This window comes from Ureibacillus yapensis, assembly GCF_003515775.1.
In the GTDB taxonomy this organism is placed as follows: Bacteria; Bacillota; Bacilli; order Bacillales_A; family Planococcaceae; genus Ureibacillus; species Ureibacillus yapensis.
This window is the reverse complement of the sequence record NZ_QWEI01000002.1, coordinates 230,686-346,028: the sequence shown is the minus strand read 5'-3', so window position 1 is coordinate 346,028 and position 115,343 is coordinate 230,686. Positions and strand designations below refer to the sequence as shown.

115 protein-coding genes, 1 pseudogene and 1 riboswitch (2 of these 117 only partly in view) are annotated in these 115,343 nt (G+C 40.0%); of the genes and pseudogenes, 98 read left to right on the top strand and 18 right to left on the bottom strand.

What is annotated here, in order from left to right; all coding sequences use genetic code 11:
• The 3 genes from D1B33_RS06400 to D1B33_RS06390 form a co-directional block, all read left to right on the top strand.
• Window positions 1–490 carry the 3' portion of a 5-formyltetrahydrofolate cyclo-ligase gene (locus tag D1B33_RS06400; RefSeq protein WP_118875539.1) on the top strand. Its footprint begins 101 nt before the window's first position, so the window shows 490 of its 591 coding nt (coding positions 102–591); its start codon lies beyond the left edge, outside the window; the stop codon is at window positions 488–490.
• Entirely contained in the window at window positions 487–693 is a 207-nt protein-coding gene (locus tag D1B33_RS06395; RefSeq protein WP_118875538.1) for a YqgQ family protein, read from the top strand. The genes D1B33_RS06400 and D1B33_RS06395 overlap by 4 nt, the downstream gene beginning before the upstream one ends.
• A gap of 437 nt (window positions 694–1,130) precedes the next feature.
• Window positions 1,131–3,041: an LTA synthase family protein gene (locus D1B33_RS06390; protein ID WP_118875537.1), complete on the top strand. Its 1,911-nt coding sequence runs from the start codon at window positions 1,131–1,133 to the stop codon at window positions 3,039–3,041.
• Window positions 3,042–3,135: 94 nt separating this feature from the next.
• On the opposite strand, the gene D1B33_RS06385 is transcribed toward D1B33_RS06390, so the two are convergent.
• Window positions 3,136–3,315 (bottom strand): DUF2759 domain-containing protein, encoded by a 180-nt coding sequence (locus tag D1B33_RS06385; protein WP_118875536.1) that lies wholly within the window; start codon window positions 3,313–3,315, stop codon window positions 3,136–3,138.
• A gap of 160 nt (window positions 3,316–3,475) precedes the next feature.
• Here D1B33_RS06385 and D1B33_RS06380 point away from each other — a divergent pair, with 160 nt between their 5' ends.
• On the top strand, window positions 3,476–4,120 hold the full coding sequence (locus tag D1B33_RS06380; protein WP_118875535.1) for an MBL fold metallo-hydrolase: 645 nt from the start codon (window positions 3,476–3,478) through the stop codon (window positions 4,118–4,120).
• Between the two features lie 179 nt (window positions 4,121–4,299).
• Here the strand turns inward: D1B33_RS06380 and D1B33_RS06375 are convergent, their stop codons facing one another.
• The gene (locus D1B33_RS06375) at window positions 4,300–4,542 is read right to left on the bottom strand and encodes a DUF2626 family protein (RefSeq protein WP_118875534.1); all 243 of its coding nucleotides are present in this window, start codon (window positions 4,540–4,542) and stop codon (window positions 4,300–4,302) included.
• Window positions 4,543–4,658: 116 nt separating this feature from the next.
• Window positions 4,659–5,363 (bottom strand): helix-turn-helix transcriptional regulator, encoded by a 705-nt coding sequence (locus tag D1B33_RS06370; RefSeq protein WP_118875533.1) that lies wholly within the window; start codon window positions 5,361–5,363, stop codon window positions 4,659–4,661.
• Window positions 5,364–5,653: 290 nt separating this feature from the next.
• Here D1B33_RS06370 and comGA point away from each other — a divergent pair, with 290 nt between their 5' ends.
• The 10 genes from comGA to gcvPB all read left to right on the top strand — a co-directional run bounded on the left by comGA (window position 5,654) and on the right by gcvPB (window position 14,478).
• Window positions 5,654–6,664 carry a competence type IV pilus ATPase ComGA gene (gene comGA / locus D1B33_RS06365; protein WP_118875532.1) on the top strand — a complete coding sequence of 337 codons (1,011 nt, stop codon included), beginning with the start codon at window positions 5,654–5,656 and terminating at the stop codon, window positions 6,662–6,664.
• Window positions 6,645–7,709: a competence type IV pilus assembly protein ComGB gene (gene comGB / locus D1B33_RS06360; RefSeq protein ID WP_118875531.1), complete on the top strand. Its 1,065-nt coding sequence runs from the start codon at window positions 6,645–6,647 to the stop codon at window positions 7,707–7,709. Before comGA ends, comGB begins: the two co-directional genes overlap by 20 nt.
• Window positions 7,710–7,730: 21 nt before the next feature.
• Window positions 7,731–8,054: a competence type IV pilus major pilin ComGC gene (comGC, locus tag D1B33_RS06355; protein WP_199677378.1), complete on the top strand. Its 324-nt coding sequence runs from the start codon at window positions 7,731–7,733 to the stop codon at window positions 8,052–8,054.
• A gap of 2 nt (window positions 8,055–8,056) precedes the next feature.
• Window positions 8,057–8,512 carry a competence type IV pilus minor pilin ComGD gene (gene comGD / locus D1B33_RS06350; RefSeq protein WP_118875530.1) on the top strand — a complete coding sequence of 152 codons (456 nt, stop codon included), beginning with the start codon at window positions 8,057–8,059 and terminating at the stop codon, window positions 8,510–8,512.
• A 16-nt stretch (window positions 8,513–8,528) separates the two neighbouring features.
• Window positions 8,529–8,819 carry a hypothetical protein gene (locus D1B33_RS06345; protein WP_118875529.1) on the top strand — a complete coding sequence of 97 codons (291 nt, stop codon included), beginning with the start codon at window positions 8,529–8,531 and terminating at the stop codon, window positions 8,817–8,819.
• Window positions 8,789–9,244, top strand: coding sequence for a competence type IV pilus minor pilin ComGF (gene comGF / locus D1B33_RS06340; protein WP_118875528.1), 456 nt, complete (start codon window positions 8,789–8,791; stop codon window positions 9,242–9,244). The genes D1B33_RS06345 and comGF overlap by 31 nt, the downstream gene beginning before the upstream one ends.
• 201 nt (window positions 9,245–9,445) lie before the next feature.
• Window positions 9,446–9,958, top strand: a complete 513-nt coding sequence (locus tag D1B33_RS06330; protein ID WP_118875526.1) for a shikimate kinase — start codon at window positions 9,446–9,448, stop codon at window positions 9,956–9,958.
• A 132-nt stretch (window positions 9,959–10,090) separates the two neighbouring features.
• Window positions 10,091–10,183: riboswitch (glycine riboswitch) on the top strand.
• 364 nt (window positions 10,184–10,547) lie between these two features.
• Window positions 10,548–11,651: a glycine cleavage system aminomethyltransferase GcvT gene (gcvT, locus tag D1B33_RS06325; protein ID WP_118875525.1), complete on the top strand. Its 1,104-nt coding sequence runs from the start codon at window positions 10,548–10,550 to the stop codon at window positions 11,649–11,651.
• 24 nt (window positions 11,652–11,675) lie between these two features.
• The gene (gene gcvPA / locus D1B33_RS06320) at window positions 11,676–13,022 is read left to right on the top strand and encodes an aminomethyl-transferring glycine dehydrogenase subunit GcvPA (RefSeq protein WP_118875524.1); all 1,347 of its coding nucleotides are present in this window, start codon (window positions 11,676–11,678) and stop codon (window positions 13,020–13,022) included.
• Window positions 13,015–14,478 (top strand): aminomethyl-transferring glycine dehydrogenase subunit GcvPB, encoded by a 1,464-nt coding sequence (gcvPB, locus tag D1B33_RS06315; RefSeq protein WP_118875523.1) that lies wholly within the window; start codon window positions 13,015–13,017, stop codon window positions 14,476–14,478. Before gcvPA ends, gcvPB begins: the two co-directional genes overlap by 8 nt.
• 92 nt (window positions 14,479–14,570) lie before the next feature.
• Here the strand turns inward: gcvPB and D1B33_RS06310 are convergent, their stop codons facing one another.
• Window positions 14,571–14,957, bottom strand: a complete 387-nt coding sequence (locus D1B33_RS06310) for a rhodanese-like domain-containing protein (RefSeq protein WP_118875522.1) — start codon at window positions 14,955–14,957, stop codon at window positions 14,571–14,573.
• A gap of 117 nt (window positions 14,958–15,074) precedes the next feature.
• On the opposite strand from D1B33_RS06310, the gene D1B33_RS06305 reads away from it, so the two are divergent.
• Entirely contained in the window at window positions 15,075–15,908 is an 834-nt protein-coding gene (locus tag D1B33_RS06305; RefSeq protein ID WP_118875521.1) for a lipoate--protein ligase family protein, read from the top strand.
• A gap of 236 nt (window positions 15,909–16,144) precedes the next feature.
• Window positions 16,145–18,718, top strand: coding sequence for a vitamin B12-dependent ribonucleotide reductase (locus D1B33_RS06300; protein WP_118875520.1), 2,574 nt, complete (start codon window positions 16,145–16,147; stop codon window positions 18,716–18,718).
• 42 nt (window positions 18,719–18,760) lie between these two features.
• Here the strand turns inward: D1B33_RS06300 and D1B33_RS06295 are convergent, their stop codons facing one another.
• Complete coding sequence (locus D1B33_RS06295) at window positions 18,761–19,525, bottom strand: TSUP family transporter (protein WP_118875519.1); 765 nt, start codon at window positions 19,523–19,525, stop codon at window positions 18,761–18,763.
• A 138-nt stretch (window positions 19,526–19,663) separates the two neighbouring features.
• Complete coding sequence (locus tag D1B33_RS06290) at window positions 19,664–20,599, bottom strand: DUF1385 domain-containing protein (RefSeq protein WP_118875518.1); 936 nt, start codon at window positions 20,597–20,599, stop codon at window positions 19,664–19,666.
• A gap of 131 nt (window positions 20,600–20,730) precedes the next feature.
• Here D1B33_RS06290 and D1B33_RS06285 point away from each other — a divergent pair, with 131 nt between their 5' ends.
• From D1B33_RS06285 to glpK, 15 genes are all read left to right on the top strand, one after another.
• Window positions 20,731–21,183: a hypothetical protein gene (locus D1B33_RS06285; RefSeq protein ID WP_407656707.1), complete on the top strand. Its 453-nt coding sequence runs from the start codon at window positions 20,731–20,733 to the stop codon at window positions 21,181–21,183.
• Window positions 21,184–21,217: 34 nt separating this feature from the next.
• Window positions 21,218–21,646, top strand: a complete 429-nt coding sequence (aroQ, locus tag D1B33_RS06280) for a type II 3-dehydroquinate dehydratase (RefSeq protein ID WP_118875516.1) — start codon at window positions 21,218–21,220, stop codon at window positions 21,644–21,646.
• Window positions 21,647–21,660: 14 nt separating this feature from the next.
• The gene (locus D1B33_RS06275; RefSeq protein WP_118875515.1) at window positions 21,661–22,722 is read left to right on the top strand and encodes a M24 family metallopeptidase; all 1,062 of its coding nucleotides are present in this window, start codon (window positions 21,661–21,663) and stop codon (window positions 22,720–22,722) included.
• 15 nt (window positions 22,723–22,737) lie between these two features.
• Window positions 22,738–23,295: an elongation factor P gene (gene efp, locus D1B33_RS06270; protein WP_118875514.1), complete on the top strand. Its 558-nt coding sequence runs from the start codon at window positions 22,738–22,740 to the stop codon at window positions 23,293–23,295.
• Window positions 23,296–23,499: 204 nt separating this feature from the next.
• Window positions 23,500–23,706, top strand: coding sequence for a stage III sporulation protein AC (locus D1B33_RS06265; RefSeq protein ID WP_118875513.1), 207 nt, complete (start codon window positions 23,500–23,502; stop codon window positions 23,704–23,706).
• Between the two features lie 8 nt (window positions 23,707–23,714).
• Window positions 23,715–24,092: a hypothetical protein gene (locus tag D1B33_RS06260; protein ID WP_118875512.1), complete on the top strand. Its 378-nt coding sequence runs from the start codon at window positions 23,715–23,717 to the stop codon at window positions 24,090–24,092.
• Window positions 24,093–24,106: 14 nt separating this feature from the next.
• Window positions 24,107–25,018 carry a stage III sporulation protein AE gene (locus D1B33_RS06255; protein ID WP_118875511.1) on the top strand — a complete coding sequence of 304 codons (912 nt, stop codon included), beginning with the start codon at window positions 24,107–24,109 and terminating at the stop codon, window positions 25,016–25,018.
• 311 nt (window positions 25,019–25,329) lie between these two features.
• Entirely contained in the window at window positions 25,330–25,740 is a 411-nt protein-coding gene (locus D1B33_RS06250) for a hypothetical protein (protein ID WP_118875510.1), read from the top strand.
• Window positions 25,737–26,276, top strand: a complete 540-nt coding sequence (locus D1B33_RS06245; protein ID WP_118875509.1) for a SpoIIIAH-like family protein — start codon at window positions 25,737–25,739, stop codon at window positions 26,274–26,276. The genes D1B33_RS06250 and D1B33_RS06245 overlap by 4 nt, the downstream gene beginning before the upstream one ends.
• A 176-nt stretch (window positions 26,277–26,452) precedes the next feature.
• Window positions 26,453–26,956 carry an acetyl-CoA carboxylase biotin carboxyl carrier protein gene (gene accB / locus D1B33_RS06240; protein WP_118875508.1) on the top strand — a complete coding sequence of 168 codons (504 nt, stop codon included), beginning with the start codon at window positions 26,453–26,455 and terminating at the stop codon, window positions 26,954–26,956.
• A gap of 14 nt (window positions 26,957–26,970) precedes the next feature.
• On the top strand, window positions 26,971–28,353 hold the full coding sequence (gene accC / locus D1B33_RS06235; protein WP_118875778.1) for an acetyl-CoA carboxylase biotin carboxylase subunit: 1,383 nt from the start codon (window positions 26,971–26,973) through the stop codon (window positions 28,351–28,353).
• 280 nt (window positions 28,354–28,633) lie between these two features.
• Window positions 28,634–29,614: an LLM class flavin-dependent oxidoreductase gene (locus D1B33_RS06230; RefSeq protein ID WP_233549402.1), complete on the top strand. Its 981-nt coding sequence runs from the start codon at window positions 28,634–28,636 to the stop codon at window positions 29,612–29,614.
• Between the two features lie 133 nt (window positions 29,615–29,747).
• Window positions 29,748–30,152, top strand: coding sequence for an Asp23/Gls24 family envelope stress response protein (locus tag D1B33_RS06225; RefSeq protein WP_118875506.1), 405 nt, complete (start codon window positions 29,748–29,750; stop codon window positions 30,150–30,152).
• 156 nt (window positions 30,153–30,308) lie between these two features.
• Window positions 30,309–30,536, top strand: a complete 228-nt coding sequence (tlp, locus tag D1B33_RS06220; protein ID WP_118875505.1) for a small acid-soluble spore protein Tlp — start codon at window positions 30,309–30,311, stop codon at window positions 30,534–30,536.
• Window positions 30,537–30,755: 219 nt separating this feature from the next.
• A complete protein-coding gene (gene glpK / locus D1B33_RS06215; protein WP_118875504.1) occupies window positions 30,756–32,246 on the top strand; it encodes a glycerol kinase GlpK in 1,491 nt (496 codons plus the stop codon).
• Between the two features lie 42 nt (window positions 32,247–32,288).
• On the opposite strand, the gene D1B33_RS06210 is transcribed toward glpK, so the two are convergent.
• Window positions 32,289–32,891, bottom strand: coding sequence for a hypothetical protein (locus D1B33_RS06210; RefSeq protein WP_118875503.1), 603 nt, complete (start codon window positions 32,889–32,891; stop codon window positions 32,289–32,291).
• 180 nt (window positions 32,892–33,071) lie between these two features.
• On the opposite strand from D1B33_RS06210, the gene nusB reads away from it, so the two are divergent.
• The 14 genes and pseudogenes from nusB to D1B33_RS18815 all read left to right on the top strand — a co-directional run.
• Complete coding sequence (gene nusB / locus D1B33_RS06205; RefSeq protein WP_118875502.1) at window positions 33,072–33,458, top strand: transcription antitermination factor NusB; 387 nt, start codon at window positions 33,072–33,074, stop codon at window positions 33,456–33,458.
• A gap of 24 nt (window positions 33,459–33,482) precedes the next feature.
• Window positions 33,483–34,358, top strand: a complete 876-nt coding sequence (folD, locus tag D1B33_RS06200) for a bifunctional methylenetetrahydrofolate dehydrogenase/methenyltetrahydrofolate cyclohydrolase FolD (RefSeq protein ID WP_118875501.1) — start codon at window positions 33,483–33,485, stop codon at window positions 34,356–34,358.
• A gap of 154 nt (window positions 34,359–34,512) precedes the next feature.
• The gene (xseA, locus tag D1B33_RS06195; RefSeq protein ID WP_118875500.1) at window positions 34,513–35,865 is read left to right on the top strand and encodes an exodeoxyribonuclease VII large subunit; all 1,353 of its coding nucleotides are present in this window, start codon (window positions 34,513–34,515) and stop codon (window positions 35,863–35,865) included.
• A gap of 3 nt (window positions 35,866–35,868) precedes the next feature.
• Window positions 35,869–36,099, top strand: a complete 231-nt coding sequence (gene xseB, locus D1B33_RS06190; protein ID WP_147370381.1) for an exodeoxyribonuclease VII small subunit — start codon at window positions 35,869–35,871, stop codon at window positions 36,097–36,099.
• A 2-nt stretch (window positions 36,100–36,101) separates the two neighbouring features.
• Complete coding sequence (locus D1B33_RS06185) at window positions 36,102–36,986, top strand: polyprenyl synthetase family protein (protein ID WP_118875499.1); 885 nt, start codon at window positions 36,102–36,104, stop codon at window positions 36,984–36,986.
• A gap of 167 nt (window positions 36,987–37,153) precedes the next feature.
• Complete coding sequence (dxs, locus tag D1B33_RS06180) at window positions 37,154–39,061, top strand: 1-deoxy-D-xylulose-5-phosphate synthase (RefSeq protein WP_118875498.1); 1,908 nt, start codon at window positions 37,154–37,156, stop codon at window positions 39,059–39,061.
• Window positions 39,058–39,879 carry a TlyA family RNA methyltransferase gene (locus D1B33_RS06175; protein WP_118875497.1) on the top strand — a complete coding sequence of 274 codons (822 nt, stop codon included), beginning with the start codon at window positions 39,058–39,060 and terminating at the stop codon, window positions 39,877–39,879. Before dxs ends, D1B33_RS06175 begins: the two co-directional genes overlap by 4 nt.
• Window positions 39,880–40,202: 323 nt before the next feature.
• Window positions 40,203–40,652 (top strand): transcriptional regulator AhrC/ArgR, encoded by a 450-nt coding sequence (gene ahrC, locus D1B33_RS06170; RefSeq protein ID WP_118875496.1) that lies wholly within the window; start codon window positions 40,203–40,205, stop codon window positions 40,650–40,652.
• A gap of 96 nt (window positions 40,653–40,748) precedes the next feature.
• Window positions 40,749–42,452 (top strand): DNA repair protein RecN, encoded by a 1,704-nt coding sequence (gene recN, locus D1B33_RS06165; protein ID WP_118875495.1) that lies wholly within the window; start codon window positions 40,749–40,751, stop codon window positions 42,450–42,452.
• A 144-nt stretch (window positions 42,453–42,596) separates the two neighbouring features.
• Entirely contained in the window at window positions 42,597–43,547 is a 951-nt protein-coding gene (locus D1B33_RS06160; protein WP_118875494.1) for a SpoIVB peptidase S55 domain-containing protein, read from the top strand.
• Window positions 43,548–43,847: 300 nt separating this feature from the next.
• On the top strand, window positions 43,848–44,639 hold the full coding sequence (gene spo0A / locus D1B33_RS06155) for a sporulation transcription factor Spo0A (protein ID WP_118875493.1): 792 nt from the start codon (window positions 43,848–43,850) through the stop codon (window positions 44,637–44,639).
• Window positions 44,640–45,521: 882 nt separating this feature from the next.
• Window positions 45,522–46,619: an L-dopachrome tautomerase-related protein gene (locus tag D1B33_RS06150; protein WP_118875492.1), complete on the top strand. Its 1,098-nt coding sequence runs from the start codon at window positions 45,522–45,524 to the stop codon at window positions 46,617–46,619.
• Window positions 46,620–47,071: 452 nt separating this feature from the next.
• Window positions 47,072–47,860, top strand: a complete 789-nt coding sequence (locus tag D1B33_RS06145; protein ID WP_118875776.1) for a lipid II flippase Amj family protein — start codon at window positions 47,072–47,074, stop codon at window positions 47,858–47,860.
• Window positions 47,861–48,117: 257 nt separating this feature from the next.
• Window positions 48,118–48,204: pseudogene (locus tag D1B33_RS18815) on the top strand (putative iron-sulfur cluster-binding metallochaperone); the annotation flags it as partial.
• Here D1B33_RS18815 and D1B33_RS06135 read toward each other — a convergent pair.
• Window positions 48,189–48,902 (bottom strand): MFS transporter, encoded by a 714-nt coding sequence (locus D1B33_RS06135; RefSeq protein WP_118875491.1) that lies wholly within the window; start codon window positions 48,900–48,902, stop codon window positions 48,189–48,191. The pseudogene D1B33_RS18815 and the gene D1B33_RS06135 sit on opposite strands and share 16 nt — an antisense overlap.
• Before the next feature lie 317 nt (window positions 48,903–49,219).
• Between D1B33_RS06135 and D1B33_RS06130 the strand changes: the two genes are divergently transcribed.
• The 3 genes from D1B33_RS06130 to D1B33_RS06120 all read left to right on the top strand — a co-directional run bounded on the left by D1B33_RS06130 (window position 49,220) and on the right by D1B33_RS06120 (window position 52,010).
• The gene (locus D1B33_RS06130; RefSeq protein ID WP_118875490.1) at window positions 49,220–50,200 is read left to right on the top strand and encodes a DUF4145 domain-containing protein; all 981 of its coding nucleotides are present in this window, start codon (window positions 49,220–49,222) and stop codon (window positions 50,198–50,200) included.
• Between the two features lie 675 nt (window positions 50,201–50,875).
• Complete coding sequence (locus D1B33_RS06125) at window positions 50,876–51,166, top strand: hypothetical protein (RefSeq protein ID WP_118875489.1); 291 nt, start codon at window positions 50,876–50,878, stop codon at window positions 51,164–51,166.
• A gap of 130 nt (window positions 51,167–51,296) precedes the next feature.
• A complete protein-coding gene (locus D1B33_RS06120) occupies window positions 51,297–52,010 on the top strand; it encodes a S1 family peptidase (RefSeq protein ID WP_118875488.1) in 714 nt (237 codons plus the stop codon).
• Window positions 52,011–52,095: 85 nt separating this feature from the next.
• On the opposite strand, the gene D1B33_RS06115 is transcribed toward D1B33_RS06120, so the two are convergent.
• Window positions 52,096–52,857: a CPBP family intramembrane glutamic endopeptidase gene (locus tag D1B33_RS06115; protein ID WP_118875487.1), complete on the bottom strand. Its 762-nt coding sequence runs from the start codon at window positions 52,855–52,857 to the stop codon at window positions 52,096–52,098.
• 147 nt (window positions 52,858–53,004) lie between these two features.
• Here D1B33_RS06115 and D1B33_RS06110 point away from each other — a divergent pair, with 147 nt between their 5' ends.
• A complete protein-coding gene (locus tag D1B33_RS06110) occupies window positions 53,005–53,421 on the top strand; it encodes a hypothetical protein (protein WP_118875486.1) in 417 nt (138 codons plus the stop codon).
• Between the two features lie 66 nt (window positions 53,422–53,487).
• Here D1B33_RS06110 and D1B33_RS06105 read toward each other — a convergent pair whose 3' ends face one another.
• Window positions 53,488–54,735: an erythromycin esterase family protein gene (locus D1B33_RS06105; protein ID WP_118875485.1), complete on the bottom strand. Its 1,248-nt coding sequence runs from the start codon at window positions 54,733–54,735 to the stop codon at window positions 53,488–53,490.
• Between the two features lie 222 nt (window positions 54,736–54,957).
• Between D1B33_RS06105 and D1B33_RS06100 the strand changes: the two genes are divergently transcribed.
• Window positions 54,958–56,169, top strand: coding sequence for a Bcr/CflA family efflux MFS transporter (locus tag D1B33_RS06100; RefSeq protein WP_199677365.1), 1,212 nt, complete (start codon window positions 54,958–54,960; stop codon window positions 56,167–56,169).
• A gap of 73 nt (window positions 56,170–56,242) precedes the next feature.
• Here the strand turns inward: D1B33_RS06100 and D1B33_RS06095 are convergent, their stop codons facing one another.
• On the bottom strand, window positions 56,243–57,997 hold the full coding sequence (locus D1B33_RS06095; RefSeq protein WP_118875484.1) for a helix-turn-helix domain-containing protein: 1,755 nt from the start codon (window positions 57,995–57,997) through the stop codon (window positions 56,243–56,245).
• 309 nt (window positions 57,998–58,306) lie between these two features.
• On the opposite strand from D1B33_RS06095, the gene D1B33_RS06090 reads away from it, so the two are divergent.
• From D1B33_RS06090 to D1B33_RS06030, 13 genes are all read left to right on the top strand, one after another.
• Window positions 58,307–59,272 (top strand): fumarylacetoacetate hydrolase family protein, encoded by a 966-nt coding sequence (locus D1B33_RS06090; RefSeq protein WP_118875483.1) that lies wholly within the window; start codon window positions 58,307–58,309, stop codon window positions 59,270–59,272.
• Between the two features lie 14 nt (window positions 59,273–59,286).
• Window positions 59,287–60,204 (top strand): VOC family protein, encoded by a 918-nt coding sequence (locus D1B33_RS06085; protein WP_118875482.1) that lies wholly within the window; start codon window positions 59,287–59,289, stop codon window positions 60,202–60,204.
• A gap of 13 nt (window positions 60,205–60,217) precedes the next feature.
• Entirely contained in the window at window positions 60,218–61,756 is a 1,539-nt protein-coding gene (gene mhpA, locus D1B33_RS06080; RefSeq protein ID WP_118875481.1) for a bifunctional 3-(3-hydroxy-phenyl)propionate/3-hydroxycinnamic acid hydroxylase MhpA, read from the top strand.
• A gap of 32 nt (window positions 61,757–61,788) precedes the next feature.
• Window positions 61,789–63,057, top strand: coding sequence for an MFS transporter (locus tag D1B33_RS06075; protein WP_118875480.1), 1,269 nt, complete (start codon window positions 61,789–61,791; stop codon window positions 63,055–63,057).
• A gap of 213 nt (window positions 63,058–63,270) precedes the next feature.
• Window positions 63,271–65,022 (top strand): PucR family transcriptional regulator, encoded by a 1,752-nt coding sequence (locus D1B33_RS06070; RefSeq protein WP_118875479.1) that lies wholly within the window; start codon window positions 63,271–63,273, stop codon window positions 65,020–65,022.
• A 198-nt stretch (window positions 65,023–65,220) separates the two neighbouring features.
• A complete protein-coding gene (locus D1B33_RS06065; RefSeq protein ID WP_118875478.1) occupies window positions 65,221–66,078 on the top strand; it encodes a 3-hydroxyacyl-CoA dehydrogenase family protein in 858 nt (285 codons plus the stop codon).
• A gap of 19 nt (window positions 66,079–66,097) precedes the next feature.
• Window positions 66,098–66,877 (top strand): enoyl-CoA hydratase-related protein, encoded by a 780-nt coding sequence (locus D1B33_RS06060; protein WP_118875774.1) that lies wholly within the window; start codon window positions 66,098–66,100, stop codon window positions 66,875–66,877.
• A 134-nt stretch (window positions 66,878–67,011) separates the two neighbouring features.
• Window positions 67,012–68,586, top strand: a complete 1,575-nt coding sequence (locus D1B33_RS06055; protein ID WP_118875477.1) for a class I adenylate-forming enzyme family protein — start codon at window positions 67,012–67,014, stop codon at window positions 68,584–68,586.
• A gap of 74 nt (window positions 68,587–68,660) precedes the next feature.
• Window positions 68,661–70,331, top strand: a complete 1,671-nt coding sequence (locus D1B33_RS06050) for an acyl-CoA dehydrogenase family protein (RefSeq protein ID WP_118875476.1) — start codon at window positions 68,661–68,663, stop codon at window positions 70,329–70,331.
• Between the two features lie 81 nt (window positions 70,332–70,412).
• Window positions 70,413–71,744: an MFS transporter gene (locus D1B33_RS06045; RefSeq protein WP_118875475.1), complete on the top strand. Its 1,332-nt coding sequence runs from the start codon at window positions 70,413–70,415 to the stop codon at window positions 71,742–71,744.
• 227 nt (window positions 71,745–71,971) lie between these two features.
• A complete protein-coding gene (locus tag D1B33_RS06040; protein ID WP_233549401.1) occupies window positions 71,972–72,262 on the top strand; it encodes a phage holin in 291 nt (96 codons plus the stop codon).
• A gap of 111 nt (window positions 72,263–72,373) precedes the next feature.
• Complete coding sequence (locus D1B33_RS06035; protein WP_118875473.1) at window positions 72,374–73,942, top strand: DUF342 domain-containing protein; 1,569 nt, start codon at window positions 72,374–72,376, stop codon at window positions 73,940–73,942.
• On the top strand, window positions 73,942–74,685 hold the full coding sequence (locus D1B33_RS06030; protein WP_118875472.1) for a glycerophosphodiester phosphodiesterase: 744 nt from the start codon (window positions 73,942–73,944) through the stop codon (window positions 74,683–74,685). Before D1B33_RS06035 ends, D1B33_RS06030 begins: the two co-directional genes overlap by 1 nt.
• An 88-nt stretch (window positions 74,686–74,773) precedes the next feature.
• Here the strand turns inward: D1B33_RS06030 and D1B33_RS06025 are convergent, their stop codons facing one another.
• A complete protein-coding gene (locus tag D1B33_RS06025; RefSeq protein ID WP_118875471.1) occupies window positions 74,774–75,025 on the bottom strand; it encodes a DUF2627 domain-containing protein in 252 nt (83 codons plus the stop codon).
• Between the two features lie 267 nt (window positions 75,026–75,292).
• On the opposite strand from D1B33_RS06025, the gene D1B33_RS06020 reads away from it, so the two are divergent.
• The 10 genes from D1B33_RS06020 to D1B33_RS05975 all read left to right on the top strand — a co-directional run bounded on the left by D1B33_RS06020 (window position 75,293) and on the right by D1B33_RS05975 (window position 88,347).
• Entirely contained in the window at window positions 75,293–76,387 is a 1,095-nt protein-coding gene (locus tag D1B33_RS06020; protein ID WP_118875470.1) for a Leu/Phe/Val dehydrogenase, read from the top strand.
• A gap of 71 nt (window positions 76,388–76,458) precedes the next feature.
• Window positions 76,459–77,877, top strand: a complete 1,419-nt coding sequence (gene lpdA / locus D1B33_RS06015) for a dihydrolipoyl dehydrogenase (protein ID WP_118875469.1) — start codon at window positions 76,459–76,461, stop codon at window positions 77,875–77,877.
• A 92-nt stretch (window positions 77,878–77,969) separates the two neighbouring features.
• On the top strand, window positions 77,970–78,980 hold the full coding sequence (locus tag D1B33_RS06010; protein WP_118875468.1) for a thiamine pyrophosphate-dependent dehydrogenase E1 component subunit alpha: 1,011 nt from the start codon (window positions 77,970–77,972) through the stop codon (window positions 78,978–78,980).
• A complete protein-coding gene (locus D1B33_RS06005; RefSeq protein WP_118875467.1) occupies window positions 78,980–79,963 on the top strand; it encodes an alpha-ketoacid dehydrogenase subunit beta in 984 nt (327 codons plus the stop codon). The genes D1B33_RS06010 and D1B33_RS06005 overlap by 1 nt, the downstream gene beginning before the upstream one ends.
• A 15-nt stretch (window positions 79,964–79,978) precedes the next feature.
• The gene (locus tag D1B33_RS06000) at window positions 79,979–81,268 is read left to right on the top strand and encodes a dihydrolipoamide acetyltransferase family protein (RefSeq protein ID WP_118875466.1); all 1,290 of its coding nucleotides are present in this window, start codon (window positions 79,979–79,981) and stop codon (window positions 81,266–81,268) included.
• Between the two features lie 521 nt (window positions 81,269–81,789).
• The gene (locus D1B33_RS05995) at window positions 81,790–83,484 is read left to right on the top strand and encodes a methylmalonyl-CoA mutase family protein (protein WP_118875465.1); all 1,695 of its coding nucleotides are present in this window, start codon (window positions 81,790–81,792) and stop codon (window positions 83,482–83,484) included.
• Entirely contained in the window at window positions 83,481–85,628 is a 2,148-nt protein-coding gene (gene scpA / locus D1B33_RS05990) for a methylmalonyl-CoA mutase (protein ID WP_118875464.1), read from the top strand. The genes D1B33_RS05995 and scpA overlap by 4 nt, the downstream gene beginning before the upstream one ends.
• Window positions 85,628–86,707, top strand: a complete 1,080-nt coding sequence (meaB, locus tag D1B33_RS05985) for a methylmalonyl Co-A mutase-associated GTPase MeaB (RefSeq protein WP_118875463.1) — start codon at window positions 85,628–85,630, stop codon at window positions 86,705–86,707. The genes scpA and meaB overlap by 1 nt, the downstream gene beginning before the upstream one ends.
• Before the next feature lie 66 nt (window positions 86,708–86,773).
• On the top strand, window positions 86,774–87,214 hold the full coding sequence (locus D1B33_RS05980; protein WP_118875462.1) for a BrxA/BrxB family bacilliredoxin: 441 nt from the start codon (window positions 86,774–86,776) through the stop codon (window positions 87,212–87,214).
• A 140-nt stretch (window positions 87,215–87,354) separates the two neighbouring features.
• Window positions 87,355–88,347, top strand: coding sequence for an aromatic acid exporter family protein (locus D1B33_RS05975; protein ID WP_118875461.1), 993 nt, complete (start codon window positions 87,355–87,357; stop codon window positions 88,345–88,347).
• A 16-nt stretch (window positions 88,348–88,363) separates the two neighbouring features.
• Here the strand turns inward: D1B33_RS05975 and prli42 are convergent, their stop codons facing one another.
• Window positions 88,364–88,456, bottom strand: a complete 93-nt coding sequence (gene prli42 / locus D1B33_RS18410) for a stressosome-associated protein Prli42 (RefSeq protein WP_156967325.1) — start codon at window positions 88,454–88,456, stop codon at window positions 88,364–88,366.
• 123 nt (window positions 88,457–88,579) lie between these two features.
• Between prli42 and mce the strand changes: the two genes are divergently transcribed.
• From mce to D1B33_RS05955, 4 genes are all read left to right on the top strand, one after another.
• Window positions 88,580–88,993, top strand: a complete 414-nt coding sequence (mce, locus tag D1B33_RS05970; protein ID WP_118875460.1) for a methylmalonyl-CoA epimerase — start codon at window positions 88,580–88,582, stop codon at window positions 88,991–88,993.
• A gap of 1 nt (window position 88,994) precedes the next feature.
• On the top strand, window positions 88,995–90,542 hold the full coding sequence (locus D1B33_RS05965) for an acyl-CoA carboxylase subunit beta (protein WP_118875459.1): 1,548 nt from the start codon (window positions 88,995–88,997) through the stop codon (window positions 90,540–90,542).
• Window positions 90,543–90,747: 205 nt separating this feature from the next.
• Window positions 90,748–91,860 carry a M20/M25/M40 family metallo-hydrolase gene (locus D1B33_RS05960; protein WP_118875458.1) on the top strand — a complete coding sequence of 371 codons (1,113 nt, stop codon included), beginning with the start codon at window positions 90,748–90,750 and terminating at the stop codon, window positions 91,858–91,860.
• 19 nt (window positions 91,861–91,879) lie between these two features.
• Window positions 91,880–92,368 (top strand): chemotaxis protein CheW, encoded by a 489-nt coding sequence (locus D1B33_RS05955; protein WP_118875457.1) that lies wholly within the window; start codon window positions 91,880–91,882, stop codon window positions 92,366–92,368.
• Window positions 92,369–92,407: 39 nt separating this feature from the next.
• On the opposite strand, the gene D1B33_RS05950 is transcribed toward D1B33_RS05955, so the two are convergent.
• A complete protein-coding gene (locus tag D1B33_RS05950) occupies window positions 92,408–93,076 on the bottom strand; it encodes a VTT domain-containing protein (RefSeq protein ID WP_118875456.1) in 669 nt (222 codons plus the stop codon).
• Between the two features lie 187 nt (window positions 93,077–93,263).
• Here D1B33_RS05950 and D1B33_RS05945 point away from each other — a divergent pair, with 187 nt between their 5' ends.
• The 4 genes from D1B33_RS05945 to D1B33_RS05930 all read left to right on the top strand — a co-directional run bounded on the left by D1B33_RS05945 (window position 93,264) and on the right by D1B33_RS05930 (window position 95,134).
• Entirely contained in the window at window positions 93,264–93,770 is a 507-nt protein-coding gene (locus D1B33_RS05945) for a DUF1648 domain-containing protein (RefSeq protein ID WP_118875455.1), read from the top strand.
• A 109-nt stretch (window positions 93,771–93,879) separates the two neighbouring features.
• The gene (locus D1B33_RS05940) at window positions 93,880–94,239 is read left to right on the top strand and encodes a fluoride efflux transporter FluC (RefSeq protein ID WP_158582925.1); all 360 of its coding nucleotides are present in this window, start codon (window positions 93,880–93,882) and stop codon (window positions 94,237–94,239) included.
• On the top strand, window positions 94,227–94,571 hold the full coding sequence (locus D1B33_RS05935) for a fluoride efflux transporter FluC (RefSeq protein ID WP_118875453.1): 345 nt from the start codon (window positions 94,227–94,229) through the stop codon (window positions 94,569–94,571). Before D1B33_RS05940 ends, D1B33_RS05935 begins: the two co-directional genes overlap by 13 nt.
• Window positions 94,572–94,666: 95 nt before the next feature.
• Entirely contained in the window at window positions 94,667–95,134 is a 468-nt protein-coding gene (locus D1B33_RS05930) for a DUF4064 domain-containing protein (RefSeq protein ID WP_118875452.1), read from the top strand.
• Window positions 95,135–95,213: 79 nt separating this feature from the next.
• On the opposite strand, the gene D1B33_RS05925 is transcribed toward D1B33_RS05930, so the two are convergent.
• On the bottom strand, window positions 95,214–95,738 hold the full coding sequence (locus D1B33_RS05925) for a methylated-DNA--[protein]-cysteine S-methyltransferase (protein WP_118875451.1): 525 nt from the start codon (window positions 95,736–95,738) through the stop codon (window positions 95,214–95,216).
• Between the two features lie 288 nt (window positions 95,739–96,026).
• Between D1B33_RS05925 and D1B33_RS05920 the strand changes: the two genes are divergently transcribed.
• The 5 genes from D1B33_RS05920 to D1B33_RS05900 all read left to right on the top strand — a co-directional run bounded on the left by D1B33_RS05920 (window position 96,027) and on the right by D1B33_RS05900 (window position 100,716).
• Entirely contained in the window at window positions 96,027–97,952 is a 1,926-nt protein-coding gene (locus tag D1B33_RS05920; RefSeq protein WP_118875450.1) for an FUSC family protein, read from the top strand.
• 144 nt (window positions 97,953–98,096) lie between these two features.
• Window positions 98,097–98,669 carry a GNAT family N-acetyltransferase gene (locus D1B33_RS05915; protein WP_118875449.1) on the top strand — a complete coding sequence of 191 codons (573 nt, stop codon included), beginning with the start codon at window positions 98,097–98,099 and terminating at the stop codon, window positions 98,667–98,669.
• 18 nt (window positions 98,670–98,687) lie between these two features.
• Window positions 98,688–99,476 (top strand): ABC transporter ATP-binding protein, encoded by a 789-nt coding sequence (locus D1B33_RS05910; protein ID WP_118875448.1) that lies wholly within the window; start codon window positions 98,688–98,690, stop codon window positions 99,474–99,476.
• A 77-nt stretch (window positions 99,477–99,553) separates the two neighbouring features.
• Entirely contained in the window at window positions 99,554–100,102 is a 549-nt protein-coding gene (gene lepB / locus D1B33_RS05905; RefSeq protein ID WP_118875447.1) for a signal peptidase I, read from the top strand.
• 131 nt (window positions 100,103–100,233) lie between these two features.
• Window positions 100,234–100,716: an SRPBCC family protein gene (locus D1B33_RS05900; protein WP_118875446.1), complete on the top strand. Its 483-nt coding sequence runs from the start codon at window positions 100,234–100,236 to the stop codon at window positions 100,714–100,716.
• A gap of 161 nt (window positions 100,717–100,877) precedes the next feature.
• Here D1B33_RS05900 and guaC read toward each other — a convergent pair whose 3' ends face one another.
• A complete protein-coding gene (guaC, locus tag D1B33_RS05895) occupies window positions 100,878–101,861 on the bottom strand; it encodes a GMP reductase (RefSeq protein ID WP_118875445.1) in 984 nt (327 codons plus the stop codon).
• Between the two features lie 192 nt (window positions 101,862–102,053).
• Between guaC and D1B33_RS05890 the strand changes: the two genes are divergently transcribed.
• The 12 genes from D1B33_RS05890 to D1B33_RS05835 all read left to right on the top strand — a co-directional run bounded on the left by D1B33_RS05890 (window position 102,054) and on the right by D1B33_RS05835 (window position 114,452).
• On the top strand, window positions 102,054–102,287 hold the full coding sequence (locus D1B33_RS05890) for a hypothetical protein (RefSeq protein ID WP_118875444.1): 234 nt from the start codon (window positions 102,054–102,056) through the stop codon (window positions 102,285–102,287).
• 117 nt (window positions 102,288–102,404) lie between these two features.
• Window positions 102,405–102,620, top strand: coding sequence for a hypothetical protein (locus D1B33_RS05885; RefSeq protein ID WP_118875443.1), 216 nt, complete (start codon window positions 102,405–102,407; stop codon window positions 102,618–102,620).
• A gap of 335 nt (window positions 102,621–102,955) precedes the next feature.
• Window positions 102,956–104,998 (top strand): sigma 54-interacting transcriptional regulator, encoded by a 2,043-nt coding sequence (locus D1B33_RS05880; protein WP_118875442.1) that lies wholly within the window; start codon window positions 102,956–102,958, stop codon window positions 104,996–104,998.
• A 13-nt stretch (window positions 104,999–105,011) separates the two neighbouring features.
• Window positions 105,012–105,863, top strand: coding sequence for a 3-hydroxyacyl-CoA dehydrogenase (locus tag D1B33_RS05875; RefSeq protein WP_118875773.1), 852 nt, complete (start codon window positions 105,012–105,014; stop codon window positions 105,861–105,863).
• A 4-nt stretch (window positions 105,864–105,867) separates the two neighbouring features.
• Complete coding sequence (locus D1B33_RS05870) at window positions 105,868–106,647, top strand: enoyl-CoA hydratase/isomerase family protein (protein WP_118875441.1); 780 nt, start codon at window positions 105,868–105,870, stop codon at window positions 106,645–106,647.
• Window positions 106,648–106,658: 11 nt separating this feature from the next.
• Window positions 106,659–107,828, top strand: a complete 1,170-nt coding sequence (locus D1B33_RS05865) for an acyl-CoA dehydrogenase family protein (RefSeq protein ID WP_118875440.1) — start codon at window positions 106,659–106,661, stop codon at window positions 107,826–107,828.
• A 15-nt stretch (window positions 107,829–107,843) separates the two neighbouring features.
• Window positions 107,844–109,043 (top strand): thiolase family protein, encoded by a 1,200-nt coding sequence (locus D1B33_RS05860; protein WP_118875439.1) that lies wholly within the window; start codon window positions 107,844–107,846, stop codon window positions 109,041–109,043.
• Window positions 109,044–109,070: 27 nt separating this feature from the next.
• Window positions 109,071–110,225, top strand: a complete 1,155-nt coding sequence (locus tag D1B33_RS05855; RefSeq protein WP_199677364.1) for an acyl-CoA dehydrogenase family protein — start codon at window positions 109,071–109,073, stop codon at window positions 110,223–110,225.
• Between the two features lie 41 nt (window positions 110,226–110,266).
• A complete protein-coding gene (gene menB, locus D1B33_RS05850) occupies window positions 110,267–111,106 on the top strand; it encodes a 1,4-dihydroxy-2-naphthoyl-CoA synthase (protein ID WP_233549400.1) in 840 nt (279 codons plus the stop codon).
• Window positions 111,107–111,121: 15 nt separating this feature from the next.
• On the top strand, window positions 111,122–112,756 hold the full coding sequence (locus D1B33_RS05845; RefSeq protein WP_118875438.1) for an AMP-binding protein: 1,635 nt from the start codon (window positions 111,122–111,124) through the stop codon (window positions 112,754–112,756).
• 133 nt (window positions 112,757–112,889) lie between these two features.
• A complete protein-coding gene (locus tag D1B33_RS05840; RefSeq protein WP_199677363.1) occupies window positions 112,890–113,636 on the top strand; it encodes an SDR family NAD(P)-dependent oxidoreductase in 747 nt (248 codons plus the stop codon).
• A 57-nt stretch (window positions 113,637–113,693) separates the two neighbouring features.
• Entirely contained in the window at window positions 113,694–114,452 is a 759-nt protein-coding gene (locus tag D1B33_RS05835) for an SDR family NAD(P)-dependent oxidoreductase (protein ID WP_118875436.1), read from the top strand.
• A 27-nt stretch (window positions 114,453–114,479) separates the two neighbouring features.
• On the opposite strand, the gene D1B33_RS05830 is transcribed toward D1B33_RS05835, so the two are convergent.
• Both D1B33_RS05830 and D1B33_RS05825 read right to left on the bottom strand, forming a co-directional pair.
• Complete coding sequence (locus tag D1B33_RS05830) at window positions 114,480–115,253, bottom strand: IclR family transcriptional regulator (RefSeq protein WP_118875770.1); 774 nt, start codon at window positions 115,251–115,253, stop codon at window positions 114,480–114,482.
• 40 nt (window positions 115,254–115,293) lie between these two features.
• On the bottom strand, window positions 115,294–115,343 hold the 3' portion of the coding sequence (locus D1B33_RS05825) for an enoyl-CoA hydratase/isomerase family protein (protein WP_118875435.1). It continues 757 nt past the right edge of the window; only the last 50 of its 807 coding nucleotides appear in the window; the start codon falls outside the window, past its right edge; its stop codon occupies window positions 115,294–115,296.

Below are 115,343 nucleotides of genomic sequence, written 5' to 3'. Positions count from 1 at the left end.
ATTGGGGGAGCCTTCTATTATAGAAGGAAATACGATTGCTATTACGATCTCAAATAAGCGCGAAGTGGATACAATTGAATTGATTAAGCAACTTTGGAAGTTAAATAAAACGGTTGTTGTTCCAAAGTGCCATCCGAAAGACCGTACGATGGACTTTTATAAAATCGAGAACTTTGATCAACTGGAAACCGTGTATATGGACTTGAAGGAACCGAAAACGGATTGCACAGTACTTGTATCTCCTGATGAAATTGATTGCATGGTCGTGCCAGGAATCGTGTTTGATAAAAAGGGATATCGGATTGGCTATGGCGGAGGCTATTATGACCGCTATTTAGTCCGTTTTAATGGCAAGTTGATTTCGTTGGCATTTAGTATCCAAGTGGTTGAAAGTGTACCTGTTGAACCGCATGATCAGCCGGTTGATTTAATCCTTACTGAAACGGATAGAATCGAGTGCACTCTAAATCGAAAGGAGCTTCGTTCATGAAAACGATGAAGGATGTCTATGACTTGTTAAAACAATATGGCATTTTTATATATACTGGCGATCGAATCGGAGATATATTATTGATGGAAGAGGAGATCCGGGAGCTTTATAAAGGAAGGATATTAGAGCCGACACAATTTCAATCCGCTCTTCTCATTCTTAGAAATGAAAGTTCAAGACTTCAAAAAGAAGAGAAAATCTAGTTTTAATTTGAAGTGGAAGATGCAACAGTTTAATTTTAATAAAAAAACGGAAACAGTGGAATATTTCCACTGTTTTAATTTGGGAACCTTTTTGTTAATGAAACGTAAATAATTATAGTGGCAAATTAACATTTGTAAAATTTGTATAATAGGATGGGTTTTTCGCTAAATTACTTAGTAGCTGCACTATTGATTATTGAAGTAAAAAGGATTAAGATATATTTTGTTTATTATTAAATTTGTATATTTTATGTAAAGCTAACTTGATTTTCAGCTTTCTTCCATGGGGAAACCCACTGAAAAGAAGCAAAAAACCTTCGGCGGATGTTTAAATACTCAAATCAACCGCACTGCGACGAAAATTTGCAGCAGCACAATAACGCCAAGGTGCATTTGATTGTATATATTTTTAACTTTGTAAGAAAGGATGTTTTGGAATGAAATCGATTAAATGGCCTAAACATTCGATATTAGCAATTGCCATTATAGCCACCTGGATAAAAACCGTCATTGTCTATCATACAAGCTTTGAAATGGATATTGAAAATGCAATGCAGGAGTTAATCTTGATCATTAATCCATTAAGCTTTATTTTATTTGCTTATGGCATCTCTTTATTCTTTAAAACATCAAAAGTAAGAAACCGTTATTTAATAACAATTAGCGTGCTTTTGGCCATTGTCTTGTATGCAAATGTTGCATTTTACAGTTTTTATAATGACTTTATTACTTTTGCGGTTTTATTCCAAACAAGCAACTTCGGTGATTTGGGAGGTTCCATTTCCGAAATTATCAATATAACGGATTTGCTTTATTTTGCAGACGTCATTGTTTTGATTTTAGCCATTAAGTATGTCCCTAAAGTAAAGGAAATGTCGCCGGTTAGACCGCAAATGCGCAAAGCTTATTTTGTCTTAACGATGGCGGTTTTATTCCTGAATCTTGGTTTGGCAGAAACAGAACGTCCTCAATTATTAACGCGTGCATTTGACCGCGAGCTGCTTGTTAAAAATATCGGTACATATAATTATCATTTGTACGATATCTATGTTCAATCTAAGTCAAGTGCCCAACGCGCATTGGCAGATGGCAGCTCATTGGTGGAAGTGGATAACTATGTCCAAGCAAACCAAGCTTCGGTAAACCCGGAAATGTTCGGTAAATATAAAGGGCGAAATGTTATTCTGGTGCAGCTGGAATCCCTGCAAAGTTTTGTGATTAATAATGAGATGAATGGCCAAGTTGTAACGCCATTTTTAAATTCATTGACAAATGACAAAGATACATTCTATTTCAGCGATTTTTATCACCAAACAGGATTAGGAAAAACGAGTGATTCAGAATTTATCGTAGAGAACTCGCTATTCGGATTGGGCCGTGGAGCAGTATTCTTCACGCATGGCGGAAACACCTATAATTCAATGGCGGAAAAGTTGGGTGAAAACGGCTACTTTACGAACGTCATGCACTCTAATAACTCTTCATTCTGGAACCGAAATGAAATTTACAAATCGTTTAATATTGATAAGTTCTATGATATCGAATCCTATGATGTAAACGAAGAGAATTCGGTAAACTGGGGTCTGAAGGACATTCCATTCTTTGAACAGTCCGTGGATTTAATGACTGGAATGCAGCAACCATTTTATTCAAAAATGATTACTTTAACAAATCATTATCCATTCACGTTGGATCCGGAAGATATTATGATTCCTGAATATACTTCAAATTCAGGAACGTTGAATCGTTATTTCCAAACAGCACGTTATTTGGACGAATCAATTAAAGTATTCTTCAATGAACTAAAAGAAGCCGGACTGTACGATAATTCGATTATCGTAATGTATGGCGACCATTATGGGATATCGGAAAACCATAATAAAGCGATGTCAATGTATCTAAATAAAGAAGAGATTACACCTTACGACAGTGCGTTATTGCAATCTGTTCCATTATTCATCCATGTTCCGGGATCCGGAGATGGACAGGAGATTGACAAAACAGCTGGCCAAATTGACTTGCGGCCAACAATACTGCACTTGCTGGGAATTGAAACAACAAATGATATGCAATTGGGAGCAGATATTTTTTCCGATGAACATGAAGACTTCGTTATTTTCCGCGATGGCCGTTTCGTAACGGATAAATTAGTATACGCTGGGGAAGTATGTTATGAACGCGAAACAGGGGAGCCAACAGCAATCGAAGCGTGTCAGCCGTATATCGACAGATCGCTGATTGAGTTGGACTACTCCGATCAAATTATCAATGGCGATTTATTGCGCTTCTATGATGAAGAAACAGGCAATCTATTGCAAGAAAAGCTTGAAGAAAAAATAGAAGAATAAGTTAAGGGCTGCCTCTTTGGAGGTAGCTTTTTTATATGGAAGAGCGGTAAAATGAAAAAACGAGGCATTTAAGGATGCCTCGTTTTTCATGGAATTAATGTAATTTTGGCGGGTAACCTTGATTTAATACGGTCATGATTACGAACCATCCAAAAATAGCTGCAGTAGCTACGCTAAAAATGATCGCTAGGATATTTTTTTGTTTAATTGCTTGAAAGAAGTTTACTACTGCGAAAATTGCTACTAACGCGAAAATAATCATTAATAAGTTCATAAAAGCACTCCTTTCGACACTACTGAATGTATGTCGATAAACAATATTCCATTATATTGTAAATCACCTTTACTTGTTTGTCGAGAAGAAATAATAGAACAGCCTGCGTGGCGATGTTATTTTTTTCTAATGTATGTATAATAATCAAGAGGTGATTTTCATGTTAAACGTAAAAACATTCAGTTTAGGACCGGTACAAACGAATTGTTATATTGTTAGCAATAAACAAAAAGAATGCATTATATTCGACCCGGGCGAAGAAGCGTCAAAAATTGTAAAGGTCATAAACTCCAATCAATTAAAACCAATCGCCATTTTTTTAACCCATACCCATTTTGATCATATAGGGGCGGTTGATGCTTTAAGAGAGCAGTTCAATTTACCGTTGTATGTGCATGAAAAAGAAGTCGATTGGCTTGGTGACCCTTCAAAGAATGGCTCAGGAAAGTATGCGGAGCTTCCAAACTATATCGTAAATAAACCATTGGCCGAACATATTATCCGTAACGAACAATTATTTGAGTTAAATGGCTTTACGTTCAAGGCGGTGTTTACGCCTGGCCATTCTCCAGGCAGCATTTCGTATCTATTTGAGGAAGATGGCTTTGCAATCGTGGGGGATACATTATTTGAAAGAAGTATTGGCCGGACGGATTTAGTGGGGGGATCTTTGGGGGTGCTTTTAAAATCAATTCATGAGAAATTGTTGGCATTGCCCGAAGATACAATTATATACCCGGGACATGGATCTTATACGACCCCAGCAGAAGAAATGGATCAAAATCCGTTTCTGAATGGATTTTAATTGGAATTCAAGCTTGGATTGAACTCTATCAAACATTGCAACAAGCTTTACGAAAACCCTTATAGGACTATAGAGCCCTGTAAGGGTTTTTTTCGTAGTCTTAGCCATGTTGAAGGGGGAGTTTCACAGGAGGAGCCAGAAACAAAAAACATCGACTGATTTACAGTCGATGTCAAGGATTAATGGCCTGCACCCGGTACGTGGATAAATGTAGCGTAGTACGTAAATCCAGCGAAGAATATTGTTAAATATGCTCCGAAAATGTACATGTACATGCGTTCTGTCAAGTTTAAAAATCCTAATAATAAGAATAAAATAGTATTACCAACGAATAATAGCGAAACCTCGTACATATCACCAAGATAGAACATAACGGCAAAAATACCAGTCCAGAATGCCATCACTTTATACATGTTACTCATGTAATATCCCTCCTTTTGCCAATCGACACAATAATCTCAACTTTTATTATAAATGATTCCAATCGATAATGTAAACCGCTACTTGAATTTTGTTGTAAGAAAAAGGTAGATGTTTTCTAGAAAAATTCTTTTTTCAACTCTATTTTATATTCGCAATTTATACAATCATGGATCATACTTTCAAATTGCACAAACTCATTTTGTTGAAAAAGGGCGTCAACTTGTCCCTTTAGAAACGACTCATGCAATAGACAGATTATCTCATTATCGGTATCTAAATGATTATTGAATGGACAATGGTAAATAGAGAATTGAATACTTTTCCCTTCGGTTGTTTCGGAAATTTGAGGGATATAGCCAATCAATGAAGCAGAGGAAGTGAGCAATTGGATTTTGTCATTAAAATCCAAAGAGGTTGCTTTATAACTTTGGATCGCTTCTCTCATTTGTTTCCGGCCATCTTCGTAACTGATTTGTTTTGCCGTCTCGATCGCTTCGCTTCCCAATTTCTCTATCAGCTGTACTGCCCATGTAATTAAGCGGCTTTCGTCTTTTCTGGGGAAACTTAGTTCAATCCCTTGTTCCGTTGCTTTATATTCACGGCCAGGGCGGCCACCTTTACCGGATTTCACAAAATCTGCAGTGATTAAATTGATTTCGCTTAATTTTGTTAAGTGAAGCCGAGCTACATTGGGGTGAATCCCGAATTGGTCGGCAATCGCTTGAACGGTAAATGCTTTTTTTTGTTGCAGCAAGTACTCGTATATATGATAGCGAGTTTCGTCAGCTAACGTTCCGGTAATTTTTAAAGGATGAATCATGGTATCACCTCTACTAGTATTTTACTTTTCTTACAGTTATATTGTAACTTTTCTAAAATAGAATTGATAGAGATTTTAAAAAACAATACTGCAGGATAGCGTAAAAATATATTTTCGAGTCTTCTTTTTTGGGAGGGTGGTTCTTTGCTTCGAAAAATAGCCTTTCCGGCTATTGCAAGAGGTGAAAAATTAATATTAAGAAAAAGGGTTTTTTAATCAACTTCTCCAAGCTATACTATCGGTAAGTTAGCGGTCAAATAGTTGGTTCTTAAATCAGGAGGTGTGTTGGTTTGGATATTGAATCCGTGATTGAAAACAAGAGTGGACAGTTATTGTTGAAGGCTCTCCATTTCGGGGCATCTGACATTCATATTGTTCCACAGGAAGGCAACTATGCTACCCATTTCAGGAAATATGGAAAACTATTTCCTTCAAGTGAGCTGCCAATAGAATTAGGCGATCGGATTATTTCATTTTTTAAATTTTTATCTTCCCTTGATATTAGTGAAAAGAGAAAGCCCCAGAGCGGAACCTTCCACAAAGAAGTTTCCAATAAGCTATATTCATTTCGGGTCTCTACTTTACCCTCTGTTTTTAAAAAAGAGAGTCTTGTTATTCGTATTATGGTACAGAATTCAACGCTTCCCATTTCATCGTTGTCCCTGAATCCGGCTTCTTCGAATAAGCTTATTCAACTTGCTTCCAACCGCCAAGGATTATTTCTGTTTTGCGGTGCTACGGGGTCGGGCAAAACCACATCATTATATTCATTGGTTAACTATGCAAGCGAAAAATTAGCACGGCACGTAATTTCTTTGGAAGATCCAGTGGAAAGCAATCATTCGAACTTACTTCAAATTCAAGTAAATGAGCGAGCAGGAGTTACTTATGCTACAGGTTTGAAGGCAATCCTGCGACATTCTCCCGATGTTATCATGATAGGGGAAATTCGAGATAGGGAAACAGCCCACATTGCGATAGAAGCGGCACTCACCGGGCATTTGGTGCTTTCTACCATCCATGCAAAAGACACGGTTAATTGTATCTATCGATTATTGGATTTAAATATCTCTATTGAAGAAGTTAGACAAGCTGTTGTAGGAATCGTGGCCCAAACATTGGTTCATGCAGGAAATGACGAAAGAAAAGCGGTTTATGAAATTTTGTCTGATTTAAATCTGGTTGATGCGATTGCAACAACAATGCGTGGAGAGTTATATAGGATGCCGTCTTCCGAGACGTTAGCAAGTCAACTGGCTTCATTTGAGGTGAGAAAAAGAAATGCAACATCTATTTTCTAAACTTAGTTCTGCACTAAACAAGCCAAAAAAGAAAATTCATCAATTGCCCTCCTTCCTTAATCGGTTAAGTACACTGCTGCAGGAAGGCTATACGTTTTCCGATTCTATCGATATGCTGCTTCCTTATCATGTTGATGATCTCGAATATTGGCGGACAATTGTTCAAGAAAAACTACGGAACGGGGAAAATGCAATCAATATATTACAGTGCTTTCCCATTCCGAAACATTTTTTAATCGTCATTCAAATTTCAGAAGAAAGCGGAAAACTGGCTGAAAGCTTGCAAACCATCTCCCAACAATTAGATTTTAATGAAAAAATGAAGAAAAAAATCATCAGTTTATTAACCTATCCCGTTTTATTAAGCATTTTTATGATTGGTATCTTTTTCGCGTTCCGCACTTACTTTTTGCCGAATATCACCCAAATCATCAATACAAGAACAAATTCGGACAGTGAATCTTCTGTATTCCTATCTTCTTTATTTTTGAGGCTTCCAGACGTGTTTGTCATAGCCTTGTTAGTTTTACTAACCCTCGTTTTAGCTTCTTTGCTCTACATCAAACGACAAGAAATCCATACGCAAATTAAAATATTAATGAAAATTCCATTCTTTAATTACTTCTACAAATTACATTTAACAAAACAATTGGCCAAAGCGCTGGGAGATTTATTGGTGGGTGGATTTGCTTTACAGCAAGCATTGGAGATTCTGCAATCTCAGCAATTAAATAAAATTCTCTCTTATGTCGCAAATGAAATTGAAAAACAGGTTATCTATGGCGAGTCTCTTTCCGTGGCAGTCTTTAAATTGGAGTGGTTTTTTCCTAATTTCGAAGAATTTATCAAACATGGTGAAAAAAGTGGCTATTTAGGGAGGGAGTTGTTAATTTATAGCGAGTTGTTGGATGAAAAGCTTCAATTTTTTATAAAAAAAGGCGTTTCCGTCATGCAACCATTATTTTTCATAGTAATTGCGATCAGTATTATAGCTGCCTATCTCAGCATTCTGCTGCCGATGTATGAATTGATTGAAATAATATAAAGGAAGTGTATACAAGTGAAAATCAAGAATGAAAAAGGATTTACTTTAATTGAAATGTTAATTGTGTTGCTCATTATATCGGTATTGATATTGGTGACCATCCCAAATGTGACGAAACATTTTGCTTCTATTGATAGTAAAGGATGCGAAGCTTACGTGAAAATGGTGCAAGGTCAAGTGGAGGCATATAAAATTGACCATCATGCAATTCCTACCCTGGAAGCGCTGAAAGAAAAGGAATACTTGCCCAAAGATGAAGAAGCTGCTTGTCCAAACGGGGATTCAATCCAAATTAATGCTGATGGCAGTGTAACCGCAGTTGTTACAAAAAGTGAAGTGCAGTAAAAATGGTGGAATCGTTTCAAAAGCATTTGAAAAATAGCAATGGTTTTACATTAGTTGAAATGCTGCTTGTGCTTTATATTGTTTTACTGACGACCTCAATGGTGTTTCATGCAACAGCAAATATTTCGGAAAAACGTATCGTGAACCAATTTTTTCAGCAACTCATGCTGGATATACAGTCAGCGCAAGCAGTTGCAATTGAAAAAGAAACGCCAATCACTGTTCGATTTATAGATGAGTCCCATTTTAGCGCCAATTTTTTATATAGTGGAAAAATCGTATTTGAAAGAGAACTGCCGAAAAACATAAAGTACAATAAGCACAGCAATACCAAAGCGATTATGTTTACTGCAAATGGGAACATTGGCGATTTTGGAACGATTAGATTTTATACAAGGTTTGGAGAGGTTCGCTTGGTAGTAAATATACAAGAAGGGCGGATGAGAATAATTGAATAGCAGGGGTATAGCGTTTATGGAGACTTTGTTATCCGTCGTTATTATTTTAATGCTTACAGGTTCATTAATTCCGTTAACAAATCACTTGAAAAGCAGTTTATATAATCAAAAAACGGAACTTCATGCCTCTGAGACTGCCTTGCAAGCAGCCAAAATGATAAAGACGCTATCAATTGCAGGCGGAATGATTTTAATTGAGCAAAATCAATATGAATGGACCTATGATGGTGAGCAAATATGTGTGGGATTTAATAATACACTTGGAGCGCAAAGAAAATGCATTACTCGAAACGAAACAAACATTTAAATGGCAAAGGCTACACATTGCTGGAGGCGTTATTTAACTTCGTTGTATTTATTATGCTTTCACAGATTGTCCTTTTGGTTCTGGCATGGATTCAACAAATGAATGCAACATTTTTAACGAATGAAGGGGCAGCTTGGGAGCTCTTTATCCAGGATATGCAGCAATATTTTGTTGAAGTAGAAAATGTCAGTTTGTCCAGCGACTCAACATCAATCGATATCTACTACCCAATACAAACCATCTATACCATTAATCAAAGTGGGGATGTTCTTCGGCTCAAAAAGAATGATGGCAATGTTCCATTATTAATAGGGATAAAATCGGTATTCTTCAAGTGGGACAATCAGTTTATTTCAATTGAAGCGACTTTTCAAAACGGCATTAAAAAGGAGCGGAAATTTTTTGTTCAAAAAAGTCAGGAATGAAAGAGGCGGATCCTTTGCAGCAGCTATCATGTTACTTTTTCTCGCAACTTCTTTTATCTCCTTCTATTATTTATCATATGAATCGCAAATAAAATTGTATAATTCATTGGAATTCGCCAATGTTCGTGCTACGATAAACTTACTAGAGGAAATTGGCAGTAAATAGTAGGGAGATTTTTGGAAAGTCAAGAAGGTGATAGCATGCGAAAAATATACTTAGTAGGCTTCATGGGATGTGGTAAAAGCGCTATCGGACGGAGATTAAGTTATTTTCTTAGAATGCCGTATTACGACATGGATCATGAAATCGTTAGACAACAAGGGATGACGATACCCGAAATATTCGAGAAATACGGAGAGGCCCATTTCAGAGCTTTGGAGACGGAGTTTTTGCAAAATTTTCGCAATGAGGCTTGTATAATTGCTACGGGTGGAGGAGTCGCATTAAACGAAGAAAATCGTAAAATTATGCGAAGGTCCGGATTGGTGTTTTTTTTGGATGCGAACTTCGAAGACATATATGTACGTATCAAAAATGATAAAAACCGGCCAATTGTTCAACGTTCTACAAAAAAGGAGCTGGAACAGCTCTATTACTCCCGGAAGAAATTCTATCGGTCGGCCGGTCATATTAGAGTCTTAACGGCTGGCCGAACAATCCGTCAAATCGTAGAGTACATTGGTTTTCAGGTAAATCGACTAAAAGGCGAATGATTTTTATATTGAATAAAGAAATGTTCGCCTCTGAACTATTTTTAAAAAAATATTGCCTTTACATAGCGTTCAATGTTAGGATATAGCCAAGAGAATCAAATCAGTACATTAATATGGTTGATATTGACGCGGATGATTGTGCGGGGAGAGAACGTTTAAAGCGTCGCCGAAGGAGCAAGTAGCAGCAACTATGAATCTCTCAGGCAAAAAGACTCGTACAGGACGCAACTCTGGAGAGCGCTGTTGTTTTAGCTTTGTTTCGGGGTTTGCCCCAAATGAAGCTAGCCTTGATTTGGGTGACGCTTTTTTTGAAGCTGAAAAAAGTTAGCCGAATCGTCGCTTGTGCGGTAGATTTGCTAATCTGCAGCGTGCAGATTCAAGCAAATGGCAGATCTACGCTTAGATTCATCAAGGCGAATTGGATTAAAACAAACAGCCACCAAAGGGGAAAGCCAAATTTTTTCTACTTCACAAAAAAGATGATTTGGTGTAACTTTCAGGTGCAAGGACAGGGATTCCTCATATTTCATAGAGGATTCGTCTGTCCTTTTTTATGTTAGGCCTAAAAAACTGTTAGGGGGATTGAGCCTTGGGAACTGAACTAAAAAGAACGCCGTTATTTGATGAATATGCAAAATACGGAGGCAAAACAATCGATTTTGGTGGATGGGAACTACCCGTACAATTTTCTTCAATAAAAGAAGAACATGATGCAGTCCGTCATCGTGCAGGTCTTTTTGATGTTTCCCACATGGGAGAAATTTTGGTGGAAGGTACAGATGCTTTAAGTTATCTGCAGTATCTTTTGTCAAATGATATTTCAAAAATTGAAATCGGCAGCGCCCAATATAACGCCATGTGTTATGAAAATGGCGGAGTTGTGGATGATTTGCTTGTTTATCGACTTGGAGAACAACAATATTTACTTTGCGTGAATGCAGCAAATATTGAAAAAGATTACGAGTGGATGAAAGGACATGTCTCAGGTGATGTGACTATTGTTAACCAATCAGATGAATATGCTCAAATTGCACTACAAGGCCCACTAGCTGAGGAAGTACTGCAAACATTGACTGACGTGGACTTAAAATCTTTAAAATATTTTAAATTTATCGACAATGTATCCGTGGCGGGGAATAAAGTACTTTTATCTCGTACCGGCTATACAGGGGAAGATGGATTTGAATTTTATGGTGAACCACAGGCCATTATCAATGTTTGGTCTGCAATCCTGGAAGCAGGCAAAGAAAAAGGAGTCGTACCAGCTGGTCTTGGCGCACGTGATACATTGCGTTTTGAAGCTTGCCTGCCGCTTTATGGGCAAGAGCTTTCAAAAGAGATCTCGCCGCTTGAAGCCGGTATTGGATTTGCGGTTAAATTGCAGAAATCAAGCGATTTTATCGGAAAAAGTGCATTGGCTTCCCAAAAGGAAAATGGGGTTCCAAGAAAAGTCATTGGAATCGAAATGGTGGATAAAGGGATTCCTCGACATGGCTATAAAGTCTACAAAGATGGAATTGAAATCGGAGAAGTAACATCCGGTACGCAGTCGCCTCTAACAAAACGAAATATCGGGTTGGCTTTAATCGATTCGAATTTCGCCCAATTGGATAATGAAGTGGAAATAGAAATTCGAAATAAACGTTCAAAGGCTGTTACATGTGCAACACCTTTTTATAAACGTTCAAAATAATTCGCGAAAGTAGGTTTTAAGTAAATGAAACATCGTTATCTTCCTATGACGGAGCAAGATCAAAAAGAGATGCTTGCAACGATTGGCGTTGAAAGTGTAGAAGAGTTATTTTCGGATATTCCAGAAAGTGTGAGATTCCAAGGGCTATATAATATAAAAGAAGCAAAATCTGAATTTGCACTATTAAAAGAATTAAAGCAGTTGGCAGCTAAAAACGAAGATACGGATTCGAATGTATCCTTTTTGGGAGCAGGGATCTATAACCACTATAAACCGGTAATTGTTGATCATGTGATTTCCCGTTCGGAGTTTTACACAGCTTACACGCCGTACCAGCCTGAAATCTCGCAAGGTGAATTGCAAGCCATTTTTGAATTCCAGACAATGATTGCCGAGCTGACTGGCATGGATTTGGCAAACTCCTCCATGTATGATGGCGGTACTTCATTGGCGGAAGCAGGTATGCTTGCTGCAAGCCACACTCGCAGAAAAACAATTTTAGTATCTGAAGCGATTCATCCGGAATATCGTGATGTTGTTGCCACATATGCGGCTGGACAATCAATCGATATCGTAACAATTCCTGCGAAAAACGGCATTACTGATTTGGATGCGCTAAAAGGCCTTTTGAACGAAAACACTGCTGCGGTCATGGTACAATACCCTAATTTCTTTGGACAAATTGAAGATCTTCAAACAATCGGCGAATTGACGCATGAAGCGAAAGGATTATTTGTTGTATCGGCAAATCCTCTTTCACTGGGAATCTTAACGCCTCCAGGGAAACTTGGGGCTGATATTACAGTAGGGGATGCGCAAGTTTTCGGTATTCCGGAAAGCTTTGGCGGCCCATACTGCGGCTATTTTGCGACAACATCAAAGTTAATGCGTAAAGTGCCTGGACGTTTAGTTGGGGAAACAGTCGATTCAGAAGGAAAAAGAGGCTATGTTTTAACTCTTCAAGCACGTGAACAGCATATTCGACGTGAAAAAGCTACGTCCAACATTTGTTCCAACCAAGCATTATTGGCTCTTGCTGCATCTGTAGCAATGACAGCACTTGGCAAACAAGGTGTTCAAGAAATGGCGAAGCAAAATATCGCCAAAACGCGATATGCCAAAAATGCTTTTGAAGCAGCCGGTTTTGAAGTAGCATTCCAAGGGGCGCACTTTAACGAAATCGTCGTGAAAACAAATGGTTCCGTAACAGAACTTAACAAGCAATTATTGCAGGATGGAATCATCGGTGGCTTTGATTTGGGCCGCGTTTATCCTGAACTGGAAAACCATGCATTAATTGCTGTCACAGAGTTGCGTACAAAAGAAGAGATTGACTCACTAGTTGAGAAAATGGGGGTTTACAATGCATAACGAAAACCAATCACTCATATTTGAATTATCAAAAGAGGGCCGAGTAGGATATAACCTGCCGGAATTGGATGTTCCCGATTTTGATTTAACGGAATTATTGCCGGAAGGCTATGTGCGACAAGAAGCAGCTGAATTGCCTGAAGTGGCTGAATTGGATATTATGCGTCATTATACAGCGCTATCGCGACGCAACCATGGGGTGGATTCCGGTTTCTATCCACTTGGTTCTTGCACGATGAAATATAATCCAAAAATTAATGAAAATGTTGCCCGTTTTTCTGGATTTGCCAATATCCATCCATTGCAAGACGAATCCACTGTACAAGGTGCAATGGAATTGCTTTATGACCTGCAAACTTCTCTAGTGGAAATTACAGGAATGGATGAAGTGACATTGCAGCCTGCTGCTGGAGCTCATGGAGAATGGACAGCCTTGATGATGATTCGTGCATTCCATGAAGCAAATGGCGAAGGGCATCGCAATAAAGTGATCGTTCCCGATTCAGCGCATGGAACGAACCCTGCTTCTGCAGCGGTAGCTGGTTTTGATACGATTACTGTCAAATCCAATGAAGATGGGTTAGTGGATCTGGAAGATTTACGCCGCGTTGTTGGTGAAGATACAGCAGCGTTGATGTTGACAAACCCGAATACATTAGGTTTATTCGAAGAAAATATTCTGGAAATGGCCGAAATTATCCATGGCGTCGGCGGTAAAGTATATTACGACGGTGCAAACTTGAACGCGGTAATGAGTAAAGCGCGACCAGGGGATATGGGCTTTGACTGTGTCCATTTAAATCTACATAAAACGTTCACGGGTCCTCATGGCGGGGGTGGACCAGGTTCAGGTCCAGTGGGCGTGAAAGCGGATTTAATTCCTTACTTGCCAAAACCGGTGCTGGTGAAAAAGGAAGATGGCACATTCCACTTCGATTATAATCGTCCACAATCCATCGGCCGTGTGAAACCATACTACGGCAACTTTGGAATCAACGTTCGTGCATACACGTATATTCGAACAATGGGTCCAGACGGCCTAAAAGCTGTAACGGAATATGCGGTACTGAACGCTAACTATATGATGAGAAGACTCGAGCCATACTTTGATCTTCCATATAACCGTCATTGTAAGCATGAATTTGTTCTATCCGGCCGTCGCCAAAAGAAACAGGGCGTTCGAACGTTGGATATGGCAAAACGCTTACTTGACTTTGGATATCATCCACCAACAATCTACTTCCCATTAAATGTGGAAGAGGGAATGATGATCGAGCCTACTGAAACAGAATCAAAAGAAACATTGGACGCATTCTGCGATGCAATGATTCAAATCGCAAGGGAAGCGGAGGAAAACCCTTCACTTGTGCAAGAGGCACCTCATACAACGGTTATAGGCCGTCTGGATGAAACGCGTGCAGCTCGTACGCCTGTGCTTCGTTATACAAAAGCGTAGCCTTGCGATTCAATTGAAAGGGGACCTCTCAACTTTGAGAAGTCCCCTTTTTTAAAGAACAAATAAATTAGAACATAATAATTTATATTTTGTTATGCTTTTGTTTTAACTTTTCCAGTCCAGGTTTTGAATCCACCCTGTAATTGATAGACATGGTCGTATCCTTTTTTCTTAAGGAACAATGCAGCACGTGCGCTGCGTCCTGAATTTTGGCAGTATAAGTATACTGGCAAATCTGGACGGATTTCTTTGTAACGTTGTCGAAGCTGTGTTGAAGGGATGTTTCGTGCCCCTAAAATATGTCCAGCTTCAAATTCTTTTACTTCCCGTACATCAATCAGTTGGGCTTTTCGATAACCTTGGATGAATTGATCTTGAGTTAAGTTTGTCACTGCTTTTTTCAGTCGCAGTGTATTTACTAGAACATAGATAATGATAATGCCCAGTATAATCGCAATTGTATAAAGTACTCCAGCCACTACAGTTTTTCTCCTTTCTTTCTACCCTTTCCATTATAAAAGAGAAAGTGGCGTTAGTCCAATCCGTTTGATAAAATGATATTTAGTGTTTAGAAGTTGTCCTAGGAGATGAATGAGATGAAAGCGAAATGGTATTTTATCAATTCAGGGCCATGCAGTCCTTCTTATAATATGGCTTTGGATGAAGCATTGCTTGATTTACATAGTACAGGCGAAATCCCGCCTGTTATTCGATTCTATGAATGGAATCCGGCTACCCTCTCAATCGGCTATTTCCAGAGAGCCCACCGAGATATAGATTTTGAAGCGCTGAACGCTCAGAATTTAGGCTTTGTAAGGCGCCCAACAGGCGGACGAGCTGTTTTGCATGAACATGAGCTGACATACAGCGTCATCGTAACAGAACAGTACCCTGACATGCCTGCTAGCGTCACGGAAGCTTACCGGGTCATTAGCGAGGGATTATTGCTCGGATTTAAAAATCTCGGCTTGGATGCTTATTTCAGTGTTCCGGATACTGAACAGCAAAGAGAAGATTTAAAGAAGCCAAAAAGTGCCGTTTGCTTTGATGCTCCAAGCTGGTACGAGCTGGTTGTGGAAGGAAAGAAAGTGGCCGGAAGTGCACAGACGCGCCAAAAAGGCGTAATTTTACAGCACGGTGCCATCTTGCTTGATTTGGATGAAGAAAAACTATTATCCGTTTTCAAATTTTCTTCCCCGGAAGTGAAAGAAAAAATGCGCAAAAAGCTTCCTGAAAAGGCCGTAGCCATTCGCCAATTAACCGATAAGGACATATCCATTGATCAATGTGTAGATTCGTTTAAAAAAGGATTTGAAGAAGCGTTGGACATTGAATTGGTTCCTTATGAGTTAACGGAAGAGCAGCGCAACTATGTGAAAAAAATCGAAGAAACAAAATATTTAAATGATGAGTGGAACTTCAGGAAATAGGAACGTATGTTTCTTATTCGAAAATTTTTTTTGAATGCCCTAAGTCTCTAATTTAAAGGTTTTTCGCTAGTTTCAAAAAAATCAACCCCTTGAAATGATATTTTTTATAAGGTAATCTTTTCTAGTATATTTTTTGTCTACATCTAGTATTAAATCTTTTCCTCGGGCACAATATGTTGTGTCAACTAGAGGTCTAGATTATACTAGATGTATTATTAATTAAGGGAGGCTGGCAGATGGTATTGGCAAAAGAAACGAAAACAACCATCCTCGTAGAGCAATTAAATAAAGACATCGAGAAATTTCCTCAAGTGCATCCAATCACACCGGAGATGCATATCACGCACAAAGGTGTCTCAAGATTGGTCATGATTGACCGATATTCGTTCAAGGATACCGAAAAGAAAACGTTAAAACCTGGAGATTTTGTTGTATTAACAATTAAAGAAGATCCAAAATTTCCTGCCCGCGGTTTAGGGTTTATTCAATCGATTGATCTGGAATCGAAAAAAGCCGAAATTTTAATTGAAGAAGAATATCGCCATGTATTGGAAACTGCAAACGAGCAAGAAACTGGGATAATCGTTCGTTCCTTGGACGTAATCGAAAAGCCTCTGGAAGTATTCTATGAGCAAATTGCAAAGCGCAATGCAACAGGATTGGCGGCTGTTGAAGAAACGGAAGAAAATAGGCAAAAATGGTTCAATAAGTTTTACGAACAATTGGTTTCATTAAAATTTATTCCTGCTGGACGCGTACTTTATGGAGCCGGCTCCCAGACAGACGTAACATTTTTCAACTGCTATGTCATGCCATTTGTACCGGATAGCCGAGAAGGAATAAGCGACCATCGCAAACAAGTAATGGAAATCATGAGCCGTGGAGGCGGGGTTGGAACAAATGGTTCAACACTTCGACCACGCAACACATTGGCGCGCGGTGTCAACGGCAAGTCAAGCGGTTCCGTCTCTTGGCTGGATGATATTGCGAAATTGACGCATCTTGTGGAACAAGGTGGGTCACGGCGCGGGGCTCAAATGATCATGCTGGCGGATTGGCATCCGGATATTGTGGAATTCATTATTTCCAAAATGCAAAACCCTCGAATTCTACGGTTCTTAATCGAAAATACGGATGATGAACTAATCGCTCGTCTGGCAAACGAAAAACTGAAATTCACGCCATTAACCCAACATGAAGAGGCAATGTACCAAGGGATTGTAAACTATAAAGCAATTCCGGGCCTAGGTGGATTCAATGAAGCCATTATCAAGGAAGCTGAAAGCAAACTAAAAGATGGCGGAAATTACACTGTTCACAACCCAGAGTTTTTAACGGGTGCGAACATCTCGGTAACGTTAACAAAAGATTTCATGGCAGCTGTTGAAAACGATGAAGACTATGAACTTCGTTTCCCTGATGTAGCCAACTACTCGCCTGAAGAGATGGCCATTTACAATGAAAAATGGCATGAGGTAGGGGATGTACGCGAATGGGAAGCATTAGGATACAAAGTTCGCACTTATCGTAACATCAAGGCGCGGGAGCTATGGAATTTAATCAATATCTGTGCAACTTATGCTGCAGAACCAGGCATCTTCTTTATCGACAATGCGAACGATATGACCAATGCACGAAGCTATGGCCAAAAAGTTGTTGCAACAAATCCGTGTGGTGAACAACCACTTGCACCATTTTCCGTGTGCAACCTGGCAGCTGTTAACTTAGCGCAGTTTGCCGAGAAAGAATCGAAGACGGTTAATTACGATGCTCTTCGCGAAACGGTTCGTGTGGGTGTACGTATGCAGGATAATGTAATTAATGCAACACCTTACTTCCTGGAAGAAAACCGTAAGCAGGCATTAGGTGAACGCCGTGTCGGTCTTGGGGTAATGGGGCTAGCGGACCTATTAATCTATTGCGAAAAAGAATACGGTTCAACAGAAGGAAATGAATTAGTAGACAAAATCTTCGAAACAATTGCCGTAACCGCTTATGAAACATCGATTGAGCTTGGCAAAGAACGCGGCAGCTTCCCATTCCTGGAAGGCGAAACCGAAGAAGAAACAACTCGTCTAAGACAAGCATTTATCAACACAGGATATATGCAAAAAATGCCTGAGCATGTGCGCCAAGGTGTACTTGAAAACGGCATACGCAATTCGCACCTCCTAACAGTTGCTCCGACTGGATCCACTGGTACAATGGTAGGAGTAGCAACAGGACTAGAACCTTACTTCTCATTCACTTACTATCGTTCTGGACGATTGGGTAAATTTATTGAAGTAAAAGCAGAAATCGTTCAAGAATATTTAAAAGCCCATCCGGAAGCGGATGAAAACAACTTGCCGCATTGGTTCATCTCTTCGATGGAGTTAAGTCCGGAGGCGCATGCGGATGTACAATGCGTGATTCAGCGCTGGGTGGATTCATCGATTTCGAAAACGGTAAATGCACCTAAAGGCTACACGGTTGAACAAGTTCAAAAAGTGTACGAGCGTCTATATAAAGGAGGCGCGAAAGGCGGTACTGTTTACGTGGATGGCAGCCGTGATTCACAGGTGCTTACGTTAAAAGCAGAATCTTCCCATGATGAACAATTATCATTTGAAGAACTGAATGAAGAAAAAATAAACGAAAAACACCCGGTGGTCTTGGTGGACACGATTGCACCGTTGACAACTACCAATGTCACCATCGGATCGGAAGTTGGAAATACTTGCCCGGTTTGCCGACAAGGAACAGTCGAAGAATTAGGCGGATGCAACACATGTACCAGCTGTGGTGCCCAACTAAAATGTGGTTTATAACATAAGCAGAGGCAATTTCCAGAAATGGAAATTGCCTCTTTTTTAAGCGATGAAATAATCATAGATATTCTTGATAATCAACACAACCGTCATCACTATAAACAATACCCTCACGAAAGCTGCGCCTTTATTCAAAGCCACTTTAGTGCCGATCATAGCCCCGGCAATCATGGAAATCCCCATGATCAATCCATATGCAAACACGACCTCGCCCAAAATCAAGAACATGATCAGCGCCGCAATATTACTGATAAAGTTCAACAGCCTTGCGTTCCCGGCAGCCTGCAGAAAATCAAAACCGGCAAACAGAAAAACGAACATGATAAACGAGCCCGTTCCTGGTCCGAAAAAGCCATCATAAAACCCGAGCAGCGCTATACTTGTATAGAAGAGAAGGCCTCTTTTCCAATTAAACGCTTTTCTCTCCTCCAATTGTCCCCAATTTTTCTTGATGACTGTATAAATGAGCACAACAATCAACATGATGATAATTAAAGGCCGCAATAGCGCTGGGTCCATTAAATGGACGGTCCATGCACCAATCATGGAAAAAATGAAGACAATCGGCAAAATGGGGCCGATCAGCTTCAGATCAATTTTTCCGGCTTTTAAAAAAGTCAGGGAGCTCGTGAAATTCCCCATAGAAGCCGCCAGCTTGTTTGTAGCAATTGCACTTGAAGGAGGGAGACCTACCGAAAGAAGTGCAGGCAATGTGATTAGACCGCCGCCTCCCACCGTTGCGTTAATAAAAGATCCAACAAAACCAAAAAATATCAATATGATTACTTTCACTACATCCAATTCCATTCTGCAAGACCCCTAAAATATGTAATGACGTAATCTTATTAAAAATGGCGGAAAATGTAAATAACTTTATCGGACACTATAATACAACGAGAATAAAAAACGTGTTTGGCAGCTTAGCCAAACACGGTAGTTCAAAACTTAATCATGAGTCAATTCCAAGCCGATGCTTGGATTCTTCTCGATTTCATGCAATTTCTTGAAGGAAGCAATGGCAACTTCCACCATTTCATCTTTCGGCTCCTTGGTTGTTAATAATTGAAGCCACAGACCGGGATACCCAAGATATTTTAAAACAGGTATATTTCTTAGAGCATTTGTTGCCTGCAGTACCTCAAATGAAATGCCAAGGACCACGGGAATCAGTAAAATCCGGATAAGTACACGCAGCCATAGTGGATCGGTCGGAAAGAAGAAATAAACAAACATCCCGATTATGACCGTAAATAAGATAAAACTTGACCCGCAGCGATAGTGCAGTCTTGACTGGTTCTGAACATTTTTGACGGTTAATTCCATTCCGGCCTCGTAACAATTGATTACTTTATGTTCGGCCCCATGGTATTGAAAAACACGCCGAATCAGCGGAGTCATTGAAATGGTATATAAATAGACCAGCAGAAGAATCAATTTAAAGAAAGTCTCCAGGAAGATTTGGGGGTATTTTCCCGAAATCCAAGGGGAAAACAATTCAGCCATAAATACCGGGACTAACGTAAAAATAAATTTCCCGAATAAAAACGAAATAACACCTACTACCGCTACGCCGAGAATCATCTGCAGTTTGGACGTTTCCTCGACATTTTCTTCTTCTTCGCCGGGATCGACATCATAGCGCTCACTGGAAAATTGCAAATGTTTCGCACCAAGCCCGGATGACTCGATCAATGCAATCACGCCTCGAACAAAAGGTATTTTTTTCAGTTTTTGAAATATCGGTTTTCTTGGTTTTTTTGCATAATAATACTCAATAGAATCATCGTTGCGGCGAACGGCAGTGACGGTATGTTCTTTTCCTCCGAACATAACGCCTTCCAACAATGCTTGTCCCCCGTATACAGGTGTCTCATTACTCAACTTCTGCACCACTCTCTCAAAATATGAAACTAATAACCTACCCATTATACTAAATTTTCAGGAAAAGCTCCATGATTACGCATATGAAATTTTAATTTTGGCGAAACTTACAACAAAAAGAGGTGCTGACATTGATGTATTTAGCTGTTGCCACAAGTCTGGCAGCTTCTATTTTCTTGACCATTTCATTGAAGCTATTATCGCTTTTTCATTTTATTAAATGGAATCCTGTAGGGTTTACGAAAAAATTGGAAATTTTTGAGTCCAGCCACTGGGCGACTAAATGGCTGTTTTTACTGATCTTCATTTTTTTAATTACGTTCGTTTTATATCTTGTTATGCAATTTATAGAAATGGTTCCTCCTTTTTTTACTTCACTGATTATTGGAGGGATTTTGGCATTATTATGCGAATGGGTCATTTTTGATTTGCCGGCCGAACTTAAGTCGTTTAAAAAGCTATCCATTCCTTTTATCGTGACGGTTGTCATTACAGCGAGATTCGTATTTGAAACAGCCGTTTTCCACTATCAGGCGGCACATGAGGAAAATAAGTTGCCGTATAAGGACTCTGTGATAAAATAATAGTGGTAATTTCCGTAAAAAGGGGAGAATAGTGATGAAGTTTTTAGTGTTGAATGGTCCGAACCTAAATCGGCTGGGAAAACGCGAGCCCGAGATTTATGGAAGCGAAACACTGGATGATGTGAAGCAAAACTGCGCTAGTCTTGTCTCACAATTCGGTGCATCCGTTGAGTTTAAACAATCCAATCATGAGGGGCAATTAATCGATTGGATTCATGAAGCCGAAGATGAGCAATTGAATGGAATCGTTTTTAACCCAGGGGCGTATACACATACGAGTATTGCGTTGCGTGATGCAATTGCAGCAGTAAATGTACCTGTGATCGAAGTGCACATTTCCAACATACATAAACGTGAAGCGTTCCGCCATGAATCCAAGCTAGCTGCAGAGTGTGTTGGACAAATATGCGGGCTGGGAACCTTAGGGTATGAATTGGCATTAAGAAAGTTCCTGGAACAATGATAGGGGGAAAACAATTGATTAAATTAGAGAAACTACGCAAAGCGTTGACTGAACAAAATGTGGACGCATTGCTTATTACAAATGAATATAATCGACGCTATATGACAGGTTTTACAGGTACCGCGGGCGTCGCCATCATCTCGCAAAATGACGCCGTATTCATAACGGATTTCCGCTATACGGAACAGGCAAAAAAACAAATCGAACATTTTCGCATTGTTCAGCACGAAGGTGTTTTATTTAAAGAAGTTGCTTCACAGGCCGAAAAAATGGGTATTAAAACACTAGGTTTTGAGAAAGATACCATGACATATGGGATGTATGAAACCTACCAAATGCTAATCAAAGCGGAGCTTGTGCCGCTTTCTGGGTTAATTGAAAAAATTCGCTTGATTAAGACCGAACAAGAGATTAAGATTATTAAGGTTGCTTGTGAAATTGCAGATCAAGCATTCTCGCACATTTTGACAGTTATCAAGCCAGGATTAACCGAGCTTGAAATTGCGAATGAATTGGAATTTTTCATGCGTAAACTTGGGGCAACTTCTTCATCTTTCGACACAATTGTGGCGAGTGGAGTGCGCAGTGCATTGCCGCATGGAGTTGCAACTGATAAAGTGATTGAAAAAGGCGATTTCGTCACGCTCGATTTCGGTGCATTATATAATGGATATATTTCAGATATCACCCGTACAATTGCAGTTGGCCAACCATCGGAAAAACTTGTTGAGATGTATCATACGGTCTTGGAATCCCAGCTGCTCGCTCTTGAAAAAGTAGGTCCTGGCATGAATGGGATCGAAGCGGATCGTGTGGCGCGGGATTATTTAACATTAAAAGGCTATGGCGAAGCATTCGGACATTCCACAGGGCATGGAATTGGGCTGGAGGTTCATGAAGGGCCAGGGCTTTCTTCAAGATCTAACACAACCCTGGAACCGAATATGGTTGTAACAATTGAACCAGGCATTTATCTGCCGGGAATTGGCGGAGTTCGTATTGAAGACGATATTTTAATCACAGAAGCAGGCAATGAAAAATTGACTCATTCGTCAAAAGAATTGATTATTTTATAATGGAGGAAAACAACAATGATCTCAGTAAACGATTTCCGTACCGGCCTTACAATTATGATCGATGGCCAATTATACCGCGTATTGGATTTCCAACACGTTAAACCAGGGAAAGGTGCTGCGTTCGTTCGTTCGAAATTGCGTAATTTACGTAACGGCAACGTAACGGAAAAAACGTTCCGTGCTGGTGAAAAAGTGGAAAAAGCGCAAATCGATAACCGTAAAATGCAATATTTGTATGCACAAGGCGATTCCCACGTATTCATGGATATGGAATCCTATGAGCAAACTGAACTGGCAAGTGCACAAATTGAAGAGGAGTTAAAATACCTTCTTGAAAACATGGAAGTGCACATTCAATCATACCAAGGCGAAATGTTGGGTGTCGAGTTGCCAAACACTGTAACGCTTGAAGTAAAAGAAACAGAACCTGGAATCAAAGGGGATACTGCTTCTGGCGGCTCTAAACCAGCTACTATGGAAACAGGTCTTGTTGTCCAAGTTCCATTCTTCGTCAACGAAGGCGATAAACTAATTATCAACACGTCGGAAGGTTCATACGTCTCCCGTGCATAATAAATCAATAATCTAGATGAAAGGCCACTCATGATTGGGTGGTCTTTTTTGTGTTTCAATTTATGCAGCCAACGTACCGAAAGAGTACCAGTGGCCATAAATAGACCAAGGCCTATTTGATTCTATTACCGGCCATTTTTCCGTAGGGGAAGGTCTATTTTTTTGAACAAGCTCATATATTGCCTTACACAAGGAGGCGTCGTGATGGAGTTACAGGACGTTTTGCGAGTAGCGGGGGTAGGGCTGATCATTGCTTTGCTTCATGTTTTCTTTGAGCAAATCGGCAAAAAGGAATTTTCATTCTTTCTATTTTTTATTGCATATCTGTATATAACAGCAGAGCTTATTCGGTTTTTGCGTCTATTCTTTGACGATATTCTTACATTCTTCCAATGGCTTAACTTAAGTTAAGGAACGCTATGACATTTTTAATTTACGCAGTCATTTTGATGTTATTGTTGATTTTCATCAAAGAGACCATCTATCAGCTGCATGGCATCATTGTTGTTATTTTCTTTTTTGTTCTGCTTTATTTCTTGCTGTCGATGCTCACGATTCCTTTTTTGGATCAGCTTCTTTCTTATGTGCAATCAGTACCTTATGTCCCGCAGCTTGTATACTCGGCACTTTTTTATCAGCTTGGCTTGTTTTTTCAATCCATTTTTGAAGAACAAGAATATGAAACCTTTGGCGAAATGGTCATGTTCTCGGTTCGTATCGTTTTGCTGTTTTATTGGACGAGCGAACTGGGAAAAGTGCTTTTTGATTTCTCGTCAATTTTAGAAAAGCTTCAGTAAGGGGCTCTTTGCAAATGAATGAAATTTTGTCGATCTTTATGGACCCATTGAAAGTTGCTGGAAGATCCATTCTGCTAATTTTGACGTATACCATTCTATTTTTGATGGTAGAAGCATTTGTACCAAAGTTTAAAAAATGGGCAGATGCATTGTTTATCATTATCCTGGTTTTGACGCTTGGACAAACAGTGATGGAAGCTTTTGAATTAATGGGGAATCTAGTGAACATTGCATCTGATTTTTTCTTGGCCATTACCCCCATTTTGACGTCACTGCTCGTTGTATTGAATGCTGTTTTTTCGTTTATCGCATGGAGTCCTGTTATTTTGTTTATCTTCGAAATGCTCATCATTCTATGTAAAAAAATATTGATACCGGCCATAACCGTGGCGCTCATTCTTGATTTTTGTACAAGGTTCATACAAGATATTTCCTTTTCCAAGGCGGCCGATTTGATTCGCGGAAGTGTGATGGCATTGATCACGGCTTCACTGATAGCTATGGTAACGGTGCTGTCCTTTACGGGCGTTGCATTTTTCACGATTGACCAAGCCATTGCAAGCCCGGTAAAAAAAGTGATTGAACAAACGGTGCCTATTGTGGGCCATCTAATTGTAGAAGGGTTTACAATCTTTCACAAATATCAATCCACTGCAACAACAGTCATTGGATTCAGCACAATGACGGCATTTTGGGGGGCTTCTTTCTACCCTGCAGGAAGGCTGCTGATTCATGCGCTTACATTTAAGTTTATAGCGGCTGTAGTGGAACCTTTTACGGGAAGTACAGTCAGCGGACTTTTGGATGATGTGGGAAAATCCTTGCTGCTGCTATGCGCAGTAGCCATTCTTCTAGGCATCGCTTTTGTTTTCATATGGCTCATTTTAATGGTTATTTTGCAACTAGGGGTGGGAAAAAGCTTTTGATTAAATTAATCGCGATTGTATTAATAGGAAAATGTTTACTATTGCTTGCTGATGAAAAAGACATTCTTGTCTATGTCAAACTCGCAACTCTCTTAATTTTTTTAACAACCGTGCTAGATTTTCTTAAACTCTAAAGCATAGAGTGTGGACTTGCTTCATACAATGTGTTAAATCATGAAACTTTGTTCAGTATAAAGGTTTTCAACCAGAAGAAAGCGTTTTTCATCAATCAAAAAGAACTGGGCAAAGGTGAAGGCTCTGGGCAAAAGCCAAGAGGATTTTAGTGAAAGGGGGCGCCAAGAAAAAGTGAGGTGGAAAAGAAATGGACAAAACAAAAACTGATCTTTATTCCGATCGCACTATTCGTATTCCTAGCGTACATTTCTGTTACGTGGAATGATTCAAAAACTGAGCAATATAATGCATCAACAGAAGAAGGCAGACTTGAACAAGCCCTCAGTCAGATTCAAGGTGTTGGACAAGTAAAAGTATATTTCCATTATGATGTCAAAAAAAATCAAAGCGAATCCAATAGTTTGCTGGATGGATACTTAAGTTCAAGTGAAGGACCGACATATATATCAGGGTTGCTCGTTGTATCGGAAGGGGCGTCTAATCCCGCTATTCAAAAAAAACTTTTGGATACCATTAGTCGAGTAATGCAAATGCCTGCTCACAGAATTATGATTGTACCGATGGAGAACAAAGGAGATGAACAATGAAAGTAAAAAGAAGAACCGTTTGGTTATTAACGTTATTAAGTTTGGCGGCAGTGATTTCAGTATATTATGTGTTTGAACCTAATCGAAATGTGGACTTAACAACGATCTTTACAGATGACACGTTGCAGGAAACCACATTAACAGGTGTTTCTGAAGAGGAAATTGCAGCTACAACTTCCGAAAGCTACGTCTTTGACGAAATGCGGATGGAAGTAAGCAATGAGCGAGACCAACTTAGAGAGCAGCTTACACAAAAAATTGCATCAGAAGAAATGTCGGCTGAAGAAAAAAATGAAGCATTTAATGAAATGAATGCCTTAATCAAACAAGAATCTTCCGAAGCGATGCTGGAAATGCTGATCAAGTCCCTAGGCTATGCCGATTCATTGGTACGAGTTGAAGGAGAAAAAGTCGCGGTTTCAGTCATCAGTGATGAGCAGCTAACGAAACAGCAAGCAAATGAGATTGTGTATATTATAAAAACGGAACTTGAAAATGCAGATGTAACAGTAAATGCCCAATCAAATTACTATTAAAACAAAAAAGATATTCTGATATAACTTTTGATTCAAAACTATTATACAGTGCCTTCGTTATAACAACGAAAGCACTGTTTTTCGCATTTTCTTAGAAAAATTTAATTATGTATTTAAAAATGAATCAAAAGAATATAAAATGGTAACTGTAGTTATAAAACATAAGGGGTGTTTTCATGTTCAAAATTCAAGAACTAAGAGAAATTATTAAGTTGGTAGACGCTTCATCCATTGATGAATTTGTCTATGAAAACGATGGAGCCAAACTAAAATTGAAAAAAAATAATGGCGTTGTAATGGAAGTTGCAGTTCCTAAAAAAGAAGCGGCTCCTGTGGTGCAACAAACTGCAGTCGCTGCACCGGCAGCAGCTGAAGCGCCAAAAGCAATAGAAGTAAAAACAGAAGAAAAAACTGCGAGTGTGAATGTAAATGATTCGTCATTACATAAAATTACTTCCCCGATGGTCGGCACATTTTATCAATCTCCATCTCCGGATGCTCCAGCATACGTAAAAGCAGGAGACAAAGTAAGCCCTGATACGATTGTATGTATCGTTGAAGCAATGAAACTTTTCAATGAAATAGAAGCAGAAATCAAAGGTGAAATTGTTGAAGTTCTTGTACAAGACGGTCAATTGGTTGAATATGGTCAACCATTATTCGTAGTGAAACCTGAGTAAGGAGGACTTTAATGATGAAAAAAGTATTGATTGCAAACCGCGGCGAAATTGCGGTACGAATTATCCGTGCGTGTAAAGAGCTCGGGATTGAAACTGTAGCAGTATATTCAGAAGCAGATCGTGAAGCGCTGCATGTGAAATTAGCAGACGAAGCTTATTGCATTGGTCCAAAATTATCCAAGGATTCTTACTTGAGTTTCCCGGCGGTCTTGGGTGTTGCCCAAAAAACCGGTGTAGATGGAATCCACCCAGGCTATGGTTTCTTGGCGGAGAATGCGGATTTTGCGGAAAGCTGTGAGCATGTTGGCATTAAATTCATCGGTCCATCTTCTGATTCAATTAAAATTATGGGCATAAAAGACGTTGCACGCAGTACGATGGAAGAAGCCGGTGTTCCGCTTGTTCCTGGGACAGGCATTGTTCCGGATATCGAAACAGGCAAAAAATGGGCAAGTGAAATCGGCTATCCGGTAATCATAAAAGCTACAGCGGGCGGCGGCGGAAAAGGAATCCGTGTAGCTCGTACGGAAGAAGATCTGGTTAAGGGCATTGAAATTACACAGAAAGAAGCTGCTGCAGCCTTTGGCAATCCGGGCGTCTATCTGGAAAAGTTCATTGAATACTTCCGTCATTGCGAAATCCAGGTATTAGCTGATGCACATGGCAACGTTGTGCATCTAGGCGAGCGCGATTGTACCGTTCAACGACGTATGCAAAAGTTGGTGGAAGAAGCACCGTCTCCTGCACTGTCTGAAGAAAGACGTGCCGAAATGGGAGCGGCTGCGGTGAAAGCGGCGCAAGCTTGCGATTACGAAGGCGCGGGTACAATCGAATTTATCTATGACTATCAAGCGGATCAATTTTATTTCATGGAAATGAATACACGAATCCAAGTAGAACACCCTGTAACGGAAATGATTACGGGCGTGGATTTGGTACAGCAACAATTAAAAATTGCTGCAGGAGAACCGCTTCCTTTCACGCAAGAGGATATCAAAATCAATGGTTGGGCAATTGAATGCCGCATCAATGCCGAAAATGCATATAAAAACTTTATGCCTTCAGCAGGAACAGTTGATACGTATATCACGCCAGGCGGATTCGGTGTACGGGTTGATTCGGCTGTATATGCCGGATATACAATTCCGCCATATTATGATTCAATGGTTGCGAAATTAATTGTTCATGCGGATTCCCGTGAGGAAGCCATTGCTAAAATGAGCCGTGCTTTAAGTGAATTTGAAGTGGATGGACCTGGTATCAATACCACAATTCCATTCCATCATGCGTTAATGAACAATGAAGTGTTCCAATCCGGAAAGTTCAATACAAAATTCCTTGAAGAGAACGATATTTTGCAAACAGCCAAAAAAGAAGAAACTCCAGCCGGCGAATAAAAAATTCAACCGGGCGAACAAAATAATTTTAAGCTGCCTCCTGATCCTAATCGATCAGGAGGTTTTTTATGTTCAAAATTTTAGGGTGGATTAGAAAAATTTCCATCGTATAGCACTGAACCTTCATTTCAATTTAAATGGTCTGGTTGATATAAAATGGTTATAAAAGCTGTTGGCTAACTGGATTTAATATAAGCCTGTTAGTAAATGAAAGTTCAATTAAATGATAACTCATCGAATTCCGATTATACTTATAAGAGATTGGAAAGGGGAGAGTACTTTGTTGCCTAAATTGTCAGTGCTTGATTTAGCGCCTGTATTGGAAGGCGGGACACCGGCTGATTCGTTTCAAAACAGCCGGGAGTTGATTCAAGCAGCAGAAAGCTATGGATATCACCGCTATTGGGTGGCGGAACATCATAATATGCAAGGAATTGCCAGTTCCGCGACAGCCGTCTTAATCGGTTTTTTGGCTGCAGCGACGACCACGATTCGAGTGGGATCCGGTGGTATTATGCTGCCGAATCATTCTCCTTTGGTTGTGGCAGAGCAATTTGGAACGCTGGAATCCATGTACCCTGGAAGAATCGATCTAGGGTTGGGAAGGGCGCCTGGTTCCGATATGTTGACAGCACGTGCATTGCGAAGAGATGATCGGGGAGCTTATGAATTTGATCGACTGGTGGATGAATTAATGGGCTATTTTGAGAATGTCGAGCGACCGGTAATTGCGGTTCCAGGGAAAGGCATGGATATTCCGGTATGGTTATTGGGGTCCAGTTTGTATAGTGCACAACTCGCCGGCCGACTGGGATTGCCATATTCTTTTGCAAGTCACTTTGCACCTGACTTGCTGGACGATGCTTTAAATACCTACCGCAGAAACTTCACACCTTCAAACGTGCTGGAACAGCCGTATGCCATGGTGGCCATCAATGCCATTGTTGCCGATTCGGATGAAGAGGCCGAGTTTTTGGCGAGTACCTTATTCCAGCAATTCCTGGGAATGATCAAAGGGAAAAGAGGAAAAGCTTTGCCGCCGAGAGATATGTCCGAAATTTGGTCAGAACATGAAAAGAAAGCCGTAATGCAACAATTAAAATATACATTCTTTGGTTCAAGCGAAACAGTCTACGGGCAATTGGCTGAATTTATGCGCCACCGCGAAATGGATGAGCTAATGGTGAACAGCCCAATATTTGATCAGAAAAAACGCAAAAAATCATTTGAACTGCTGTCCAAGGTCTGGAAGGATTCCTGAGAAAGAAGATGCATTCAGCTACAGCCTTTTGGAAAAGAATAGTGTATAATTAATGAGAATAGAAGTCTTTGTAAACTCGTGTTTTCACAGGAAAGGAAACCCGAGATTTATCAAGTAAGAGAGGATGAAGAAGATGGCTGAGAAAGTAGCAAAAGCTTTCGTACAACCAACTCCTTCTGGCAAAGAAGAACTTGGTCAAATTGAAGTAGCACCTGAGGTAATCGAAGTTATAGCAGGAATAGCAACAACGGAGATTGAGGGTGTAGCAGCGACAATAGGGAATTTTGCATCAGGCGTTGCAGAACGCTTGGGGAAAAAAGTGCATTCCAAAGGTGTTAAAGCAACAATTGGAGAAGAAGGACAGATTGTCATTGACGTCTATTGTTCCGTTAAATACGGCTATTCCATTCCGAAAGTTGCGAAAGAAGTTCAAAGCGTAATCAGACAGGCAATCTTTAATATGACTTCAATTGATACGAATGAAGTAAACGTGCATATTACTGCCATTCAATTTGAAAATGCAAAAGAAGAAGAATAAGTTGATATTGTGAATATTTAAAGCCACAAAAGCTACAAACTTTTGTGGTTTTTTCTTTTTTTCGCTTTAGCAAAGTAATCGAAAATTCGTGTATAAACGATTCTAAAGAAACCAAACTATAGACGTATTTTTAAAAAGATGGCAGGAGGAATAACTATGGCTAAACATCAGAAACCCAATCGTGATGATCGTTCGGACAATGTAGAAAAATTGCAGGCAATGGTACAGAATACATTGGAGAACATTGAAGCTGCTGAAGAAACAATGGCTTTCTCAAGCGAAGAGGAAAAAGCAAAGATCCAGTCCAAAAATGATCGCCGCAAACAAGCGCTTGAAGGATTTAGAGAAGAAATAAAAGACGAAGCTGCTCACAGAGAGCAATAATTTTGCTTCCTTGATGTTTCACATAAGGGAAAAGTAAGGATATGTCCAGGAAAGGCATATCCTTTTTTCTTTGAGGGGGTAAGGAAATACATAGCATAGTTTTCATGAAAGGTTCATTGTATTTTATTGTCAATGAAATTATTTTGGTAGTAGAATGATAAAATATCAGTAGAACCATCTTTATTTAACTTCAGCAATTTAACAGGGGAGGGGAAAAGAATGGAGCAGTACATTTTATCTTTGGATCAGGGGACAACAAGTTCAAGAGCGATTTTGTTCAATCGGCAAGGAGAAGTGGAGTATATTTCACAAAGGGAATTCCGTCAATATTTTCCCAAGGCGGGTTGGGTTGAGCATAATGCGAACGAAATCTGGAGTTCGATTCTTTCTGTGATTGCACAAGTGCTAACTGAAAAAAACATAAGGCCCGAACAAATTGCCGGCATCGGGATTACGAACCAGCGGGAAACAACCGTTGTTTGGGATAAAACGACAGGAAAGCCCATTTATAACGCGATTGTCTGGCAATCAAGACAAACCTCCGGGATATGTTCGGAATTGATTGAAGCGGGATATAACGATTTATTTCGCGAAAAAACAGGTTTGCTAATTGACGCCTATTTTTCAGGTACAAAGGTAAAATGGATTTTGAACAATGTCGAAGGAGCAAAAGAAAAAGCGGAAAGAGGAGACTTGTTATTCGGAACAATCGATACATGGATCATCTGGAAATTAACTGAAGGCAAAGTCCATGTAACGGATTATTCCAATGCCTCCCGGACGTTAATGTATAACATCTACGAGTTGGAATGGGATGAAGAATTGCTCGGCATATTGGGGATTCCATCCTCCATGTTGCCGCAAGTTCGGAATTCATCCGAAATTTACGGACATGTTTCAAAAAAGCATTTCTTCGGTGTGGAAGTGCCGATTGCCGGTATAGCAGGGGACCAGCAGGCTGCTCTATTCGGCCAAGCTTGCTTTGAATCCGGAATGGTGAAAAATACGTACGGAACAGGCTGCTTTATGTTGATGAATACTGGAGAAAAAGCAGTGCGATCCAAACATGGTTTATTGACGACCATTGCTTGGGGAATTGATGGCAAAGTGCAATATGCGCTCGAGGGGAGCATCTTTGTAGCAGGTTCTGCCATACAATGGCTTCGTGATGGGCTAAGAATGTTCCGTGATTCTGCTGAAAGTGAACGATATGCCGAAAAAGTCCAGAGTACCGAGGGAGTCTATGTGGTACCCGCTTTTGTTGGTTTGGGCACGCCTTATTGGGATAGTGAAGTGCGCGGTGCCGTTTTTGGTTTAACACGCGGAACCACGAAAGAACACTTTATACGTGCCACATTGGAATCATTGGCTTATCAAACAAAGGACGTTTTAACTGCGATGGAAGCGGACTCCGGTTTATCATTGAAATCGCTGCGAGTAGACGGAGGGGTCGTAAAAAACAATTTGTTGATGCAGTTCCAGGCGGATCTTTTAAATGTCCCTGTAGAACGGCCTGCCATCAATGAAACAACGGCTTTGGGGGCTGCCTATTTAGCCGGGATTGCAGTAGGTTTTTGGGACAGCAAAGAAGAAATTGCACAGCATTGGAATTTGGAAAAACAATTTGAATCAAACATGGAAGAGCAACAGCAAGTCTCTCTCTATGAAGGGTGGAAAAAAGCGGTAAAGGCGGCGCAAGCATTCAAGTAGGTAAAAAATAGCCCCTCGCTAAGGATGAGGGGGCTATTTTTGCTAATTGTTAAAAGCATAAATTAAACTTAATCGTTGGACGCCGCGTGAAGAGTCAATGGCAGCCTGCGCATGGCGTTCAAAAGATATGCGGTCATGCTTAGTCCTGGCAACAGATGCCAATATGGACTCCTGCATCCAAACCTTGCTAAAGGAATAAGCAAGCGCTTCTGTTTCTTTACCCATTTGGGCAAAAACCAGCGCATTGCTATAGGTCATGAGAGGTTCTTTGTTAATTTGATTTGCTTCCTCCAGGGCAAGTTCATACCGTTCTTTCAATATGAACTGAAGACACCGATAGTAATGCTGAATATGGGGTTGCTTGTATTTATGCAATATAGCATCAATGGCTTCAATTTGATCTTCCTTCGAACCATGGCCCTGCATATAAACATATCGGTAAATCGGCTCTTTTTGTTTGCTTTTTATAAATTTTGCAACTCTTTTGCTGTTCTGGCTTATGTATATTGTGTAAAGCATTTCACCTATAAAAATAAACGAAATGGCCATTAAGAAAACAACAGCAATCCAGAACGGCCATTCAAAAATTGCCAGTACTACTCCCAAAAAGAATGCAATCACTAAATAGATAATCCAGTACCTCATATTTACCACCTCCTCCCAATTTTAGGTGAATCATTTCTAGAAGTCCATTTCATATTAAATCAATATTGTTAAAATATAATTGATTTGGATTAAATTTTAGCAACTTTGTTTGAAGCTGTGTAGAGTAAGATAAAATATGTTATGATAGGGACTAATGTTACAAATGAAGGAGATTTATGCATGAAACGACATGATGCGCGCGAAAAAGCTGTGCAAGTACTGTTTCAGTTAGATAACACAATCGATCTAACACTACAGGAAGCAATTGGCCACGTACTAGAAGAAGAGGAATCGGACTTATTTTTTGAGCAGCTGGTACATGGTGTGACTGAAAATCAACAGGAAATTGATGACCAACTAACAAAAAACCTCGAAAATTGGTCATTGGGCCGATTGCCTAAAATCGAAAGAACTATACTAAGAATGGCGGTATACGAATTACAATATATGCAAGATGCTCCAAGCCGGGTTGTATTAAACGAAGCAATCGAACTTTGCAAAACTTTCGGTGACGAAAAATCAAGCAAATTTGTAAATGGTGTACTCTCAAAATTCACAGAACAATAGTCATCATGAAAGGAAGTATCAAAAATGTCGGCTGTAATTATCAATGGTAAAGAAATTGGACAAGAAATCCGCAAATCTGTCGAAAAACGAGTGGCAGAGTTAAAAGAACAGGGTGTTACTCCGGGTTTAGCGGTCATTTTAGTGGGAGAAAATCCTGCTTCACAAACGTATGTGCGAAATAAACAAAAATCCTGCGAAGCAATCGGAATTTATTCCGAGCTGATTAAATTGCCTGAAGAAGTGTCGGAAGAGGAATTGCTTGATCAAATTCGGTCACTGAATACTCGCGAAAGCATCCATGGAATCTTGGTGCAGCTGCCACTGCCAAAACATATTGATGAAGACAAAGTCATTGCAACGATTTCGCCTGAAAAAGATGTGGATGGTTTTTCGCCAATAAGTGTCGGGAGAATGATTCTGGGCCAAGAAACATTTTTGCCTTGTACTCCTTTTGGAGTGATGAAGCTGCTTGAATACTCTGGCATTGACATTGCCGGCAAACATGCAGTGATTGTGGGCCGCAGCCACATTGTAGGAAAGCCAATGGGACAACTGCTTCTTCAAAAAGATGCCACTGTTACATATACACATTCAAAAACAAAAGACCTGCCGTCCTTTACGAGACAAGCCGATATTCTAATTGCTGCTGTTGGACAGCCGAATTTTATTACAAAAGAGCACATAAAACCTGGTGCTGTCGTTATTGACGTTGGGATTAACCGAGACGACAATAACAAATTAATAGGGGATGTCCATTTTGCGGAAGTAGAGCAAGTTGCGTCCCATATCACTCCTGTTCCCGGTGGCGTTGGACCAATGACGATAACGATGCTGCTATTTAATACGGTTCAATCAGCCGAAAAATCGCTTTCACAGGACAAATCATCTAAAAACATGTAAAATATATATAAGAAACTGAAGCTGTTTTTCTGCGCGGATGAGTATACATATAAACTTCCGCTTAAAACATCCATTCACTCATCAGGGAGAATGATGTATAGAGAAACAGCTTTTCTTTTGGAATGAAATCTAATCGAAAGAAGGAGCCGAGTCAATGTCAGCGTCTTCTTATTTAACGGTAAAAGCACTAACAAAATATATTAAAAGAAAATTTGATGCAGATCCGCATTTGCGTGAAGTCTACGTAAAAGGGGAATTATCGAATGTCAAAATACATACTTCAGGGCATATCTACTTTACGCTGAAAGACGATGGGGCCCGAATAAATGCTGCCATGTTCCGTACCCAGGCAAGTAAATTGAAATTCAGGCCTGAAGAGGGGATGCAAGTTTATATCCGAGGGGAAGTTTCCGTTTATGAAGCTTCGGGGAACTACCAGCTTTATGCAAATGTCATGGAACCGGATGGCATAGGCGGTTTGTTCGTGGCGTTTAATCAATTGAAAGAAAAACTGCAAAAAGAAGGTTTATTTAACCCGAATTTTAAACAGCCCATTCCAGCATTCCCGAAAACGGTTGGTGTACTGACGGCAACAACAGGAGCCGCCATCCGGGATATTTGCACAACCATTTCACGACGCTACCCACAAACGGAAATCCTAATTTATCCAACAGTTGTGCAGGGTGATCATGCAGCCCCTAATATTGTTGGAAATATACAGTTAGCGAACAAACAGCAATTCTGTGACGTCTTAATCGTGGGACGCGGTGGAGGTTCAATTGAGGATTTATGGGCGTTTAATGAAGAAATCGTTGCCCGGGCAATTTTCGAGAGCCGCATACCAATCATTAGTGCGGTAGGGCATGAAACGGATACAACAATTGCTGATTTTGTCGCGGATTTGCGTGCGCCTACTCCGACAGCGGCCGCAGAACTGGCAGTACCGAACCAGCAGGAATTGATTCAGCGGATTTTGAGCTCAAGATCCCAACTGCACCAAATGATGTCATCCAGGCTGCAATACGAAAGAAGCCGTTTAAATAAACTGCAAAATGCTTATCCATTAGCAACACCGGAACGTCTTTATCGTCCTTTTACAGAGCGGATTATTCAATTGGATATGCAGCTCGGAAGGGCATCCCAGATGTTTTTGATGAAAAAAACAAGTGAACTTCAAAAATTGGAGAGCACAATCAAATTGCATTCTCCGCAAAATGAGATTCAATCGAACTACAAACAAATTGAACAATTGACAAGATTGCTATCACGATCGATTTCACAGCATCTAGATAAGAAAAAAGATCAATATTTATCCAATGTTCGTACACTCCAAGCACTGAATCCTTTGGCGATAATGACAAGGGGTTATAGTGTTGCTTATAAAGAAGACGAAGTGGTTAATTCAATCTCAAAAATTTCTCGCGATGATGAAATTTCTATTCATTTCCATGATGGAGTGGCGCAGGCCAAAATCGTATCAATCACCGACCAAAAAGGAGGGAAATAAAAAGTGGAGAACCAACAGCCATTTGCCCAAAGCATGTCAGAACTAGAAGAAATCGTGCGTAAACTCGAACAAGGGGACGTGCCTTTGGAGGAAGCGATTGATTTGTATAAAAAAGGGATGGAATTATCCCAATATTGCCATCAAAAATTACAAAATGCAGAAAAACAATTAATTTCAATCGTGAATGATCAAGGTGAAAAACAACCATTTGAATCGGCAAACGGAGAGGACTAATTATGACAAACCATTTAACTGAATTTATGAAGCTAAATTTACCCAAATTAGAAGAAGAGCTCTATTCTCTGGTTGAACGAATTTCAGCTCCGGCACAATTAAAGGAATCGATGCTCTATTCATTAAAAGCTGGTGGAAAGAGAATTCGGCCTCTATTTGTATTAGCCGTTTGCGAAATGTTCCATAATAAACAGCAGGAAGCATTCACGATTGGTGCCGCAGTGGAAATGATCCATACATATTCATTGATCCATGATGATCTGCCGAGCATGGATGATGATGAGTTGCGACGTGGGAAACCAACAAACCATGTTGTTTACGGAGAAGCATTGGCGACTTTGGCAGGGGATGCTTTAAATTCATTGAGTTTTGGTGTTCTTGCCAGAATGCAGGCAGTGAATCCGGAGAAACGAGTAGAATTAATCAACTTACTAAGTGTTGCTGCCGGTGCAGAAGGAATGGTCGGCGGGCAAGTGCTGGACATAGACGGTGAGAGCCGCCAATTAAATTTGTCTGAGCTTGAGAAGGTGCACCGAAACAAGACGGGGGCTTTGCTGCGATTCAGCATAGAGTCAGGTGCCGTTTTGTCGGATGCAACTGACAGCGAAAGAAAAGCGTTGGTAGAATATGCCGATCATATTGGGCTGGCATTCCAAATCCAAGATGATATTCTGGATATTGTAGGAACAAGCGAAGAGCTAGGAAAAACGGCAGGAAAAGACTTGGAGAGCCATAAGAGTACATATCCTGCACTTCTTTCACTCGACGGAGCAAAAGAAAAATTGGAAAATCATTATAATCAAGCTATTCGTACGTTACAATCAATTGAAAGAGACACAACGTTATTGGAAGAACTTGCAGAGTATATTATCAAAAGAAGCAGCTAATGAGAGGAAGTTCTTTTGAATAGCTGCTTCCACTGTTATAATAGACTATACGTTTTTTTTGACAGTGGAGGGCGCGATTCCACAGGACGTGATATTTTCGTCGACGCGGAGCTAAGCGGGCGTTTTCCGCTTTTCAAGAATAAAAAGAATGAAAAGGTGTGTGAGAGATGGATTTAACTAAAATTACCAGTCCATCCTTTTTGAAAAAAATGACCAATAAGGAGCTCGAATCCTTAAGCAGGGAAATTCGCTCTTTTCTGATTGAGAAATGCTCAATCACAGGTGGACATATTGGCCCGAATCTCGGTGTGGTAGAACTGACGATTGCTTTGCATAAAGCATTCAATAGCCCAAAAGATAAGTTTATATGGGATGTTGGACACCAAGCATATGTTCATAAAATTTTGACTGGCCGTGCCGGGCAGTTTGATACGTTGCGTCAATTTAAGGGGTTAAGCGGCTTTCCTAAAAGAGCCGAGAGCGAACATGATGAATGGGAAACGGGACATAGTTCGACTTCCCTTTCAGCGGCCATGGGAATGGCGGTTGCCCGCGATATCAAAAGGGAAGCAAACCATGTGGTTCCGATAATTGGAGACGGTGCCTTGACGGGTGGTATGGCACTGGAAGCACTGAATCACATCGGTCATGAAAAAACGAACATGATTGTCATTTTAAACGACAACGAAATGTCGATTGCCCCGAATGTTGGTGCATTGCACAATATCTTGGGACGCCTCCGTACAGCAAAAGAGTATTCCAGAGCAAAAGAAGATATCGAAGTGCTCATGAAAAAGATTCCTTTGTTGGGCGGAAAAGTGGCAAGTACAGCGGAACGACTGAAAGATAGCTTAAAATATTTAGTTGTTTCAGGCGGCGCTTTCTTTGAAGAATTGGGCTTTACTTATTTAGGTCCGATTGATGGACATGATTTTGAAGCGTTGGACAAAACGCTTGAATATGCCAAAAAAGTAAAAGGGCCGGTCCTTGTTCATGTAATTACGAAAAAAGGAAAAGGCTACAAGCCAGCCGAGGAAGATACAATCGGTACATGGCATGGAACAGGTCCATATAAAATGGAAACAGGTGATTTCGTTAAATCAAAAGCAAAAGGACCTGGATGGAGCAGCCTGATTTCGGAATCTGTCCGAAAATTGATGGAAACAGATGAACGCATTGTGGCCATTACACCAGCTATGCCGGTAGGTTCGAAAATGGAAGGCATCCAGCGCGATTTCCCTAGCCGTTTCTTTGATGTGGGAATAGCGGAACAACATGCCACAACAATGGCTGCAGGCTTGGCAACACAAGGAATGAAGCCGTATTTATCCATCTATTCAACATTCCTTCAACGTGCCTATGACCAAGTGCTGCATGATATTGCCAGAGCCAACCTGAATGTATTCATTGGCATTGACCGTGCGGGATTAGTCGGGGCAGACGGAGAAACCCATCAAGGAGTATTTGATATTGCCTTTTTGAGACATTTGCCGAATATGGTATTAATGATGCCAAAAGATGAAAATGAAGGGCAGCATATGGTAAAAACAGCGGTTGAGTATAACGACGGACCGATTGCATTGCGTTATCCTCGCGGCAATGGATTGGGCGTGCCGATGGATGAAGAAATGACAACTATTCCAATTGGCAGCTGGGAAGTTTTAAAAGAAGGCAAGGATGCTTGTATCTTAACATTCGGTACAACGATTTCAATGGCTTTAGATGCAGCCAACATCCTGGCCGAGCAAGGAATTGATGTACAAGTAGTGAATGCACGCTTTATTAAACCGATGGATGAAGCCATGCTGCATCAATTGTTTGCAGCAAAAACGCCGATTTTAACAATTGAAGAGGCCATTTTGCAAGGAGGATTCGGCAGTGCAGTACTGGAATTTGCCAGCGATAACGACTATTTAGATGTAGAGGTTGAGCGTATGGGTATTCCAGATCTATTTATCGAACAAGGAAGCGTCGATTTACTGCTGGAAGAAATCGACTTAACGAAAGAAGAAGCAGTCGCACGTATCCAACAACTCGTAAAAATTAAAAAAATTGAGGGTACAAAATACGTATGACAAAGCAAATAAAAGAACGAGTGGATATTTTATTGGTGGAACGGGGGTTATGTGAAACCCGGGAAAAAGCAAAGCGCTCGATTATGGCAGGCCTTGTCTATACAAATGAAACACGAATCGATAAAGCCGGAGAAAAAATACCAGTGGATGCCCCGCTTCAAGTAAAAGGTTCACAATTGAAATATGTGAGCCGCGGAGGCTTGAAACTGGAAAAAGCTTTGGAAATTTTCGATATGACGGTTGAAGGAAAATTAATGCTCGATATTGGCTCCTCAACTGGAGGTTTCACGGATTGCGCGCTGCAAAATGGCGCCAAGCACTGCTATGCACTGGATGTAGGTTCCAACCAGTTAGCCTGGAAAATCCGCTCTGATGAACGTGTTACGGTAATGGAGAAGACCAATTTCCGCTATTCCAAGCCCGAAGACTTTACGGAAGGCTTGCCCGAATTTTCAACGATTGATGTTTCCTTTATTTCATTGTCGCTGATATTGCCGGTCTTAAAGACGATTCTGTTGCCTGGCGGTGATGTCATGGCCCTTGTTAAACCTCAATTTGAGGCAGGGAAAGAAAAAGTCGGAAAAAAAGGGATCGTCCGTGATCCAAAAGTCCACTTGGAAGTTCTGGAAGGAACCGCGCGGATGGCAACGGAAATTGGATTTGTTGTGAAGGATGCTTCGTATTCACCCATAACGGGTGGGGAAGGGAATATTGAATTTCTCTTCCATCTGGTCAATCCGGAAGATGGACAAGAAGCGCCGCCTTTCACAGACTTTAAAGCGGTAGTCGATGCGGCGCATAGTGAGTTGGATAAATAGAGAGAAAGAAATTATAGGGATTTTTGTGCCTGTCGCTACGCTTTCGGTGCAGAAAATAGGGAGTCTCATGAATTTTTTTGGCTCTTTCAATAATTATTTCTTAAGGATTTTTGCGCCTGTCGTTTCACTTTCAGCGCAGAAAAGAGGGAGTCTCATGATTTGGCTCTTTCAATGGTTATTTCCTTAGAATTTTTGCACCTGTCGCTGCGCTTTCGGCGCAGAAAAGAGGGAGTCTCATTTTATGAGACTCCCTCTTTTTCTTGTCGTTTTTTGGTGAAAGTGGTAGTATAAATATACATAAATATTCATATGAGGTGAGCGGAATGAATAAGGGCCAACGCCATATGCGCATTCGTGAAATTGTTACGAATAATGAAATTGAAACACAAGATGACTTGGTGGATTGTCTGAAAGATGCTGGTTATAACGTGACGCAAGCAACCGTTTCCCGTGATATTAAAGAACTGCACCTGGTTAAAGTCCCGCTCCAAGATGGACGATATAAATACAGTCTGCCGGCCGATCAACGTTTTAATCCTCTGCAAAAACTGCAAAGAGCTTTGACTGATTCGTTTGTAAGCATTGATGGAGTTTCTCATTTTCTAATGTTGAAAACGCTGCCTGGTAATGGGAATGCAATTGCGGTATTATTGGATCATTTGGAATGGAACGAAATTTTGGGAACCCTTTCCGGGGATGATACCATTTTAATCATCTGCCGCCGTGAAGAAGATCGTGAAATTCTGAAAGAACGCCTTTTAAATTTAATTTAACGATATTCCGGAAAGTACCATGATTTGGAAACGATGATTTAAATTAGTTTGCAGTGGGGTATTTTTTGTATAAAGCCAATTGTAGAGGTGATTTTTTTGTTAAAGGAACTTAGTATCCGTAATTTTGCAATTATTGATGACTTAACCGTTGATTTTTCTGATGGGTTGACTGTTCTGACCGGGGAAACAGGGGCAGGGAAATCAATCATTATTGATGCAGTTCACTTATTGGCGGGTGGACGAGCTTCTCTAGAATTTATCCGGCATGGCGCTAAAAAGGCTGAATTAACGGGTCTCTTTACAATTTTAAATGATCAGCATCCCACCTACTCCAAATTGGAAGAATACGGAGTGGAATGTGAAGAAGGGACAATTATTTTACGCCGTGACTTAAACGATAGCGGTAAAAGCGTATGCCGCGTGAACGGGAAATTGGTGCCTTTATCCGTTCTTCGTGAAATTGGCTCCACCTTGATTGATATTCATGGACAGCATGAAAACCAGGAATTGATGGATGAAAAAAGGCATATCGATTTGCTGGATCATTTTGCAGCCGGTGACCTTGGTGACGTGAAACAACAATACATTGAAAAGTACCAAGAATATCGCGAATTTAAACGGGAAATTGCCGCAATCAGCATGGACGAACAAAGAATTGCGCAAAGAATTGACTTATACCAATTCCAGATTAACGAATTGGAAGAAGCAAGTTTGAAAATTGGCGAAGAGGAACAATTGCTGGAAGAACGGAAACGGCTATCCAATTTCCATAAAATTTTCGAACGTGCAAACATCGCCTACGAATCAATTTCCGGTGAATTAAAGGGTTTGGATAATATTGGAGATGCAATGAGTGCATTGGAAGATGTTGTCGAGCTGGATGACCAATTCAAGGATGCATCTGAAGCCGTCAATTCCTCTTTTTATGCGCTGCAAGATGCCGCGCATCAAATTAAAAGTGTACTCGATGATTTAGAGTTTGACCCAAATCGATTGAATGATGTTGAACAACGTTTGGCGCAATATCAATCCATGAAAAGGAAATATGGTACGACCGTTGAAGAAATCCTTGAGTATTTTGATAAAATTCAGGATGAACTGATTCAATTGCAAAACCGCGATGAAACCATCCAAAATAACGAGAAAAAAATTAAAGCAATGGAAGATACTTTGGAAAAGCTGGCGCTTGATCTAACGAAAATCAGGAAACAAAGCGCGGTTAAATTAAGCGATGCCATTATGGAACAACTTCGCGATTTACATATGGAAAAAGCAAAATTTATCGTAAATTTTGATTCCTTACATAGTTTTGATACAAATGGTAAAGACTATGTATCATTCTATATCTCGACAAATGTCGGCGAACCGCCGAAATCATTGCCTAAAATTGCGTCCGGCGGAGAATTATCCCGTATTATGCTTGCTTTAAAGACGATTTTTTCTTCATCCAATGGAATCACATCCATTATTTTTGATGAAGTGGATACGGGTGTCAGCGGTCGCGTTGCCCAGGCAATTGCCGAGAAAATTGCTGCCATCTCAATTTCGTCCCAAGTACTATGCATTTCCCACTTGCCACAAGTGGCCGCGATGGCCGACCAGCATTACTTGATTAAAAAACAGGTGGAACAGAATCGGACGTATACGACGGTTTCCAATATTAATATCCAAAATCGCATAGAGGAAATCAGCAGGATGATGAGTGGTTCAGAAATAACGGACCTTACGTTGCAGCATGCTTCGGAATTATTGAAACTGGCGGATATTAGAAAACAAGAAATGAAAAACCAATTTGCATAAGATTTGAAGGGGTCGTCACTTTTTGACGGGCCCTTTTATCTCACGCTTTTTAGGAAAAGAAAAAATGCTGAACAAATATTTACCTCTCATTAATGAAGTACAAGTGACACATAGTAAATGTACAAATCTTAAAGGAGGTGGACCATGAAGTGCCATTTGCGTAATCTGTTGTCTATGGCCTTGCTCTTGGTATTCATTTTGTCGCCGAACGGGGAAGCCTTGGCGAAAAAATTAATTCCAATGGGTGAATCCATCGGCATACAGTTACAATTGCCATTTATTTATGTTGCACATGATGTGTTATTACCAAATGGTCAGTGGTTAAAAAAAGGTGACGTTATAACAGGAGTAAACGGAACAAATGTAACTTCTTTGGAGAAAATGAAACTACAATTGGATTCCTCCAAGCTGACGTTAACCGTTAGGCAAAAAGCACAAGAACAGCGTGATATTTCTTTAACAAGTGAACAAGCAAACAACATCTTGCCCTTCTTAAAGGATGAAACCGATGGCATAGGAACATTAACCTTTATAGATCCCGAATCGAAGCAGTACGGCGCTTTAGGACACCAAATCATTGATGGTGTATTAAAGGAACCACCTGAATTTAAAAATGGAGCGATTTTTTTGGCCTCCATTGAACAAATAAAGAAAAGCAGTCCAGGAAATCCGGGCTACAAAATATCGGTAATCGAAAATAACAACGTTCGCCTTGGGAATGTGAAATCAAATGACCTGTACGGAATTTTTGGCAGCTGGGAAAGCGATATAAAAGACAGTTTGCGCAAACCAATCGAAATTATGAATAACGAAGAAATCGCCTTGGGCAAGGCGGAGATCTATACAGCAATCGAAGGCTCGGAAGTAGAAGCATTTGACGTTGATATCATTAAAATTGAAGATAATGTTCTTCAATTTGTTGTCACCGATAAGGAATTGCTCGAAAAAACAGGGGGCATTCTTCAGGGCATGAGCGGAAGCCCTGTGATTCAGAATGGCAAATTTGTTGGAGCCGTAACTCATATGTTTGTTGAACATCCGTCAAAAGGTGCAGCCATTACTGTAACCGAAATGTTGAAAAAAACACCGAAGTAAGCAAGGAGAAAAAAGTGTACAATTCAATGGGATTGTACATTTTTTTCTTATCATATGTTCGATTTTTACATAAACAACAGTATGTCTAGGAAAATTATACCTATTTGTTTGAATTGCTAAAAATTTTGTCGATTAAACTTGAAACAATCGGTCTACTTGATTATTTTATTAATAATAGAAGGTTTTGACTAAAAATTGTCGAAATTATAGTTGTCAAGTAGAGTAACTTTATGGCATAAATTAGATAAGATGCTTAAAAAAGAAAAATAGATGGGGTTTAAAAATAAAGGGGGCATTTTTTTGGCGAAAGTAAGAGTGGCAATTGCCGACGATAACCGCGATTTAGTGAGAACAATGGAACAGTATTTTGAAAATCATAACGACATTGAAGTAGTGGCAACTGCTTCCAATGGAAAGCTCTGCATTAAAATGTTGGAAGAATTCCAGCCGGACGTTTTACTTCTCGATATTATCATGCCGCATCTTGATGGGTTAGGCGTCCTGGAAGTAATGTATAGTGATGATCGTTTGGCAAAAACGCAAGTAATTATGCTTACTGCGTTTGGACAAGAAGATGTCATGAAACAAGCTGTAACATATGGGGCATCATATTTCATGTTGAAACCATTCGAATTCGATCAGTTGGTTCAAAAAATCCTTCATTGTGCAGGACAGAAAACAGATAATGTAAAGCGACAAAGCATACTTCAACCGGAAGGACAAGCCAAGGTAAATCAACGCCAGCTTGACACAACGATTACGGCTATTATTAAAGAAATCGGTGTTCCGGCGCATATCAAAGGCTATTCTTATTTACGCGAAGCCATCCAAATGGTTTATTATGATATCGAATTATTGGGCTCTGTTACAAAAATATTATATCCGGAAATCGCGAAAAAATTCGGAACAACGCCTTCACGTGTGGAGCGCGCAATCCTCCATGCCATCGAAGTGGCCTGGAACCGCGGAAACTATGAATCTATCTCTCAAATGTTCGGCTACACGGTGCACCATTTAAAATCAAAGCCGACAAACTCAGAGTTCATCGCGATGATCGCGGATAAAATCCGTATTGAATTGGTAGCTTCTTGAAAGTGATAGGAGCAGGGTTTGTAGGGGATGGAGAACCAATAAACTTTGCTATTTTAAACTCAACATCAATTTTTAAACCAATAAACTTTTAGTTAATGACCAATGAATTTTTTTATTCATTGGTTGTTTTTATTTTATAGGGAGTTGGTGGAATTGAAACTGACTGAACTTAAAAGAAGGCTTTTTAATTTACTCCCATCGAAAAGCTTATCTAAATAAACCGTATCGACTTATGAGCAGTCATTTCATTCTCTATGAAATATATGTCAATGGGAAGATAAAAGAACAGACTTAAAAGCCACCTAAAGGTGGCTTTTAGACTTTAGACAAAGTTAAAGGCAGCGATTGATTTTTCATTTTTAGTGCGGGTTTTGCGCTCGCAGCTACACCTTACATTTTCAAGCTGCTAAATAGATGGATTAGGAGAGATTGCAATACGAAAAAAGGCTTCGAGTCGGAGAATACCAGTAAAGGCATACTTCGCGTTTCAAATAATCACATATTACAATAAACATTGGCTATTCCTACTAGGAAAGCGTGGCTGAAAGTCTGCGGGTATTTGAATCTCTGCGCTATTCATCTTAATTGAACCGTAGTGTACGGAACCATACGTACGGTTGTGAGTGGCCGGGGGACTTAATCCCTCCCTCCCTCTTACTCAATTTAGTAGGGCCATGAGCTATGTATCAAACCATGCTGAACGATTATAAGTAAATGAGGTTCTTAAATAAATTTCATCTAGCGTTATTGAAACCAACATATTTAATAATGGGAAGCTGCCCACAGCATCCATCGCTATGGAAATTTACCAAGAACCAGGCACTAAAAAATTTTTTCATCATATATAGTTGATATCCGTTCGAATTTGATGAGGAGGATATCATGCAACCTATGTTACCTATGGAAAAATATTTTGGGCAGTTTGAACTGGTGCATGCTTTTTATGGGGCTATGCCTACAGGTGTCAGCGTTTCCGAAACCGGTCGTATTTTTGTTTGCTTTCCGAAATGGGGAGACGACGTTCAGTTTACTGTTGCGGAAATTGTAGAGGGTGAATTGCAGCCTTATCCCAGTTTAGAAACCAATTTGGTTAATACCGGTAATATTACAATGTCTTTCGTCAGTGTCCAAAGTATCGTTGCTGATGGAAGAGGAACACTTTGGGTACTAGATACAGGGGCACCGAATTTTGCTCCCCCTGTTCAAGGGGGAGCAAAATTAGTTGCTGTTGATTTAAGCACAAATACTATAAGGAGAATATATACCTTTACAGAAGATGTTGTCTTGCCAACAACTTATTTGAATGATGTCCGTTTGGATTTTCGGGTTGGGGGAGCAGGGTATGCATATATAACGGATTCTTCTTCCAGAGGACCAGGGGCTATTGTCGTCGTAGATTTAGATAATGGGAACGCGTTTAGACGGTTAAATGGGGCAATATCAACTTCACCTGATCCCTATTTTTTACCAAAAGTTGAAGGTCAAATTTTGATGAATCGAAACCCGGACGGCTCGACTTTCCCATTTAGATTGGCTTCCGATAGTTTAGCGATTTCTCCTGATGGAAAGGTTTTATATTATGCTCCGCTAACCAGCCGTCAACTGTTCTCAATCTCAACAGAAGCCCTAAGAGACAGAAGCATACAGGACATGAATTTATCCCAATATGTGCAGTATTGGGGGGAAAAAGGTGCGTCTGATGGAATGATCACCGGCGGAAAAGGAACAGTTTATGCGGGAGATTATGAAAACAACAGTATCCGGAAGATATTGCCGAATGGTGAAATGGAAACCATAGCACATGACCCAAGAATTTTATGGCCGGATACTTTTTCGATTGGCCCCGATCAATATTTATATGTCATTGTGAACCAATTACACCGGCAGGCAAGATTTCATTATGGAAGAGACCTACGGAAAAAACCCTATAGTTTACTTCGTATGCGAATAGATGAATTTCCTGCTCCAACCTTTTCATAATAATCTTCATTAGTGAGTGCCTTTATTTATTAATGTCATGATTTTATTATTTTTGAATATTTTGTTTGGGTAACTATTTATAACTACATTGTAAATGATTAAATAAAGCTAAATTTTATAAAAAAGTTATTCAACAATCGGGCGCTATCCTTGAATTTAGGGTAGTGCCATTTTCTATATAAGGGCCATATTGAATAACAAATTTAAAGCAAAATAGATATTGTGAAGGTTTGTACTTGAAATATTGGACAGGTTTGTTCAATAAGGAACTGAACTGAAAATGGTAAGGATTCAATTGAGTATTGTCTGTTCCGAGGGAGATGGAAACAATTTCTATTTATATTTCGTTGGTATAAAGTAAATGGTAGAAATAGACAAGATATCGGGAGCTTTTCTAGCAAATAAAAGTAGAGTAGGTAATGTTTTTGGAATTTTTCACAACACAATTAATAATGATTGCATTGTTTATTTTAATCATACATTCAATCGAAACTTTAGCATATTCAGTCCGTTTATCAGGGGCAAGATTGAAACTATTAGCATCGGCACTTTCCTTATTTAATGTGATGGTAATGATTTCAAGGTTGGCGAACATGATGCAGCAGCCTTTTACAGGGAGCTTGATTGATAAAGCACCAAAAGAGAATGCTTTAGAATTTGTGGAAAGCCAATATCGAATTCTAATTGGTTCTGCAACAATCGGCACATTAATCGGTGTGCTTTTATTGCCGACATTTATTGCGGTTTTTTCAAGGGCAATCGTTCATTTAGCCGAGGAGCGGGGATCGATTCCGGCATTGTTGAAAAAAGGGTTTACAATTCCTTATTTAAGACGTGCAAAGAAACATATTCATCTACCTAGATATGCTTATTTAAAAGGTATGAACTGGCGAGATATCCCGATTAAATTATTCTTCATAAACATGTTGATTACAGCAATTTATACAATCGGAGTTCTATCTGCACTTTATGCATCGTTGATTGTACCTGAACGAGAAACAACTGCTGTTATGGCATCGGGTTTAGTGAATGGTATAGCGACAATCTTGCTTATTGTCTTTATTGACCCTAAAATATCAATTCTTGCAGACGATGTAATCAACCAAAAGGGCAGTTATGTTACTTTAAAAAGTGCTTCGATAATGATGGTAACATCAAGATTATTAGGAACACTTTTAGCACAATTATTATTCATTCCCGGCGCAAATTATATTGCCTGGTTTACGCAGTTTATCGTGTAGCGAAAGAAGATTAAATAACTTCATGACTAAATTATTTTTTTTAGTTATTCCACAATGGGGGCGCAATCCTTGAAAAGGAATTGTGCCTTCTTCAACTAAAGGGCCAGATTGAATAAGACTTCCAATTTAAAGCTGAATATTCATGTTAAAATCGAAATTAGATTGTGAACAAATGTGCTTAAACTAACAGGCCGTTTAGTCCAATAAAAATAATTTTAAAATACCCTTTACCTTGTACTTTAGTACAGGGTTTATATGTAAAGTTGATTCCACTAAAGTCATTACTTAAACCGACTGCATTAGAAACTTTACATGTGAATGTAAATCACTATTCTTGTTCAAGTGCTTTCAGGGTACGTTTATCAACCACCTTTGTTACTTCACCGTTCTCGTCATAAAACTCTACTATCATAGCAAATTTGGATTTGGGTAGGTAATGTATCTTTAGTTTCAGTTTACCTACCCCTTGCTTGGCTTCATCAATACCAATATACCCCTCGACATCATAATCGGTTCCGTTTATGGTTACTGATGTTATGTAGCTACTTCCTCCTCTTTTTGGTCTGTATAATCTGTAGTCTTCAATTATCCCTGTCACCGTGGCATAGTTTCCGTTTTTGTAAACTTCCATGTCATCTATTGCCTCTTTTCCATCGGTGTAGGCTTCAGAACTTAACCAAAGTACCCCAACCCCAATTAGTGCGGCTATGTAAGTACCTACCTTTTTACGTCCCTCTTTAAAAAATAACCCTGAGAATAACAAGAGTCCTATCACTAAAAAGAAAATAAACATGGAGAAGAACAGATTTATTTGTGGTGTTAACCAGTTCGTTTCCTCCATATAATCCAATAGGTACGTGTCATAGAGAAAAATTGCTACCATACCTAAAAACATACTCCCTAAACAACCGAATGCCCAAAAGGGTGCTCTCTTTGCCCTTCTTTCCTCCTCTTCCCTACTTTTACTATCCTTTACGGAGTTGGAAGGTGATGGTGTTTTTGGTACATTCTTCTTTCTCTTACTTATTCTTTTCCTATCCATAGTTTACCTCTCTTCTACTTTAATATAAAAGAGGACTGAGATACCCCAATCCTCTTGGTACAACAACTCTATATCTTCCATTACATTAACTATTTTATCATTCTTAGCGCGCTATTCTTGAAGAAGAATTGTGCCTTTTTCAGTAATAGTGCCATATTACCGAGTAACAAGAAGAATTTCTTTTGTTTTATTAGTTGAAACAATTTTGCAGCTTGAACGTAAACGAAAAGAAGCACATCAGTTTGTCAATTCAAAATGATTCAAATAAAATAAATGATAAACTAATAGAAGATTAAAGGAAAGGAAGTAGAAAGTGAATGAAGTCAAGTATATTTAATTTTCTTGGGGAATTTTCTAGTACGCTAGAAGAGTTGGCATTACGTGTAGAGGACCTTTTATGGGACCAACCACAAGAAGCCATGATGAAGGCGCGCTTGTTTGGAGAAACATTAGTTTCAATGATTTTTGAGCAAGAAAATATGAATGAAGTGTACCCTCTGAAACAGTGGGAAAAGATAAACAGATTGTATAAACATGACATTATTCAAGATGAAATTTATAAAAAATTCGAATACATAAGAAAAAATGGCAATATTGCAGTGCATCAAGTTACAGATATGGATCTAGAAGTGGCAAAACAAGCCCATCAGGTCCTTTTTGATCTGAGTGTTTGGTATACGGAAGTTTATGTTAGCCATACATTTATTGCCCCTGAGTATGAATTGCCCTCTAAACAAATTCAAGATCCTCATATTGTGAAGAAATGGATGGATGAATATCAAGAGAGGGTTGCCGAGATTGAAATACAACTGGAACAACTAAAGCAAGAAAAGAAGCAACAACAAATCTCAGTCAAAGAAGAGAGGAAAATAAATGCTCGAATAGGCCCCAATCGCATTAATAATAGTGAACGTAGTGTCCCGATAGAAAGATTTCAAGCTACATTTGAAAAAGTAAATCTTGAACGGAAAAATTTGTCAAAAAAGGCTGCTGAATTCAAACATAAGGAGTTTGAGGAAGAAGACACTGAGGCATACGTTTATCTGTTAGATAACGTAACTCCTACAATAGCTGTTCATCCTTTGTTGATTGAACAGGCAAAGAAGTTGGTGGACGTGACATCTAAACCTCTTAAAAGTACGGCATTAAGAAGGTTTCCGAGAAAGGTAGAGAATAACACACTAAAATCGAATTATGGCTATACATATACATTCCAAACTAAAGGCGAGCTAGAATCATTATTATTTCGAATTGTTGAAGTATTACAGTCTAGAAAAAGTGGCATAGAAGAATATTAAATGTGATTTAACATGTTTAAAAGCCGGTGAGTCTGATTGAACAAGCTTTTTTTATTGGGGAGTAGAGGGGGAGGGATATAAGAAGGAATTCGGAAAGTCGCTCTAGAAATGTTCAAAAACGAAAGATATCTTCAAATAACAAGGGAAATGGCTTAAAACACCCCTTTCATATTATAAATATTAAGTAATAGGGCGCATTTCAAGAATAATAAGTGTGCCTTTTCTTCATGATAAGGGCCATTTTTTGGAATAATATTCAATGAATAAATTGGATATTTATGTTAAGTCATAGATAAGATTGTAAGGGTTTGTACACAAATGAGAAGGCTGATCCAAGCTGATGTAAAGTGTTGATGAGATATAATCAATAAAGAAAATTTTTATTATCAGTTTAATTTTAATTAGTGCTGGATGTAGTTCACCTGCCGAGAGAGAAATGAATAAAATACAAAAAATTGAACGTGAACTAAATATAAAGCCAATCCTGCTAATAAAGATGCAGTTGTCAATAACATCCCTTTTTTCATAATTTCCCTTCTTCCCACAGCAAAATCTTACAATATAATAATATGATAGTTTTTTCAAATTTTCAAATATCTTCTAAAAAGTGTTAGACTTATCCAACGATTTCCATTACCATTTCTAATAGTACTAATATAAATGGGGGTTAAGTTGATGAATGTAGAGTTAACTGGTTTTGATATTGGAATATTTGAAGAAATAAAAAATGGAAGAACCGATTTCCTAGTTAAGGCGAATGGTTTTGAATCCGTTGAACTACAAATATTAAGTGCTATTAATAAGCTAAGATTAAATTGTTTTCTCACAGGTGATGTTTATTCGGATGCGGAAGTAACTGGATATAAAAATATACAATTAACAAAAATAGGCTATCGTTACTTCATGAGTGATGAGGAAAGACAGGCAGACGTTCAAAAAGAAAGGGATGAATTATTAAAACAGTAAGAAGTCCATAAAGGTGTAGTTATGTTGTCTTAAAAATAACGGGACAAACGATCCATTTACAGGGAAAAACAGTAATTGCATTATTTCATATACTACATAGAAAGGGAGAGGATAGTTTAGGAGGAGTAAAATGGATTTTTCACAGCAATTTGACGAAATAAAAGACTCAGTGGTGAATATCTGTGTTCTCAATAGTCCGCTAGAAAAGAAGATTCTTTCATCAGGATCAGGTGTCATTATTGGAGATGGCACCAAAATCATAACTTGTTCCCACTGCATTAAGCCCAATCTTATAAATATTGCCAGATTTTCAGGCCAAGATAACGCTCAAAAATGCAAAGTGATTTTTAATGATCCCATTAAAGATATTGCTATTTTGGAAGCGGGTAAGTCGCTTGGCAAAGGGGTTAGTTTGAGTGATTCTTCAACGGTAAAAATTGGGCAGGAGGCATTTGTCGTTGGATTCCCTTTAAATATAAAAAAAATAACTGCCCTTTCAGCAAATATCGCTGGATTTGAAGAGTTGAATGGCTATGAATTAATTAGGCTTGATTCATCCATTAATTATGGAAATTCGGGTGGACCGTTATTTAATGTGGATGGGGATTTAGTAGGTATAGTAAATGCAAAACATGGTGCGCTTTCCAATTTTTTGGCGGAAGTTCAACAGGCAAAGCCAAAAGAGATGGAGATCATTGGCGGTGCCAACCTCGTAAAGTTTATTCAAATTTTGTTAAAACAAATGCAAAAAAATTTGAATCTTGGCATTGGGTATGCTATCCCGATCAATACGGTAGGGAACAGTGTGGAATATGTAAATTCATTAATACAAAGGAAACTATAGCACATTGTTTAGTACCTCGCTTTTTGCTTTTAAGTAACAGTCAATTCCAATTAATAAATACTACGGAAAAACGGCTAGAGTAAACCTAGCCGTTTTGTCGTACAAACTGGTTTCGTATCAACAATATAAACAAAAACATAATCAAAGGAACAATATAGCTGATCATTTCTAGAAACATGGATTGTTGTTCGTGTATGGTTATGATGATTCCACCATTTGAGCTGCCAAGGGTTCCGTTAAAGATTCCATAGCAGACGTTCAGGCCCCAATGGATGCCGGTGTCCGCCCAAAGTGAACCGGTCTTATAAATCGCATAAGTTAACGACAGTCCGAGAATCAAAGAAAACAGCATGTTGGATATGCTGAATCCTTCATTCCAGGAGTCGTCCAGGACATAAATGATAAGTGAAATGAAAAACACCCATTTCACCGGGATGCTCTCCTTTAAATGCCCAAATACATAGCCTCGAACGACAATATCATTCAAAAAAGACCCGACCAAAAATGTGAGCATGATCCTCAATAGTGTTAGGATTATGTCTGAGTACGATTTATGGCTCGCTATTTCAAAACCGCCAAAAAGATAAAAGAGCAAGTACTTCATCAGCCAAAATGAAAAACCAATCATAAACCCAAACACAACGTTTTTCCACCACTTTGGGTGAAAGCTGATTCCGATATTTCTAAACTCTTTTACCTTGGTGAACAGTAGAATTCCTTTTAATAGTGGAAAAAATAAGAGAACCAACAAAACCTGCAGCAAAAATAGATTTGACTTCGCAATACCCATGTTCAAGAATAAATCCAGCACAATGAACCCAGCTATCACCTTAATGTAATAATTCATTTTTTTCCCCTTATACTTTTATTCTTATCATAAGGAAAAAGTTGGATGGATAATAGTAATTTTATTCCAATTTAAATGTTCGATCACTTGAATCTTTTACATTCATATAAAACATGAACTGACTCACAATAAGGTGAGGTGAAGAAAATGAAGAAAATAGCAATGTTGTTCATTCTGATTGCGTTTACATTTCCTGGGGTCGTATCAGGGAACAGCCTAACGCCAAATTGTCCAAATCCCGAAAGTCTTATGGAGACAAGCGTAAAAGATAAGGACAACCTGATTGAGGTCTTAAATGAACTTATTCCAAAAGTTTATGGTTCCAGCCTGGATTATAAAGAGTGGAAAATTGAGGTCATAGAACCAATGCCACGCCTTATAGGTCATGAAGAAGTTTATTACCACATGGCGATAAATTTTTGCGGCAAAAAGGTTGCGGAGCATTCTTGGTTTGTAAGATTGAGGTTTCCAAGGCTTCTTCCGGCACAAAGTGCGTCCCTTGGAGAGCTGTTTATTGCTAAAGATGCAAACAATAAATGGTCTGCATGGTTTCGTTATCACTAAATGATGGATAAGCTGCATAGGATTAATTGCCAACATAAGAAAAGCCGTGCGAAAAAATCGAACGGCTTACTCTTTTAATGGTCTTAGTGCATTCGAATGATTAATAAATATGAAGGCATCATATCTGCTGCCGACTCTGGAAGGAACATAATTTCCAAACGCTTCGTATTCCGGATGATAAACGACACCAATCGCGCGGTGGCCAATCCAATCATTGAATAATTCCCGATTTTCATTGGTAAATAGCAGGACCTGATCTTCCTGGCTAGCCGCATGAAGCTGTCCTTCCCAAGTATTTAGTTTTGAAGCAGGAACTTCCATGACTTGCAAAGGGTCACCCCATCGGTCCGACGCAATCACTGTACCTTGATACGTCCCAAATCCCACGGCAAATGTGTTGTCCTTGCCATATTGTTCCCTGATAAGTTGACCGACGTTAATCATTTGTTCGTTCTTCATGCTCGTTTCGGAAGCATCCCCGATATGGGTGTTATGTTCCCAAATGATGATTTTGGCATCCTCGCCATGATAATTGGCTAATTCATTAATGGCTTCAACCATGTGCTCATCCCGTGTATTCCATGAATTTGCATCCTTCATCATTTCCCGATAATAAGCTTCCGCATTTTTGGCAACAAGCGCATTCATAATCACATTTAAATCTTCCTCATATTTGTCGGGATACCGTTCTTCATTGCTTCGGAGGGACTTTAACAAACTGGATACCTCATGGATGCATTCATCCGTAAAATGAGCGGCGGAAAGGGAATAATGCTCCGGCATCCTGTTATAGGGTTCAAAGCAGGAAAAAGCTTTCCTTGCGTGTTCCAAGTCTACATTGTACTTTGGGTTTTCGGACAAAAAATTCAGTACTTCGTCAATCGATTCGTAAAGGCTATACAAATCAATTCCATAAAATCCGACCTTTTTGTCCAATGATGTGTTTTTCTTCTTTAACCATTCCAAAAAAGATTCGATCTCTTCATTTGCCCACATCCAAGAAGGCCAGCGGTGAAAGGATTTTAACAGTAGCTCTCTTGCTGAATCAGGTTCTTCGCCATAGCCTTTTACATAACGATTCACTGCTTGGGCTGATGGCCAGTCTCCCTCAACAGCAATAACATTAAAGCCTTTTTCTTCAATCAACTTTTTTGAAAGCTCCGCGCGGATTGTATAAAACTCCGATGTACCATGCGATGCTTCACCAATCATGACGATTCGTGCATTGCCGATCGCTTCGATTATACGGTCCAGGCTTTGATCGTTTAATGGCAGGGAGTGCTCTTTAATGGCATTTATCAATTTTCGTGGCATCTATGCATCTTCTCCTCTCAACTTTAGGATACCCAGGCAAGAGACAGTGAACCACCACTATTAATAAAAGAACTACTCATAATGTATAAATTTTCGTATAAATTCGAATGAAAATTCTTTAACATTAAATAAATTTTTATTGTTATTATTAATATAGATAAATTTCATTCAGTTATTAGCTTCAAGTGGGAAAGTCGGAGTCAAAAGGAAGGGGATTTAGTTTTGGTTTCATCAACTGTAGCTGCAGAAAAGGATCATTTGAAAAAGACAGGTTTAATCATGCTGATTACCATACTGAATATGACCGCGCCGCTTTCAACAGATATGTACTTGCCAGCAATCCCAACGATGACAGAAGTGTTCTATACAAGCGCGGGGGTTCTGAACTTTACTCTGGTTGGTTTTTTCTTTTTTTTTGGGATTGGCATGCTTTTCTTTGGTCCTTTGAGTGATAAATATGGGCGAAAAAAAGTCCTTCTTACCGGTCTGTTGATTTATTCCGTTTCAAGCGGGCTATGTGCAATTGCGAGTTCGATTTGGCAGCTGATTGCATTTCGGATTATTGAGGCGCTTGGTGCGGGATGCATGGTGGCAGTTTCTACGGCTCTTGTGAAAGACTTTTTTGATGGACGCAACCGCAGAGTCATCCTGGCAACGATTCAATCCCTGGCCATGCTGGCTCCTGTCTTGGCGCCAATTATCGGGGCATTTGTTATTGAGGTTTCTTCATGGCGCGTAACGTTTTGGATTTTGGCGGCAATTGGCTTTTGTTGTTTTGTTGCTGCTCTCTTTATGAAAGAAGCGCTGCCACCTGAAGACCGTTTTCAAGGGAAAGTAATTGGAAGTATAGGGAGATTGTTTGTAGTTGGCAAAAATAAAATATTCATTAGTTTATTATTGATTGTCGCATTGCAATCCACTGTGTTTATGGCATATATCGCGGTAAGTTCCTATATTTATATCGACTTTTTTAATCTATCAGAGTCCGGATTTAGCATTTATTTTGCCATAAATGCGGCTGTCTTGATGTTGGGCCCTATTCTTTCAATTAGGCTGGGCGATAAATTTCCGATTTCCTCCATTTTTACTGTCGGCTTTGTCCTCTGCTTATTGAGCGGAGTTGCCGTGGTGCTGTTTGGAAAATTGGCACCTATTGCATTGCTGCTATCCTTTATTCCATTTTCCTTCGTTACCAGCATGATACGTCCGTTGGCAATCAACACATTGCTGAACCAGCAAAACTCGGACACTGGATCCGCTGCATCACTGATTAATTTTGGCTTTACATTAATGGGATCATTCGGAATGGTACTGGGTACATTGCCATGGCCTAATTTTATAAGTGGGCTGGGAATCATGGCGATGGTCTGCTCCCTGATTTCACTAGTGGGGTGGCTACTATTCAAAAAAATTGCGACACCTTTCTTTGGATAACTGGTTTAGTCAACCGGTATTCTTCCAAAGAAGCTGGTGTCGTTTTTTTACGTTAAAGTTCAAGGATTCGACTTTATACACTTTGCAGAAGTTTTTCAAGTCGAAAGGAGGCGATTAAGTTCAAACGTTGTTCAAAATCCTCCAAATCGATCTCTAACTCACTTTCAATTTTTTCAATTCGAAATTTCAATGTATTCGGATGAATAAATAAAACTTCCGCTGTTTTTTTCATTCGCCGTTCGTTTAATAAATAGCATTCCAAGGTTTCTTGCAGTTCTGGCTTTAATTGATGCACTTCCTTTAAATGTGTAGCAACAAATTGTTTGGCAATATCCGGCTGGTTTATTGCCACTTCGGCTAACATGCTCCACGCTGCTGTTTCATGATAAACAGAAATATGATTAGGAGAGAAACGTGCATATTTAAGCACAACATTTGCGCGTTTATGGGACAGAGAAATATCCTTCAGTGTTTTGGCCACACTGCCGATGCCAGCCGCTCCTTTAACTTTTGTTTTTAGCAGGTTTGTTAAGGTCGTCTCAAAGGACTCAATAAGTGACACAAGCATTTTCCTAAAATTTATGCTCTCTTGATAAGTCATGATTAGATATACCTTGTCTTCATTATTTAAGATTCCGCAAATAGGAAAGTAATTACGGATGGTTTGATAGATTATTTTTTCATACTTGGTTAAGGTAATTGGCAGTAAATTTGATGTATAAAATGTTAAAGAAATTGTGTTAAATGGCCGTTCAACGGGCAACCGCAATAGGTGTCCGTATTCGAACCAATAGTGTTCATCTTCCAAATTTCCTTTTAATATGTCCTGAATTAAGCGGTTGCATATAAAAGATTCTACATCCTGCCGTTTAAATTGTTGTAATAGTTTGTTGTCCATCTTGAGAGCACCTTCAATAATAACCCCTAGATGCTTTGATAATTGCGAGAAATATTGTAAATCATCTCCGGAAAAAGTGCCGGTGGATTTTCCTACATGTATCACGCCGATTCTTCTGTTTCTTACAGCTAATGGAACCGTCATAATCGCAACATCATGACCAAATAACTTGACATATTCAATTAAGTAATTATCTTCGGTGTATACATTATTCGTCAATGTTGCTTCCCCGGTTAAAAAAACTTGCACTGCATTTCCCCCACGGTTTAAAGGAATACGGTACATATTTATAAGTGATTCTTCCCAATGACCAAACGCTGGTTTTTGCAGCACGAGTTCAGAAGTCGACTCGTCGAACAGCATAATGCCGATTCTCGCATCCCCCAGCAACTTTCCAAAATTGACAACGGCTTCTTCCATTGCTTGTCTAAGTGGTAAAAGTCCCGTAAGTTCATTCATTTGCACAAGGAGGTGCAGGGAATCATTTTGCCGTTGCATTAAGAAATTGGTGTGAAGGTTTTGCAACGCAAGTGTAGCAAGTTCCAGAAGGGCCAGTAGATAATTTGGCAGCTCACTAGAACATTCATGAAAAACAAAAATAAAGAAAAACTCATTATTCATAAAGGGAAATCGATAAACGCAGACACGTGGATTTTCCATATCAGCCAAAAAGACGAGTGAATTGAGTTCCAAATTAGAAGAAAAAAGAGAAAAATCAAACCAACTATTTTGCTGCAAATCTGGTTGACCGTATAAAAAGTGGTATTGCGATTGATCCTTTTGCCTCTGCATAACACCAAATTCTATTTTGAACGGTAAAGGGTTTAGGCAGTGGTGCAGTGCCAGAAATACTTGTTGATTGTTTTGAGCTGAAAGTAATTGTTTTGAAAATCTTTGCAAAGTTGCATGTGTTTCCTGATTGACTAACAATCTTCTCCCCCCAGTGGTTGATTAGTCCAAGAGATATAAAAATGATCCAATTGATCCTTGGTTGTTTAAAAATTAACTTTGACTTTGACTCTTTCTCTATAATCATATGTTTTTTGTTAATAATACACAATTTTTCTTATAATATGAAATTATTTTTGTTTCTTGCATCACTTTATTTCTAATATTCAGAAAATTAAACTATTTATAAGCAAGTCACATTACCGGAAGAGGAGGCAGGTTTTAAAATAGGTGGGAACCCTGAGAAAAACAAAAAGACTTAAGACGAATACCGAAGAGGAGGAATTATATATGGGTACAAAGATTATACGATTTGAACATGAAGGCCTTGCAAAATGGGGGGTATACAACGATGGAATATCCTTGATTGGTGGCAATTTCCCTACATTACGAGCGTTATTGGAGAAAGGTCACGAAGCAATCAAACAAGCGAAAGAAGAAATGGCAACGATTAAAATTGAAGAGGTAAAGCTTCTTTCCCCCGTAACGGAGGATGCACAAATTATCTGCCAAGGGGCAAATTATAGTACGCATCGTGAGGAAAGCGGATTGGAGGCGGTAAAACCTCCTTATAATTTATTGTTCACAAAGGCAAGCAGTTCTCTAACTTCGTCAGATGCAGAGATTATATGTCCAGCCAATGTTCAGTTATTGGACTATGAAATCGAACTCGGATTGATTATGAAACGCGACATTTACGAACCACAAAGTATTACGGATGACAATCTAGCAGATTATGTTGCTGGGTTTGTTATAACAAATGACATCTCTGCAAGAGACGTCCAAATTCTTGAGATGCAATGGTTTAAAGGTAAAAGCTATCGCACATTCTGTCCAGTCGGGCCATTTATCTATTTAATTGAACCAGATGAAATCTGCTATATTCATCAGTTAGAACTTCAATTAGATGTGAACGGCGAGTGCAGACAGTTAGCAACCTCCGATCAATTGCTCTATAAGCCAGCAGAAACGTTAGAAGAAATGTCGGAAATTTTCAACTTGCGTACCGGTGATTTAATCTTGACAGGTACAACAGGTGGGGTGGGATTACATTTGAATGCCGAAATTTTTAAAGGGTTGAATAATCCTTCGATGTCTCATGATGAAAAAGTGAAGTATTTTGTACAATCTCAGCAAGAAAGAGGTTACTTGCAAGATGGCGATCATGTTCGATTGACGATTAAGAGCATCGATGGAGCAATTGACTTGGGCGTGCAGGAAAATAAAATTGTTCACTCGGCAAAAGTGGCTTATTAAAGGAGGAAGTTAGGATGATTCCTGTTTATCGTTTAGGATATGCCTCGTTTCAAACGAAAGATGTTGAAGCAATGATTGAATATTATACGAATGTTCTGGGGTGTGTGTTAGTTGACCGGGCGGATGATGGAACAGCCTATATAAGCAATGGGCTGGAGCACCATAATATAATCCTTAAGGCTAGTAATCACAGTTATCTTGATGCAATAGGCTGGCAGGTAAATAGATTGAATTCATTGCAACAAATCCGGTCCTTCTTAAAAGAAAAAGGCATTGCCAGCGAGATTTTACATGATGCGCAGCCGGGTATTGCCGAACAAATACAATTTACAGATCCGGATGGAAATCTAGTGCAACTCTACCATGAAATTAATTATAGTGCACCTGGTTTTGGAAATCATGGTATCGTTCCAAATAAACTTGGCCACATCGCTTTAAGTGCAAAAAATGCCAAAACAACTGTGGACTTTTATCGTGAAATTTTGGGATTCAAGGAAACGGATTGGATTTGGGATGTAGCGAACTTCTTAACCTGCAATGAAGATCATCATACTCTGAATATCGTACAGGGGAAAAAGTCGTATATGCATCATATTGCATTCGAGCTGAGAAGTGCTGCACATCAGTTTAAGAGTTCGGATATTTTAGCCATGCATGAAATTCCAACATTATGGGGTCCGCAGCGTCATACAGCCGGTCACAATATTGCCTCCTATCATTTTGACCCCGATCAACATGTCATTGAATTTTATACAGATATGGATAAGTATATCCCTGAGCTTAATATCATGGAACCGAAACCTTGGCATAAAGACTTGCCTCAACGGCCGAAAAAATGGGATTCATTGGATTATTGGGGAACGGAATATGCTTTCGCGTTACCTTCGATTGAAGAATGGAAAGAAGATCGGCCAATAGCAAACTTGATATGATAGGAGGCATAATATGAGCTATAAAGCGGATGTTTCAATAGTGGGTGGAGGGCCGGTAGGAAAAGTCTTGGCTCTTAAACTAGCAAAAAAGGGCTGGAAGGTACAACTTTTTGAAAAATATCCGGACGTATATTCTTTACCAAGAGCGGTCGTTTTTGATGATGAAGTTGCACGGATTTTACAATCGGTTTTATCTATCGAAGAACTGCAATCAATTATTGAACCCTTAACAGATTATCACTATCAATTTTTAAATGCTGATAAAGAAAAATTATTTGAAATTGCTTTCCCCGAAGAATTAATTTACGGCTGGCCCAGCAGTAACTTCTTTAATCAACCGAGTCTGGAAAAGCTATTACAAGATCATTGTTTAGCTCATGCCAATATTGAAGTATATATGGGGCATGAAGTAATAAAGGCCGAACAGTTTGAGGATGGAACGAGATTAGTTGTTCGTTCGGATGATGGAGAGCATGAAGCATTTGCGCAATTTGTTGTCGGGGCGGATGGCGCAAATAGTTTTATCCGGAGTCAGATGAATGTAACGCAAACAAGTATGGGATTTACATTTGATTGGCTGGTCGTGGATATTATTCCTAACGAGAAGAAAATTTGGCATCCAATGAATATGCAGCTATGCGATCCGAATCGTCCAACGACGGTTGTCTCGGGAGGACCTAATCGACGCCGTTGGGAATTCATGATCCTGCCTCAAGAGTCGAAAGAAGAGGTCAATAATGAGAGCTTTGTATGGAAACTTCTTGAGGAATGGAATATGACGAAAGAAACAGCTATTTTGGAGCGTTATGCCGTGTACTCCTTCCGCGCGCTATGGGCGGATGAATGGGTTGATGGCCGCTTTATGATTGCAGGAGACGCAGCGCATTTAATGCCGCCATTTTTGGGTCAGGGGATGTGCGCAGGCATACGGGATGCCGATAATTTGGCTTGGAAGCTGGATTATGTTTTAAAAGGCCAATCAACATTGAATCTTTTGCAAACTTATACGGAAGAAAGAAAAGAACATGTATCCACCTATATTAGAATTGCCATTATTTTAGGCGAAATGATTTGTATTACAGATAGACAAAAGGCCAAAGTCAGGGATGCCAATTTTAAAAGCGGAAATGTTCCCCCAATGCCTAAATTCCCAATTTTAACTAACGGAATCTTGAGAAAGTTGCCGGAAAATGTGTTGAACGGGAAACGAATGATTCAATCGATCGTATCAGTAAAGGGTAAAGAAAAGTTGTTTGACGAAGCGTATGGCCGGGGATGGTTCATCTACAGTGCTGAACCAATATCACTGACACCTGTGACTCAAAAAGTTGTCAATCTATTAAACATTAAAATGATGACGGTTTCAAAAGAATGGGACATTCATGGGAAGTATGCTGATTTTATGTCGGTTCATAACGCGGCTATCGTAATTGTACGTCCGGATCATTTTATTTTCGATACAGCAGCCGATAGCAATCAATTGGAACAATCTCTTATAGACTTAATGAATCAGCTTGAATTAATGGAAACGTTTTTTTCTATAAAAATGTAAGCGCTTAATATCAATTGAGGAGAGATGTTCATATGGACAATGCAAAATATGAAAAGTTTATTGTCACTGTTATGTTCCTGCTGTTTGGTGTTTTGTTTATGGACCGTCTTGCCGTCGTCTATTTATTTCCCTTTATTGCACCTGAACTAGGATTGAACAATACGCAATTAGGGCTAATTGCAGCTGTATTGGCCGTGGCCTTTGCAATATCGAATATCGTCTTTGCTTCAATCGCAGACTTTATCGGCCGTAAGAAACATATGCTGATCATATTCATTTTCGCTTTCTCGGTCGCAACTTTGTTATCGGGTTTAATCGGCGGATTTATATCACTATTGGTAATTCGAATTATTATGGGAATTACAGAAGGACCGGTAGTGCCGCTTGTGAATGCTGCCGTGATGGCGGAATCCCAGCCAAAGAGGAGGGGTTTCAATATGGGAATTGTACAAAGTGCAGCCCCATTATTTGGCGGTGCCCTTGTTCCAGTTGCCGTAGTAGCGATTGCAAATAGTCTGGATTGGCGTTATGCATTCTTTATATTGGCTATACCAGGCGTTTTAATTGGTTTAGTATTAATGCGCTATATGCGCGAACCTGTGATGAGGGAAGAAGTAGATGGCGTCTTGACAGAACAAATTGCCGCTCGTCCTTCGAAAAAAGATTATTTAAGTGTACTGACAGTGCGTAACATCCGAATTAATATAGGGATTTCGCTGTTTTTTATGATCTTCTATACGACAATGACCGCTTTCTCTGCATTATTTTTAATCAACGTTGGTAGTTATACAGAATCACAAGCGTCGATGTATTTATTGGTTCTGGGGCTGGGAATGTTTATATGGAACTTAGTGGCGCCATTGATATCTGATAAAATTGGCAGGAAACCTAGCTTAACGATCTTTACCTTTATCAGTATTTTGATTCCGGTTTCCTTAATGTATCTACATGAGCATTTTATTTTATTGCTTATTGCTACCTTTATCTTTTCAGCTGGAATGGGTTATCAAACATTGTCGGTGGCAGTCATTCCGGCAGAATCGGTTCCCAAGGGATTGGTGACAACAGCTATTGGCGTCACAATCTTTTTGGGAGAGCTGATCGGTGGTACGCTTGGTCCGTTAAGCGCTGGAATTCTAGCTGATTTGTATAGCTTTTATGCGCCATTATGGGTAGTAGCGGCAGCGTGTACGTTAGCTTTTTTATTATCCTTTGGCATCAAGGAAACGGCGCCCATGATACTTGCAAGACGTAAACAAAATCCAGCATCTGTAGGTGTAGATATGAATCCAGAAGTCTAACTAGATTAATAAAGGTAAAAAATGCAATTTCCGGTTTATTAAGAAATTGCATTTTTTTATTTTACAAATAGGTTTCTTCGTAAATTAGTTTAGAAAATATTGATTTATTCCATAAAGTAAAAGAAAGTATAAGTGAGGGGAAAAATATGTATATGAGGGAAATATTTCTAATAAAAATATTATGTAAATTAGACTCCAAAAGGGGTGTAGGCTATGGAAACGCAAAAATCCGAAAAAATAGTAAAAACACTGGAAATGCAACTTCGCAATACTTCCCGTCAGTTAGTGAATTTTCATTCCGAAGAAGAAACATTGCAATATTTATCCGATTCGTTTAGGGAAAAGCTTTCGGCTGATTTTGTCGGAATCATCATGAAATCGGAAGAACAGTTGATTTTAAAATCTTGGAGCGGAATTTCCATTCTGCCAGAAGATTCTTTTCCTTTGCCGATAGAATGTTGTGAGCCGGGCTTTTTGCTAAACAGCAAGACCTATGAACAGGTCGACCAACATTTTGATTGCCACTTTACAAAGATGCTCTTAGAGCTGGAAGTGCCAACATGGTTTACCTTTCCTCTTAAGAACGAAATCAATCTCTTCGGTTTTTGTATAATCGGATATTTTCAAAAAGTAAAGCTATATTCAGAAATGGAATTGATTTTTGATGAATTTGGAAAAGATGTTGCGATTGCCATGTTATATCAAAAAGAAAAACAGCATAAAGACAGGCTTCATTTATTGTTAAATTATCAACAAGCCTTGGTCAAGGAAACAGTTGAAGGAAATTCAATTGAAGGCATTACGGAAACACTGAGTACATTATTATCAAAATCCGTTATTCTGCTGGATCGCTTCATGAGACCCATTTCCTCTAAGCTTACTGCTGAGGAACCCGCTCTTTTGGATACGCTGGTAGAACTGGCAACGTATAAAATATTGCATAAAAACTATGGCCGTTTATGGAGTGAACAGTACCATGCCAATGAAATAAAATTAGCTGTCTTTCCGATAAATGGCGGAGGCGATTTGCTGGGATATTTGGTCATTGATCGCACCGATGTGAAAGTGGACGATTATTATCGCTTAAGCATTGATGTTGCAAGAAATATTTATTCCATTCAATTTATGAAACAAAAACTTGTCCTGGACACAAAAGAACAAGTCAAGGATAGTTTCATTCATAAACTGTTAGTGGAGAAAATAAGTGACAACGAGGATATTTTTCAATATGCGAATTTATTTAATTGGGATATTGAACGTTCACATGCTGTGGCCATCATATCTTTGCAATTTCCCGAAGATTCAACGCTCAATCTGGTGGAACAAGAAGCAAACAAATCGCTGTTGTGGGATCATTTAAAGACAAACATTGTCACTCATTTTCCGGATGTTTTAGTGGCCAATAAAGAAGGTGATATGGTGCTTATTTCTCCTACAGTAGAAGAAAATCAGAAAGTTTATTGGTCCAAGTTTTATGATCAACTAAAAAAATGGGTTGCGATTAAGAAGAATGGCTGCGAAGCGTTTTTGGCAATCGGGGGTCACACTTCATCGATTTCGGATTATTATACTTCTTATATGCAGGCAATTAAAACGTTGAATGTTGTGAAAGGCCGCTACAAAAGGATTGGCTTTGCCCTATTTGATGAACTGGGCGCCTATACATTGCTCCAGCATATTCAGGATGGGCAAATGGTCAAGCTGTTTATCAATCAACAACTTGAACCTTTGCTTCAGTATGAAGGGAAAAATATGGATTTGTTTCATACTCTGCAAGTCTACCTTGAACAAAATGGAAATATTAAAGAAGCATCGGAAGAATTATTTATCCATCGCAGCACATTGCTGTACCGTCTGGAGAAAATTGAAAACTTGCTAAAGGTTGATTTGAAATTTTCGGAGCACCGTTTTAACTTAATGATGGCCATTAAATTAATAGATTTATTTTATGATCAGCTAGATTAAAAATCAAACAGACGAAAGAAGCATGACAAGGTCGTGCTTTTTTTGATTGTTTGAAAAGAGTGTCTCCAATTCTGCTTTCCGCAAATATGATGAAAAAGCTTCAACAGTTTCCTGCATGGTGTAGGTACAAAAAAGACATTCCAATCCTCTATATTTAAATTACAGAATATTTAAAATATAGATCGAGGAGGAAACGGTATGACTATTAAAACGGTAGGGGTAGTAGGGGCAGGCGCAATGGGAAGCGGCATTGCCAATTTAGCGGCAAGTTCAGGCTTTCAAGTGATTATCCACGATATTGAAAACAAGTATTTGGATCAAGGGATGGCTAGAATCGAGAAGTTCATGCAGAAAAGTGTGGAAAAAGGAAAAATAGATGAAAGACAGAAAGCGGAAGTATTGGAAAGAATCAAAGTTACAACGAATTTGGAAGATTTAAAAGAAGTAGATGTGGTTGTAGAAGCTGTCATCGAAAATCTTGAAGTGAAAAAAGATGTATTCGCTAAACTAGATGCGATTTTGCCGGCTGATGTCATTATTGCAACGAATACTTCGTCCATGTCCATCACCGTACTTGGGGAAGCAACAAATCGTCCAGAGCGGGTTGCAGGACTGCACTTTTTCAATCCTGCGCAAATCATGAAATTGGTCGAGATTGTTCGAGGCTTTAAAACGAGTGACGAGACGGTAAATGATCTAAAAGCATTTTCCCAACAATTGAACAAGGAAGCAGTTGTGGTCAATAAGGATGTTCCAGGATTTATCGTTAACCGCATCATGATTCCGCAATTTATCGAAGCGATTAAACTGCTGGAAGAAGGGGTAGCTTCAGCGGAAGATATTGATAAAGCCGTTACGTTGGGATTGAATTATCCAATGGGACCTTTTACTTTACAAGATTACGCTGGTGTAGATATTGGCTATCATGTGATGGAATATTTCAAAAATGAGTTCGCTGATGATCGATTCGCCCCTCCATTATTGCTGAAACAATTAGTGAGAGCAGGAAGATTAGGCAAAAAGACAGGAGCTGGTTTTTATGACTACAACAAATAAGAGTGTGGAGGGATTCACGATGAATTATGAATTTTTGCTTTGTGAAATAGAGAATAAAATAGCTACAGTCATGATTAACCGACCACCTGTAAACCCGCTTAATACAGCTGTATTCCAGGAGCTTTCGCAAATTATGTCCGAGCTTGAACAATCGGATGAAGTACACGCAATCATCCTGACAGGCAATGGTGAAAAAGCATTTGTTGCAGGTGCGGATATAAATGAGATGGTGAACTTGGATACGGTCGGCATTATGGATATGAATCTGACATCGCGAAAAGCATTTTCCAAAATTGAAAATCTTACAAAACCCGTCATTGCGGCAATAAATGGGTTGGCACTTGGAGGCGGACTGGAACTTGCTTTAGCGTGTGATCTCAGAATTGCGTCGGAAAAAGCGAAATTTGCCTTTCCGGAGGTTGGTCTAGGCATTATACCGGGTGGCGGAGGAACACAGCGATTACAAAAAATCGTGGGCCAGGGTATTGCAAAAGAGTTATTGTACTTTGGTGAAATGTTTACTGCAGAACGTGCCCTGCAATTGCAGATCGTAAACAAAGTGGTCGCTTTAGAAGAACTATTGCCTGCTGCAAAGGAATGGGCCGAAAAGTTGGCGCAAAAACCCCCTGTTGCGTTGCGGATGGTAAAGTTGGCAGTGAATTCCGGCTCCAATGTTGACCTTGAATCAGGGCTTACGATCGAAACTTCCTGCTTCGGCAATGCCTTTGCAACAGAGGACCGCAAAGAAGGATTGCAGGCATTTATCGAAAAGAGAAAACCGACTTTTATTGGCAGATAATGCTAGATTGAAAAAGCTATTTCCAAAATGTAAATCTAATTAAATCTTGACTGATAAAAAGGTGATCCTCGGATCAATTTTAACAGAATCAGGGTTGCCGCAAAATGAGAGCGTCTTAAAAGGAGGGGAACGAAATGGCTGAACATACATCGGTGCCTATGTTATTGGAGAGAGCGTCTCAACTGTATCCGGAGAAAGAAGCGATTTTTGACGGAATCAATCGGATTACTTATAAGCAATTGGCGGAAGAGTCCCAATTAATTGCATCGGCATTATACCAAAAAGGGCTGGAAAAAGGCGACAGAGTAATCGTATCCATTCCCAACTGGTATGAATTTGTCTCGATCTATTTTGCACTTGGTCAATTGGGCATTATTGTTGTTCCATGCAACACAAGGTACCATCACGATGAATTATTGTATATTCTTGAAAACTCCGGTGCAAAAGCCATGTTTGTAGGGAAAGAATTCCGCTACTTGGAATCTTTCGCCAATTATTTAAAAGCCAATGATCAAAACAGCAGTCTGGAAGAAATTTATACAGTCCGCTTTAATCATCCAGGATATTTTTCTTATACCGACTTATTGAAACTAGGTGAAAGTCATGCTGCTCCAAAACCCGTCATTCAACCTGCTGAAGATATTTTTGCGATTCTATATACATCCGGCACTACGGGCAAACCAAAAGGGGCGATGCTTACACATGAAAACGTAGTCTTTTCAGCAGCACTGTCTGCGGATCTTTTGCACTGTAATGACCAGGATGTATTCCTGATTCCGGTTCCGGCTTTCCATGTGTTTGGAATGGTGCCGGGGATTCTTTCTACTGTGAGCACAGGAGCCAAAATGGTTTTCATAGAAATCTATAAAGCAATAGAAGTATTAAAATTAATAGAAAGCGAAAAAGTGACGGTTCATCATGGGGTCCCAACGATGTTTATTTTGGAATTGAATCATCCGGAAATTAAGAAATATGACCTCTCCACTTTAAGAACCGGAATCATTGCCGCAGCCCCTTGCCCGGAGGAAATCGTAAGGAAGATACGTATGGAAATGGGATGCGACATCCAGGTTTCTTATGGTCTGACGGAAACTTCGTCAACAGTGACATTCACAAGTTTTGATGATGATGATTACTTGAAATCCGTAACAGTGGGAAAAGTTGTGCCTGATTTTGAAGCGAAAATTGTCGATGCAAATAGACAACCGGTTTCAATTGGAGAAGTCGGAGAAATAGCCGTAAAGGGAAAAGGCGTTATGAAAGGTTACTATAAAATGCCTGAAAATACTAAAGCCGCATTCGACGAGGAAGGCTGGTTTTATACAGGTGATTCCGTAACCATAGACGAAAAGGGTTACATACGAGTCATTGGCCGCAGCAAAGACATGATTATCCGTGGGGGATATAATATTTATCCTCGCGAGGTTGAAGAAGTTTTTTATAAACATCAGAGTGTCTTGGAAGTGGCGGTTGTCGGCTTGCCTGATACCGTCCTAGGTGAAATCAGCTGCGCCGTTATTAAATTAAAACCCGGCTATTCAGAAGATGAGGCGTCCATGAAAGCTTATATTGCAGAGAGAGTGGCTGATTTTAAAGTCCCGGATCGCTACGTTTTTGTTGAGGAACTGCCGATGACTGCCAGCGGGAAAATCATGAAAATAGAGCTGAAGAATTTAATCAGCCATCAATTGAAAGCAACACTTCGTTAATTGCGATAGCAATCTTGCAATTGTGGGGGTTTTTGAAAGGGCTTGCATCAGAAGACAAGGCGAGGAGGGATTTTATGAATAGCAGCACTAAAAAAAGCTATACTTCATTCTTATATAAAAATAGTAATCCAGCAGATGTTTTTACTGTTGAAGAGTTTTCCGATGAACACATCATGCTTCAAAAAACGACGCAGAAATTTGTCGAAGGGGAAATCATCCCGGTTCTTAAAAACATTGAAGAAAAGGAATTCGATCATACAAAAAAAATAATGGCGAAAGCCGGAGGTATTGGATTAATCGGTGCGGACATCGCAGAAGAAGATGGTGGCCTGGAACTGGGAAAGGTGAGCGCCGCCATTATTGCAGAAGAAATGGCAAGAGCCCGGTCCTTCAGTATTACGTTTGGGGGACAGACCGGTATCGGGGCACTGCCGATTGCCTATTTCGGAAGCAAGGACCAAAAAGAACGATACTTGCCTAAACTTTTATCTGGCGAAAATATTGCTGCGTATGCCTTAACGGAACCATCAGCCGGCACCGATGCCTTGGGGATTAAAACAACGGCCACTCTTTCCGCTTGCGGACAATTTTATATTTTGAACGGGGAAAAGCAGTGGATAACCAACTCTGCTTTCGCAGATGTGTTTATTGTCTATGCGAAAGTAGATTCCCGGCATTTTACTGCATTCATTGTCGATGCAGATAGTAAAGGATTGTCTACCGGTCCGGAAGAGAAAAAGATGGGACTCGATGGTTCCTCCACCCGCTCGGTCATTTTGGAAAATGTCCTTGTACCGGTGGATAACCTAATCGGCGAAATTGGACGCGGCCATATTATTGCATTTAATGTATTGAATTTTGGAAGGCACAAAATCGCGTTAAGTTCTTTGGGAAGCGCCAAGCGGGCAATGCAATTAGCGATTGAATATGGCAATACACGCCAACAGTTCAACAAGCCATTAACCCAATTTAATTTGATCCGTGAAAAAATCGCTGATATGGCCGTCCAAGCGGCAGCGGTTGAAAGCGTGTTATACCGAACGGCCGGGGAGCTTGAGGAAAGCTTCCAAGAATCGAAAGAAAATCTGGCAAAATCGATTGCGAAATTTGCCTTGCATTGTTCCATCAATAAAGTGATGGCAACAGAAGCAGTCGGCCATATTGTGGATGAAGCTCTTCAAATTCACGGCGGTTATGGCTACATGCGTGAGTATGAAATTGAAACCATTTATCGCGATATCAGAATCAATCGCATCTTTGAAGGAACGAACGAAATTAATCGGATTTTAATTGCCGGTACGGTAATGAAAGAATTTGAAGCGGAGACCGAAGAAAATCTTCCGAGTGGTCCGTTTGAAGAAGAAGTTCAAAAACTTACTCTCTCAAGAAAAGTATTAAGAGAATATATCGAAACAGCACGCAGCATGGGATTAAGTGATATGAATAAAGAACAGGAGCTGGCTGCCGTGATTGCGGATACGGTGATTGCCGTTTATGCCATGGACAGCATTTTGGCAAGGGCACAAAAGCTGGAAGGCAAGAACAAAAATAAAACAGCCCAGATTGCCGCGAAAATTTATATCCAAGAAACCGCGCAGCGACTGGGATTGAATGCTTTGAATTACGGGGTGTATTTAAAAAACCAAGAGCAACTCGCAAAATTGGCAAATCAATTAATCTTGGATCATTCAAATAATGTAGTAGATTTAAAGCGCCAGATTGCGGAGCTCGTTATCAATTCATAGCGCTTAGTTCAATCTACCGATGTTGAGAAGCTTGCTTGATCGATTCCTGGTATAAACAAGATCGTTTAAAGGGGAGATAAAATGGACAATATGCATGCGATTGAAAAGTCAACGATCAAAAAGACGATGGGCAGAATTTTGCCTTTCGTTTTGCTATTATATGTGATTGCATATCTGGATCGCGTCAATCTGGGCTATGCAGCACTTGAAATGAATGCGGATTTGGCCTTGACTGCAGAGGTTTTTGGATTGTTATCGGGAATCTTTTTTATTGGCTATTTCTTTTTTGAAATTCCGAGCAACATGGTTATGCATAAAGTTGGGGCAAGAGTATGGATTGCCCGCATAATGATCAGTTGGGGAATCATCGTGATTTTAACAGGATTTGCCCAAAATGCCGGCCACCTCTATATTTTGCGCTTTTTATTGGGTGTTGCAGAAGCAGGTTTTTTCCCGGGAATCATCCTTTATTTAACCTATTGGTTCCGCAAGAAAGAACGCGGCAAGGCTACGGCGGTACTATTATTGGCATTGCCTATCGGGAGTTTAATCGGTGCTCCGGCATCGGCCTGGATTATCGACAACGTGTTTTGGGCAAACATGGCTGGATGGCGCTGGATGTTTATCTTGGAAGGGATTCCTGCGGTTGTGCTGGGAATCGTCGTTATTTTTTACTTAGTAAATAAACCTAGCCAAGCAAAATGGCTAACAACCGAAGAAAAAAATTGGCTCGAAGGCGAACTGCAAAAAGAACGCCTACAAAGTAACGCAGTGAATAAAGTGTCAAAAAGAGAAATGATCAAAGACTTGAACGTTTGGAAATTGGCATTAATCTACTTTGCGAACTATACCTGTATGTTTGGTTTGGCATTTTGGTTGCCGACGATTCTAAAGAATTTATCTGCCGTTGGAACAACAAACACGTCCATTGGTTTGCTGGCCATGATTCCTGCTTTGGTCGGGATTCCTTCTATTCTATTTGCAGGGTGGAATGCCGATCGTACAGGGAAATATAAAGAGCATATTATTGCTTCTTTTGCAATTTCTTTGGTTAGTTTTGCAGCCGCAAGCTTTATAACAACACCAGGCTGGATGGTTGCGTGCCTGGCTTTCGCTTCAATCGGTTTATATTTGTTTGCAGGATGTTTCTTTGCTTACAAAACGCATTTTTTCACGGAAGCAACAGCACCAGTAGGGATTGCATTAGTAAATTCTTTTGCGGCACTTGGCGGTTTTATTGGACCTTATCTTCTGGGCGTTTTCACCCTGAAAAACGGTATGTACTTCTTAACGGGAATTGAAATTGCAGCAATTATCCTGTTATTTACATTAAAAAGCAGAATCTCAAACGCACCTGTTGTTTCGCTGGAAGTTCCCGAAGCACAAGATACAAAGAAGGTAGTAGAAGTTTAAAAATTCGAAGAGCTGGACTGCTTAATAGCAGTCCAGTTTCTTTGTAAAGCGAACATATTATCCGACGCTTTTATATGACGAATATAAAAAAACTACGCCCGCAATCTTTCTGAAGAACTACATAAATCTACGCTAGAAATTATAGTCAGGTAGGCAATGATATAAACTTAAAAAACATTGCGAAAATACTATAGATAGAACGAATTATATTAAGTTTGGGGGTGAAGATGATGCATATAAACTGGAAAGTCCGCTTGAAACATAGACAATTTTGGATTGCATTAATTTCTGCATTAATGTTGTTATCCAATCACGTTGCCGCTCTTTTCAACATTGATATAACTGTCATCAGTGCAAAAATCCAGCAAACATTAGAATCGATATTATTGATTTTGGCCTTGTTTGGAATTATCATCGATCCGACAACGGAAGGGTTCAAAGATAGTGCCCAGGCGATGAATTATTCAGAACCAAAACAAACGTGTGAACAACGGAAGGAAGAGCAAAAAGAAAAGTAGATAGACAATTTAATAGGAATAATCAAGTTTGGACCACAATGCCATGTTTTCCGGTAAAAGGCTAAACAAAAGAGAAGCCATCGTCTATACTAGAGCAAAAGGGGTGGTCCATTGTTAATTTTTTCAAATGATTATTTAGAAACAATAGAAGAAAAAGATAAAGTCTATCTCAAAACGATTCGGCCAAATTTTCCACTGAAAGAATTTGATCAGCTTCTGCGTCAATTTCCACGCATCCGACTCACCAATTTTAGTGCATTAAAACAAGCATTGGGTAAAGTTTCAGATCGAGTGGAGATTGGCCAGTGGCTGCCAATCATCGAACTGGAAATTTCAAAAGATAAAATGTCGGCTTCTGTCTCCTTGAATGCATCAACCGACCAGCTAAAAAGCAAAGAAGAAAAACTCTTGGTAACTCTGGATGAATTATTGCAACATAATAGAATAGTATATGGAATTAAAAAGATTGATTTTAAAAAGATGATTCCCGGCAAGTCCTATAAAGTTGCAGAGGGGATGCTGCCCAAAAAAGGCGAAGATGCCAAAATAACGTATTTGGAAATTCCCGAGAGAAAACCAGTAATACGTGAAGATGGAAAAGCTGACTACTTTGAAATGAATTTCATCTTTGAAATTAAAGAAGGGGACTGGTTGGGTGAAAAAATACCTCCACAGCCCGGTATAGATGGCAAGAATATTTTGGGCGAATCTATATCTGCACCTCCTGGAGATGACCAATCACTTCGATATGACCCAAAAGCCGCTTATGAAAAAGTTGAAAATGGAAAGATTGTTCTATATGCTGCGAAAACAGGAATCGTGCAAAAGCAGCAAGGGCTTTTATCCGTGAGCCATCACTTGCCGATTGAGGGGGACGTTGGCTATGCTACCGGAAATATTACGTTCGATGGATCAGTGACTGTTCGCGGGACGGTATCCAGTGGCTTTTCCATCATGGCAACGGGGGATATTTCGATTGAAAGTGCCGAGGGAATTACAGGCGCAGCAAGCATCAAATCTGAAAACGGGGATATTTACATAAAAGGCGGCGTTTTCGGTCTTGGCGAAACTGAAATTGAAGCTGGCGGCAGTATTTTTGTAAAACACGTAAATGACGCTAAATTGCTTGCCAAAAATGAAATCGTGATTGGGCTATATTCAATGGGGTCTTATTTAATAGCAAACTCCATATTGCTTGATGAACGAAAAGGAAAAATTATTGGAGGGAAAGCAATTGCGAAAAGCCGCATTGTAACCGGCATTTCAGGAAACCGCCTAGAAAGGCAAACGGAATTGGTCATAGACTGTTTAAGCAAACAGGAAGCAAATAAAAGTATCCAAGAAAAAGCTGCCATGCTTAAAAGCGAGAGAGAAAATGTTGTTAATCTGACTTCAAGATTAAACGATATTTATCCATTAAAAAACAGCTTAAACAACCAGCAGCTTAAAAGTTTAACGATTTTGGAAGCTGAATTGAAAAAAAAGAATAAGATCCTAAGCGAACTCGATCAAGAAATCAAAGAATTGATGGAAAACCTGAAAAATGCAGGAAAAGAGGAAATTGTCGTTACGAAAGAGGCGTTTCCGGGAACTTGTATTAAAATTGGAACAAAATCCTCTGTTTTAAACAAACGAACGCAAGGGAGATTTTTATTGGAGTTTGGGGAGTTGAATGTATAATGTCTAAATCGATCTCTATTTTTGCACACCGTGGTGCTTCTGGCCATGCGCTGGAAAATACTTTTAAATCCTTTGAAAAAGCCAGAATACTGAAAGCGGATGGCATCGAACTGGATATTCAATGTACAAAAGACGGTGTATTGATTGTTTTTCATGACTTTGAATTATTTCGGCTTACCGGAATCAATAAAAAAATTAGCGAATGTACTTATGAAGAACTAATGAACTTTCCTCTTGGAAAACACTTCTTTAGAAAGTTTTCAAAAGAACGAATCCCTTCATTTCAACAGGTGGTTGAATGGGCGAATTTTCATAATATGCCGTTAAATGTCGAGTTGAAAGAAACGCTGCTGAACAATCGGGAAGCAATGATAGAGGGCTTAAAAAAATTGAAGTTACCAGCTGGAAGCCATTTTTCTTCTTTTCATGATGAATTGCTTCGACTAGTGAAAATGCAGAGGCCTGATTATGAAACAGCTTTCATTGTTACAAAAAAGTTTGATTGGCAGGAGCTGGTTAACCTTTCCCATATCGATGCAGTTCATGCCCATAAAAAATATTATAAACAGCGTTATTTAGAAGCCGCGCAACAAGCTGGAAAAGGAATCAGGTTTTATGCCGTCAATGGAACCGAACCTTACCTCGCAGCCCCTGATGAATCTGTTGTAGGATGGATAACGGATTATCCGGATAAAGTGGCTAAAAAGGTAAAGGGGAAAAAGACAAAACAGGCGTTCAGTTAAAAGGAATTGGGTGATCCTTAAAACGAACGCCTTGTTTTTTTGTATGAATCCATGTTCTAATAACCGCATTGTTAAGCGCTTCAATTTGCTAATTGATTTCCGTTTTTCCTTTTGGCATCTTTGGAGGTATTTTTCCATTTTTTCGATCTCTATGTAATATGAAGCCGGCAAAAAAGCCAAGCCCAACGACAAGGAAGATAATCCCTATTACAAACTGCAGCCAAATCCAAGGGAATGGAGAAATCAATTTTCCGAATAATGTATCTCTCATAAACTTGATTCCTGCTCCAGCCATTAATGCAGGAATTAACATAACGATGAATGCGAGCATTCTTTGCATAAGTTTTTACACCTCTTTACTCCTTTTATTTTACAATTGCCCCTTTAAAAGTCAAGAAACTCGAAAGTATTACATAAAATAATGGAATAATTAAAATAATCTAAATATTCTTGAATAAAACGATTTTGACATTAATAGTTGCCTAATTCCATATTTAAAAGTAAGGTAAAAGTAGATAGAAAAACCGTTATTTAGAATATAATGGTTTTTTGGAAGAAATTAACGCAAATACGAGAAAGAAAACGCTTACTTTTTGGAGGGAATTGTATGGAGATATTCAAGTACCTTGAAAAATATGATTATGAACAAGTCGTATTCTGCCAAGACAAAACTTCTGGTTTGAAAGCGATTATTGCTATTCATGATACCACATTAGGCCCAGCATTGGGTGGAGCCAGAATGTGGACCTATGCAACCGAGGAGCAAGCGATAGAAGATGCGCTTCGTTTAGCGCGCGGCATGACTTATAAAAATGCAGCGGCTGGTCTCAATCTTGGAGGCGGAAAAACCGTGATTATAGGGGATCCATTCAAAGATAAAAATGAAGAAATGTTCCGTGCACTGGGACGTTTTATCCAAGGGTTGAACGGTCGGTATATTACAGCTGAAGACGTAGGAACAACAGTTTCCGACATGGACATTATCCACGAAGAAACAGATTATGTAACGGGGATTTCACCAACATTCGGTTCGTCGGGAAATCCTTCCCCAGTAACTGCATATGGGGTATATCTTGGCATGAAAGCGGCAGTAAAAGAAGCGTTTGGAACGGAAAGCTTGAAAGGACGCAAGATTGCTGTGCAAGGATTGGGGAATGTCGCTTATACCTTATGTGACTATTTATATAAAGATGGCGCTGAATTGGTTGTTACGGATATTAATCCGAAAGCCGTGGAACGCGTTGTAAATGATTTTAGCGCAAAGCCAGTCGCACCCGATGAGATTTATCGCCAGGATGTAGATATTTTCTCCCCATGTGCTTTGGGCGCGATTATTAATGATGAAACAATTCCCGAGCTGAAAGCTAAGGTGATTGCCGGGTCGGCTAATAATCAGTTAAAAGAATCAAGACATGGAGATATGATCCATGAAATGGGCATTATTTATGCTCCTGATTATGTGATAAATGCAGGCGGAGTCATCAATGTGGCCGATGAATTATATGGCTATAATCGAGAACGTGCCATGAAACGTGTGGAAGCGATCTACGACAGCATCTTGAAAATTTTCGAAATATCGAAACGAGATGGAATTCCGACTTACTTGGCCGCGAATCGTCTGGCCGAAGAGCGCATTGAGCGCGTCTCTAAATCGCGTTCCCAATTTTTGAAGAATGGCAAAAACATCTTAAACGGCAGATAAATCGGGATTATATCGATGTTTGGGGGGAGTAAAGTATAACTTTGCTTCCCAATTTGTTAGGAGGGAAATATTTGGCTCAGGAATATGATTTAGTCATCGTTGGAGGTGGCACAGGGGGTTATGTAGCTGCAATTAGAGCCGCTCAACTTGGACTTAAAACCGCCATCGTTGAGAAGGGGCAACTTGGTGGCACATGTTTACATAAAGGGTGCATCCCAAGCAAAGCCTTATTACGAAGCGCGGAAGTTTACAGACAATCCATCAATGCGCTGGAATATGGGGTCGAAATTTCCAAAGCGGAACTGAATTTCAAGCTGGTCCAGCAACGGAAACAAGCAATCGTCGATCAACTTCATTCTGGCATCAAATCACTAATGAAAAAAGGAAAAATCGATATTTATCATGGAATCGGAAGAATTTTAGGTCCTTCTATTTTTTCCCCAATCCCCGGAACAATCTCAGTAGAAATGGAAAATGGCGAAAATGAAATGCTGTTGCCCAAAAACATCATACTTGCCACTGGTTCCAAGCCTCGCACTATAGACGGGATTTTAGTTGATGGTCAAAAGATATTATCTTCCGATCACGCATTGGAACTCGAATCTCTCCCTTCCTCAATGATCATTGTAGGTGGCGGTGTCATAGGGATCGAGTGGGCATCCATGCTCAATGATTTTGGGGTGGATGTAACCGTATTGGAATATAATAGCCGCATTCTGCCAACGGAAGATGTTGATATTTCAAATGATATGGAAAAGCAGCTTGTAAAACGCGGCATTAAAATCTTTAAAAACGCCGAAATTATAACAGAATCCATCGATTGCTCAGAACAGCTTACCATTTCCGTAAATGTGGAAGGCAAAATGCAAACCTTTACAGCAGAAAAATTATTATTGGCTGTGGGGAGAGTTGGAAATATACAAGGAATTGGCCTGGAAAATACAGAAATCGAATTTGATGAGAATTTTATTAAAGTCAACGATGTATTTCAAACAAAGGAAAAACACATTTATGCCATTGGCGATGTGATTGGTGGCATGCAGCTTGCCCATATCGCTGCACATGAAGGCAAGTTGGCGGTTGAACATATCGTTCATGGCAACATACATCCTATTCACTATACAAATGTAGCGCGCTGCATCTACAGCTACCCGGAAGCGGCAAGTATTGGCTTGACGGAAGAACAGGCTGTTAAAGAAGGCCTTAACGTTAAAGTAGGCAAGTTTCCATTCAAGGGAATAGGAAAGGCCCTCGTTCATGGCTATGCGGAAGGTTTTGTAAAGATGATTGCCGATAAAGAAACAAATGATCTGATCGGTGTGCATATGATTGGAACGCATGTAACAGATTTAATTTCCGAAGCTTCGTTGGCAATGCTTTTGGATGCGACGCCGTGGGAAATAGGGGAGACAATCCACCCACATCCTTCACTGAGCGAAGCAATCGGTGAAGCAGCCTTGGCGGTGGATGGGAGAGCCATCCATTTTTAGAGCCCTGTTTGGTAGAAATTTAATTTTTATTTTAAAATAGAAGAGAGAAAAGAGAAAGAATTCCAGTTTATCTGGGAAGGGATGTTTAAAATATGGGAGAGGCAAAAATTCATCACACTCAATTAGGTCTATCCAATGAAGATGTGATGCAAATGTATCAAACGATGTTGACTGCAAGAAGACTGGATGAAAGAATGTGGCTGCTGAACCGTGCAGGCAAAATTCCTTTTGTCGTCTCGTGCCAAGGCCAGGAAGCGGCACAAGTAGGGGCAGCTTTTGCACTGGATCGTACAAAGGATTATATTGCACCTTATTATCGCGATATGGGTGTGGTGCTGCATTTTGGCATGACAGCAAAAGACTTATTGTTATCTGCATTTGCGAAAGCAGAAGATCCAAACTCAGGTGGGCGCCAAATGCCTGGCCATTTTGGCCAAAAGAAAAATCGCATTCTTACAGGTTCTTCACCAGTCGCAACACAGATTCCTCATGCGGTAGGAGTGGCACTTGCAGGCAAAATGCGCAATGAAGATTACCTGGCGTTTGTCACATTAGGGGAAGGCTCCACAAACCAGGGAGACTTTCATGAAGGAGCAAACTTTGCAGGAGTGCATAAACTCCCGGTAATTATTATGGTTGAAAATAATCAATATGCGATTTCCGTTCCTGTCGAAAAACAATTGGGATGTGCAAAAATATCCGATCGTGCAATCGGCTATGGTATGCCTGGAGTCACAGTCGATGGGCAAAATCCGCTGGAAGTCTATCGTGTTGTAAAAGAAGCAGCCGATCGCGCAAGAAGGGGAGAAGGGCCAAGTTTAATCGAAACGCTTACGTATCGCCTAACAGCGCACTCTTCGGATGATGACGATCGCCAATACCGGACTGCAGAAGACATAGCGGAAGGTCGCGCGAACGACCCCATAACATTATTTGAAAGTTATATAAAAGAGCAAAATGTAGCAACGGAAGAAGAATTGGCAAAATTGAATGAAGAAATTATGGAAATTGTCAATGAAGCAACCGATTATGCCGAAAATGCGCCATACGCACCTCCTGAGCATGCGTTGAAATATGTTTACGACGAAGGAGATGAAAGATAATGGCGGTCATGTCATATATTGAAGCGATTTTATTGGCAATGAAAGAAGAAATGGAACGCGATGAGCGCGTATTTATATTGGGAGAAGATGTTGGTAAAAAAGGCGGTGTTTTTAAAGCCACATCCGGTCTTTACGATCAATTCGGCGAATACCGCGTATTGGATACGCCTTTGGCAGAAAGCGCCATTGCCGGCGTTGCGATTGGGGCGGCAATGGTTGGAATGCGCCCGATTGCGGAGATGCAATTTGCGGATTTTATCATGCCCGCCGTTAACCAAATCGTTTCGGAAGCAGCGAAAATTCGCTATCGATCAAATAATGACTGGAATTGTCCGCTCGTTGTTCGAGCACCATTTGGAGGCGGCGTTCATGGAGCGCTCTACCACTCACAATCAGTTGAAGCATTATTCGCAGGAACCCCTGGGTTGAAAATCGTGATTCCTTCCTCACCGTATGATGCAAAGGGATTGTTGAAAGCAGCTATTCGCGATGAAGATCCGGTACTATTCTTTGAACATAAAAGGGCTTACCGACTCTTGAAAGGGGAAGTGCCGGCGGATGATTATATCGTACCAATCGGAAAAGCGGAAGTGAAGCGTCAAGGGGAAGATATCACCGTAATCACCTATGGATTGGCCGTCAATTTTGCATTGCAAGCGGCCGAGCGACTAGCCGATGACGGAATTGAAGCACATATACTCGATTTGCGCACCATCTATCCGCTGGATCAAGAAGCAATTATCGAAGCAGCAAGCAAGACAGGAAAAGTGTTGTTAATAACGGAAGATAATAAAGAAGGAAGCATAATAAGCGAAGTGGCTGCCATCATTGCGGAACACTGCTTGTTTGACTTGGATGCGCCAATTAAGCGCCTGGCTGGCCCGGATATTCCCGCCATGCCATATGCCCATACAATGGAGAAATACTTCATGATTAATCCTGAAAAAATAGAACGGGAAATGCGAAGCTTAGCTGCGTTCTAGTAAGGGGGATGTTAGATGTCGATTGAAAATATTTTAATGCCGCAGCTCGGTGAAAGTGTAACAGAAGGGACAATCGAAAGATGGCTGGTCCAACCGGGGGATATCGTAAGAAAATATGATCCCATAGCGGAAGTAATAACGGATAAAGTAAATGCAGAAATTCCCTCATCCTTTACAGGAACAATAAAAGAATTACTGGCAAAAGAAGGCGAAACACTGCCTGTAGGCGCGGTCGTTTGCTCTGTTGAAATTGTTCAAGAAGACAAATCAAACTCCTCTGTTCATACTGCCTCTTCAACTAATGGAAATGCTGCCAATCCAAAAGAACAATCGAAGGTAGAAGCAAGCACTGAAACACCGTCATTAAAAAAACGCTATTCTCCGGCTGTTATGCGATTGGCACAGGAACATAATATTGACCTCGAAATGGTTCAAGGTTCCGGACTGGAAGGTCGCATCACGCGAAAAGATGTACAAAAGCTAATCGATAGCGGCACTTTGCCACGAGCAACGAAACAAGAACAAGAAATGAAAAAACCGCAGCAAGCGGAAAGTCAACCCCAGCAGTATAATGTTGGCAAACCAGCTGTTGAAAGCACAACTGGGGATATAGAAATTCCGGTCACTTCCGTTCGTCGGGCCATCGCTAAGAATATGGTGCGCAGCAAGCAGGAAGTGCCGCATGCCTGGATGATGATGGAAGTGGATGTCACAAATATGGTTCGCTACCGGGATGATTTAAAAACTGATTTTAAAGCAAAAGAGGGCTTTAATTTAACTTATTTTGCATTCTTTATAAAAGCGATTGCACGCGCTTTAAAAGAATATCCAATGATGAATTCCGTCTGGGCCGAAGATAAAATCATCCAAAAGAAAGATATTAATATATCCATCGCTGTGGCAACAGAGGATGCTCTTTTTGTTCCGGTCATTAAACATGCGGATGAAAAATCAATAAAAGGAATTGCGAAAGAAATCCATGAATTGTCCGTCCGCGTCCGCAGCGGGAAATTACGCCCGGAAGACACACAGGGCGGAACCTTTACGGTCAACAACACCGGATCATTCGGGTCTGTCCAGTCCATGGGGATTATCAATTACCCACAAGCAGCCATCATACAAGTTGAATCCATTGTGAAAAGACCCGTCATTATGGAAGGGAACATGTTTGCTGCACGGGACATGGTCAATTTATGTTTATCGCTCGACCATCGAATCTTGGATGGATTAGTTTGCGGGAAGTTTCTTAATCGAGTGAAAAATATACTTGAAAATGTTGATGCTGAAACGATGTCCATCTATTAAATAGAAGTGGCGGAACCTAATTGGCTTCAATTAAAGGGAAATCCAGATTTGAATGAACTCAAATCTGGATTTTCTATTTTTGAGAAAATGCATTATGGAAGTAAAGTAAAGAAAATTTACGGCCATTAATGCAAAACCCACTTCAGAATACTTCTAAAACAATATCCTATATCCGCTTGAGCTGAAATACTCGATTAGAATGCATCTAATGTTGTGTTTGACTCCCGTTCAAGCCGAGACCCTCCATTAGAATGCATCTAATACAATCCACTTCAACAAAAACCCCCGATTAAATCTCAACTATACCCACATCAGAATTGTTACTCAAGCTTATATTTAATTTTTAATAAAATATTCAGTATTTTTTGTATTTAGCCGAGCTTCAAATGTTGGCATTTTGCGAAATTTTCTAAAAATACTTTATTGGTAAACTTTTCTATTGTAGAATAGAAGTAATCAGGGAAAGTCAAAGCAACAATTCTTTAATTCAAAATGTAAGGGGGCAGCTGTAAAGCGAGAATATGGCATTTCAAATGAAGGATATTCAATTCCCGGCAGTAAGTTATGATGAATGGAAAGAACAGGCGGTCAAAGCGTTGAAAGGACAGCCATTCCAGACTTTGTTTACTAAAACGATGGAAAACGTCATACTGGAGCCGCTCTATACGAAAGACATGCTTTTGAATAAGTTGGATGGACAGCTGGACAAGCAGATTGCAACTATCCGTTCGTCAAAAGCAGCAGAAGGAATTAAAGTAGCACAGCAAATATATGGCGATACGCCAGCTCAGTTTTTCACTAATTTGCAAGCGAGTATGGATAAGGGGAATCAAATCATAACAATTGATAGTCGTGTGCCCTTTAAATGGGATGACGAAAATTTGACGATTCTGGCAAAGTATTTAACCGCCTATCCTTTTAAATTATTTACTGAGAGTTCAAATGATCCGGTCTTGAAAGTGTTTGACCATATATCGGATCAAGAGATAACCGGCTATATTGTTTCCAAAGAGCCTATCATTTTAGATGCTTTTAATCACGTTAGAACCCTCTCGGCCAATACGGTACCATACCATTATGAAGACGCCGATGCGATCCAAGAGTTGGCGCTGTCATTGGCGTTGGCTTCAAAACATGCTGAACATGAAGAAAACTTTGAAACGTTTATCAATAAATTTTTTGTACATTTTGCAATCGATACGCAATTCTTTTCGGAAATTGCCAAATTAAGAGCGTTTAAAGTGCTTTGGAAAGCGTTTACAAGCGCATATGGCATTGACGCGCCTGTGGCAATTCCGGTGATAGCGGAAACGTCTCTGAGAAGTTATTCGAAATTGGATGTCTATGTTAACTTGTTGCGTGCAGGCAATGAGACATTTGCCGCATTAATCGGAGGGGCAGATGCAATTACCGTGCATCCGCATGATTGCTTATCGAAACCAACCGATCAATCCATCCGTATTGCACGAAATGTTTCTTTGGTGCTCAAGGAAGAATCATTTGTGGAAAAAGTCCTCGATCCTGCCGGCGGCTCCTACTTTATAGAGACATTAACCGCTGAATATGTGGAGAAAGCCTGGAATCTATTCTTGCTAATTGAAGAGGCGGGGGGGATCGATGCTTATACAGCTTCCGGACAGCTGAAAACTGCACTTCAGGAAGTTAATGAACGCCGTCTCCATGATGTCAAGACTAGAAAACAGAGCATGATTGGCACCAATATTTATGCCAATCCTGTGGATGAATTGCCGCTGGAAACAAATGACCTTTTCTCCCAGATTAAACGATTGGCCGTCCCATTCGAGGATTTGAGGATAAGTTATAAAAAAGCAAACCCTAAAGTTGAAATCCTGACCTTTGGAACATTAAAAGATTTTAAGGCACGCGCTGATTTTGTTTCCGGTTTCTTTGCTGTTGCCGGCATCGTACCAAGTCAATCAGGGGAAATGCACTCGATTGAAGAACTGAAAGAATGGGTAACAAAAACCGATGCCGAGTATGTGGTCATCGCGGCAAAAGAGGAAGATGCAAAATCGATTGTTCCAGCTTTGCTAGAAGTGAAACCAGACAGCTTATTGATGGATGTTGCAGGACAATACAAGAGCGAACAAGATGAATGGCTGGCTAAAGGCCTAAACGGCTTTATCTATAATGGCCAGGATATTATTGAAAAGCTAACATCCTTAATCGAAAGCTTGAAGGGGGTACAACAATGAAGCCGAATTTCAGCAGCATTAATATTCAGGAAATAATGGTAAACGAAAACCTGCAGCCTAAACACAATGTTGAGACAAATGAAGGAATTGAAGTAAAAGAATTTTATCAATCGGACGATCTTCAGGATGTAAAGCACTTGAATGATGTTCCTGGTGTGGCACCGAATACGCGCGGACCTTATCCGACAATGTATGTAGCGCGGCCATGGACAGTTCGCCAATATGCCGGGTTTTCAACTGCGGAAGAATCCAATGCATTTTACAGAAGAAATTTGGCGATGGGGCAAAAAGGCCTGTCCGTTGCTTTTGATTTGGCGACACATCGAGGATACGATTCGGATCATCCCCGCGTAAAAGGGGATGTAGGGAAAGCCGGCGTTGCCATTGACTCAATTGAAGATATGAAAATTTTGTTTGACGGCATTCCACTGGATAAAATGTCAGTATCCATGACGATGAACGGTGCAGTTTTACCGATTTTGGCTTTTTATATTGTCGCGGCAGAAGAACAAGGGGTAAAACCCGAACAGCTTGCAGGAACAATCCAAAACGATATATTAAAAGAATATATGGTACGTAATACGTATATTTATCCACCCGAGATGTCCATGAAAATCATTGCCGATATCTTCGAATATACAAGTAAATTCATGCCGAAGTTCAACTCTATTTCGATTTCCGGCTATCATATACAAGAAGCCGGCGCAACCAATGACATTGAGTTGGCGTATACTTTGGCGGATGGACTTGAATATGTCAGAACAGGCTTAAAAGCCGGCATTGATATCGATTCGTTTGCTCCGCGGCTTTCCTTCTTCTGGGCAATCGGGATGAATTATTATATGGAAGTTGCCAAGATGCGTGCAGCACGTCGAATCTGGGCTCAAATGATGAGCACATTTAACCCGAAAAATCCAAAGTCGCTCGCATTGCGTACCCATTCACAAACTTCGGGATGGTCATTAACCGAACAAGATCCATTCAATAATGTGACAAGAACATTGATTGAAGCAAATGCAGCTGCTATGGGACATACCCAATCACTGCACACCAATGCACTGGATGAAGCCATTGCCTTGCCTACAGACTTTTCGGCACGTATTGCCCGGAATACGCAGCTGTTTTTGCAAGAAGAAACGGGTATGACAAAAGTGATCGATCCATGGGGTGGTTCGTACTATGTTGAAAAGTTAACAAAGGAGCTTACCGAAAAAGCATGGGCACTCATAGAAGAAATTGAAGAGCTCGGCGGCATGGCAAAAGCCATTGAAACAGGTCTCCCAAAAATGAAAGTGGAAGAATCCGCCGCAAAACGCCAAGCAAAAATCGATTCAAAATCAGAGACCATTGTGGGAGTCAACAAATATCTTCTTGAAACAGAAGAACCAATCGATATTTTGGATATCGATAATTCACTCGTTCGCCAAAAACAAATAGAGCGTTTGGACAAATTAAAAGAAGAACGAAACGAAGAGGAAGTGCAAAAACATCTTACACGCCTGACTCATGCTGCTCAGAGCGGAGAAGAAAACCTTCTGGCTGTTGCCATTGATGCGGCCCGTGCACGTGCATCGCTTGGAGAAATTTCGGATGCGATTGAAAGTGTTTCAGGTAGACATAAAGCTGTTATTCGTTCAATTTCCGGTGTCTATTCTTCCAACTTCTCTGATGACGAATTGATTCAGGAAGTCAAGCAAATGACAGAAGAGTTTTTGGAAAACGAAGGGCGCCGTCCACGTATTCTCGTTGCGAAAATGGGGCAAGATGGCCACGACCGTGGAGCCAAAGTAGTGGCAACGGGCTATGCGGATCTTGGTTTTGATGTAGATATCTCGCCTTTATTCATGACGCCTGAAGAAGCTGCAAGAATGGCCGTTGAAAATGATGTGCACTGTGTAGGTGTTTCTTCCCTTGCAGCAGGCCATAAAACATTGGTGCCTGAACTGATCGAAGAGCTGCAAAAACTTGGCCGGGAAGATATTATTGTAATCGTTGGAGGAGTCATTCCAGCCCAAGATTACGAATTTATATATAATGCCGGGGCGGTGGCTATTTTCGGGCCTGGTACAGTGATACCGGTTTCGGCAATTAAAATAATCGAAGAAATCTATAAACGTTTAGGCTACGAGGAAGTGTCGTCCTGATGAAGGAACATGAAATCACTAAAGACAAAAGTGCATTAAGTGTATCGGCAGGAGTAAAGGGCGGTCATGATGGGATGTCCATTCAACCAAAGCGATTTCAAAAAAAGAAAAAAGAAAATTTCGATATTCCAAAATTGGCAGGGGAAGTGCGCAGTGGGCTTCGTACTTCACTCTCCAAGGCGATTACCTTAATCGAAAGCTCAAACAATGAACATAAAGAACAAGCGCAGAAGCTTTTGCAGGAACTGCTTCCCTATACCGGAAAAAGCATAAGAATCGGCATTACGGGAGTACCCGGGGCGGGCAAGAGCACTTTTATTGAAGCATTTGGAATGATGCTTTGTAATTTAGGAAAAAAAGTGGCGGTTTTAGCCATTGACCCAAGCTCCACTCTTTCGGGAGGAAGCATTTTGGGCGATAAAACGCGAATGGAAGAACTTAGCCGTAATCATAACGCTTTCGTGCGCCCTTCCCCAAGTGCAGGGACGTTAGGTGGCGTGCATAAGAAATCAAGAGAAACGATGCTGCTTTGTGAAGCGGCAGGGTATGACGTGATTTTGATTGAAACGGTCGGTGTCGGACAAAGTGAAACGTATGTGCGCGGAATGGTGGACTTTTTCTTATTATTGGTTTTAACGGGCGCCGGTGATGAGCTGCAAGGAATGAAAAAAGGGATTATGGAACTGGCGGACTGCGTTATTGTGCATAAAAGTGATGGAGAAAATATGCAAAAAGCGAAGAGAACGGTTCGCGAATATATGCAAATTCTCCATTTCCTGCAACCAGCAACGCCAGGATGGATGACGAAGGCTTTGCCTGTTTCTTCGATTGAAAAAAACGGGTTATCGGATGTTTGGAAATTGATTAGCCAGTTTGAAACGACGATTAAAACCTCTTCATACTGGGAAACAAGGCGTCTGGAACAAACCAAAGAATGGTTCCATTTAATGATTCGTGATCATCTCATCGATTCTTTTTTCCAGAATGCGGAACGAAAAGTCCAGGTAAAAACGCTGGAAGAAGCGATTTTGCAAGGAGAAATGACCGTTACGCAAGGGGTTAGGAAGTTATTCAAATAAAAGCAAGTTTATGCTTCATTAAAAGCGGTTTGTGATAAAATGAATTGATGAAAGGAGCGATAATTTATGAATATGGATTATGATTTATTTATGGAAGAAATTAAGCGCACAGCGCGTGCAGAAATAGAAGGTGCAGGCTATGAACAACTGCGTACACCGGAAGAAGTAGAGCAAGCATTTGAGCGTTCTGGTACAACACTTGTTATGGTGAACTCTGTATGCGGATGCGCGGGCGGGATTGCACGGCCAGCAGCTGCTAACGCTATTCATTATGATAAGCGTCCAGATCACTTGGTTACGGTGTTTGCCGGCCAAGATAAAGAAGCGACTGCAACAGCACGTCACTTATTTGGCGAAGACCACATTCCATCCTCACCTTCTTTCGTCTTATTGAAAGACGGTAAAGTCGTGGCAGACATTGGCCGCCATGAAATAGAAGGACATGACCCAATGTCGGTGGTAACAAATCTTCAAGCAAACTTTGAACAATATTGTGAAGAAGTTTAATAACCAAGTTTTTATAGGGTTGCAATAATAGAAAGAGTGGGTTGCCTGGATAGTTCGACATATCTGGACAACCCCTTCTCCTAATTTTTGTTTTCGAAATTTTCTTACAAAAGTAACGACGGGTTAAGGAGGAAGTCGATATTAAAAAGTATAAAATCGGCTATCGAACATTCAAAACGGCAGTTGGTGCAACCATTGCCATTGCACTCGCCAGTTACTTTAATTTGCAGTTTGCCGCTTCTGCGGCCATTTTGACCATTCTTTGCATCCAACCCACAAAAAGAAAATCTGTGCATGCAGTCTATACAAGAATTGTAGCAAGTTTGGTAGGGATGGCATTTGTTTTTCTATTTTTTGAAAACCTGGGATACTACCCAATCGTTCTTGGCATCATGCTTTTATTGTTTATTCCAACACTTGTTTCTTTGAATGTGATTGCAGGGTTTATTTCGAGTGTGGTTATTATTATGCATTTATATGCAGAAGCGAATTTTACAGCCGAACTGCTTTTAAATGAATTGGCCCTTATGGCTATTGGCTTTGGTACGGCCCTTGCAGTAAATATGTATATGGGTGACTTCCAGAAAGAGCTGGACCGCTCGATTGATCAGTTGGAAGAAATCTACCGTTCCATCTTTTCCGAAATCGTGAAATATTTGAGAAATGGAGATACCTCCTGGGACGGAAAGGAAATCATTGAAGCCGCCAATTTGTTGAATAAAGCAAAGTCATTGGCCTTCAAAGATGTTGAAAATCACTTAACCCGCAAGGAAAATGAATATTACTTATATTTTGATATGCGTGAAAAGCAGCTGGAAATTATTGAGCGCGTTTTACCCAAGATTACCACGCTCCCTGTTATGGTAGAGCAGGCGGAATTGGTGGCGGATTTTATGGAAGATTTGGCTGAACATGTACATTCAGGCAATACGGCAAGAACATTCCGGGATAAGCTTGAAATTGTAAAAGAAGAGTTTGCAAAAATGCCTTTGCCGGAAACACACGATAAGTTTGTAGCCATGGCATCGCTGTATCAGTTTATCGAAGAAATGGATGAATATTTGATTATTAAGCAATCTTTCAGGGGAATAAAGAAAAAGGGGAAAAAGAAGGCGATTACAGATGCTACGTAATCGCAATTTTAAAAGTCTAGAAGAATGATAGACCGAATGCTAAAGTTGAAATGACCATGATGGCAATCATGCTATATACAACGATTTTCTGGAATTTTTTATTACTCATCTTTTCGTTCGCTCCTTTTTTTCTTAAATCCTAGTTTAATCAAATTTGAAAAATAACTCAAGTACGGCGTGAATTGTTTTCGAATTCGCGGGAATGGTTGCACTAAAACATAGGGGTGTTGTAATGAATAGAGTAGATCATATTGGCATTGCCGTTAAAAGTATTGATGAACGCATTACATACTATACTGAAACGCTTGGACTGCAATTGCTGAAAATTGAGGAAGTTCCATCGCAGCATGTACGGGTGGCCTTCATCGATGCGGGAAATGTCAAGTTGGAGCTGCTGGAACCAACAAGCGAAGAAAGCGCTATCTATCAACATATTGAAAAACGAGGGGAAGGGATTCAACACATTGCTTTTGGCGTAACGGGTATTCGAGAGAGAATGCAAGAGTTGCGCGAAAAGGGAATCCGCATTCTTTCGGAAGAGCCTAAGCCTGGTGCAGGCGGGGCGGAAGTTGCTTTTCTGCATCCAAAGGATTCTTTTGGGGTTTTATACGAACTATGTGAAAAAGTGAACAAAGGGGACGAATAAGATGGATATGTTTGATAAAATAAACGAATTGTATGACCGAAAACGTGAAATTGAGCTTGGCGGGGGATACGAGCGCATTGAAAAACAGCACGAAAAGGGAAAACTGACAGCTCGCGAACGTATTGATCTTTTACTGGATGAAGGAACATTTGTAGAAATCAATCCTTTTATCACTCATAGAACGACCGATTTTGGTATGCATTCCCTGGAAGGTCCTGGCGATGGTGTGGTTACAGGTTTCGGCAAAGTCAATGGCCGCAATGTATACTTGTTTGCACAGGACTTTACAGTGTTTGGTGGCGCGCTTGGTGAAATGCATGCCAAAAAAATTGCGGCAGTGATGGATTTAGCGGCAAAAAACGGGACGCCATTTATCGGCATCAATGATTCTGGTGGTGCCCGCATTCAAGAGGGAGTTCTATCACTCGATGGATATGGCCATATTTTCTACCGCAACTCCATTTATTCAGGAGTCATTCCCCAAATTTCAGTCATTATGGGACCTTGCGCGGGAGGTGCGGTATATTCTCCGGCGATTACCGACTTTATTTTGATGGTGGACAAGACCTCCCAAATGTTCATAACGGGACCAAAAGTAATTGAAACTGTTACGGGGGAAAAGATTTCTTCCGAAGACCTGGGCGGATCGAAAGTACATAACTCGATCAGTGGAAATGCCCATTTCCGCGCACCTTCCGAAGAAGAATCTATCGAACAAATTCGCAGACTGCTAAGCTATTTACCTCAAAACCATAAAGAAAAAGCACCACGTCAGCCACGGCCAGATGGGGATGACGATCGGCCGGATATGATTGATGTCGTGCCAATCGAAGCGACAAAGCCATACGATGTTCGCAAAGTAGTCGAACAAGTAGTGGATGAAGGATCCTTTATGGAAGTGCAAGCGGAATTTGCTAAAAATATTGTTGTTGGTTTTGCAAGGATTGCAGGCGAATCAGTTGGATTGGTATGCAACCAGCCAAAAGCGTTGGCAGGCGGGCTGGATATTGACTCGTCAGATAAAGCGTCACGCTTTATCCGAACATGCGATGCTTTCAATGTACCAATCATTACATTCGAGGACGTTTCCGGATTCTTCCCTGGTGTCAAACAGGAGCATGGGGGAATTATTCGCCATGGAGCCAAAATTTTATATGCCTATTCAGAAGCAACGGTGCCGAAAATTACGGTTATTTTACGCAAAGCGTACGGCGGGGCATATGTTGCGTTAAACTCCAAAGCAATCGGTGCGGACTTGGTATTCGCTTGGCCAAATGCGGAAATTGCGGTTATGGGAGCTGCGGGTGCCGCAAATATAATATTTGCGAATGAAATTGCAAAGTCTGCTGACCCTGACAGCACGAGAGCGGCAAAAATAGAAGAATATAAAGAGAAGTTTGCAAACCCGTATGTTGCTGCTTCGCGCGGAATGGTGGATGACGTCATTGATCCACGCGATACACGGATTAAACTGATTCAAGCACTAGATATGCTGGCAACCAAAGAAGAAACGCGCCCAGCAAAAAAACATGGAAACATTCCACTTTAATTAAAGATTCGTAGACTTAAAAAGTTGTCCCATATAGGGGCAACTTTTTTTAGATTCTCAATTCTTTGAAAAATATGGTGAGAATTTGATAGATAATAGATTAGGAAAGATAATCATCATTTCCCATTTACAAGATGGAGTATAGTTGTATTCAAATTCTGCAAAGCGTAAAATATAGGTAGATTGTGAAAAGGGAGTTTTTTAAATGAACAGCCGATTGGTAAATGAATTTCTGGAATTGGTGCAAATTGATTCCGAAACAAAACACGAAGAAGGCATTGCGCCAATTCTTATTACAAAACTGGAAGAGATGGGCTTCGATGTAATTCAGGATGATGCCCATACACGAAATGGCCATGGAGCTGGCAATATTATTGCTACGCTAAAAGGTTCGGTTGATGCAGATCCGATTTACTTCACGGTCCATATGGATACGGTCGTACCGGGTATTGGAATTAAACCGGAAATACGCGAAGACGGCTATATTTACTCTGATGGTACGACTATCCTTGGAGCGGATGATAAAGCCGGAATGGCCGCATTATTTGAAATGGCGCGTCGTTTAAAAGAGGAAAATATTGAACATGGAACAATCCAGTTTATCATCACTGCAGGTGAAGAAAGTGGATTGGTGGGAGCTAAAGAACTGGATCCTTCTCTTATCCAGGCAAAATTCGGTTTTGCTGTCGATAGTGACGGTAAAGTTGGCGGAATTGTAACGGCAGCACCATACCAGGCCAAAATCGAAACGAAGATTTTTGGTAAAACAGCTCATGCAGGGGTTGCACCGGAAAAGGGTATTTCGGCCATTACTTTGGCAGCTAAAGCAATTGCCAAAATGAGTCTCGGCCGCATTGACGAAGAAACGACGGCTAATATTGGGCGTTTTGAAGGCGGCAAGGCAACAAATATTGTTTGTGATGAAGTCTATATCCTGGCAGAAGCACGTTCGATTCAAAAAGAAAAATTAGATGCACAAGTCAACCACATGAAAGAAACTTTTGAAAAAGTTAGCCAAAATCTTGGGGGAAGTGCAGAAGTTGACGTAAAACTGATGTACCCTGGTTTTTCTGTAACCGAGTCTGACCGTGTAGTTCAAGTTGCGATGCAAGCTGTTCAAAACATTGGACGTCAAGCGCAGCTTGGCATTTCCGGCGGGGGCAGCGATGCGAATATCATTGCAGGCTTTGGCATTCCAACGGTGAATCTTTCTGTTGGATATGAGGAAATTCATACAACAAATGAACGGATGCCAATTGAAGAATTGGAGAAATTGGCAGATTTATTGGTAGAAATCGTAAAATGTTCTGCAAAGTAGTGGATGAGAGGTGAGAGAAGTGGAATTTGAAAAATCAGTAATATTTGGTTGTGGAACGGAAGAGTATGCATTATCCGTCGAGCAAGTGGTCTCGATTGAAAAATTAAGCCATATTACACCAATTCCGCACCTTCCAAACTATCTGGTGGGTTTTACGAAAGTACGCGGGGAACTGATTCCGGTAATCGATTTTAACCGGATTTTATACAATCGTCCTACTCAAGGAGAAGCTGCCCGTATTATTGTACTGAATACGGATGTTGTCAATTATGGATTGGTTGTGAGCGAGGCAAAAGAAATCCTGAACTTTTCGGAAAGCGATATTAAACAGGTCGGCCTTGTAAATTATTCGAAAACGCGCTATTTTACAGCCGTGGCAAATATCGAAGACCGAATGATTGCGTGTGTTGATCCAAAAATTCTGGTGAATTCCCTGGATGGAATACGAGAAATCATAGCATATTTGCAAAAATTAATGGAAGAAGAAAAAAGTCAAGTCAATGCATAAGTAGAAAGGGGAGTCTTGGTTATAAGATATCCCCTTTTTCTATACTTCACTGTTGCTTGCAACGGCGGATTCTTTTTTGTGGAACCGGGAAACAAACCCATATGCGGCTGGAATGAACATCATGATGGTAATCAAAGCCAGGGTGAACAGCAGATTTTCTTCAACCCATGGAATATTTCCTAAAGCAAAACCGGTGCCTAGCCAAACTAGAGTCCAAAGCAGCGCACCCAATACATTGAAACGGACAAAATTTGAGTAGGAATAGCCTGTAAATCCTGCGATAAATGGCGTCATGGTACGCATCAATGGAATAAATCTTGAAAATGTGATGGCCACTTTATCATAGTTCAACAGAAACTCTTTTGCCTTGTCAATTGTCGAAGCCGGGATTATTTTGGTTAAGTGATTATTGTGGGAAGAGATTTTTGCGAATGTTCGTCCAATTAAAAAATTATTGCTATCGGCAGAAGAGGTAGCCACAAAAAATAAAATAAATAAAATGAACACATTCAACTCGCCAACCGCAGCAATTGCTCCGCTGGCAAACACAAGGGAATCCCCAGGCAGGAAAGTCAAAATGACAAATCCTGTTTTGCCGAAGACAATGAGAAACAGCAATAAGTAAATATAGATTCCAAAATCATTTATATACAAGTAAAGCTCGGAATCGAGTTTATGAAAAAATTCAAAGATTTCGGATATCCCCATGTTGCCTACCTCCATTTCTGTCAATGATAAAAATATCTTACTAAATAATACCCTTAAATTAAAATAAATGACCCTGCTTTTAAGAGCCAATTTTATATTATGTTGAGTGATTGTAAGTTTTTGAAACTTTTGGAGATGGTAATCGTAGAAAAAGGAGAAGAATGCATCGTCAAATGGAGGTGTGTTTATGCAAAAACTGCCGTATCGTCCCATCCTGAAGTTGCCTAAAACCAAGTTTGAAAAAATAATGGATATACTGGGACTCGCAATATTTACCGGAGCGATTCTTTATTTAATCGTTCATTGGACGGATATTCCGGATCGAATCCCTGCTCATTTTAACTGGGACGGGGAGGTTGATCGATGGGGTTCCAAAGTGGAATTGATTATTTTGCCGTGCATAGGGCTATTTTTATTCATTTTCTTGAGCTTGCTTGAAAAAGCGCCTCATATGCACAATTATCCTCACCGGTTAAATGAGGCAAATGTAAAACAATTTTATTTGAACAGCCGAAAAATGCTGAATGCAATCAAAAATATTTGTCTTGCCATGTTTGCTTTCATACTGATTAAAATGGTCCGGGTTTCTTTAGGGAAAATTGATTCCCTGGGAATATGGATTTTGCCCATAGTAATTATTGCTGTCACTGCAACGATGGTGATTGGCATATATAAGCAATCCAAGATTGTATAAAAGCTGATAGGAAAAAGTGTGTATGTTAAGATGAAAATATCATTTATGTATGGCGTTTTGCCGTGAAAGCATAAGAGTGAGCGTCTGTATGATTGTAGGAGAGAATGATGTGGGAAATTTGATGCAAGTTTTTTTAGGTGGAATGATTGGCAGTGTTTTAAGGTATGCTATTCAGCTTTATACGGGCTCCTCGGCTATGCTTTGGATTGTCAATATTATCGGCAGCTTTATCTTAGGGAGCTTAAACGGTTATTTTGAAAAGAAAGAAAGTAAATTTAAACTGTTTTTTACAACAGGAATGCTAGGTGCATTTACGACATTCTCCAGCTTTACGCAGCAATGGTTCCGGGAACTGCAAGAACACTTTTTGAGTGGGATTATATACGCGGTGTGCATGACTTTCCTTTGTTTTACTGCTGCTTTTATGGGTTACTTATGGAATAGAGGGAATCGGAAATGGAATGGATGATGATTGCCGTTGGTGGAGGAATGGGAGCTGCATTGCGTTATATCGCCCAACAGGTGATGATTCATTTAGGGAAAGCGTCACACTGGGCTACTGCTTTCGTCAATTTAGCAGGATCCTTCTTAATCGGGGCAGCGAGTGCAAAAGGGATAGAATCCGGTTCTTTGCATTTTTTGTTCGTGATCGGGATGCTGGGAGCTTTTACAACCTTTTCAACCTTTGCCTTTGATATTGTAAAGCTAATAGATAAGAAACAATGGTGGATTGCATTCTTTTACATTACCCTGAATTTAGTAGGCGGGATTTCAGCATTTTGGCTAGGCTGGATTCTCTAGTGAAGTTGTAAAATGCACTCATTAAACATAAATATTTTATGTGATATTGGTGAGTGTCAGTTTATGCGAAAAATTAAAAAGGAGACAACATAACAATGAAAAGAACAGGTGAAAAAGTATTAAGTATTATCGCAACAATACTAAATGTCCTTTCGATTGGTTTTTTAATACTGCTTATTATAGGCGGCAACATGATGGCTGAAGATCCGTTGGTGCAAGCTGAACTTGAAAACCAGTTTTCGGCTTCGGGAGTGCCACAGGCGGAAATGCAGGAAATGCTTATTTTCTATGATGATTTTCTCGTTTTCCTTAATGGCATTGGCTGGTTATTTGTTGTTTTAGGAATTATTGCCATTGTGTTAACCATAGTTGGGATTGTTAAAGTTAACAAGAATGCAAAACTGGCTGGAATTTTATTTATCATTTCCGCGCTTTTATCCGGAATTATCTCTTTGCCTGGTATTTTATTGATCATTGCAGCAATCATGTGTTTTGTACGTAAACCGAAATATCAAGAAATGCCGGTTCAAAAGACGGATGAAAATGGCTATATCATTGATTGACTAACATAATAAAGTCCCAATTTGTTGCTTGGGGACCAGTATTAAAAACGAGAACAAGTCCCAAAAGACAAGTTCTCGTTTACTGTTTATAAGGAATTCTTTCAAGCGTTAACAGTTTTTCCTTTACGTCCAATCCACCGCTAAAACCAGTTAACGACCCATTTTTCCCCAATACTCGGTGACAAGGAATAGCAATGGCAACAGGGTTAGATCCTATTGCGGTTCCAACAGCGCGCACCGCTTTCGGATTGCCGATACTGTTGGCAATATCCCCGTAGCATCTTGATTGTCCGAAAGGAATATTACAAAGAGCTTCCCATACCTTCATTTGAAAGGCAGTGCCATGTATATCGAACTGAAAGGTGAATTCTGCCCTTTGTCCCTCAAAATATTCGATTAGCTGTTGCACATAGAAAGATAATTGCTCATGACTTTCCTGAAATTCAAGTTCCCTCCCGGGAAATTGTTTTTTACAAGCAGTGATTAGTTCTTCAATTGTGGAATGCTCAGTGCCTAAATAACAAAGGCCTTGATCGGTTGCTGCTATATAAACCTTCCATCCGCTATGAGAAAGCAGCTTGTAGTAAATCTTCAAGTTATTCATATTAAACCTCCATTTTCTATATCGTATCATGAATTTTAAACTTTGACTCTTTCATTTTTGTATACAATAGTAAGCAGTTTGCCAATATTTCTGTTATACTGGCAATATGGGGAATCGTTCTGTTTTTGTTGTCACACAAAAGCCGGCGATTTTTCTTTGTTTTATACCACACTAGCAAATAGTGGATTTAAAAAAGCAAAAATAGGGGAATCTATAATTACGATTAGACTGCGATGAAGTATTTCAGCCCCATATTTACAGGATTTTAAGAATTAAGGAGAGAACGAAATGGCCGCAACAACAAGTAAATCACCTTCTATTTTAAGACAGGCTTTAACCGTTAATAAAAAACCGTTTCCCTGGTTAAAAGCGTTTTTAGCTGGAGTTGCCGCAGGACTCCCCATAGCAATCGGATTGTTATTTGGAAGTTTGGAATATGGTCTGATTGCAGGGTTAGGCGGGTTTACATATCTTTATGTCTTTCCGATCCCATATGCTCAATTGGCAAAAAAATTAGCGTATTGTGTATTGGGTATTACGGCCTGTGTATTTTTAGGAACCGTCCTTGCACCGCATCCCGTTATAACTGCTATTATGATGGGGATCATTGGGGCAACCGGTATTTTCATTTTTGGGGCTTTTAATTTAATTGGACCATCCGCTGTTTTCTTTGTCTTGATATTTGCGATGGCAACAGGAATGCCGGTTGCACCGGAAGAAGCATTCGCCCGTGCAGGAACTGCATTTTTGGGTGGAGCATTTTCATGGATTTTGGCAATGAGTGGATGGCTGGTGAATCCGCATCGACCAGAAAAAAAAATGGTGAAAAGAACCTATACAGAATTGGCCGATTTTTTAGATGCGATTGGTACCGTGAGAGAAAATGATGTTCAGCACCAAGTGATGTCAACATTAAAAGATACAAGTAAAACGATTGCATCAGGATATATTCCTTGGAGAAAGAATGATGTATTTAATCGTTTACTTTTGTTGAATAATTATGCAAATAAAATCTTTTTATATGCCGTGGAGCAGCTTGCCGACCGCAAGAAATTAGTTCCCGCTGAAATGGGAGAATCTTTGCGAATAATCGCCAGCATTATTGACTCCAAAGACTTATATGATGAAGCATTGATAAATTTGCCTCATCCTGAAGAGATGAACGAGAAAATTGCTAAATTATTTATTGAGATTAATGGAGCAAAAGATTGTCTAAGCGAATCGGATCAAACATTTAATGATCATATTCATATTGAAAAAAGCTCGGCTAAAAGGATTATACTAAGTACCTTCGATAGAAATTCAATTATTCTAATCAACTCACTGCGCTTCGGATTTTTTGTGATGCTTGCAGCCCTTATAGCATACCACTTTGAATTGAACCGATCCTTCTGGGTGCCGCTTTCATGTGTTGCCGTTATGTCGGGTGCTACCATCGTTGCCACATTCCATCGGGCCATTCAGCGAAGTTTGGGCACCATCTTCGGTATATTAATTGCAAGTGTGATTCTTTCTTTTCATCCGACTGGATATTTAATCGCACTTCTCGTTTTCCTTTTAACTTTTATAACAGAACTATTTATCGTGAAAAATTACGGGTTAGCAGCACTTTTCTTTACACCTTCTGCGCTCATTATGGCAGAAGCCGGTTCCGGAGGCGAATATACTTTTGTCTACTTTGCATCCGCCCGATTGATTGACGTAATTATCGGGATTATCATTGGATTAATAGGTGTTTGGTTTGTTGGGCGTAAATCGGCATCAAGCAGAATCGCGCATTTAATTTCTAAGACAATCCGTTCACAGGCGCAAGTTTTTTATGTGTTGTTTTCGAATCAGGAAATATACCCTTATTATGGCAAGAATATTGAGTTCAATAAGATGGAAACCAATCTTCGAAATTTAAAAACAATGTTTGAGACGGCTGGCGGGGAAATTCCGAAAGATAAGAAAGCAATTGAATATTATTGGCCGATTGTATATGCCATAGAAGAACTGGGTTTCTTTTTGGAAGAATGCGCAAGGCTGAACAAACGTCCAATTTTGGAGGACGAAAAGTTGGCTCAATACTTGTTGATTTTTGAGGCGATGGCAAACGCTGCCGATCATTCAAAAAATGTAACGTTCAGACCAATTCCTGCAATTGAAGGATTCCAAAGAATTGACGATACAATAAAAGAACTGCAAAACAATTTACAAAAACGGCTCTATTGAAGGTATATATTAAGTTGCGTTGAAAGTATTCTTTCAACACAACTTTTTATTTTATCTATCAGTTTTAATCTAGAAGTATTAAAATAAAAGAAATAGTTTGAAAAGGAATGAAAGTCAAAATATTTACAGAAAAGGAAGTCATGTATGGGTGCTTTAGAAAACGAGCTTGTCAAACTACGACCGATGGAAAAAGAACAGGTAGAAGAAATCTATTTAGCAGCAAGGCATAACGATATTTGGACTTTTATGTCAATAGAAATACAAACACTTGAAGATGCACAGAAATATGTTGATAGCTGCTTAAAATTAAAAGACACAGGAACTGAAATGCCATTTGTCATCATTGATCAACAAACAAATGAAATCATTGGGGCAACAAAGCTAATGGATATACAGCAATCTCATAAAAGAGGGGAAATTGGCTTTACATGGTTAACCCCAAATTATTGGCGAACGGCGGTTAATACAAATTGCAAATATTTGCTGTTAACGTATTGTTTTGAAGTTTTGGGCTGGCAGCGTGTGCAGATTAAAACGGATCATGAAAATCACCGATCGCAAAAAGCCATCGAACGGATCGGGGCTAAAAAAGAAGGAATTCTTCGCAATCACATGATCCGGAAAAATGGAACAACGAGACATACTGTCATGTATAGTATTACTTCCGACGAGTGGCCGGAAACAAAAAAACACATGGAAGAGTTATTGAATAGATAAGGGAAGGGGAAATTGGGAATGATCAGGCTGCACAATGTTTCGGTTGCAAAAAATGGCAAGGACATTTTGAATAACATAAACTGGGAAGTGAAGAAGGGAGAACATTGGGCAATCTTAGGCTTGAACGGTTCTGGCAAAACGACGCTATTAAATCTATTAAACGGCTACCTTCATCCAATATCAGGTGAGGTGGAAGTGTTTGGAGAAGTCTTTGGCAATACCTATATTCCGGATTTGCGAAAAAAAATAGGGTTTGTCAGTTCCTCGCTTGAAGCCCAATTTCAAGCCTTCGAAAGTGTGCTGGGTATGGTGCTAAGCGGAAAGTTTGCTTCCATTGGGCTATGGGAAGAAGTAGAAAGAACAGATGTTGAACTTGCACAAAATAGGATGAAATTACTCCGTTGTGACCATCTGCAAGATGCTGAATTTGGTGTTCTATCTCAGGGAGAGCGCCAACGCGTATTGATTGCCAGAGCATTAATGGCGGAACCAAAGCTATTGATTCTGGATGAGCCCTGCAACGGTTTGGATTTGATTGCAAGAGAAGAGTTGTTAAAAACAATCGATCAATTGTCAAAAGAGAAAGAATGTCCAACGATGGTTTATGTAACTCATCATGTAGAGGAAATACTTCCATGTTTTACGCATACGCTATTATTAAAGAGCGGGGAAGCATTCGCCCAAGGGCATTCAGTCAGTCTTTTAAATGAAGAGACATTATCCCGCTTTTATGAGCGTCCTGTATCTGTTCGATTGGAGCAAAATCGTACACTAATTGCCCTCAAGGATCCTATTGAATTAAAATAAATATAACTTTCTAAAATATTTCGTTATAATAGAGAGACGGAACTATTTTTGCGATTTTAAAAAAAGGGGGATTTTTGATGACAGAAACAACCAAACCGAAGAGTGAATTTATGTCATGGCTCGTCGCCATTCTGTTTGGTATTGTCGTTTCATTTGTTTGCCGCGAGTTTTTATTTTCCCCTCTTGTTGTAAAAGGTGCTTCCATGATGCCTACATATGAGAGTAAGGATGTTATCATCGTTAGTAAAATAAGCGAAATCGACCGTTTTGACCAAATCGTCTTTGAGGCGCCATACGAAGAAGAATATTATATTAAACGTGTCATCGGATTGCCGGGCGATTCGGTTGAAATGCAAGAAGATACGTTGATCATAAATGGAGAAAAGTTTGAAGAACCATACGTGAATCGGGAAATTGACAATCCGCTGCAAAAACGGGTAACACAGAACTTTACTCTGGAAGAAATTACAAGCTATCAAACTGTACCGGAAGGATATTTGTTTGTTTTGGGAGATAATCGATTAAGAAGCTCGGACAGCCGTCATTTTGGGCTGATACCCGTTGATTCTGTATTGGGTGAATCCAAAATTCGAATCTATCCATTAGCCAATTTTACGTTATTTTAATAAATTGAAGAGTGAGGCCGCCGAATTGGATGGTCTCATTTTTCTTTTTGGTCACTCTCTTTGATATTGCTTGGTGTTGTTGATAGTATAATGAAGAATAAAGTGTTTCATTTCATAAGGAGGGTTTTTGGGTGCTGGCAAAAATAGATAAAATCGATGCAGGCTATACGGCAGAGTTTGAACGACCATTCGGGACATCAAAAGAAAAACTATGGAGCTTTTTAATTAGCAATGAAAATTTTAAATTTTGGATGGATCACTTGGAAATTACAGATTTAAGCAAAGGCGGAAACATCAATTTTCATTATAACGATGGATCGGAAAAATTGGAGAAAATGACAATTATCGATTATCAAGAGGGACAAGTTCTTGAATTTGAATGGGGAGAAGGGGCTGTCAGGTTTGAAGTCCACGAGAATGAAGGTGGTTCAAAACTGATCCTAAAAGAATCTCTTGCCAAGATCACAGACCATACTGCAAAAGATTTGGCGGGGTGGCATGTTTGTTTAATTCGTTTTAGCAAGGCACTAAATGGCGAAGACAATCCTATTCCGGAAGAAGAGTGGGAAAAATGGTATGCAGAATATAAGCTGCTGGTGGAAAATTCGATTTAGGAAAAAAGGAGCTCAAATATGAGCTCCTTGCCTTGAATAATGTCTAGCTGCAACGCCCAGCCCCTCGAGGTCGCTTCAGTCCCTCGGTCGAAAGCTGAAAAGATGCTTTCGATTCGGGCCTTCCAGCGCTTGTCGGGGCTAAACGGGGCGCTTCCGCTTTTCTAATAAACTTTATCGCCATTGAAAATGGAGTTTTTCACGATTACATAGTCGACAGTGCGAATGGCATCCAGTTTGTTGCCGCCCGCATACGAGATGGAAGATTGCAGATCTTGTTCCATTTCTATCAACGTATCCTTCAGGCTTCCTTTATACTCGACATACATTTTTTTGCCTTCGACGTTTTTCTTTTCGCCTTTTTGGAATTCGGAAGCCGAACCAAAATATTCTTTGAACAATTTCCCATCTTTTTCAACTGTTTGGCCCGGTGACTCTTCATGACCAGCAAATAATGAGCCAATCATCACCATTGAAGCCCCAAAACGTACAGACTTGGCAATATCGCCATGCGTACGAATACCGCCATCCGCAATAATCGGCTTAGTGGCGGCTTTTGCACACCAACGAAGTGCTGCTAATTGCCAACCGCCGGTACCAAAGCCTGTTTTAATCTTCGTAATGCAAACTTTACCAGGACCGATCCCAACTTTTGTCGCATCGGCTCCAGCGTTTTCAAGCTCGCGGACAGCTTCAGGAGTGCCCACATTTCCTGCAATAACAAAGCTTTCTGGTAAATGTGATTTAATATGTTTAACCATGGCAATCACGGCATTTGAATGACCATGGGCAATATCGATCGTGATAAATTCCGGAATAAGCTTCTCATTCGCAAGTTGTTCAATGAATTCATATTCTTCAGGTTTTACGCCAACAGAAATCGATGCAATTAATTGGCGGGAATGCATATCTTTAATAAAGTCTGCACGAGTTTCCGGATTGAATCGGTGCATAATATAAAAGTAGCCGTTTTCCGCCAATTTAATGGCAACGGTTTCATCGATAATCGTCTGCATATTCGCAGGAACTACAGGCAACTTGAATGTGTGGCCGCCAAGCACAACAGAAGTATCGCATTCAGAACGGCTATTGACGATACATTTATTAGGAATCAGCTGAATATCTTCATAATCAAATACGTTATCCATAAAGGAACACCTCAAAATCACGAATATTTTTTTAAAATTGAACATAATTGTTCGTCCTTTGGTAATTTACCCTATTTTGAAGATAAAGTCAAAGCATTTCTTGAAAATAACTCCATTTTAGCATTGGAAATAAAATTTATTGGCATAAAGTAAGGCTTTTGCTGACATATTAACAGCAAAGGAGATGAGAAGATGCCGAGAGATAACGATACTCAACACGTTGAAGCGACACCGCATTTTGATGGTCGCAGGGAAAGCATCATTAATGATCCAACTGCATCGGCAAGTTCTAAAGCCGGTATTTTTATCGAAGCGAAACCAAGCGTGGAATTTGGAGCGGAAAAAAATCCATATAACTATACACCCAAGGAAGACCCGGAAATGCAGCGATTTGAGAAATTGATGAGGGGAACCAAAAAAGAGTAAGCGGCAATCTCGTTCACCTATTGAACGGGATTGCTTTTTTCGGTTGCTTTATATATGACAAGTGCATAGCAAGCTAGCCTTTTTCCTCATACAGTAGAAGAAGGAGGGTGCTAATCGATGCTTGATAAAATCAAACTTTTAATTGGTCAGCCGATTGGCGTGGCGCTTAAAAACGGACTTAGTGTCTCTGGGGTATTGTGTAAGGCAGATGAGGATGAAATCTGTTTAATGGAATATTTGTTTCAAGCAAGGTTTATCCAAAAATATTACACTTATGAACAAATCCAAGGGATTTATATATTTCCAAGCAGCGAGAAGGAATTGCTAAATTAATATTATTAACTTGTTGGGTAACTGGAAAAAGAGTTGCCCAATTTTTTATGGAAATTAAATTATTTTACAAATACACTTTTACTGAATTCTAACCTTTATATAAGAGTTGGAATCAGAATCTATGAAAAGGTGTTGCAAAGAAACAACACTTATTATTTTTCATCTAAAATTTCTTGTCCAAATTACTCGTTTTAAGATAAAGAAAGCATAAATAAGAATAATTGATACATAGAATACTTTGTGATACTGTAGGGAAAACAGAGTGAACCAAATATATACAACATTTCAAATAGTTCCAAGTGTTGCATCTGAACAACAGTGAAGGGAGGATCAATATGAATCATTTATTGCAGTATCAAAAAGTAGGCATTTATGAATCACCCAATTATTCATTGCCCACGCTGATTAACGACTTTGTCAAAAACGATTATGACTATGGGCTGATCATGGATCGGTTTGAAAATATCATCGGCTTTTTTACCAACAAGCAATTATTGCATTATTGTCATCACGTTGGATTTGAACATATAGAAGATATTGAATCGCTCTCTTCTTTTATAAAAAAGTTAAATAAAAATTTTAAGTTTATTCTTGAAGATGAAACAGACAAGCTTTCAGTCATGAATGAAAGCGATCTCTATATTGTTAAAAGGGACAGTAAAATAGTTGGCGTAATTGATCAGGAAGGGATTTTAAATGCTGTTTCTAAAAAGCAGCAATACGAATTGCATCATTTTAAAACCATGTTTAATGCAGTACCAAGCGGTATAATTGCCGTCAATATTGAAGGAATCATCACGATGATCAACCCGGCTGCAGAAAGACTGGCCGGTGTGCGAAAAGAAAAAGCATTGGGACAATTTATTACCGATGTTGTTCCGCCGGATGGCTTATTGCGCGTATTGCAAACGGGTCAGGGACATGTAGAAAAGTATAAAGTTAGAAAATGGTGGTATGTCTCCTATCGCGAACCGATTTATGACGGTAAACGACTTGTAGGAGCAGTCGGGGTTTTTACCGATATTTCCAAAATGGAAATGCTATCGACTGAATTAGAGACCGTAAAACATTTAGTAAAAGAAAATGAAGTATTGATGGAACATAGCAACCATGGCATCGCGATCATCGATGTACAAGGTAATATCATTCGCCAAAACCGTCAATTTCACCAATTATATCTTTCGATTATCAATGACATGAAACAAAGAATGCAGTTATTTCAAGCGATTCAAGATGTTTTTCAAAATCAGTATTCATGGCATGAAATAGAAATAAAGACGGGGAAAGGGAAATTTTATAGATTTCAATTTACATCCATCAAAGAAGAAGGCTCCTTAAAGAGCATAATTGCCAGGTCGATTGAAATTACGAAGGAAAAAGAACAAGAAGCTATCACTCAACAAATACTTGAAACACATAAATGCCTCTTTGAAAACACTTGCAAATCCCCGTTTATAGCTGAAAGTGAAGAAATGAAAGAACTGGCAAAAAAAATCGAAAAGATTGCCAAGGTTAGTGCCCCAGTGCTGATTAAAGGAGAAATGGGCACAGGCCGTTCAGCGGCAGCAAAACAGATTGTGTTTGAAAGTGAACGCAAGGATGCTCCATTGATTGAAATCGATTGTTTTGGAAAAAGCCACATGGAGTTACGTCGAATGTTCTACAAGCAAGGCAACCTTTCACAGCATCTTTTCCAAGCTGCTTCTGGGGGAACTTTGTATTTTAAAAATATAGATTATTTACCACTGGATCTGCAAGAACAATTAGCTAATCTGCTCTTTGAACAGGCCCGGACAAAATCCCAGCACAAAAATGTAAGTGACGTGCGATTAATGGCCTCAATAAGCAAGGAACTCTCATTTGAAGGACCAAATGCTTTTAGTGAAAGGCTCTATTATCTATTAAATGCAATTATCCTTCATATACCGCTTTTGGAAGGGCGTTCTTTCGATGTAGGAATTATTATAGGATATTTTATTGAAAAGCTGAAAGAAAAATATCATTGCAAGATTACGATTACTGAGAATGCCTTAGAGTTTTTGACAAGTCGTAAATGGAATAGAAACCTTCAGGAAATCCATGAAATACTAGAACAGTATATTGTGAACTTTCCTCAAAATATTATCGACGAAGATCAGTTGGTTTTATTTCTTTCAAACGGTAAGACGGCCTTAAAAAAACTAGTGAACGTAAATAGAGTCATCCCATTAAAGCAAGCGGTAGTAGAGGTGGAAAAAGAACTCATCGAATTGGTAAGCAGCCAAGATATATCCTATCGAAAAATGGCCAAAATTTTGGAAGTGAATCCGTCAACAATTATCAGAAAAGTGAGAAATATGATTGACTCGGAAAAAGAAATTCAATACCAAGAAGATTAGGGGTGCAACGATGATTCAAAATATTACAGTGATTGGTGCAGGAATTATGGGAGGCGGCATTGCCTATACAAGTGCACTGAACAATTTCCGTGTAGTGCTTCATGATATCTCGGAAGATCGTCTTGAAAAGTCAAAAAGCGAGATTGAAAGACTTGCAAATAACAGTGAGAAACGGGGATTTATAACAATTGAACAAAAGCATCATCTGTTGGAAAATATTCGTTTCGAAATTTCCCTGGAAAAAGCAGTAGCGCAAGCGCAGTTGGTGATTGAAGCAATTATTGAAAAGATGAATCTAAAAATTGAACTCTTTAAAAAACTTGACTCCTTATGCAGCGATGAAACGATCTTGGCAACCAATACCTCCTCCTTAAGCCCGACAGAAATAGGCTCTCAGACATCTAGACCTGAAAAAGTAGCAGCAATGCATTTTTTTAATCCAGTCCATAAAATGAAACTCGTCGAAATCATCCGTGGTCTCGAAACATCCGATGAAACCATAGAAATTATAAAAACTGTATCCGAACAATTAGGCAAAGAGTCAGTAGAAGTGAATGAATTCCCTGGATTTGTGACTTCACGCATGAATGTCCTAATCGGAAACGAAGCGATGAATATGTTGATGGAAGGCGTTGCCTCAGCCGAGGATATCGATAAAGCAATAAAACTTGGGCTAAATCATCCAATGGGGCCATTGGAAATGGGAGATTTAGTTGGATTAGATACACGGCTTAGTACACTGGAATATTTGCACAAAACATTAGGGGAGAAATATCGTCCCAGTCCTCTATTGGTGAAGTATGTAAAAGCTGGTCGCCTCGGAAGAAAAAGCGGCAGAGGGATTTATGACTATCAGGGAGAGTGATGGAATGATGGATTTTGAAAATATCTCTTTAGTGATCAAAGATTCAATCGCTTATTTGACGTTGAACCGACCGGAAGTACGGAATGCGTTGTCTCCCGCCATGCTAAAGGACATTGAAGATGGCTTTGAACGCCTGGAACAACATCCCGAAGTACGGATTATCATCCTTCAGGGAGCTGGAGGTAAAGCGTTCGCATCAGGCGCCGATATTCGAGCATTGCATGACCGGCCAATGCTCGAAGCACTTCAGCCTGGGATGCAGGGACTTTATTCAAAGATAGAACAATGTTCAAAAGTAACAATTGCCATTGTGAATGGCTACGCTTTGGGCGGAGGCTGCGAATTGGCAATGGCCTGTGATTTAAGAATTGCAACAGACAAAGCGAAATTTGGATTACCTGAACTTAATTTAGGTATTTTACCCGGTGCTGGAGGCACGCAACGTTTATCAAGATTAGTTGGAAAAGGCAGAGCGATGGATTTGATTTTAACAGGAAAAATCATCGATGGAATAGAGGCGGAACGAATCGGGTTAGCCAACTATTATTCCCTTGAAGACAATTTGGAGGAAACGATTCAAAGCATTGCGTCTGCTTTATTGAAAAAAGCACCCATTGCAACTCAATTAGTCAAGCAGGCAATTCATAAAGGCTTTGACATTGACCAAAATACTGCCCAATGGATTGAAAAATTGTCATCAACAATTTTATTTGGAACAGCAGATCAAAAAGAGGGTACACAAGCTTTTCTAGAAAAAAGAGACGCTCAATTCTTAAACAAATAGGAGGAGTTTGCATGAATTTTCAATTTACCGAGGAACTTGAATCCTTAAGGGAAATCGTCAACAAATTTGTGAAGGATGAAGTCGAGCCATTGGCAAACAAAATAGAAGAGGACAATGCCATTCCGCCTCACCTTCTTGAAATGTCAAAAGAGCTGGGTTTATTTGGCTTAAGCATCCCGGAACAATATGGTGGGCTGGGTTTGGATATGGTGAGTAAATGCGCCATTCTGGAGGAACTGGCGAAAACGCACAATGGTTTTACAACAATCATCTCCTGCCACGTCGGCATTGGCTCCGTGGGTATAGTGGAGTTCGGAACAGAAGAACAAAAGACAAAATACTTGCCGAAAATGGCAACTGGCGAGTGGATTGGCGCTTTTGCCTTAACGGAACCGGATGCGGGTTCGAATGCTGCAAACCTAAAAACAACTGCAGTGCGCCAAGGCGATAAATTTATCCTGAATGGCATGAAGCATTATATTACAAATGCTCATGATGCGGACATCTTTACAGTAATGGCCGTGACTGACCCGGAAAAAGGGGCGAAAGGCATTACTTCATTCATTGTAGAGAAAGGTTTTCCCGGCTTTGAAATAGGCGCACCTGAAAAGAAATTAGGTTTGCGCGGTTCCAATACGGCAGAACTTTATTTCGACAATGTGGAAATTCCTGTTGAAAATGTATTGGGAACAGAAGGAGAAGGTTATATAAACGCTCTCAAAATCTTGGCAAATGGACGTGCCGGCATGGCAGCAAGGTGCCTGGGGTCTTCCGAGCGTTTACTGGAACATTCCATGCAACACGCTTTGGAACGAAAGCAGTTTGATCAATCGATTTATAATTTCCAAGTAATTCAGCACATGCTTGCGGACATGGCATTGCAAATCGAGGCTTTGCGATCCTTTACTTACCGCGTTGCATGGATGGTCGATCAAGGGGAGCGCGTCGTTAAAGAAGCAGCCATGGTGAAATTGTTCGGCTCGGAAGTCTATAACAAAGTGGCAGATACGGCCATCCAAATCCATGGGGGACTTGGCTATATGAAAGATTATCCAATTGAAAGATATTACAGGGATGCACGCATTACCCGAATTTATGAAGGTACTTCCGAAATTCAACGCAATATTATCGCTTCGGAATTAAAGAGAGAATATAAAACATTTGATCAACAGTTTGCATAAAAGAGGTGTAGTTAAATGAGAGAAGAAGTTTATATCGTCGAAGGTGTGCGAACGGCCATCGGAAAAATCGGCGGGGCATTGAAAGACATAATGGCAGATCAATTAGCTGAACATGTCATCACCGGTTTGCTGGGCAGGACGGAAGAATCGGTTGAAGTGGATGAAGTGATTCTTGGACAGTCAAGACAAAGCGGCGATGCGGCCAATATTGCAAGAGTTGCAAGTTTGCGCGCAAAATTGCCTGTTGAAGTAACGGCTTATACGGTGCACCGCCAATGTGGTTCGGGCTTGCAGGCAATCAACAATGCGGCACAGCAGATTGCTTTGGGCATTAATGATGTCATTATTGCCGGCGGTACAGAAAGCATGAGCAATGCACCGTTCTACTTGCGGAATGCACGCTATGGGCTGGGTGTCGGCAATAATACCCTTTATGATTCGAATACGGAAAGCCAGGTAAATTCACAGCCGGTTGATCAGTACGGAGTTTTAACCATGGGCTATACTGCAGAAAATCTGGCTGAAAAATACAAGATTTCCCGCGAAGCTCAGGATGAATTTGCATTAAGAAGCCAGGAATTAGCGTCAAAGGCAATTTCGGAAGGCTATTTCAATCAAGAAATACTTCCTTATGAGATTAAAACCAGAAAAGCTGCTGTTCAGATTGCAACCGATGAGCATCCGCGTTCAACTTCCCTGGAATTATTGGCAAAATTGAAACCTGTCTTCAAAGAGGGAGGAACGGTGACAGCCGGCAATTCAAGCGGGCGAAATGATGGCGCTTCCGCCTTGCTGCTAATGTCAGGGGAAAAGCTGCAGCAGTATGGTTTAACGCCAAAAGTAAAAATCATCGCGCAGGCCGTTTCAGGAGTGTCACCGGAAATTATGGGAATCGGTCCTGTTAAATCAACTGAAAAAGCTTTAAAGGTGGCAGGGCTTTCATTGAATGAGATTGACTTAATCGAATTAAATGAAGCTTTTGCAGCACAAAGCCTGGCGGTCATTCAAGAGTTGAACCTGGATTTGGAAAAAGTCAATGTAAATGGGGGAGCCATTGCCCTTGGTCATCCAATCGGAGCAACCGGTGCAATATTAATGACCAAGTTGATGAACGAACTAATAAGAAGAAATGGCAAATACGGCTTAGTCACGTTATGTATTGGCGGTGGACAAGGGATTACCACAATTGTGGAAAACTGCCGGTATGTTTCGTGAACATTGCACTAGAGGGGGAGGAAGCAAATGTTGAATTTTGAGTTTACCGAGGAACAACAGGAGTTTCGTAAAATCTTAAGTGATTTTTCGAAAGAGGAGTTACTCCCGAACTACACCAAATGGGATCGCGAAGGACTCACGCCGAAACACTTGTGGAAGAAGCTTGGCGAATTGGGCGTGAACGGATTGAGAATTCCCGAAGAATATGGCGGGAGCGGCGCGGATTGTATAACAACGGGTATTGCAGCAGAAGAAATAGGGCGGGGTGATTTTAACCTAACTTATGCAGTCATGTTAAATGCCTTGATTGGAGAAATACTTTCAAAACATGCAAGCGATGAAATAAAGCAACTATGGCTGCCGCAAATTGCAAGCGGCAACAAAATCGTGGGAATTGCCATCACGGAGCCCTCTGCCGGGACGGATGCGGGTGGAATTCAGTCAACGGCAAGGTTGGACGGTGATGTTTATGTTTTAAATGGAGAAAAGTCCGGCATTAGTGTAGCAACATGCGGCGACGCCTTCATTATTTTCGCTAAAACCTCACCGGACCTTGGCAATAGAGGAATTAGTGCATTCTTGGTACCTGCAGATTTAGATGGCCTGGAAGTAAAAGGCTATGAAGATATGGGGAATATTCCGGTTGGCCGAGGTTCGATTTATATGCATGATGTAAAAGTTCCGGTCTCTAATAGAATCGGTCTAGAGAATAATGGATTTTATCAAGTCATGAACGGATTTGACCTTAGCCGGTTATTAATTGGACTGCAATGTATCGGTGCAGCAATGCAAAGTTTGGATGAAACCATCGAGCATGTCAAAATTCGCGAATCATTCGGGAAGCCCTTGGCGAAATACCAGGCCGTTTCATTCCCAATTGTAACGCATTATACACAATTGGAATTGGTGAAATGGCAGGCTTATCGGGGGCTTTGGCTTCGTGATCAGGGACTCAAGCATTCCAGGGAATCATCAAGCGTAAAATGGCTGGGACCAAAATATAGCGCCGATGCCATTCATGAATGTTTGTTGCTTAATGGCCATTATGCCTATACAAAAGAGATGCCTTTGGAACAAAGATTGCGTGATGTAATTGGGCTGGAAATAGGGGATGGCACGGCACAAGCAAATCAAATGGTCATCGCAAAGGACCTTATAGGAAAAGAGTTCCGTACAGTTTAATAAGTATTCCAACAAATTATGCTTTTTAAGGAGGATTTAAAATGAGTATGATCAATAACTTGGCAGCCAAGCAAGAAGTGTCGGAACTGCAGGATATTCTTTACGAAAAAAATGAAGGGGCAGCGACGATTACAATCAACCGCCCAAAATCATTGAATGCCTTTCGAGGGCGTACCATTCGGGAACTAATTTGGGCATTTCGCGATGCATGGGATGATAACAGAATCGGTGTAGTCATCTTGACAGGAGCAGGTGAAAGAGCATTTTGCGTTGGAGGAGACCAAAAAGAAAAAGGCGACGAAGGAGGCTATGACGACAATGGCGGCTTAGGGGGAGGAATAGGGCTGGAAATTGAAAACCTTCACCAAATTATCCGCAATATCCCAAAACCGGTCATTGCATCCGTTAATGGCTATGCAATCGGAGGCGGCCATGTATTGCATGTTGTGTGCGATTTAACGATTGCTGCCGATACTGCAAAATTCGGACAAAGCGGCCCGAAGGTGGGCAGCTACGATGCAGGATTTGGTTCAGCCTATTTGGCAAGAATCGTGGGTGAGAAAAAAGCAAGGGAAATATGGTATTTATGCGAGCAATACACAGCGCATGAATGTAAAGAAATGGGCTTGGTCAATAAAGTGGTACCGGCGAGCGAATTGCGGCAAGCTACCCAGGAATGGGCGGAAAAAATTCTGCAAAAAAGTCCGACTGCATTGAGAATGTTGAAGGCTTCCTTTAATGCCGATTCGGCTAATATTCAAGGAATATCTCAGTTGGCAATGGGCAGTTTGGCAATGTTCTATAATACGCCTGAGTCAAATGAAGGAAAAGAGGCATTTTTGGAAAAACGTCCAGTAGATTTCAATAAATTCCGTGTATAAACGAGGAGGAATTAAATGAAATTAGAAACCTTATTAACTTCTGACTATTTAAAAGCCTATGAAAGTGTTTGGCCGCAAAAAACAATTATTGATTATTTAAAAAATGCAATCGAACGCAATCCGAATAAACCAGCAATCATTGATCGGAACTCTCGCTACACCTACGAAGAGTTAGGGAAAATGGTTGACCGTGTTGCCCTCGGGTTATTGAAGCTGGGAATCAAAAAGAATGATGTTGTTTCATTGCAGCTGCCAAACTGGAATGAGTTTATTATATTGCATTATGCAATTACACGGATCGGGGCCATCACGAACCCGCTTATTCCTATTTACCGGGAAAGAGAAATAGCCCATATGGTTGGTATGGTAGAATCTAAGGTTTTAATCATTCCTGATCGATTCAGAAACTTTAATTATATCGAAATGGTAGAATCCCTTTTGCCAAATTGGCCTTTTTTGGAACATGTATTTGTGATTGGCGATGATGTGCCGCAAAACATGCAATCGATTCAGTATCTTTTCGATACACCGTGGGAAACGAAAAAAGACCCTTCAATTTTAGATGAAATTATCCTTGATCCAAATGATGTAACCGAAATTATTTTCACTTCCGGAACAACAGGAAAGCCAAAAGGCGTGATGCATACCCATAATACACTTTGTGTTTCCTCGGACTACTGGATCGAAAGATTAAATTTAACTGATCAAGATGTCATGTTTATGGCTTCTACCTTTGCCCATCAGACGGGATTTGGCTATGGTGTACGTCTTCCGACTCATTATGCCGGGACAGCTGTATATCAGGATGTGTGGAATCCTTCTGAATTTTTGCAGCTAGTTGAAAAAGAGAAAATCACGTTTACAGCAGGAGCCACTCCTTTTTTGCAAGATACAATCCAATCGCCGGATATCCAAAAATATAACTTGGATTCGTTAAGGGCCTTCGTCGCACTTGGAGCGCCCATACCAAGAACGCTGGTAAGGGAAGCAAAAAATCTTGTGAACTTTTCAATACTTTCGGGCTGGGGGCAAACAGAAGACGGGTTAGTCACTCTAACCAAACTTGATGATCAGGAAGATAAGTTAATAAATACAGACGGGCTGGCCTTTCCTGGTATGGAAGTAAAAGTGGTGGACTCGAATTTTGATGAGCTGCCTCCCAATGAGGAAGGAAATTTGCTTTGCAAGGGACCGGCTCTATTTATCGGCTACTACAAGCAAATGGAACAAACGCAAAGTGAATTTTACAACGGCTGGTTTATCACCGGTGATCGGGCAATCATGGATGAGGATGGCTATATCCGCATATCGGGACGAAATAAAGACATCATTATCAGGGGCGGAGAAAACATTCCGGTAGCTTATATTGAAAATATCCTCTATGAACACCCTGACGTCTTGGGCGCGCAAATAGTGGCTATGCCAGATCCAAGGCTGCAAGAAAAAGCCTGTGCTTTTATTGGGATGAAACAGAATACTGCTCCACTTACGATGGAAACGCTGCAAGCATTTTTATTGAGTAAAGGTGTAGCAAAACAATATTGGCCGGAACGGTTGGAAATTATCGAAAACTTCCCAAGAACGCCGAGCGGCAAAATCCAGAAGTTTAAGTTGCGTGAAATGATTTCTGAAACAATTAACCGAACGTAGATTATAAATCCGCCTCTAGCGATTTGCGTATTCTAGTACTCTAACGCCAGAGGCATCTTTATACGAAAAAAAGAAAAACTTTCTCCGCTAATTTGATGCGGGAGCTGTTTTTTAAATAAAGGGGAGAAATATTATGTCAAAACAAATCGCTTTTGTAACGGGAGCAGGTCGTGGAATTGGCCGTCAAATTGCCCTTACCTTGGCTGCCAAGGATATGGTTGTTGCCGTTTCGGATTTAAATATCGGGAACGCCGAAGAGACGGTTTCGCTTATAAATGAAAGTGGCGGAAAAGCAATTTCTGTTTATTGTGATGTGACACAATTGGCCAGTGTAGAAGAAGCGGTTCAAGCAGCAACATCTCAACTCGGATCAATCGATATTTTGATTAATAATGCTGGCTGGGATAAAGTAGAGCCTTTCCTAAAAAGCGAACCGGATACCTGGGACCGGATCATTAATATAAATCTGATGGGCCAGATTCATACGTGCAAGGCGATTTTACCCTTAATGATCGAACAAGGTTATGGAAAAATAGTGAATATTGCTTCTGATTCCGGACGAGTAGGATCCAGTGGGGAAGCTGTATACTCTGCAGCCAAAGGCGGAGTTATCGCCTTTACAAAAACGTTGGCCCGCGAGATGGCAAGACATAAAATCAATGTGAATTGTGTTTCTCCGGGTCCCGCGGATACTCCACTATTTAAGGAAATTGGCGAATATAATGCAGGGATTGCAGAAGCGTTAATAAAAGCCATTCCTTTTAGAAGACTGGCCCAACCAGAGGACATTGCCAACGCCGTTGCATTTCTGGCATCTGAAGAGGCAAATTATATCACTGGGCAAACGTTGTCCGTAAACGGCGGTTTGCAAATGGTCTAGTTCTTGCACCAATTAAAATTGGAACCAAATGATGCACAATTTGTTGGAGGGAAGTAAATGGAAGACTCTCGTACACTATCCGGCAAAACAATATTGGTTACAGGTGGAGCCGACCGAATCGGAAAGGCGATTGCAATCTCAGCAGCGAAAAATGGCGCCAATATTGCCCTGCATTATCATCGTTCAAAGGAAGAGGCACTCCAGACAACGCAGGAGATTGCAACGCTTGGGTGCCGCGTTCTGGCAATACAAGGGGATATTTCCGATTTGGAACAAGTTGAACGAATGCGTGATAAAATTCAAACAGAATTTGGCGATCTTTACGGGGTTGTGAATAATGCGGGATATGTTCAAATGAAACCACTTTTTCAATATGCAAAAGATGAGTGGAAAAAAGAAATTGATGTTTGTTTAAATGGAGTCATTAATTTGGCCTATACGTTCATCCCTCATATGAAAGAAAAAGGAGAAGGGAAATTTATATCGATTGTTGGCGATTCTGCCAGAATGGGGAATCGAAATTTGATTATTTCTGCTGCAGCCAGAAATGGTGTGATTAGTTTTATAAAATCACTGGCACTTGAAGTGGGACAAAACCAAGTTCAGTGCAATACCGTTTCTCTGGGTTTGATAGACCAAGGTGATCTTGGCATGAATGAAGAAAGGATGAAAAAGCTAATAAAAAATTATCCGTTGAATCGATTGGGAAGAGCGGATGATATTGTTGGTATAATCGACTTTCTTCTAAGCGGAAATGCTGATTGGATTACAGGACAAGTTATTTCAGTAAACGGCGGAAGCGGTATGATTGGATAAAAAAGAAGCGCCCATAGTCGGACGGCATCAATACAATTGCTGTTCGATCCGATGGGCAGCTTCTTTTATTTTTTGTATCAGCTCTTCCAGGTTATACTGCGAAAAACGTACTTCGGGAATAACAATCGTTATAGAGGCAAGGGGTTTCCCAGTTGGCAAAAGAATGGGAGCGCTTATGGAAGCCACTCCCAATATACGCTCACTTTTGCTAATGGCATAGCCTTTTTCGCGAATTTCAGCCAGACTTTCCAGGACTGATTGTTTATTCGTAATGGTTTTTGGTGTGATTCGAACCAATCTCACTTTGTTCAAGTACTGTTCAATCTCTTCATGAGATAAAAAAGCAAGCAAAGTTTTTGCAGAAGCCCCGGCAAAAAGCGGGGCGCTATCTCCCACGTATGCTTTTGTACTTAAGGAATGCGTGCTCTCCAGGTTCAATAAGCATCTCCGTTCATCGCCATCAATGATATTAAGGGAGATGCTTTCTCCTGTTTCATGATTGAGGTTGGCCAAAATCGGCTTTGCCACCGTAATTAGACCGGATTCTTGTTCTACTAGATTACCTAGAATAAAAATAGAAAGCCCAAGTTCATAAGTTTTTGTTTTCTCATCCTTGTGCAAAAAACCTTCATTGATTAGAGTGGCTACAATTCTTTGTAAACTTGAAATCCCTATTCCTGTTTTGTTGTGCAATTGTGTCAAAGAAAGAGTTTTATCTTTTCTTGTAAAAGCCTTTAACACGTGAATCGCTTTTGTGAGTGATTGCATTGTATATGTGTTGTTCTTATGATTTGTAGTCATTAAATCACCCAATTTCCTTTTTTCAATTTTAGGTGAGGGTTCAATTAAATGTTGCTTTTCTTTTTCCCACAATCGCAGAAACACCCTCTT

Coding starts and splice junctions, on each gene's coding strand:
- guaC (WP_118875445.1), bottom strand. CDS start 101,861: ATGGATAACGTATTTGATTATGAAGATATTCAGCTGATTCCTAATAAA.
- D1B33_RS06135 (WP_118875491.1), bottom strand. CDS start 48,902: ATGGATAGGAAAAGAATAAGTAAGAGAAAGAAGAATGTACCAAAAACA.
- D1B33_RS06395 (WP_118875538.1), top strand. CDS start 487: ATGAAAACGATGAAGGATGTCTATGACTTGTTAAAACAATATGGCATT.
- D1B33_RS05960 (WP_118875458.1), top strand. CDS start 90,748: ATGAACAGCCGATTGGTAAATGAATTTCTGGAATTGGTGCAAATTGAT.
- D1B33_RS06150 (WP_118875492.1), top strand. CDS start 45,522: ATGCAACCTATGTTACCTATGGAAAAATATTTTGGGCAGTTTGAACTG.
- tlp (WP_118875505.1), top strand. CDS start 30,309: ATGGCTAAACATCAGAAACCCAATCGTGATGATCGTTCGGACAATGTA.
- mce (WP_118875460.1), top strand. CDS start 88,580: ATGAATAGAGTAGATCATATTGGCATTGCCGTTAAAAGTATTGATGAA.
- nusB (WP_118875502.1), top strand. CDS start 33,072: ATGAAACGACATGATGCGCGCGAAAAAGCTGTGCAAGTACTGTTTCAG.
- ahrC (WP_118875496.1), top strand. CDS start 40,203: ATGAATAAGGGCCAACGCCATATGCGCATTCGTGAAATTGTTACGAAT.
- D1B33_RS06055 (WP_118875477.1), top strand. CDS start 67,012: ATGGCTGAACATACATCGGTGCCTATGTTATTGGAGAGAGCGTCTCAA.
- D1B33_RS05835 (WP_118875436.1), top strand. CDS start 113,694: ATGGAAGACTCTCGTACACTATCCGGCAAAACAATATTGGTTACAGGT.
- D1B33_RS06260 (WP_118875512.1), top strand. CDS start 23,715: ATGACATTTTTAATTTACGCAGTCATTTTGATGTTATTGTTGATTTTC.
- D1B33_RS05945 (WP_118875455.1), top strand. CDS start 93,264: ATGCAAAAACTGCCGTATCGTCCCATCCTGAAGTTGCCTAAAACCAAG.
- D1B33_RS05925 (WP_118875451.1), bottom strand. CDS start 95,738: ATGAATAACTTGAAGATTTACTACAAGCTGCTTTCTCATAGCGGATGG.
- D1B33_RS06175 (WP_118875497.1), top strand. CDS start 39,058: ATGACAAAGCAAATAAAAGAACGAGTGGATATTTTATTGGTGGAACGG.
- D1B33_RS06030 (WP_118875472.1), top strand. CDS start 73,942: ATGTCTAAATCGATCTCTATTTTTGCACACCGTGGTGCTTCTGGCCAT.
- D1B33_RS06255 (WP_118875511.1), top strand. CDS start 24,107: ATGAATGAAATTTTGTCGATCTTTATGGACCCATTGAAAGTTGCTGGA.
- D1B33_RS06225 (WP_118875506.1), top strand. CDS start 29,748: ATGGCTGAGAAAGTAGCAAAAGCTTTCGTACAACCAACTCCTTCTGGC.
- comGF (WP_118875528.1), top strand. CDS start 8,789: ATGCATTACTCGAAACGAAACAAACATTTAAATGGCAAAGGCTACACA.
- D1B33_RS06110 (WP_118875486.1), top strand. CDS start 53,005: ATGAAGAAAATAGCAATGTTGTTCATTCTGATTGCGTTTACATTTCCT.
- D1B33_RS06105 (WP_118875485.1), bottom strand. CDS start 54,735: ATGCCACGAAAATTGATAAATGCCATTAAAGAGCACTCCCTGCCATTA.
- D1B33_RS06375 (WP_118875534.1), bottom strand. CDS start 4,542: ATGAGTAACATGTATAAAGTGATGGCATTCTGGACTGGTATTTTTGCC.
- D1B33_RS06265 (WP_118875513.1), top strand. CDS start 23,500: ATGGAGTTACAGGACGTTTTGCGAGTAGCGGGGGTAGGGCTGATCATT.
- D1B33_RS05930 (WP_118875452.1), top strand. CDS start 94,667: ATGAAAAGAACAGGTGAAAAAGTATTAAGTATTATCGCAACAATACTA.
- prli42 (WP_156967325.1), bottom strand. CDS start 88,456: ATGAGTAATAAAAAATTCCAGAAAATCGTTGTATATAGCATGATTGCC.
- mhpA (WP_118875481.1), top strand. CDS start 60,218: ATGAGCTATAAAGCGGATGTTTCAATAGTGGGTGGAGGGCCGGTAGGA.
- D1B33_RS06010 (WP_118875468.1), top strand. CDS start 77,970: ATGGGAGAGGCAAAAATTCATCACACTCAATTAGGTCTATCCAATGAA.
- accC (WP_118875778.1), top strand. CDS start 26,971: ATGAAAAAAGTATTGATTGCAAACCGCGGCGAAATTGCGGTACGAATT.
- comGD (WP_118875530.1), top strand. CDS start 8,057: ATGGTGGAATCGTTTCAAAAGCATTTGAAAAATAGCAATGGTTTTACA.
- D1B33_RS06380 (WP_118875535.1), top strand. CDS start 3,476: ATGTTAAACGTAAAAACATTCAGTTTAGGACCGGTACAAACGAATTGT.
- D1B33_RS06300 (WP_118875520.1), top strand. CDS start 16,145: ATGGTATTGGCAAAAGAAACGAAAACAACCATCCTCGTAGAGCAATTA.
- glpK (WP_118875504.1), top strand. CDS start 30,756: ATGGAGCAGTACATTTTATCTTTGGATCAGGGGACAACAAGTTCAAGA.
- D1B33_RS06045 (WP_118875475.1), top strand. CDS start 70,413: ATGGACAATATGCATGCGATTGAAAAGTCAACGATCAAAAAGACGATG.
- D1B33_RS06090 (WP_118875483.1), top strand. CDS start 58,307: ATGGGTACAAAGATTATACGATTTGAACATGAAGGCCTTGCAAAATGG.
- D1B33_RS05870 (WP_118875441.1), top strand. CDS start 105,868: ATGATGGATTTTGAAAATATCTCTTTAGTGATCAAAGATTCAATCGCT.
- D1B33_RS05920 (WP_118875450.1), top strand. CDS start 96,027: ATGGCCGCAACAACAAGTAAATCACCTTCTATTTTAAGACAGGCTTTA.
- D1B33_RS06370 (WP_118875533.1), bottom strand. CDS start 5,363: ATGATTCATCCTTTAAAAATTACCGGAACGTTAGCTGACGAAACTCGC.
- D1B33_RS05935 (WP_118875453.1), top strand. CDS start 94,227: ATGGAATGGATGATGATTGCCGTTGGTGGAGGAATGGGAGCTGCATTG.
- D1B33_RS05890 (WP_118875444.1), top strand. CDS start 102,054: ATGCCGAGAGATAACGATACTCAACACGTTGAAGCGACACCGCATTTT.
- D1B33_RS06040 (WP_233549401.1), top strand. CDS start 71,972: ATGATGCATATAAACTGGAAAGTCCGCTTGAAACATAGACAATTTTGG.
- lepB (WP_118875447.1), top strand. CDS start 99,554: ATGACAGAAACAACCAAACCGAAGAGTGAATTTATGTCATGGCTCGTC.
- accB (WP_118875508.1), top strand. CDS start 26,453: ATGTTCAAAATTCAAGAACTAAGAGAAATTATTAAGTTGGTAGACGCT.
- D1B33_RS05840 (WP_199677363.1), top strand. CDS start 112,890: ATGTCAAAACAAATCGCTTTTGTAACGGGAGCAGGTCGTGGAATTGGC.
- D1B33_RS06185 (WP_118875499.1), top strand. CDS start 36,102: ATGACAAACCATTTAACTGAATTTATGAAGCTAAATTTACCCAAATTA.
- D1B33_RS05980 (WP_118875462.1), top strand. CDS start 86,774: ATGAATATGGATTATGATTTATTTATGGAAGAAATTAAGCGCACAGCG.
- D1B33_RS06060 (WP_118875774.1), top strand. CDS start 66,098: ATGAATTATGAATTTTTGCTTTGTGAAATAGAGAATAAAATAGCTACA.
- D1B33_RS06070 (WP_118875479.1), top strand. CDS start 63,271: ATGGAAACGCAAAAATCCGAAAAAATAGTAAAAACACTGGAAATGCAA.
- D1B33_RS06075 (WP_118875480.1), top strand. CDS start 61,789: ATGGACAATGCAAAATATGAAAAGTTTATTGTCACTGTTATGTTCCTG.
- D1B33_RS06085 (WP_118875482.1), top strand. CDS start 59,287: ATGATTCCTGTTTATCGTTTAGGATATGCCTCGTTTCAAACGAAAGAT.
- D1B33_RS06145 (WP_118875776.1), top strand. CDS start 47,072: ATGATTGCATTGTTTATTTTAATCATACATTCAATCGAAACTTTAGCA.
- D1B33_RS06000 (WP_118875466.1), top strand. CDS start 79,979: ATGTCGATTGAAAATATTTTAATGCCGCAGCTCGGTGAAAGTGTAACA.
- D1B33_RS05845 (WP_118875438.1), top strand. CDS start 111,122: ATGAAATTAGAAACCTTATTAACTTCTGACTATTTAAAAGCCTATGAA.
- D1B33_RS05860 (WP_118875439.1), top strand. CDS start 107,844: ATGAGAGAAGAAGTTTATATCGTCGAAGGTGTGCGAACGGCCATCGGA.
- D1B33_RS05965 (WP_118875459.1), top strand. CDS start 88,995: ATGGATATGTTTGATAAAATAAACGAATTGTATGACCGAAAACGTGAA.
- D1B33_RS06130 (WP_118875490.1), top strand. CDS start 49,220: ATGAAGTCAAGTATATTTAATTTTCTTGGGGAATTTTCTAGTACGCTA.
- D1B33_RS05910 (WP_118875448.1), top strand. CDS start 98,688: ATGATCAGGCTGCACAATGTTTCGGTTGCAAAAAATGGCAAGGACATT.
- D1B33_RS06160 (WP_118875494.1), top strand. CDS start 42,597: ATGAAGTGCCATTTGCGTAATCTGTTGTCTATGGCCTTGCTCTTGGTA.
- D1B33_RS05880 (WP_118875442.1), top strand. CDS start 102,956: ATGAATCATTTATTGCAGTATCAAAAAGTAGGCATTTATGAATCACCC.
- D1B33_RS06025 (WP_118875471.1), bottom strand. CDS start 75,025: ATGCAAAGAATGCTCGCATTCATCGTTATGTTAATTCCTGCATTAATG.
- D1B33_RS06020 (WP_118875470.1), top strand. CDS start 75,293: ATGGAGATATTCAAGTACCTTGAAAAATATGATTATGAACAAGTCGTA.
- efp (WP_118875514.1), top strand. CDS start 22,738: ATGATCTCAGTAAACGATTTCCGTACCGGCCTTACAATTATGATCGAT.
- dxs (WP_118875498.1), top strand. CDS start 37,154: ATGGATTTAACTAAAATTACCAGTCCATCCTTTTTGAAAAAAATGACC.
- D1B33_RS06120 (WP_118875488.1), top strand. CDS start 51,297: ATGGATTTTTCACAGCAATTTGACGAAATAAAAGACTCAGTGGTGAAT.
- D1B33_RS05995 (WP_118875465.1), top strand. CDS start 81,790: ATGGCATTTCAAATGAAGGATATTCAATTCCCGGCAGTAAGTTATGAT.
- gcvPB (WP_118875523.1), top strand. CDS start 13,015: ATGCATAACGAAAACCAATCACTCATATTTGAATTATCAAAAGAGGGC.
- meaB (WP_118875463.1), top strand. CDS start 85,628: ATGAAGGAACATGAAATCACTAAAGACAAAAGTGCATTAAGTGTATCG.
- D1B33_RS05830 (WP_118875770.1), bottom strand. CDS start 115,253: ATGACTACAAATCATAAGAACAACACATATACAATGCAATCACTCACA.
- D1B33_RS06065 (WP_118875478.1), top strand. CDS start 65,221: ATGACTATTAAAACGGTAGGGGTAGTAGGGGCAGGCGCAATGGGAAGC.
- D1B33_RS06245 (WP_118875509.1), top strand. CDS start 25,737: ATGAAAGTAAAAAGAAGAACCGTTTGGTTATTAACGTTATTAAGTTTG.
- gcvPA (WP_118875524.1), top strand. CDS start 11,676: ATGAAACATCGTTATCTTCCTATGACGGAGCAAGATCAAAAAGAGATG.
- D1B33_RS06295 (WP_118875519.1), bottom strand. CDS start 19,525: ATGGAATTGGATGTAGTGAAAGTAATCATATTGATATTTTTTGGTTTT.
- xseA (WP_118875500.1), top strand. CDS start 34,513: ATGTCAGCGTCTTCTTATTTAACGGTAAAAGCACTAACAAAATATATT.
- D1B33_RS05915 (WP_118875449.1), top strand. CDS start 98,097: ATGGGTGCTTTAGAAAACGAGCTTGTCAAACTACGACCGATGGAAAAA.
- D1B33_RS06125 (WP_118875489.1), top strand. CDS start 50,876: ATGAATGTAGAGTTAACTGGTTTTGATATTGGAATATTTGAAGAAATA.
- scpA (WP_118875464.1), top strand. CDS start 83,481: ATGAAGCCGAATTTCAGCAGCATTAATATTCAGGAAATAATGGTAAAC.
- D1B33_RS05950 (WP_118875456.1), bottom strand. CDS start 93,076: ATGGGGATATCCGAAATCTTTGAATTTTTTCATAAACTCGATTCCGAG.
- D1B33_RS06210 (WP_118875503.1), bottom strand. CDS start 32,891: ATGAGGTACTGGATTATCTATTTAGTGATTGCATTCTTTTTGGGAGTA.
- aroQ (WP_118875516.1), top strand. CDS start 21,218: ATGAAGTTTTTAGTGTTGAATGGTCCGAACCTAAATCGGCTGGGAAAA.
- D1B33_RS06385 (WP_118875536.1), bottom strand. CDS start 3,315: ATGAACTTATTAATGATTATTTTCGCGTTAGTAGCAATTTTCGCAGTA.
- folD (WP_118875501.1), top strand. CDS start 33,483: ATGTCGGCTGTAATTATCAATGGTAAAGAAATTGGACAAGAAATCCGC.
- D1B33_RS06005 (WP_118875467.1), top strand. CDS start 78,980: ATGGCGGTCATGTCATATATTGAAGCGATTTTATTGGCAATGAAAGAA.
- D1B33_RS06345 (WP_118875529.1), top strand. CDS start 8,529: ATGGAGACTTTGTTATCCGTCGTTATTATTTTAATGCTTACAGGTTCA.
- D1B33_RS06330 (WP_118875526.1), top strand. CDS start 9,446: ATGCGAAAAATATACTTAGTAGGCTTCATGGGATGTGGTAAAAGCGCT.
- D1B33_RS06050 (WP_118875476.1), top strand. CDS start 68,661: ATGAATAGCAGCACTAAAAAAAGCTATACTTCATTCTTATATAAAAAT.
- D1B33_RS06390 (WP_118875537.1), top strand. CDS start 1,131: ATGAAATCGATTAAATGGCCTAAACATTCGATATTAGCAATTGCCATT.
- D1B33_RS06115 (WP_118875487.1), bottom strand. CDS start 52,857: ATGAATTATTACATTAAGGTGATAGCTGGGTTCATTGTGCTGGATTTA.
- D1B33_RS05865 (WP_118875440.1), top strand. CDS start 106,659: ATGAATTTTCAATTTACCGAGGAACTTGAATCCTTAAGGGAAATCGTC.
- D1B33_RS05885 (WP_118875443.1), top strand. CDS start 102,405: ATGCTTGATAAAATCAAACTTTTAATTGGTCAGCCGATTGGCGTGGCG.
- D1B33_RS06305 (WP_118875521.1), top strand. CDS start 15,075: ATGAAAGCGAAATGGTATTTTATCAATTCAGGGCCATGCAGTCCTTCT.
- menB (WP_233549400.1), top strand. CDS start 110,267: ATGAGTATGATCAATAACTTGGCAGCCAAGCAAGAAGTGTCGGAACTG.
- comGB (WP_118875531.1), top strand. CDS start 6,645: ATGCAACATCTATTTTCTAAACTTAGTTCTGCACTAAACAAGCCAAAA.
- D1B33_RS05855 (WP_199677364.1), top strand. CDS start 109,071: ATGTTGAATTTTGAGTTTACCGAGGAACAACAGGAGTTTCGTAAAATC.